Source organism: Streptomyces sp. NPDC041135 (assembly GCF_055592085.1).
Window position 1 is genome coordinate 112,941 of sequence record NZ_JBVIYZ010000006.1, and the last position, 111,928, is coordinate 224,868.

100 protein-coding genes, 4 tRNA genes and 2 pseudogenes (2 of these 106 only partly in view) are annotated in these 111,928 nt (G+C 73.0%); 49 read left to right on the forward strand and 57 right to left on the reverse strand.

Annotated features, from left to right (window positions below; genetic code table 11):
* Positions 1-318, forward strand: the end of a protein-coding gene (locus tag ACZ6CZ_RS16270) for a sodium/solute symporter (RefSeq protein ID WP_469020799.1). 1,320 nt of this gene lie to the left of the window's left edge; 318 of the gene's 1,638 nt are visible here — the last part of the coding sequence; its start codon lies beyond the left edge, outside the window; it ends in the stop codon at positions 316-318.
* Positions 319-374: 56 nt separating this feature from the next.
* On the opposite strand, the gene ACZ6CZ_RS16275 is transcribed toward ACZ6CZ_RS16270, so the two are convergent.
* The 3 genes from ACZ6CZ_RS16275 to ACZ6CZ_RS16285 form a co-directional block, all read right to left on the reverse strand.
* The gene (locus tag ACZ6CZ_RS16275) at positions 375-1,262 is read right to left on the reverse strand and encodes a cellulose-binding protein (protein WP_469020801.1); all 888 of its coding nucleotides are present in this window, start codon (positions 1,260-1,262) and stop codon (positions 375-377) included.
* Between the two features lie 228 nt (positions 1,263-1,490).
* The gene (locus tag ACZ6CZ_RS16280) at positions 1,491-4,298 is read right to left on the reverse strand and encodes an SUKH-4 family immunity protein (RefSeq protein ID WP_469020804.1); all 2,808 of its coding nucleotides are present in this window, start codon (positions 4,296-4,298) and stop codon (positions 1,491-1,493) included.
* Positions 4,299-4,307: 9 nt separating this feature from the next.
* Entirely contained in the window at positions 4,308-5,327 is a 1,020-nt protein-coding gene (locus tag ACZ6CZ_RS16285) for an SMI1/KNR4 family protein (RefSeq protein ID WP_469020807.1), read from the reverse strand.
* 238 nt (positions 5,328-5,565) lie between these two features.
* On the opposite strand from ACZ6CZ_RS16285, the gene ACZ6CZ_RS16290 reads away from it, so the two are divergent.
* The gene (locus tag ACZ6CZ_RS16290) at positions 5,566-6,081 is read left to right on the forward strand and encodes a YwqJ-related putative deaminase (protein WP_469020810.1); all 516 of its coding nucleotides are present in this window, start codon (positions 5,566-5,568) and stop codon (positions 6,079-6,081) included.
* 125 nt (positions 6,082-6,206) lie between these two features.
* Positions 6,207-6,701 carry an SUKH-3 domain-containing protein gene (locus ACZ6CZ_RS16295; protein ID WP_469020815.1) on the forward strand — a complete coding sequence of 165 codons (495 nt, stop codon included), beginning with the start codon at positions 6,207-6,209 and terminating at the stop codon, positions 6,699-6,701.
* Positions 6,702-6,726: 25 nt separating this feature from the next.
* Here ACZ6CZ_RS16295 and ACZ6CZ_RS16300 read toward each other — a convergent pair whose 3' ends face one another.
* Positions 6,727-8,037: a sensor histidine kinase gene (locus tag ACZ6CZ_RS16300; protein ID WP_469020818.1), complete on the reverse strand. Its 1,311-nt coding sequence runs from the start codon at positions 8,035-8,037 to the stop codon at positions 6,727-6,729.
* A gap of 173 nt (positions 8,038-8,210) precedes the next feature.
* Between ACZ6CZ_RS16300 and ACZ6CZ_RS16305 the strand changes: the two genes are divergently transcribed.
* The 6 genes from ACZ6CZ_RS16305 (at position 8,211) to ACZ6CZ_RS16330 (ending at position 13,122) form a co-directional block, all read left to right on the forward strand.
* Positions 8,211-8,285, forward strand: a tRNA-Gln gene (locus ACZ6CZ_RS16305).
* 112 nt (positions 8,286-8,397) lie between these two features.
* Entirely contained in the window at positions 8,398-9,846 is a 1,449-nt protein-coding gene (gene glmU, locus ACZ6CZ_RS16310; RefSeq protein WP_469020820.1) for a bifunctional UDP-N-acetylglucosamine diphosphorylase/glucosamine-1-phosphate N-acetyltransferase GlmU, read from the forward strand.
* A 136-nt stretch (positions 9,847-9,982) separates the two neighbouring features.
* Positions 9,983-10,963, forward strand: coding sequence for a ribose-phosphate diphosphokinase (locus tag ACZ6CZ_RS16315; protein WP_469020822.1), 981 nt, complete (start codon positions 9,983-9,985; stop codon positions 10,961-10,963).
* Positions 10,964-11,204: 241 nt separating this feature from the next.
* Positions 11,205-11,795: a 50S ribosomal protein L25/general stress protein Ctc gene (locus ACZ6CZ_RS16320; RefSeq protein ID WP_469020825.1), complete on the forward strand. Its 591-nt coding sequence runs from the start codon at positions 11,205-11,207 to the stop codon at positions 11,793-11,795.
* 177 nt (positions 11,796-11,972) lie between these two features.
* Positions 11,973-12,569 (forward strand): aminoacyl-tRNA hydrolase, encoded by a 597-nt coding sequence (gene pth, locus ACZ6CZ_RS16325; RefSeq protein ID WP_469020827.1) that lies wholly within the window; start codon positions 11,973-11,975, stop codon positions 12,567-12,569.
* A 52-nt stretch (positions 12,570-12,621) separates the two neighbouring features.
* Positions 12,622-13,122: a hypothetical protein gene (locus ACZ6CZ_RS16330; RefSeq protein ID WP_469020830.1), complete on the forward strand. Its 501-nt coding sequence runs from the start codon at positions 12,622-12,624 to the stop codon at positions 13,120-13,122.
* Positions 13,123-13,218: 96 nt separating this feature from the next.
* Here ACZ6CZ_RS16330 and ppc read toward each other — a convergent pair whose 3' ends face one another.
* Entirely contained in the window at positions 13,219-15,951 is a 2,733-nt protein-coding gene (gene ppc, locus ACZ6CZ_RS16335; protein WP_469020833.1) for a phosphoenolpyruvate carboxylase, read from the reverse strand.
* Positions 15,952-16,255: 304 nt separating this feature from the next.
* Here ppc and ACZ6CZ_RS16340 point away from each other — a divergent pair, with 304 nt between their 5' ends.
* Both ACZ6CZ_RS16340 and ACZ6CZ_RS16345 read left to right on the forward strand, forming a co-directional pair.
* Positions 16,256-17,266, forward strand: coding sequence for an acyl-CoA desaturase (locus ACZ6CZ_RS16340; RefSeq protein ID WP_469020835.1), 1,011 nt, complete (start codon positions 16,256-16,258; stop codon positions 17,264-17,266).
* On the forward strand, positions 17,263-17,937 hold the full coding sequence (locus tag ACZ6CZ_RS16345; protein WP_469020838.1) for a TetR/AcrR family transcriptional regulator: 675 nt from the start codon (positions 17,263-17,265) through the stop codon (positions 17,935-17,937). The genes ACZ6CZ_RS16340 and ACZ6CZ_RS16345 overlap by 4 nt, the downstream gene beginning before the upstream one ends.
* Positions 17,938-17,992: 55 nt before the next feature.
* Here the strand turns inward: ACZ6CZ_RS16345 and ACZ6CZ_RS16350 are convergent, their stop codons facing one another.
* Positions 17,993-18,805 (reverse strand): trans-aconitate 2-methyltransferase, encoded by an 813-nt coding sequence (locus tag ACZ6CZ_RS16350; RefSeq protein WP_469020840.1) that lies wholly within the window; start codon positions 18,803-18,805, stop codon positions 17,993-17,995.
* A gap of 89 nt (positions 18,806-18,894) precedes the next feature.
* On the opposite strand from ACZ6CZ_RS16350, the gene ACZ6CZ_RS16355 reads away from it, so the two are divergent.
* A complete protein-coding gene (locus ACZ6CZ_RS16355) occupies positions 18,895-19,392 on the forward strand; it encodes a MarR family winged helix-turn-helix transcriptional regulator (RefSeq protein ID WP_469020842.1) in 498 nt (165 codons plus the stop codon).
* On the opposite strand, the gene ACZ6CZ_RS16360 is transcribed toward ACZ6CZ_RS16355, so the two are convergent.
* Positions 19,351-20,118 (reverse strand): LuxR C-terminal-related transcriptional regulator, encoded by a 768-nt coding sequence (locus ACZ6CZ_RS16360; RefSeq protein WP_469020844.1) that lies wholly within the window; start codon positions 20,116-20,118, stop codon positions 19,351-19,353. The genes ACZ6CZ_RS16355 and ACZ6CZ_RS16360 overlap by 42 nt on opposite strands.
* A gap of 262 nt (positions 20,119-20,380) precedes the next feature.
* On the opposite strand from ACZ6CZ_RS16360, the gene ACZ6CZ_RS16365 reads away from it, so the two are divergent.
* The gene (locus tag ACZ6CZ_RS16365; RefSeq protein WP_469020847.1) at positions 20,381-20,836 is read left to right on the forward strand and encodes a GNAT family N-acetyltransferase; all 456 of its coding nucleotides are present in this window, start codon (positions 20,381-20,383) and stop codon (positions 20,834-20,836) included.
* Here the strand turns inward: ACZ6CZ_RS16365 and galK are convergent.
* The 3 genes from galK to galT are packed head-to-tail and all read right to left on the reverse strand — an operon-like array spanning position 20,829 to position 24,090.
* Positions 20,829-22,004 (reverse strand): galactokinase, encoded by a 1,176-nt coding sequence (galK, locus tag ACZ6CZ_RS16370; RefSeq protein ID WP_469020850.1) that lies wholly within the window; start codon positions 22,002-22,004, stop codon positions 20,829-20,831. The two genes, ACZ6CZ_RS16365 and galK, sit on opposite strands and share 8 nt — an antisense overlap.
* Positions 22,004-23,011 (reverse strand): UDP-glucose 4-epimerase GalE, encoded by a 1,008-nt coding sequence (gene galE / locus ACZ6CZ_RS16375; RefSeq protein WP_469020853.1) that lies wholly within the window; start codon positions 23,009-23,011, stop codon positions 22,004-22,006. Before galE ends, galK begins: the two co-directional genes overlap by 1 nt.
* Positions 23,008-24,090, reverse strand: coding sequence for a galactose-1-phosphate uridylyltransferase (galT, locus tag ACZ6CZ_RS16380; RefSeq protein ID WP_469020856.1), 1,083 nt, complete (start codon positions 24,088-24,090; stop codon positions 23,008-23,010). The genes galE and galT overlap by 4 nt, the downstream gene beginning before the upstream one ends.
* Before the next feature lie 179 nt (positions 24,091-24,269).
* On the opposite strand from galT, the gene ACZ6CZ_RS16385 reads away from it, so the two are divergent.
* Together ACZ6CZ_RS16385 and ACZ6CZ_RS16390 are read left to right on the forward strand one after the other, a co-directional pair.
* Positions 24,270-25,961, forward strand: a complete 1,692-nt coding sequence (locus tag ACZ6CZ_RS16385) for a sodium:solute symporter family protein (RefSeq protein WP_469020858.1) — start codon at positions 24,270-24,272, stop codon at positions 25,959-25,961.
* Between the two features lie 21 nt (positions 25,962-25,982).
* Positions 25,983-26,351, forward strand: coding sequence for a hypothetical protein (locus tag ACZ6CZ_RS16390; protein WP_469020861.1), 369 nt, complete (start codon positions 25,983-25,985; stop codon positions 26,349-26,351).
* 101 nt (positions 26,352-26,452) lie between these two features.
* Here the strand turns inward: ACZ6CZ_RS16390 and ACZ6CZ_RS16395 are convergent, their stop codons facing one another.
* From ACZ6CZ_RS16395 to rsmI, 10 genes and pseudogenes are all read right to left on the reverse strand, one after another.
* Complete coding sequence (locus tag ACZ6CZ_RS16395) at positions 26,453-27,142, reverse strand: helix-turn-helix transcriptional regulator (protein ID WP_469020864.1); 690 nt, start codon at positions 27,140-27,142, stop codon at positions 26,453-26,455.
* 200 nt (positions 27,143-27,342) lie between these two features.
* Positions 27,343-29,259, reverse strand: a complete 1,917-nt coding sequence (locus tag ACZ6CZ_RS16400) for an outer membrane protein assembly factor BamB family protein (RefSeq protein ID WP_469020866.1) — start codon at positions 29,257-29,259, stop codon at positions 27,343-27,345.
* A gap of 67 nt (positions 29,260-29,326) precedes the next feature.
* Positions 29,327-31,162 carry an outer membrane protein assembly factor BamB family protein gene (locus ACZ6CZ_RS16405; RefSeq protein WP_469020869.1) on the reverse strand — a complete coding sequence of 612 codons (1,836 nt, stop codon included), beginning with the start codon at positions 31,160-31,162 and terminating at the stop codon, positions 29,327-29,329.
* A 266-nt stretch (positions 31,163-31,428) separates the two neighbouring features.
* A complete protein-coding gene (locus tag ACZ6CZ_RS16410; RefSeq protein ID WP_469020870.1) occupies positions 31,429-33,237 on the reverse strand; it encodes an ABC-F family ATP-binding cassette domain-containing protein in 1,809 nt (602 codons plus the stop codon).
* A 116-nt stretch (positions 33,238-33,353) separates the two neighbouring features.
* A complete protein-coding gene (locus ACZ6CZ_RS16415) occupies positions 33,354-34,283 on the reverse strand; it encodes a 4-(cytidine 5'-diphospho)-2-C-methyl-D-erythritol kinase (protein WP_469020872.1) in 930 nt (309 codons plus the stop codon).
* 188 nt (positions 34,284-34,471) lie between these two features.
* Positions 34,472-35,323: pseudogene (gene rsmA / locus ACZ6CZ_RS16420) on the reverse strand (16S rRNA (adenine(1518)-N(6)/adenine(1519)-N(6))-dimethyltransferase RsmA); the annotation flags it as partial.
* A gap of 60 nt (positions 35,324-35,383) precedes the next feature.
* The gene (locus ACZ6CZ_RS16425; RefSeq protein ID WP_469020875.1) at positions 35,384-36,949 is read right to left on the reverse strand and encodes a ubiquitin-like domain-containing protein; all 1,566 of its coding nucleotides are present in this window, start codon (positions 36,947-36,949) and stop codon (positions 35,384-35,386) included.
* Positions 36,950-37,058: 109 nt separating this feature from the next.
* Positions 37,059-37,961 (reverse strand): TatD family hydrolase, encoded by a 903-nt coding sequence (locus ACZ6CZ_RS16430; RefSeq protein ID WP_469020877.1) that lies wholly within the window; start codon positions 37,959-37,961, stop codon positions 37,059-37,061.
* A 47-nt stretch (positions 37,962-38,008) separates the two neighbouring features.
* A complete protein-coding gene (locus ACZ6CZ_RS16435) occupies positions 38,009-38,437 on the reverse strand; it encodes a hypothetical protein (protein ID WP_469020879.1) in 429 nt (142 codons plus the stop codon).
* Between the two features lie 393 nt (positions 38,438-38,830).
* Complete coding sequence (gene rsmI / locus ACZ6CZ_RS16440; protein ID WP_469020881.1) at positions 38,831-39,685, reverse strand: 16S rRNA (cytidine(1402)-2'-O)-methyltransferase; 855 nt, start codon at positions 39,683-39,685, stop codon at positions 38,831-38,833.
* 107 nt (positions 39,686-39,792) lie between these two features.
* Between rsmI and ACZ6CZ_RS16445 the strand changes: the two genes are divergently transcribed.
* The 3 genes from ACZ6CZ_RS16445 (at position 39,793) to ACZ6CZ_RS16455 (ending at position 45,266) form a co-directional block, all read left to right on the forward strand.
* The gene (locus tag ACZ6CZ_RS16445) at positions 39,793-41,565 is read left to right on the forward strand and encodes a dolichyl-phosphate-mannose--protein mannosyltransferase (protein WP_469020883.1); all 1,773 of its coding nucleotides are present in this window, start codon (positions 39,793-39,795) and stop codon (positions 41,563-41,565) included.
* A gap of 204 nt (positions 41,566-41,769) precedes the next feature.
* On the forward strand, positions 41,770-43,407 hold the full coding sequence (locus tag ACZ6CZ_RS16450; RefSeq protein ID WP_469020885.1) for a penicillin-binding transpeptidase domain-containing protein: 1,638 nt from the start codon (positions 41,770-41,772) through the stop codon (positions 43,405-43,407).
* Positions 43,408-43,601: 194 nt separating this feature from the next.
* Positions 43,602-45,266 carry a penicillin-binding transpeptidase domain-containing protein gene (locus ACZ6CZ_RS16455; RefSeq protein WP_469020887.1) on the forward strand — a complete coding sequence of 555 codons (1,665 nt, stop codon included), beginning with the start codon at positions 43,602-43,604 and terminating at the stop codon, positions 45,264-45,266.
* 49 nt (positions 45,267-45,315) lie between these two features.
* Here ACZ6CZ_RS16455 and ACZ6CZ_RS16460 read toward each other — a convergent pair whose 3' ends face one another.
* On the reverse strand, positions 45,316-45,666 hold the full coding sequence (locus ACZ6CZ_RS16460; protein WP_469020890.1) for an SsgA family sporulation/cell division regulator: 351 nt from the start codon (positions 45,664-45,666) through the stop codon (positions 45,316-45,318).
* Positions 45,667-45,831: 165 nt separating this feature from the next.
* Between ACZ6CZ_RS16460 and ACZ6CZ_RS16465 the strand changes: the two genes are divergently transcribed.
* The 4 genes from ACZ6CZ_RS16465 (at position 45,832) to ACZ6CZ_RS16480 (ending at position 49,681) form a co-directional block, all read left to right on the forward strand.
* Positions 45,832-46,890 carry an energy-coupling factor ABC transporter permease gene (locus ACZ6CZ_RS16465; RefSeq protein ID WP_469020892.1) on the forward strand — a complete coding sequence of 353 codons (1,059 nt, stop codon included), beginning with the start codon at positions 45,832-45,834 and terminating at the stop codon, positions 46,888-46,890.
* 1 nt (position 46,891) lies between these two features.
* The gene (gene cbiQ / locus ACZ6CZ_RS16470; protein ID WP_469020894.1) at positions 46,892-47,653 is read left to right on the forward strand and encodes a cobalt ECF transporter T component CbiQ; all 762 of its coding nucleotides are present in this window, start codon (positions 46,892-46,894) and stop codon (positions 47,651-47,653) included.
* Entirely contained in the window at positions 47,641-48,429 is a 789-nt protein-coding gene (locus tag ACZ6CZ_RS16475; RefSeq protein WP_469020897.1) for an energy-coupling factor ABC transporter ATP-binding protein, read from the forward strand. Before cbiQ ends, ACZ6CZ_RS16475 begins: the two co-directional genes overlap by 13 nt.
* Positions 48,430-48,520: 91 nt before the next feature.
* Positions 48,521-49,681, forward strand: a complete 1,161-nt coding sequence (locus tag ACZ6CZ_RS16480; protein ID WP_469020900.1) for a serine hydrolase domain-containing protein — start codon at positions 48,521-48,523, stop codon at positions 49,679-49,681.
* 107 nt (positions 49,682-49,788) lie between these two features.
* Here the strand turns inward: ACZ6CZ_RS16480 and ACZ6CZ_RS16485 are convergent, their stop codons facing one another.
* From ACZ6CZ_RS16485 to ACZ6CZ_RS16505, 5 genes are all read right to left on the reverse strand, one after another.
* Positions 49,789-50,064, reverse strand: coding sequence for a DUF1876 domain-containing protein (locus tag ACZ6CZ_RS16485; protein ID WP_469020902.1), 276 nt, complete (start codon positions 50,062-50,064; stop codon positions 49,789-49,791).
* A gap of 65 nt (positions 50,065-50,129) precedes the next feature.
* The gene (locus ACZ6CZ_RS16490; RefSeq protein ID WP_469020904.1) at positions 50,130-50,552 is read right to left on the reverse strand and encodes a PPOX class F420-dependent oxidoreductase; all 423 of its coding nucleotides are present in this window, start codon (positions 50,550-50,552) and stop codon (positions 50,130-50,132) included.
* Between the two features lie 98 nt (positions 50,553-50,650).
* Positions 50,651-51,556: an NAD(P)-dependent oxidoreductase gene (locus ACZ6CZ_RS16495; protein WP_469020906.1), complete on the reverse strand. Its 906-nt coding sequence runs from the start codon at positions 51,554-51,556 to the stop codon at positions 50,651-50,653.
* Between the two features lie 261 nt (positions 51,557-51,817).
* A complete protein-coding gene (locus tag ACZ6CZ_RS16500) occupies positions 51,818-54,022 on the reverse strand; it encodes an MMPL family transporter (RefSeq protein WP_469020908.1) in 2,205 nt (734 codons plus the stop codon).
* 103 nt (positions 54,023-54,125) lie between these two features.
* A complete protein-coding gene (locus ACZ6CZ_RS16505) occupies positions 54,126-54,725 on the reverse strand; it encodes a TetR/AcrR family transcriptional regulator (protein ID WP_469020910.1) in 600 nt (199 codons plus the stop codon).
* A 202-nt stretch (positions 54,726-54,927) separates the two neighbouring features.
* Here ACZ6CZ_RS16505 and ACZ6CZ_RS16510 point away from each other — a divergent pair, with 202 nt between their 5' ends.
* Entirely contained in the window at positions 54,928-58,272 is a 3,345-nt protein-coding gene (locus tag ACZ6CZ_RS16510) for a S41 family peptidase (RefSeq protein WP_469020912.1), read from the forward strand.
* Positions 58,273-58,471: 199 nt separating this feature from the next.
* On the opposite strand, the gene ACZ6CZ_RS16515 is transcribed toward ACZ6CZ_RS16510, so the two are convergent.
* From ACZ6CZ_RS16515 to ACZ6CZ_RS16530, 4 genes are all read right to left on the reverse strand, one after another.
* Positions 58,472-58,726 (reverse strand): hypothetical protein, encoded by a 255-nt coding sequence (locus ACZ6CZ_RS16515; protein ID WP_469020915.1) that lies wholly within the window; start codon positions 58,724-58,726, stop codon positions 58,472-58,474.
* Positions 58,727-58,814: 88 nt separating this feature from the next.
* On the reverse strand, positions 58,815-59,699 hold the full coding sequence (locus ACZ6CZ_RS16520; RefSeq protein WP_469020918.1) for an SDR family oxidoreductase: 885 nt from the start codon (positions 59,697-59,699) through the stop codon (positions 58,815-58,817).
* Positions 59,696-60,727 carry an alpha/beta fold hydrolase gene (locus ACZ6CZ_RS16525; RefSeq protein WP_469020920.1) on the reverse strand — a complete coding sequence of 344 codons (1,032 nt, stop codon included), beginning with the start codon at positions 60,725-60,727 and terminating at the stop codon, positions 59,696-59,698. The genes ACZ6CZ_RS16520 and ACZ6CZ_RS16525 overlap by 4 nt, the downstream gene beginning before the upstream one ends.
* Positions 60,724-62,262 carry a flavin-containing monooxygenase gene (locus ACZ6CZ_RS16530; protein WP_469020922.1) on the reverse strand — a complete coding sequence of 513 codons (1,539 nt, stop codon included), beginning with the start codon at positions 62,260-62,262 and terminating at the stop codon, positions 60,724-60,726. The genes ACZ6CZ_RS16525 and ACZ6CZ_RS16530 overlap by 4 nt, the downstream gene beginning before the upstream one ends.
* Before the next feature lie 200 nt (positions 62,263-62,462).
* Here ACZ6CZ_RS16530 and ACZ6CZ_RS16535 point away from each other — a divergent pair, with 200 nt between their 5' ends.
* Positions 62,463-63,083: a MerR family transcriptional regulator gene (locus ACZ6CZ_RS16535; RefSeq protein WP_469021624.1), complete on the forward strand. Its 621-nt coding sequence runs from the start codon at positions 62,463-62,465 to the stop codon at positions 63,081-63,083.
* A gap of 35 nt (positions 63,084-63,118) precedes the next feature.
* Here ACZ6CZ_RS16535 and ACZ6CZ_RS16540 read toward each other — a convergent pair whose 3' ends face one another.
* A complete protein-coding gene (locus ACZ6CZ_RS16540) occupies positions 63,119-63,925 on the reverse strand; it encodes an exodeoxyribonuclease III (RefSeq protein ID WP_469020925.1) in 807 nt (268 codons plus the stop codon).
* A gap of 91 nt (positions 63,926-64,016) precedes the next feature.
* On the opposite strand from ACZ6CZ_RS16540, the gene ACZ6CZ_RS16545 reads away from it, so the two are divergent.
* Entirely contained in the window at positions 64,017-64,493 is a 477-nt protein-coding gene (locus ACZ6CZ_RS16545) for a GNAT family N-acetyltransferase (protein ID WP_469020927.1), read from the forward strand.
* A 63-nt stretch (positions 64,494-64,556) separates the two neighbouring features.
* Here the strand turns inward: ACZ6CZ_RS16545 and ACZ6CZ_RS16550 are convergent.
* The 7 genes from ACZ6CZ_RS16550 to galU form a co-directional block, all read right to left on the reverse strand.
* Positions 64,557-64,630: transfer RNA gene (locus tag ACZ6CZ_RS16550), tRNA-Ala, on the reverse strand.
* Between the two features lie 87 nt (positions 64,631-64,717).
* The gene (gene sepX / locus ACZ6CZ_RS16555) at positions 64,718-65,971 is read right to left on the reverse strand and encodes a divisome protein SepX/GlpR (protein WP_469020929.1); all 1,254 of its coding nucleotides are present in this window, start codon (positions 65,969-65,971) and stop codon (positions 64,718-64,720) included.
* A gap of 247 nt (positions 65,972-66,218) precedes the next feature.
* Positions 66,219-66,827 (reverse strand): GNAT family N-acetyltransferase, encoded by a 609-nt coding sequence (locus tag ACZ6CZ_RS16560; RefSeq protein ID WP_469020932.1) that lies wholly within the window; start codon positions 66,825-66,827, stop codon positions 66,219-66,221.
* Between the two features lie 20 nt (positions 66,828-66,847).
* Positions 66,848-67,456, reverse strand: coding sequence for a MogA/MoaB family molybdenum cofactor biosynthesis protein (locus ACZ6CZ_RS16565; protein ID WP_469020934.1), 609 nt, complete (start codon positions 67,454-67,456; stop codon positions 66,848-66,850).
* Positions 67,453-67,965, reverse strand: coding sequence for a cyclic pyranopterin monophosphate synthase MoaC (gene moaC, locus ACZ6CZ_RS16570; RefSeq protein ID WP_469020937.1), 513 nt, complete (start codon positions 67,963-67,965; stop codon positions 67,453-67,455). The genes ACZ6CZ_RS16565 and moaC overlap by 4 nt, the downstream gene beginning before the upstream one ends.
* 113 nt (positions 67,966-68,078) lie before the next feature.
* Entirely contained in the window at positions 68,079-69,401 is a 1,323-nt protein-coding gene (gene glp / locus ACZ6CZ_RS16575) for a molybdotransferase-like divisome protein Glp (protein ID WP_469020939.1), read from the reverse strand.
* Positions 69,398-70,309, reverse strand: a complete 912-nt coding sequence (gene galU, locus ACZ6CZ_RS16580; protein ID WP_469020942.1) for a UTP--glucose-1-phosphate uridylyltransferase GalU — start codon at positions 70,307-70,309, stop codon at positions 69,398-69,400. Before galU ends, glp begins: the two co-directional genes overlap by 4 nt.
* 132 nt (positions 70,310-70,441) lie before the next feature.
* On the opposite strand from galU, the gene ACZ6CZ_RS16585 reads away from it, so the two are divergent.
* On the forward strand, positions 70,442-71,023 hold the full coding sequence (locus tag ACZ6CZ_RS16585) for a 5-formyltetrahydrofolate cyclo-ligase (RefSeq protein ID WP_469021626.1): 582 nt from the start codon (positions 70,442-70,444) through the stop codon (positions 71,021-71,023).
* 90 nt (positions 71,024-71,113) lie between these two features.
* Here the strand turns inward: ACZ6CZ_RS16585 and ACZ6CZ_RS16590 are convergent, their stop codons facing one another.
* Positions 71,114-73,906, reverse strand: a complete 2,793-nt coding sequence (locus tag ACZ6CZ_RS16590; protein ID WP_469020945.1) for a penicillin acylase family protein — start codon at positions 73,904-73,906, stop codon at positions 71,114-71,116.
* A 266-nt stretch (positions 73,907-74,172) separates the two neighbouring features.
* Here ACZ6CZ_RS16590 and ACZ6CZ_RS16595 point away from each other — a divergent pair, with 266 nt between their 5' ends.
* From ACZ6CZ_RS16595 to mscL, 6 genes are all read left to right on the forward strand, one after another.
* Complete coding sequence (locus tag ACZ6CZ_RS16595; RefSeq protein ID WP_469021631.1) at positions 74,173-75,678, forward strand: potassium/proton antiporter; 1,506 nt, start codon at positions 74,173-74,175, stop codon at positions 75,676-75,678.
* 252 nt (positions 75,679-75,930) lie between these two features.
* Positions 75,931-77,226, forward strand: a complete 1,296-nt coding sequence (locus ACZ6CZ_RS16600) for an MFS transporter (protein ID WP_469020947.1) — start codon at positions 75,931-75,933, stop codon at positions 77,224-77,226.
* A gap of 67 nt (positions 77,227-77,293) precedes the next feature.
* Positions 77,294-77,626 carry an FmdB family zinc ribbon protein gene (locus tag ACZ6CZ_RS16605; protein ID WP_469020948.1) on the forward strand — a complete coding sequence of 111 codons (333 nt, stop codon included), beginning with the start codon at positions 77,294-77,296 and terminating at the stop codon, positions 77,624-77,626.
* A 115-nt stretch (positions 77,627-77,741) separates the two neighbouring features.
* On the forward strand, positions 77,742-78,575 hold the full coding sequence (locus ACZ6CZ_RS16610) for an S-methyl-5'-thioadenosine phosphorylase (protein WP_469020951.1): 834 nt from the start codon (positions 77,742-77,744) through the stop codon (positions 78,573-78,575).
* A gap of 332 nt (positions 78,576-78,907) precedes the next feature.
* Positions 78,908-79,489, forward strand: coding sequence for a hypothetical protein (locus ACZ6CZ_RS16615; RefSeq protein ID WP_469021634.1), 582 nt, complete (start codon positions 78,908-78,910; stop codon positions 79,487-79,489).
* Between the two features lie 138 nt (positions 79,490-79,627).
* Positions 79,628-80,107, forward strand: coding sequence for a large conductance mechanosensitive channel protein MscL (mscL, locus tag ACZ6CZ_RS16620; RefSeq protein ID WP_469020952.1), 480 nt, complete (start codon positions 79,628-79,630; stop codon positions 80,105-80,107).
* Between the two features lie 19 nt (positions 80,108-80,126).
* On the opposite strand, the gene ACZ6CZ_RS16625 is transcribed toward mscL, so the two are convergent.
* Complete coding sequence (locus tag ACZ6CZ_RS16625) at positions 80,127-80,303, reverse strand: hypothetical protein (protein ID WP_469020953.1); 177 nt, start codon at positions 80,301-80,303, stop codon at positions 80,127-80,129.
* Positions 80,304-80,478: 175 nt separating this feature from the next.
* Between ACZ6CZ_RS16625 and ACZ6CZ_RS16630 the strand changes: the two genes are divergently transcribed.
* Together ACZ6CZ_RS16630 and ACZ6CZ_RS16635 are read left to right on the forward strand one after the other, a co-directional pair.
* Positions 80,479-81,525: a P1 family peptidase gene (locus ACZ6CZ_RS16630; protein ID WP_469020956.1), complete on the forward strand. Its 1,047-nt coding sequence runs from the start codon at positions 80,479-80,481 to the stop codon at positions 81,523-81,525.
* 190 nt (positions 81,526-81,715) lie between these two features.
* Positions 81,716-82,468 carry a DUF6227 family protein gene (locus ACZ6CZ_RS16635; protein ID WP_469020959.1) on the forward strand — a complete coding sequence of 251 codons (753 nt, stop codon included), beginning with the start codon at positions 81,716-81,718 and terminating at the stop codon, positions 82,466-82,468.
* Between the two features lie 19 nt (positions 82,469-82,487).
* Here the strand turns inward: ACZ6CZ_RS16635 and ACZ6CZ_RS16640 are convergent, their stop codons facing one another.
* The 6 genes from ACZ6CZ_RS16640 to ACZ6CZ_RS16665 form a co-directional block, all read right to left on the reverse strand.
* Complete coding sequence (locus ACZ6CZ_RS16640; RefSeq protein WP_469020962.1) at positions 82,488-82,742, reverse strand: hypothetical protein; 255 nt, start codon at positions 82,740-82,742, stop codon at positions 82,488-82,490.
* Between the two features lie 133 nt (positions 82,743-82,875).
* Positions 82,876-84,996 (reverse strand): PTS fructose transporter subunit IIABC, encoded by a 2,121-nt coding sequence (locus tag ACZ6CZ_RS16645; protein WP_469020964.1) that lies wholly within the window; start codon positions 84,994-84,996, stop codon positions 82,876-82,878.
* Positions 84,993-85,244 carry a hypothetical protein gene (locus ACZ6CZ_RS16650; RefSeq protein WP_469020965.1) on the reverse strand — a complete coding sequence of 84 codons (252 nt, stop codon included), beginning with the start codon at positions 85,242-85,244 and terminating at the stop codon, positions 84,993-84,995. Before ACZ6CZ_RS16650 ends, ACZ6CZ_RS16645 begins: the two co-directional genes overlap by 4 nt.
* A complete protein-coding gene (gene pfkB / locus ACZ6CZ_RS16655) occupies positions 85,241-86,188 on the reverse strand; it encodes a 1-phosphofructokinase (protein ID WP_469020968.1) in 948 nt (315 codons plus the stop codon). Before pfkB ends, ACZ6CZ_RS16650 begins: the two co-directional genes overlap by 4 nt.
* Positions 86,185-86,946: a DeoR/GlpR family DNA-binding transcription regulator gene (locus ACZ6CZ_RS16660; RefSeq protein WP_469020970.1), complete on the reverse strand. Its 762-nt coding sequence runs from the start codon at positions 86,944-86,946 to the stop codon at positions 86,185-86,187. Before ACZ6CZ_RS16660 ends, pfkB begins: the two co-directional genes overlap by 4 nt.
* Positions 86,947-87,241: 295 nt before the next feature.
* On the reverse strand, positions 87,242-88,768 hold the full coding sequence (locus tag ACZ6CZ_RS16665) for an MFS transporter (RefSeq protein WP_469020972.1): 1,527 nt from the start codon (positions 88,766-88,768) through the stop codon (positions 87,242-87,244).
* 62 nt (positions 88,769-88,830) lie between these two features.
* On the opposite strand from ACZ6CZ_RS16665, the gene ACZ6CZ_RS16670 reads away from it, so the two are divergent.
* Positions 88,831-89,796: a helix-turn-helix transcriptional regulator gene (locus ACZ6CZ_RS16670; RefSeq protein WP_469020975.1), complete on the forward strand. Its 966-nt coding sequence runs from the start codon at positions 88,831-88,833 to the stop codon at positions 89,794-89,796.
* 89 nt (positions 89,797-89,885) lie between these two features.
* On the opposite strand, the gene ACZ6CZ_RS16675 is transcribed toward ACZ6CZ_RS16670, so the two are convergent.
* Positions 89,886-90,500 carry a TetR/AcrR family transcriptional regulator gene (locus tag ACZ6CZ_RS16675; protein ID WP_469021637.1) on the reverse strand — a complete coding sequence of 205 codons (615 nt, stop codon included), beginning with the start codon at positions 90,498-90,500 and terminating at the stop codon, positions 89,886-89,888.
* A gap of 727 nt (positions 90,501-91,227) precedes the next feature.
* On the reverse strand, positions 91,228-92,226 hold the full coding sequence (locus ACZ6CZ_RS16680; RefSeq protein WP_469020978.1) for a sigma-70 family RNA polymerase sigma factor: 999 nt from the start codon (positions 92,224-92,226) through the stop codon (positions 91,228-91,230).
* A gap of 194 nt (positions 92,227-92,420) precedes the next feature.
* Between ACZ6CZ_RS16680 and ACZ6CZ_RS16685 the strand changes: the two genes are divergently transcribed.
* A complete protein-coding gene (locus tag ACZ6CZ_RS16685) occupies positions 92,421-92,939 on the forward strand; it encodes a GNAT family N-acetyltransferase (protein ID WP_469020981.1) in 519 nt (172 codons plus the stop codon).
* Between the two features lie 88 nt (positions 92,940-93,027).
* Here the strand turns inward: ACZ6CZ_RS16685 and ACZ6CZ_RS16690 are convergent, their stop codons facing one another.
* Complete coding sequence (locus tag ACZ6CZ_RS16690; protein WP_469020984.1) at positions 93,028-93,819, reverse strand: dioxygenase family protein; 792 nt, start codon at positions 93,817-93,819, stop codon at positions 93,028-93,030.
* 116 nt (positions 93,820-93,935) lie between these two features.
* Between ACZ6CZ_RS16690 and ACZ6CZ_RS16695 the strand changes: the two genes are divergently transcribed.
* Complete coding sequence (locus tag ACZ6CZ_RS16695; protein WP_469020987.1) at positions 93,936-94,445, forward strand: MarR family winged helix-turn-helix transcriptional regulator; 510 nt, start codon at positions 93,936-93,938, stop codon at positions 94,443-94,445.
* Positions 94,446-94,593: 148 nt separating this feature from the next.
* Here ACZ6CZ_RS16695 and ACZ6CZ_RS16700 read toward each other — a convergent pair whose 3' ends face one another.
* Together ACZ6CZ_RS16700 and ACZ6CZ_RS16705 are read right to left on the reverse strand one after the other, a co-directional pair.
* Entirely contained in the window at positions 94,594-96,126 is a 1,533-nt protein-coding gene (locus ACZ6CZ_RS16700) for an MFS transporter (protein WP_469020989.1), read from the reverse strand.
* A gap of 366 nt (positions 96,127-96,492) precedes the next feature.
* Complete coding sequence (locus ACZ6CZ_RS16705) at positions 96,493-97,137, reverse strand: TetR/AcrR family transcriptional regulator (protein ID WP_469020992.1); 645 nt, start codon at positions 97,135-97,137, stop codon at positions 96,493-96,495.
* A gap of 286 nt (positions 97,138-97,423) precedes the next feature.
* Here ACZ6CZ_RS16705 and ACZ6CZ_RS16710 point away from each other — a divergent pair, with 286 nt between their 5' ends.
* The 4 genes and pseudogenes from ACZ6CZ_RS16710 to ACZ6CZ_RS16725 all read left to right on the forward strand — a co-directional run.
* Positions 97,424-98,743 carry a M6 family metalloprotease domain-containing protein gene (locus ACZ6CZ_RS16710; RefSeq protein WP_469020995.1) on the forward strand — a complete coding sequence of 440 codons (1,320 nt, stop codon included), beginning with the start codon at positions 97,424-97,426 and terminating at the stop codon, positions 98,741-98,743.
* 138 nt (positions 98,744-98,881) lie between these two features.
* Positions 98,882-100,477 carry an IclR family transcriptional regulator domain-containing protein gene (locus ACZ6CZ_RS16715; protein ID WP_469020996.1) on the forward strand — a complete coding sequence of 532 codons (1,596 nt, stop codon included), beginning with the start codon at positions 98,882-98,884 and terminating at the stop codon, positions 100,475-100,477.
* 22 nt (positions 100,478-100,499) lie between these two features.
* Positions 100,500-100,575 (forward strand) — tRNA-Arg (locus ACZ6CZ_RS16720).
* A gap of 370 nt (positions 100,576-100,945) precedes the next feature.
* A pseudogene (locus ACZ6CZ_RS16725) lies at positions 100,946-101,142 on the forward strand (IS630 family transposase); the annotation flags it as partial.
* A 28-nt stretch (positions 101,143-101,170) separates the two neighbouring features.
* Here the strand turns inward: ACZ6CZ_RS16725 and ACZ6CZ_RS16730 are convergent.
* Positions 101,171-102,043, reverse strand: a complete 873-nt coding sequence (locus ACZ6CZ_RS16730; protein WP_469020998.1) for an SDR family oxidoreductase — start codon at positions 102,041-102,043, stop codon at positions 101,171-101,173.
* Between the two features lie 174 nt (positions 102,044-102,217).
* Between ACZ6CZ_RS16730 and ACZ6CZ_RS16735 the strand changes: the two genes are divergently transcribed.
* The 4 genes from ACZ6CZ_RS16735 to ACZ6CZ_RS16750 all read left to right on the forward strand — a co-directional run bounded on the left by ACZ6CZ_RS16735 (position 102,218) and on the right by ACZ6CZ_RS16750 (position 104,655).
* Entirely contained in the window at positions 102,218-102,592 is a 375-nt protein-coding gene (locus ACZ6CZ_RS16735; RefSeq protein WP_053212341.1) for a winged helix-turn-helix transcriptional regulator, read from the forward strand.
* Positions 102,593-102,753: 161 nt separating this feature from the next.
* A complete protein-coding gene (locus tag ACZ6CZ_RS16740; RefSeq protein ID WP_469021001.1) occupies positions 102,754-102,960 on the forward strand; it encodes a dehydrogenase in 207 nt (68 codons plus the stop codon).
* Between the two features lie 69 nt (positions 102,961-103,029).
* Positions 103,030-103,096: transfer RNA gene (locus ACZ6CZ_RS16745), tRNA-Phe, on the forward strand.
* 308 nt (positions 103,097-103,404) lie between these two features.
* Positions 103,405-104,655, forward strand: coding sequence for a hypothetical protein (locus ACZ6CZ_RS16750; RefSeq protein WP_469021003.1), 1,251 nt, complete (start codon positions 103,405-103,407; stop codon positions 104,653-104,655).
* A 93-nt stretch (positions 104,656-104,748) separates the two neighbouring features.
* Here the strand turns inward: ACZ6CZ_RS16750 and ACZ6CZ_RS16755 are convergent, their stop codons facing one another.
* Both ACZ6CZ_RS16755 and ACZ6CZ_RS16760 read right to left on the reverse strand, forming a co-directional pair.
* The gene (locus ACZ6CZ_RS16755) at positions 104,749-104,961 is read right to left on the reverse strand and encodes a DUF397 domain-containing protein (RefSeq protein WP_469021006.1); all 213 of its coding nucleotides are present in this window, start codon (positions 104,959-104,961) and stop codon (positions 104,749-104,751) included.
* Positions 104,958-105,815: a helix-turn-helix domain-containing protein gene (locus ACZ6CZ_RS16760; protein WP_469021640.1), complete on the reverse strand. Its 858-nt coding sequence runs from the start codon at positions 105,813-105,815 to the stop codon at positions 104,958-104,960. The genes ACZ6CZ_RS16755 and ACZ6CZ_RS16760 overlap by 4 nt, the downstream gene beginning before the upstream one ends.
* A gap of 161 nt (positions 105,816-105,976) precedes the next feature.
* Between ACZ6CZ_RS16760 and ACZ6CZ_RS16765 the strand changes: the two genes are divergently transcribed.
* Positions 105,977-106,468, forward strand: coding sequence for an ATP-binding protein (locus ACZ6CZ_RS16765; RefSeq protein ID WP_469021007.1), 492 nt, complete (start codon positions 105,977-105,979; stop codon positions 106,466-106,468).
* A 172-nt stretch (positions 106,469-106,640) separates the two neighbouring features.
* Positions 106,641-106,865, forward strand: a complete 225-nt coding sequence (locus ACZ6CZ_RS16770; RefSeq protein ID WP_469021009.1) for a cold-shock protein — start codon at positions 106,641-106,643, stop codon at positions 106,863-106,865.
* Between the two features lie 79 nt (positions 106,866-106,944).
* Here ACZ6CZ_RS16770 and ACZ6CZ_RS16775 read toward each other — a convergent pair whose 3' ends face one another.
* Entirely contained in the window at positions 106,945-108,093 is a 1,149-nt protein-coding gene (locus tag ACZ6CZ_RS16775; RefSeq protein WP_469021012.1) for a glutathione-independent formaldehyde dehydrogenase, read from the reverse strand.
* Between the two features lie 233 nt (positions 108,094-108,326).
* Here ACZ6CZ_RS16775 and ACZ6CZ_RS16780 point away from each other — a divergent pair, with 233 nt between their 5' ends.
* Positions 108,327-108,515, forward strand: a complete 189-nt coding sequence (locus ACZ6CZ_RS16780; protein ID WP_469021013.1) for a hypothetical protein — start codon at positions 108,327-108,329, stop codon at positions 108,513-108,515.
* Between the two features lie 121 nt (positions 108,516-108,636).
* Positions 108,637-109,524, forward strand: a complete 888-nt coding sequence (locus ACZ6CZ_RS16785; RefSeq protein WP_469021015.1) for a prohibitin family protein — start codon at positions 108,637-108,639, stop codon at positions 109,522-109,524.
* 79 nt (positions 109,525-109,603) lie between these two features.
* Here ACZ6CZ_RS16785 and ACZ6CZ_RS16790 read toward each other — a convergent pair whose 3' ends face one another.
* Positions 109,604-110,935, reverse strand: coding sequence for a hypothetical protein (locus ACZ6CZ_RS16790; protein ID WP_469021018.1), 1,332 nt, complete (start codon positions 110,933-110,935; stop codon positions 109,604-109,606).
* Between the two features lie 63 nt (positions 110,936-110,998).
* Positions 110,999-111,928 carry the 3' portion of an OmpA family protein gene (locus ACZ6CZ_RS16795; RefSeq protein ID WP_469021021.1) on the reverse strand. Its footprint extends 333 nt past the window's final position, so 930 of the gene's 1,263 nt are visible here — the last part of the coding sequence; the start codon falls outside the window, past its right edge; the stop codon is at positions 110,999-111,001.

A 111,928-nucleotide genomic window follows, 5' to 3' on the forward strand; every position in this document is an offset into this window, starting at 1 on the left:
GTCTACGGCCTGTTCTGGCGCCGCTACACCCGCACCGGCCTGCTCTGCACGCTGATCGGCGGCTCCCTGACCGTCCTGCTGCTGATGCCGGGCACCAACCTGGTGTCCGGTTCGGCCGGTGCGGCGTTCCCGGACGCCGACGTCAACTGGTTCCCGTTCACCACGACCGGGATCGTCTCCATCCCGGCGGGCTTCGCCTTCGGCTGGCTGGGCACCGTGGTCTCCGGCCGCCGCAAGGCGCAGGAGCAGCGCCACCAGTACGAGGCGGTGGAGAGCTGGATCCTCGCGGGGGCGGTGCGCCGGGGGCCCGGGAGCTGACCGGGGCCTGCCGTTCGGATCAGGCCGGCCACGGCGCGGTGGCGCCCCGCGGTGCGCTACTCCACCGTGGCCCGGCCCGTCAGGGAGATCAGGCTGTCGCGGACGGAGTCCATGTGCGCGCTGACGTGGTCCCAGGTCTCGCCGTGCTCGCGCAGCACCCGTTCCGTCTCCGCCGCGATCCGGTCCGCCTGGACGCGGGCCTGCGCGACGATCTCCGCGGCACGCGCGTGCGCCTCCTCCTGGCACAGCGGCGCCGACTCCTCCGCCTTCGCGAGGGCCCGCCGCGCCTCGGCCAGTCCGGCCTCCGCCCGGGCCACCCGGTCGGCGTACTCCGCCTCCCGCGCGGCCGCCCGCTCCGTCTCGGCGCGCTCGGTCTGCGCCCACCGCTCGGCGTGTTCCCTGGCCTGGTCGGTGAGCATCGCCTCGGTCCGCCGGCGCAGCTCGCGCAGCGCGGACAGCGACTCGCGCCGGCCCTCCTTCACCGCGCGGCGGGCGCCCACCCGGTGCTCGTCGGCCTCGGCCTGTGCCGCGAGGAGCCGTTGACGGGCGCGTTCCTCCGTCTCGGCGAGGAGCGCGTCCGCCTCCTCCTGCGCCGTGCGGCGCAGGTCGAGGGCGTACGCCTGCGCCTCCGCCACCTCGTCGTGCGCCGCCCGCCGCGCGGACTCCCGTACCTCGGCGGCCTCTTCGAGCACCAGCTGGTACAGGCGCTGGGCGCGCTCCCCGAGCGTCTCGTACGTCTGCGGCGCGAGCCGGGCGAGCGCCTCGCGCACCTGTGCCGCCTCCGCCTCCATGTGCTTGGCGAGCACGGTCAGCCGCGCCGCCCGCTCCCATGCCGCGTCCCGGTTCCGCGACAGCGCCTCGACGTACGCGTCGACCTGCTCGGGGCGGTAGCCGCGCCCCCGGACGGTCACGAAGTCGTGCCGCGTCATCGCTGCGCTGCTCACCCTGGGAACCCCTCTCCGCCGAACACACACGAAATGATGATTTCGCGCATATCCTGATGTATCGGACGTAAGTGTTCATAACGCGACACTCCGCGCATGCGTCACGGTCCGGTCCGCGCAGGGGGTGGGCAGGGGTGAGCAGGGGCGCGCGCGGGCACGGGAAAGGGGCCGGTCCGATCGTCCGATCGGTCCGGCCCCTCGGTGTGTCACCGGGCGCGTGTCACCGGGCTACAGCAGCCCGTCCCACATCTGTTCCAGCAGCACCGACCACCAGCTCTCCGGCGAGCCCAGGGCCGCCGGGTCCAGCGCGGCCAGCTGGGCCTGGAAGTCGACGGTCCAGCGGCCCGCCTGCTCCTGGTTCAGACCGAACCGCAGCCGCCACATCCGGCCCAGCAGCGCCAGGCAGCGGGCGAACTCCGGCAGGCCGGTGTTCACGAACTGCGGCGGCACCGGCGCCCCGCCCGGCCCCGCCTCGACGGGGACGGCGACGATGTTCGCGGTGCCGTACTGCACGCACACCGCCTTGCCGAAGTCGGTGCCCATGACCAGGTAGGAGCCCGCGTCCGCGGCGGGCCGCACCCCGCGCTCCTGCGCCAGCTCCGCCAGCGTCGGCACCGGGCGGCCGGGCTGGGCCTGCGCCCAGAAGAACGGGCCCATGTCCAGCGGCAGTCCGGCCACGACCAGGGTGTGCGCCACGACCGGCGGCACCCCCTGCCGGGACACCGCCGCCTGCTCGAACCGGAACACACCCGGCCCGAACGCCGCCGCCAGCTCCTGCGCGATCGCCTCGGGTGGGACCGGCGGCGCCGCGTGCACCGGCGGCAACGGGGCCCGTACCGGGGCGGGCCGCGCGGGACCGTCCGCCACCTGGTGCAGCTCGCCCTGGTGCGCCAGCAGCTGACGCATGCCCTGCTGGCGGCTGGCGTGGTCGGTGCCGTACGGCGCGATGCTCGCGATCCGCGCCTGCGGCCACTGCTCGCGGATCATCCGCGCGCAGTACGCGCCCGGCAGCTCGCAGGACTCCAGCTCGGTGTGCAGCTCCAGCACCTGCTCCGGGGGCACGTTCAGCGCGCGCAGCTCGTGGAAGATCTGCCACTCCGGGTGCGGGGTGCCCGGCGCCGAACGCCGGATCAGCTGCTGCTCCGAGCCGTCCTGGGCGCGGTAGCGCAGCACGGCCTGGTATCCGGGACCCACCGTCGGCTGCGCCGGCTGCGGATACCCGTACGCGGGCGGCTGCCCCGGCACGGGCATCCCGGGCGCGGGCATGCCGGGCACGGGCATCCCGGGCGGCGGCATCATGCCCGCGGGTCCGGCGCCCGGGGGCATCGGCTGGGGAGCGCCCGGCGGCATGCCCGGGGCGCCCGGGGCGCCGGGTACGGGCGGCGGCGGGGGCGGGGGCGCGCCGGGACCGCCCACCGGGGGCGCGGCCAGCACCGTCTCCGCGTGATGCACGGCCCCGCGGCCGGCACCGGGAGCGCCGGGCCCGCCCGGGGCTCCGGGAACACCGGGCGCGGCAGGGGCGCCGGGGGTTCCCGCGGGCTGCGGTGCTCCCCCGCCGCCGGGGCCCGGGTCCGCCAGCATCGTGGCCGCGTGATGCATACCGCCCGGAGGCGTGCCGCCCGGCACACCCGGCCCCTGCGGCGCACCCGCAGCGCCCTCCGGACCGGCCGGGCCGCCCGGGCCCTCCGGCCCGAGCGCCGACACCAGCTGCGTCGGCACGTACCCGCCGGCCGGCCCGCCCGGAGCCGGGGGCGCGGGCGTGCTGCCGGGCCGTGCGCCCGGCGTACCGGGGGCGCCCGGCGGCGGAGGCGGCGCACCGGCGCCACCACGCGCCCGGCGCGCGGGCGGTGCGGCCTTGCTCGTCGCGGCGTCCGCGATCTCCCCGGCGGTCGGCGCGAACGGCCGCTGCGGACCGCCCGGACCCGCAGGGGTGTGCGGATGACCGTACGAGGGCGAGGGCGACGGCGGCGGCGTGCTGCCCTGCGGCGCACCCTGGCCGGGCGGCGGCGTCTGTCCCGGCACCCCGGGCTCCGGGGCGTCGAAGGCCGGAGCGACCGCCGTGCGCGGCAGCCCGCTGCCGCCCGACATCAGGGCGGTCTTGGCGTCCGGCGCGGACAGCGGCGGACGCGGGGCGCCGTCGTCCGGGTCGCCCAGCGGCGGCGCGAACACGGTCGCCGGCAGCGGCACCGAGCGGTCCTCACCGGCGTCGGCGTTGGTGTCGGTCCCGGCCCACGGCGTGGCACCGGCGGGCACCTCCGGCGCACCCGGCGCGCTCGGCACGCCCTGCACCCCACCGGGCACCCCGGCGTCGGCACCGGCGTCGGTGTCGGTCCCGGCCCACGGCGTGGCACCGGCGGGCACCTCCGGCGCACCCGGCGCGCTCGGCGCGCCCTGTACCCCACCGGGCACCCCGGCGTCGGCACCCGGCCCGGCCGTACCACCGGCCACCGGCCACGAGGCACCCGCGGCCGCGGACCCCGCACCGGTACCGGACGCGGAACCGGACGCGGAGGCCCCCGCCGGCACCCCGGCCTGCGTCTCGGCGAGGCCACCGGACCCGCCCGGCGCCGCGGCCCCGGACGCCACGGGCTCCGGTTCCCGGGTCCCGGGCGCACCGGACGCGGTCCCGGTGGAGTCCCCGGAGGCCGGCCTGCCGTCCGGGATGCCCATCCGGTCCGCCGCCTCCTGCAACCACTCCGGTGGACTCAGCAGGAAGGACGTCTGGTTCAGGTCGACCCTCGCCGGGGCCGCCGGCACCACGTCGGCGACCTCGTCCTCGCGGCCGTACTCCTCCTCGTAGCGGCGGATCACCTCGCCCACCGGCAGCGCCGGCCACAGCGTGGCCTCCCCGCTGTCGCGGGCGATCACCAGCCGCTGCCCGCCCGCGTCCGACCGCGGGCCCTCCGCGCGGTCCTCGCCCCACACCACGAACCCCAGGTCGAACTCCCGCACCCGCACCTCACGGTGCTGGTAGGCGGGCACGTCCCCGTTGATCCACTCCTCGGCGCGCTCCTGCGCCTGTGCGAACGTCACCATCGCCGAAGCTCACTCCCCCAGGGAAGAGACAGGGACCGCACGCGCGAAACCGCCGTCCACCATCAGATTGGCCACCGTCTCCAGCTCCGGCGGACTGCCCGCCAGCCGGGACAGGAAGGCGTCGAAATCCGCGCCGCAGGGCAGCAGCAGCCGCTCCACCCGCTCGGCCGGCGGCCATGACGGGTCCACGTCCCGCGCGTCGTCGTACGCGCAGAACCAGACGGAACCCACCTGCTCGCCGCGCACCTTCACCGCCAGCAGCCCGCCCTGGACGAACGCGACCCCGAGGTAATCCTTCGTCAGGTGGTCGCGCAGGCACTTGTTCACGTACACCAGGTCGTTGACGGCCGCCTCGTCCCGCACCGTGAAGAACGGCTGGTCCACCAGCAGCCCGAGCCCGGCGTCCAGGGCCGTGCCCACCGGGGCGCAGCCGCCGGCCGCCTTCAGGAAGGAACGGTAGGCGCCCGGGAGCCGGTACCCCAGCTCCTCCTCGACGCCCTGCACCTGCTGCTCCGAGACCGCCACACCCGACTTCGGCAGCCCGAAGTGGGCCGGACGTGTCTCCTGCAGCGGCCGCGTCCCCCGCTTGTCGTGCTCGACCCGTGCCGTCGCCACGCCGCCGTGGTGCCGCAGCAGCGCCTTCACCTCGACCGGCACCAGCTCCAGCCGCCGCTCCCCGGCCACGTGGTGCCAGGTCCAGCCGTGCGGTGTCGCCACGTCCGGCACCGTGTCCCACAGCTCGTGGCCCGAGGCGGCCAGCGCCGCGTTGGCCGACACGTAGTCCGTCAGCCGCAGTTCGTCGACGCCGAAGCCCTCCGGCGGATCGGCGATCTCCGCCGCCGCGCGCGCATAGGGTGAGAAGTCGGGGTAACCGCGTTCGTCGACCCGTACCCCTCTCGGGTGACGTGCCGCCCGGACCGGATCCGGGAAGTGCACGACCTGCCCGGCGTAGGCCGCGTTCGGCGGCGCGGCTTGTCCCCCGGCGCGGCCGCTGGGCGGTGCCCCCAGCCCGAGCCGACCTGTCGTCATGGCGGTTGCCCCCTGCGGCGTTCTCTTAGGCCTGTACGGCGATGTCGATCGCGGACGCCGACAGCCTATGCGGTACACCGGCACCGGTCACCGGGCCTCCGTTTCCGTGACCCGCCGTCACCCTGCGGTGACGGCCGGCCCCCGCACGGGCGTGTCGCGGCGCCCCAGCTTCCCCACCCGCCACGGCATTTGGCACTCTGTGTCCTTCGGGGGGATGCCCGGGAGGGAACAGATGCTCATGAACACCATGCAGAGCGGGACCGCGGAGCCACGGACCGGCGACCCCCGCATCGGCTGGAGCAGCACCGAAGCACCCGCCGCCCCGGCCCTGCTGCACCGCCGCGACGGCATCCTGCCCACCGTCGCCGCCGCCCTCTCCGTCCGCGGCGCCACCCTCACCGGCACCGCCGCGCGCGGCGACCAGCCCCCGGTCCTGCACCCGCTCGTCCAGGACTTCCTCGACAGCCTCCCCAGTGCCCAGCGGGACCGCTTCACCGGCCGCTGCGCGGAGACCATACTGATCTCCCGGCACATCGCCGCCGCCGACGCCGCCCGCACCAGGCGCGCCGCCCGCAGGCCCATGACCAACGGCGAGGCCCGCAAGGCCCTGAAGCAGGCCAAGCTCACCGCCCGCCGCATACGCGAGGACGGCGACCCGCTGCACGGCAGCTTCGCCGCCCCCTGCCGTGCCTGCGCGGCGCTCAGCGCCCACTTCGGCGTCCGCGTCGTCGACCCCGCGACGAGCGGCGGCTGAACACCCCGCCCCCCGCGCCCGTACGACCGCACGACCGCGGCACACGGTCACCGGACACCATCACGGCACGCGTCACGGCGCCCGGCCACGACGCACGCTCACGACCTCTGACGAACGAAGGGCAGATGCACGCCGACCGCACCTCCAGCACACGCTTCGCCGTGCCCGTCGACGCCGCGCTGCGCGCGGCCGGCTGGCAACCCGGACGCTGGGACATAAAGCAGGCGGAACTGTGGGCCGACACCCTGCGCGCGCACAGCTCACCCGCCGGGCACCGGCACTGCGTCTTCCCCGCGGCCGTGGAGGCCTGGGCCGAGTTCGGCGGTCTGCACATCCGGCCGGCCGGTCCCGGCCGCCGGGTCGCCCCGGCCGCCCTCCACCTCGACCCGCTGCACGGCCTGCACCACGCCCGCACCCTCGGCGACCTGGGCCGCGCCCTGGCCACCGAGGTCTGCCCGCTCGGCGAGGAGAGCGACACCGGCTCGCTGCTCGCCATCGACGCCGAGGGCCGCGTCTACACCCTGGACCACACCGGCGACTGGTACGTCGGCCCCGGCATCGACCAGGCCCTCGCCACCCTCATCGGCGGCCTGGAACCCGCACGCCTCACCGTCGCCTGACCCCGCCCGCCGGTCCCGCGCCGCCCTACGCGGCCGGGATCACCGCCGACACCCGGAAGCCGCCCGCGTCCGTCGGGCCCGACACGAACACCCCGCCCAGCGCCAGCACCCGCTCGCGCATCCCGACCAGGCCGTTGCCGCCCGACGGCAGCCGCGCCGACGACGCCGACCCCGGCTCCGGCGGCGGCTCGTTCTCCACCTGCATGGCGATCTCCGACATCCGGTGGGCCAGCCGTACGTACGTCTTCGCGCCCGCCGCGTGCTTGTGGACGTTCGTCAGCGCCTCCTGCACCACCCGGTACGCGGTCTGCTCCACCACCGGCGCGTAGCCCCGGGCGTCCCCCTCCACGGACAGGTCGACCACCATCCCCGCGGCCGCCGACTGCCCCACCAGCTCGTCCAGCTCCGACAGGCACGGCCCGTCCGCCCCCGGCTCGTCCTCCGCCGCCCCGGCACCGGCCGCGGCCACCGGCCCGACGGCGGCCGGCGCGACCCGCGGCGGCCTCGGCCGCACCCCGTCCTCCGCGCGCAGCACGCCGAGCATCTCCCGCAGCTCCGTCAGCGCCTGCCGCCCCATGTCCCCGACCAGGGCCGCGTTGCGCACCGCCTTCTCGGGGTCCTTGCGCGCCACCGCCTGAAGCGCCGCCGCGTGCACCACCATCAGGCTCACCCGGTGCGCCACCACGTCGTGCATCTCGCGCGCGATGCGGGTGCGCTCCTCGCCGCGCGCCCACTCGGCCCGCTCCTCCGCCCGCTCGGCCAGCAGCTGAAGCTCCCGCTCCAGGCTGTCCGCCCGCTCCCGCAGACTCTCCATCAGCCGGCGCCGCGCGCCCACGTACAGTCCGAGCAGCACCGGAGGCGCGGTCAGGCCGAGCGAGGTCGCGACCGACGCGAACGGCACGAACCAGTCCCCGAGCGTCAGGTCGCCGCGCGCCATGTCCTGCCGTACCCGCACGAACGTCACGACCGCCGTGCCCAGCAGCGACATCGCCGACAGCGCCGCGATGATCCGGCGCGGCAGCTCGCAGGCGGCCAGCGTGTAGAGGCCGACGATGCCCATGAGGAAGCCCATCTCGGCCGGCGTGATGGCGATCGCCACCAGGACCACCGCGATCGGCCACTTGCGCCGCACCAGCAGCACGGCACCGGCCACCACGCCGAAGACGACCCCGACCCACACCGGGAGCCCCGCGTCCCGGGCGAACGGCACGCCTTCCGCCCCGCACTCCACCGCGGACACCAGCGCCAGACCCCCGTCCAGCACCGCGCTGCGCCACCTGGCCCACCACCAGGGGCCGGTCAGGGCCCTGGCATGCTCTTCCCCCGTCGTGGTCATGGTTCCAGCCTACGGGCGGGCGGTGCCGCTTTTCCGGTGAGTTTCCGCGCCGCGGACGCTCCCGTCGGAGTGCCGGGCGCCGGTCCGGGGCCGTCCGGTCGTCAACCTCTCGCGGGGAGCGGACCGGTGGCGTCGCGTCCGGGGCGGGTGGTGCGGCATAGTAGGGGCCGCGATCCCCTGTGGTGTAATCGGCAACACGGGTCACTTTGGATGATTTGTTCCAGGTTCGAGTCCTGGCAGGGGAGCCACTCACGCCCGGGTCCTGACCTCACCGTCGGGGCCCGCTCTCATGTCCCCCACGGCACCCCCCGGTATCCTGCGGCTGTCACCCCCACCCATCCAGAGCCGAAGGGCAACCCCGTGAGCGCCATCCGCCCGGCAGCCGTCGTCGTTCTCGCAGCGGGTGAGGGCACCCGTATGAAGTCGGCCACACCCAAGGTCCTCCACCGGATCTGCGGCCGTTCCCTGGTCGGCCATGTGCTGGCCGCCTCCCGTGAGTTGAAGCCCGAGCACCTGGTCGTGGTCGTGGGCCACGCCCGTGAGCAGGTCACCGAGCACCTGTCCGGCATCGACCCCGAGGCCCGCACGGCCGTGCAGGACCGGCAGAAGGGCACCGGGCACGCCGTGCGGATGGGCCTGGAGGAGCTGGGCGGGTCGGTGGCGGGGACCGTGGTGGTCGTCTGTGGGGACACCCCGCTGCTGACCGGGGACACGCTGCGGCGGCTGACGCAGACCCACCACGAGGACGGCAACGCCGTGACGGTGCTGACCGCCGAGGTGCCGGACGCCACCGGGTACGGGCGGATCGTGCGTGACGGGGCGACCGGCGCCGTGACCGCGATCGTCGAGCACAAGGACGCGTCGGCGCGGCAGCGGGAGATCCGGGAGATCAACAGCGGTGTCTTCGCCTTCGACGGGCGGCTGCTGGCGGACGCGCTGACCCGGGTGCGGACGGACAACAGCCAGGGCGAGGAGTACCTGACGGACGTCCTGGGCATCCTGCGGGACGCGGGGCACCGGGTCGGCGCGTCGGTGGCCGCCGATCACCGGGAGATCGCGGGGATCAACAACCGGGTGCAGCTGGCCGAGGCGCGCCGCACCCTCAACGACCGGCTGCTGACGCGGGCGATGCTGGCGGGCGTCACGGTGGTGGACCCGGCGACGACGTGGGTCGACGTGAGCGTGACCTTCGAGCAGGACGCGGTGGTGCACCCCGGGACGCAGCTGCTGGGCGCCACGCACCTCGGGGAGGGCGCGGAGGTCGGGCCGAACAGCCGCCTGACCGACACCAAGGTGGGCGCGGGCGCGCGGGTGGACAACACGGTGTCCGAGGGGGCGCACGTGGGCCCGCAGGCCTCGGTGGGGCCGTTCGCGTATCTCCGTCCCGGTACCCGGCTTGGAGTGAAGGCCAAGGTGGGTACGTACGTGGAGACGAAGAACGCCTCCATCGGTGAGGGGACGAAGGTCCCGCACCTGTCGTACGTCGGTGACGCGACGATCGGCGAGTACACGAACATCGGCGCGGCCAGCGTGTTCGTGAACTACGACGGCCAGGACAAGCACCACACGACGGTCGGCTCGCACTGCCGTACGGGTTCGGACAACATGTTTGTGGCTCCTGTCACGGTCGGGGACGGCGCGTACACCGCCGCCGGGTCGGTGATCACGAAGGACGTGCCGCCCGGTTCGCTGGCCGTGGCCCGTGGCCAGCAGCGGAATATCGAGGGCTGGGTGGCCCGCAAGCGTCCCGGGAGCGCGGCGGCGAAGGCGGCCGAGGCGGCCTCCGGGCCGGGCGGGCGTGAGGACTGACCGGAAACGGGTGCGTCGGATACGGCGTACCGTGATAAGTGCACATCCGCACCCCACCAGCTGATTCGGCCTCTCTAGCCCAGCCGAGAGGTCGCCCGAGGCCGGCTGGCTGAGAAACCTCTGAGGAGACAGTGCTGTGACCGGGATCAAGACGACCGGCGAGAAGAAGTTGATGTTCTTCTCCGGCCGCGCCCACCCCGAGCTTGCCGAGGAGGTCGCCCAGCAGCTGGGTGTCGGGGTCGTCCCGACGAAGGCCTTCGACTTCGCCAACGGTGAGATCTATGTGCGCTACCAGGAGTCGGCGCGCGGCGCGGACTGCTTCCTGATCCAGAGCCACACGGCTCCGATCAACAAGTGGATCATGGAGCAGCTGATCATGATCGACGCGCTCAAGCGCGCGTCGGCCCGCTCCATCACGGTGATCGTGCCGTTCTACGGCTACGCGCGCCAGGACAAGAAGCACCGGGGCCGTGAGCCGATCTCGGCGCGGCTGATCGCGGACATGATGAAGACGGCCGGCGCCGACCGGCTGCTCACCGTGGACCTGCACACGGACCAGATCCAGGGCTTCTTCGACGGTCCGGTGGACCACCTGTTCGCGCTGCCGCTGCTGGCGGACTACGTGGGCCGCAAGGTGGACCGCAACAAGCTGACCGTGGTCTCGCCGGACGCGGGCCGGGTGCGGGTCGCCGACCGCTGGTGCGACCGGCTCGGCGCGCCGCTGGCGATCGTGCACAAGCGGCGCGACAAGGACGTGGCGAACCAGGTGACCGTCCACGAGGTCGTGGGTGAGGTCAAGGGGCGCGTGTGCGTCCTGGTCGACGACATGATCGACACCGGTGGCACGATCTGCGCCGCCGCCGACGCCCTGTTCGCGCACGGCGCCGAGGACGTCATCGTCACGGCGACGCACGGTGTGCTGTCGGGTCCCGCGGCGGACCGGCTGAAGAACTCGCGGGTCAGCGAGTTCGTGTTCACCGACTCGCTGCCGACCCCGGGTGAGCTGAGCGTCGGGCTGGACAAGATCAAGGTGCTGTCGATCGCGCCGACGATCGCCAGCGCGGTGCGCGAGGTCTTCGAGGACGGGTCCGTGACCAGCCTCTTCGACGAGCAGTGAGGTTTCTGCACCGCCGTCCGCACCACCCTCCGCACCACCGTCGCCGGCGGCCCTGACAAGCGCCCCGGAGATCGTTTTGGGTACGGCCTCCCCTGCCGAGTAGACTGCTGAAGTTGCTCGGCGAGGGAGGCCGTACTCCGTTTCTGACGGGGCCGGTGTCCGTTATCGACGCGCTCTTCGTAGCAGGCCGTTCGTGGCCGGGTGACCACGTCCGCATCTGTTCACACGAGGAGTGATCCGTATGTCCGAGGTCAAGATCAGCGCCGAGACCCGCAGCGAGTTCGGCAAGGGCGCCGCCCGCCGCATCCGCCGTGACAACAAGGTCCCCGGCGTGCTGTACGGCCACGGTTCCGACCCGCTGCACCTGTCCCTCCCGGGCCACGAGCTGCTGCTCGCGCTGCGCACGCCGAACGTCCTGATCTCCCTGGACATCGACGGCAAGTCCAACGAGCTGGCCATCCCGAAGTCCGTGCAGCGCGACCCGATCAAGGGCTTCCTGGAGCACGTCGACCTTCAGCTGGTCAAGCGCGGCGAGAAGGTCACCGTCGACATCTTCGTCCACACCGAGGGCGAGCTGGCCGCCGGCGGCAACCTGCTCGAGCACGTGCTGAACGCGCTGCCCGTCGAGGCCGAGGCCACCCACATCCCCGAGTCCGTGACCGTCTCCGTCGAGGGCCTGTCCGCCGGTGACGCGATCCTCGCCAAGGACGTCCCCCTGCCCTCCGGCACGACCCTGAACGTCGACGGCGACACGGTCGTCATCCAGGTCCTGGCCGCGCAGGCCGAGGAGGCCCCGGCGGACGACGCCGAGGGCGAGTCCGCCGAGGCCTGATCCGGCCGTGGCGGGCGGTGCGGCCACGGCCGCCCGGCGGCGCCGGGACACCCCGGTGCCGCACCGCCCGCGCAAGCGACCTGACCTGGCTTGTACCGCTCCAGCCGCTGCTTCCCCCGGGCCGTCCGCAACGGGCCCCGGGGAAGCGGCGGCTGTCGCATGTGAGGAGAGACGGACGTGACCACTCCCGCCCTCGGCCCCTGGCTGATCGTCGGGCTCGGTAACCCCGGGCCGGAGTACGCCATGAACCGGCACAACGTCGGCTTCATGGTGGCGGACCTGCTCGCCGCCCGGATCGGGGGGAAGTTCAAGCGGGCGGGCAAGGCGCAGGCCCAGGTCGTGGAGGGGCGGATCGGTCCGCCCGGACCGGGGAACCGGCGGGTGATCCTGGCCAAGCCGATGTCGTACATGAACCTCTCGGGCGGCCCGGTGAACGCGCTGCGTGACTTCTACAAGGTGCCGGTGGCCAACATCGTGGCGGTCCACGACGAGCTGGACATCGACTACGGCACCCTGCGGCTGAAGCTGGGCGGCGGGGACAACGGGCACAACGGGCTGAAGTCGATGACGAAGGCGATGGGGCCGGAGTACCACCGGGTGCGGTTCGGCATCGGGCGGCCGCCGGGGCGGATGCAGGTGGCCGACTTCGTGCTGAAGGACTTCTCCGCCACCGAGCGCAAGGAACTGGACTACCTGGTGGACCGGGCGGCGGACGCGGTGGAGTGTCTGGTCATCGACGGCCTGGAGCGGGCGCAAAGCACGTACAACTCCTGACTTGTCCCGCGCCGGGGACCACCGGAGTTGACCGCCAGTAGGGGTATGGCCAATGATCCCGGCCATGCCTGCCACCGCCACCCGTTCCCGCCAGGCCTCCCACGCCGCACTCCGCTTCGGCCGGGCCGCCGCGATGGGCACGGTCGCGGTGCTGATCCTGATCGCCGGGGTGTGGGCGTCCTGGAGCACCGCGCAGCACGTGATGCTGACCAAGGGCCGCGAGCGCGGCACGGTCCGGGTGACCGCCTGCGCCGACGACGCGTGCGGCGGGCCGTACACACCGTTGTCGCCGGGGCCGGCACGGCGGCACGTGGTGATCGCGCAGACGGCGGCCGTGCGCGAGGGCGGGACGTACGCCGTGGTGGTCGAGCCGGGCACGGACCGGGTGGTGCGCTCGGGTCCGGCCGGAATCCTGTACGCCTGGGTGCCGCTGGCCGGTGCGCTGCTGCTGGCGTCGGTGGTGGTGGGCGGCGGCCTGCGGCGCACCCGGGCGGCGTGGGCCCTGGCCGGCTCGGGAACCCTGCTGCTCACGGCGGCGTTCGTGGCCCTGTGACGGGCGCGCCGCCGCCGGTACGGCGAGGCCAAGGACAGTGAGGTGCCCCCGGTCCGGGTGGACCGGGGGCACCTTCGTCCGTCGGGTGCGCCGGCGTCAGCCGGTGTTGCGCAGGCCCGCCGCCACGCCGTTGACGGTGAGCAGCAGGGCCCGGGCGAGCAGCGGGTCGGGCTCGGCGCCGGCGGCGGCCGCGTCGCGCTGCCGCTTGAGCAGGGTGACCTGGAGGTAGGAGATCGGGTCCAGGTAGGCGTCGCGGATGGTGAAGGTCTGCTTGAGGACGGGCTGGGCGTCCAGGAGTTCCTGTTCGCCGGTGACGTTGAGGACCTCGCGGACGGTCAGTTCGTGCTCGGCCCTGATGGTGTCGAAGACGTGCTTGAGCTCGTCGGGGACGAGGGTGTCGACGTAGTGCTGGGCGATGCGCAGGTCGGTCTTGGCGAGGGTCATCTCGACGTTGGAGATGAAGTTGCGGAAGAAGTGCCACTGTTCGTGCATCTCGCCGAGCACGGTGTCCAGACCGGTTTCCCGCAGCGCCTTGAGGCCGGAGCCGACGCCGAACCAGCCGGGCACGATCTGCCGGGACTGGGTCCAGCCGAACACCCACGGGATGGCGCGCAGACCGTCGAGCGAGACGCCCGAGCCGGGTCGGCGGGAGGGCCGCGAGCCCAGGTGCAGCTCGGCGAGCTGGTCGACGGGCGTGGAGGCCAGGAAGTACGTGGGCAGGTCGGGGTCCTCCACCAGCCGGCGGTAGGCGGCGTGGGCGGCGTCGGAGACGACGTCCATGGCGGCGTCCCAGCGGGCGAGGGCCTCGTCGGACTGGCGGGGCGCGGTGTGCAGGGCGGAGGCCTGGAGGGTGGCGGCGACCGTCAGTTCCAGGTTCTCCCGGGCCAGGGAGGGGATCAGGTACTTGTCGGAGATGACCTCGCCCTGCTCGGTGACCTTGATCTCGCCCTCCAGGGTGCCCCAGGGCTGGGCGAGGATCGCGTCGTGCGAGGGGCCGCCACCGCGGCCGACGGTGCCGCCGCGGCCGTGGAACAGGCGCAGCCGCACGCCGTAGCGGTGGGCGACGTCGCGCAGCCGGCGCTGGGCGCGGTGGATCTCCCACTGGCTGGTGGTGATGCCGCCGAACTTGGAGGAGTCGGAGTAGCCGAGCATGACCTCCTGGACGTCGCCGCGCAGCGCGACCAGGCGCCGGTAGGACGGGTCCGAGAGCATGTCCTCGAGGATGGTGTCGGCGGCCTTCAGCTCGTCCGTGGTCTCCAGCAGCGGGACGATGCCGATCTTGGCCCAGCCGGCGTGCAGGTCGATCAGGCCGGCCTCGCGGGCGAGGACGGCGGCGGCGAAGACGTCGTCGGCGCCCTGGCACATGGAGATGATGTACGACTCGATGACCTCGGGACCGAAGACCTCCAGGGCCTTCTTGACGGTCTCGAAGACGCCGAGGGTCTTGGCACCGGCCGCGTCGAGGGGGGCCGGGGTGCCGGCGAGGGGCCGGCGGGAGCGCAGTTCCTTGGCGAGCAGCTTGCCGCGGTACTCGCGGGGCATGTCGGCGTAGCGCCAGGACTCCTCGCCGAGGCGGTCGAACAGCTGGCCGAGGGTGTGGTGGTGGGCGTCGGCGTGCTCGCGGACGTCCATGGTGGCCAGCTGGAGGCCGAAGGCGGCGAGGGTGCGGATCGTGCGGTTGAGCCGGCCGTCGGCGAACAGGCCGCCGCGGTGGGCGCGCAGCGAGGTCTGCACCAGGCGCAGGTCGGCGAGGAGTTCGCCGGTGCCGAGGTAGTCGCGGCCGTCCTCGTGCGGGGTGCCCTGGGCCAGGCGCCGCTTGGTGTTCTCCAGCTTCTGCCGGATGCAGGTGGCCTTGAGCCGGTAGGGCTCCTCGGCGTTGAGGCGCTTGTAGCGGGGGCTGATCTCGGGCAGCCGGTCGAGGTCGGCCTGGAGGGACTCGCGCAGCTCGTCGGTGGCGCCGGTGTAGCGGATCGACTGGGAGAGCAGTCCGCGCAGCTCGTCGATCATCTCCAGGGCGTCGTTGATGCCGTGCTCGTGCTGGAGGATGAGGACGTCCCAGGTGACCTGCGGGGTGACGTTGGGGTTGCCGTCGCGGTCGCCGCCGATCCAGGTGCCGAAGGTGAGCGGGCGGGTGCCGTCGGGGATCTTGACGCCGACGCGCTCCAGTTCCGCGGTGAGGTCCTCCAGGACGTCGCCGACGGCCTCGGCGTGCAGCTCGTCCAGGTAGTAGATGGCGTTGCGGGCCTCGTCCGCCGGTTCGGGACGCACCACGCGCAGTTCGTCGGTCTGCCAGACGAGGTCGATGTTCTCGGCGAGCCGGACGTCGTGGCGGCGCCGGTCGGCCTCGATGACGGGGGTGTCCAGCAGCGCGGCGATGCGCCGCAGCTTGTTGAGCACCGACCGGCGGGCGGCCTCGGTGGGGTGGGCGGTGAAGACGGGGCGCACGTTGAGGTGCTCGACGGTCCGCCGCAGGTGCTCGGGGTCGGCGTCCTTGAGGCGGTCGGCGGTGCGGGCCAGCAGACCGCCCTCGGCGGCGCGCCGGGCGCGCAGCTCGCGGCCGCGGTGCACCTGCTCGGTGACGTTGGCCAGGTGGAAGTAGGTGGAGAAGGCGCGGACCAGCTTGGCGGCGGTCTGCAGTTCGATGCCGCGCAGCAGCTCGGCGGCGGCCTCGCCGTCCTCGCGGGTGAGGCGGCGGACCTTCTCGACGAGTTCGAGCAGCTCGGGGCCCTCCTGGCGGACGAGGGACTCGCCGAGGAGGTCACCCAGTCGCCTGATGTCGGCGCGCAGCTCGGTGCTGGTCGTGGTGGTCTGGTCGTCGGCACTGCTCACAGGTGCGGCTCCTTGCAGTGTTGAAGCTTCGCTGGGAGGGAACCCGGTGTCCGTCCACCGTGCGGCTGGTGCCGCCCGGGGGCCTGGGCGTCCGGGGAGATTCAGAGCGGACCGCGCTGTCCGACCGACTCCAAGGATAGGTGTCCGCGCTGGACGCGCGGGCTCTGGGGCTCTTGCCGCCGGTCGACGCGCTGCCATACTTACGACGCCGTAGGTTACGCATCCGTAGGGAAGTGTCGTTTCTCCCGCCGGGTTCCGCAGCCGCCGGCATCTGTCTCGACCCTCGACCCCACAGGGGACGCGTATGACCTCACGTTCCGAAGTGCTGGACGACGCCTCGCAGTCGCCCGGCACGCCTTTCCCCACCGCCACGCTGGGTGGCGAGCAGAAGCGCTCGATCGAACAGATCGCGCTGCTCCTCTTCATCGCCGTGCCGTTCGTGGCGCTGGTCGCGGCGGTGCCCCTGGCGTGGCGCTGGGGGGGAGTGAGCTGGCTGGACCTCGGTCTGCTGGTGTTCTTCTACTTCCTGGGCTGCCACGGCATCACGATCGGCTTCCACCGCTACTTCACGCACGGCTCGTTCAAGGCCAGGCGGCCGCTGCGCATCGCGCTGGCGGTGGCCGGCTCGATGGCGGTCGAGGGACCGCTGGTGCGCTGGGTGGCCGATCACCGCAAGCACCACAAGTTCTCCGACGCCGAGGGCGACCCGCATTCGCCGTGGCGGTTCGGGGAGACGGTCCCGGCGCTGATGAAGGGCCTGTGGTGGGCTCACATCGGCTGGCTGTTCGACGAGGAGCAGACCTCGCAGGAGAAGTACGCGCCGGATCTGATCAAGGACCCGGCGATCCGGACGGTGTCGCGCCTGTTCGCGCTGTGGACGGTGCTGTCCCTGGGCCTGCCGCCGCTGATCGGCGGCCTGGTCACGCAGTCCTGGTGGGGGGCGTTCACCGCGTTCTTCTGGGGGTCGCTCGTCCGGGTCGCCCTGCTGCACCACGTGACGTGGTCGATCAACTCGATCTGCCACGCGGTCGGCAAGCGGCCCTTCAAGTCCCGCGACCGCTCGGGCAACGTGTGGTGGCTGGCCGTGCTGTCCTGCGGCGAGTCCTGGCACAACCTGCACCACGCCGACCCGACCTCGGCGCGGCACGGCGTGGACCGCGGCCAGGTGGACTCCTCGGCGCGGCTGATCCGCTGGTTCGAGCAGCTCGGCTGGGCGTACGACGTGCGCTGGCCGTCACGCTCGCGTATCGATTCGCGCCGCACCACCGACGACGACGGCCACCGGAGCCGGAGGGAAACCGCTGAGGCGGCATGATTGACGGCGTGGCGACCGACTCCAGCACTTCCAGCAATGACAAGCCGCGGCGCGCACGTCGCACCCGGATGACCGGTGCCGAGCGTCGCCAGCAGTTGCTGGAGATCGGTCGCACCCTCTTCGCCGCCAAGGGCTTCGAGGGCACGTCGGTGGAGGAGATCGCGGCGAAGGCCGGGGTGTCCAAACCGGTGGTGTACGAGCACTTCGGCGGCAAGGAGGGCCTGTACGCGGTCGTGGTGGACCGCGAGATGCGGCGCCTGCTGGACATGGTGACCGGCTCCCTGACCGCGGGGCATCCGCGTGAGCTGTGCGAGCAGGCGGCGTTCGCGCTCCTGGACTACATCGAGGAGTACACCGACGGCTTCCGCATCCTGGTCCGGGACTCGCCGATCCCGCAGTCGACGGGGACCTTCGCGTCGCTGATCTCCGACATCGCCACCCAGGTGGAGGACATCCTGGGCCGCGAGTTCAAGTCCCGCGGCTTCGACCCCAAGCTGGCCCCGCTCTACGCGCAGGCCCTGGTCGGCATGGTCGCGCTGACCGGCCAGTGGTGGCTGGACGTACGCCGCCCGAAGAAGGCGGAGGTGGCGGCCCACCTCGTCAACCTCGCCTGGCACGGCCTGGACGGCCTGGAGCCGAAGCCCCGGCTGATCGGCCACCGCAAGAGCTGACGCCCGCGGCGAGCGGCCTCACGCCCCTTCACGGCCTCACGCCCCCTTCACGGCCTCACGTCCCCTTCACGGCCACCGCGAACAGCCGGCGGAACGGCAGGACGGTGCCGTAGGGGGCGCTCGGGTAGGCCGTGCGCAGCAGCTCGCGGTACTCCGCGAGGAAGGCGTCGCGGGCTGCGGGGTCGTCGGCCAGGGCGGTCAGGGCGGGGCGCAGGCCGGTGCCCTTGACCCAGTCGAGGACCGGGTCGTCGCCGGTGAGGACGTGCAGGTAGGTGGTCTGCCACACGTCGCTCGCACAGCCCAGCCGGGTCAGCCGGTCGAGGTAGACGCCGGGGGCGTGCACGGAGTCCTCGGCGCGCAGCACGCCCGCGAGGCGGGACGCCCAGCGCGGGGTGGCGGCCAGTTCGCGCATCAGGGCGTGCAGCGGCGCGTCCGTGTTGTCCGGGACCTGGAAGGCGAGGGTGCCGCCCGGGGCGAGGCCGTCGAGCCAGGCGGCGAAGGAGTCCAGGTGGCCCGGGACCCAGTGCAGGGCGGCGTTGGAGACGATCAGGTCGTACGTCTCGGGGGGCGTCCAGCGGCGCAGGTCGCCGGGGCGGAAGTCGAGGCGGCCGCCGCCCGGGGTGGGTCCGCCGTGGTCGGTGACGGCCTTGTCGAGCATGGCGGGCGAGTTGTCGTAGCCGGTGACGGTGGCGGTGGGCCAGCGGCCGGCGAGCAGGGCGGTGACGTTGCCGGGGCCGCAGCCGAGGTCGGCGATGCGGGGCCGCTCGGCGGGCAGCGGGGGGATGCGGGCCAGCAGGTCGGCGAAGGGGCGGGCGCGGTGGCCGGCGTGGCGGAGGTACTGGGCGGGGTCCCAGGCGGGCTCGGTCATACCGGTCATCCTTCCGCCGTAACTATCTCGACGTCAAGAGACTTCACGTCAAGAGACTCCACATCGACACAACCACTACACTGATCAGCATGGAGGACGAGGTCGATCGGCTGGTCGCAGCGTGGCGCCGGGAGCGCCCGGACCTCGACGTGGAGCCGCTGGAAGTGCTCAGCCGGGTGAGCAGGCTGGCCCGGCACCTGGACCGCGCGCGCCGGCTGGCGTTCGCCGAGCACCAGCTGGAGCCGTGGGAGTTCGACGTGCTGACCGCGCTGCGGCGCGCCGGGACGCCGTACCAGCTCTCCCCGGGACAGCTGCTGACCCAGACCCTGGTCACCTCGGGCACCATGACCAACCGGATCGACCGGCTCGCCAAGAAGGGCCTGGTGGAGCGGCTGCCCGACCCCAGTGACCGGCGCGGGGTGCTGGTCCGCCTCACCGACGTGGGCCGCGACCGCGCCGACCAGGCGCTGGCGGGCCTGCTGGAGCAGGAGCGGGCCATCCTCGCGGAACTCTCCCGGGGCCGGCGCGCCGAACTCGCCGGGCTGCTACGCCAGCTGACCGCCCCGTTCGACAACATCCCCGGCTAGGTCGGCGGGCCCGACCCCGGCGCGCCGGGCCAGGGCGACGGCGGCCAGCGTGCTGTGCACGCCCAGCTTGCCCAGGACGTTCTGCATGTGGGTGCGCACGGTGTGCGGGGAGAGGAACAGCCGGTCCGCGACGGCCTTGCGGCCCAGCCCGGCGACCATGCAGCGCAGCACCTCCCGCTCGCGCGGGGTGAGCGACTCCACCAGCCGTTCGCTCTCCGTGCGGTGCCGGCGGGCGGCCGTCAGCTCCTTGAGGACCCCGGTGAGCAGGGCGGGCGGCAGATGCGTCTCGTCGCGCAGCACCCCCCGGATCACGGTCAGCAGCCGGGACAGCGAGCAGTCCTTGGCGACCCAGCCGCAGGCACCGGCCTGCAGGGCCAGCGCCGCGCGCCGGGGGTCGTCCTTCTCGGCGAGGACGACGATCCGTACCCCGGGCTGGGCCGTGCGCACCCCGGCGACCAGCGAGATGCCGTCGACCGTGCCGTCCTCGCCGGCCCGGGGCACCGGCACCGCCGGGCGCACCCCGGTCAGCCGGCCGCCCAAGTCGGCGTCGACGAGCAGCACGTCGTAGCGGCGGCCCTCACCGGCCGCCCGTTCCAGGCAGCGCAGCGCGGCCGGGCCGCTGCCGGCCGCGGAGACGTCCACGTCGGGCTCGGCGGCGAGCGCCGCGGCGAGCGACTCGGCGAAGATGCGGTGGTCGTCGACGACCAGGACTCGGACACGAACCACGAAACCCCCTTCCCCAGGCTCCCGCGGGAGCAGGGGATACCCCAGGTCCGGAGAACGACGACTCAAGCGCGGACACGACACCCGCGACGAGGTGCGGAGCGCACGGCCGCCGCCGTGCCGGCATCACTACCCCCACCGCGGGCGTCGTATCCGGCCGTCTCGCCCCCTGATCAGCACCGGCCCCCACCGGTACCGCTCCTCAGAGTACGGGCGGGATGCCGCAGCGGAAGGCGATTCGCAGAACTGGCCGTCCGGCGCGTTTATGGTGTGCCGCATGTTTCGTATTGAGGCGGAAGTCGACAGGCACCGGCGCGATCTGCTCCGCTCCCGCCTGCGGGACACCAACACGGCCGCGTCCCCCGTCCTCGCCGCGCTGCACGGCACCCCCGGCGAACGCGAACGGCCGCTGCACGTCTGGGCGTCGACCGGCGCCGGGGAGCTGGCGGGCGGTCTGGTCGGCCACACCTGGGCGACCTGGCTGCACGTCACCTACCTGTGGGTGGACTCCCGGCACCGGGGCGCGGGCCTGGGCAGCCGGCTGCTCGGGGAGGCCGAGCGCATCGCGCGCGCCGAGCGCGGCTGCCGGGCCGTGCGGTTGGAGACCTGGGACTTCCAGGCCCCCGACTTCTACCGCAGGCACGGCTACCGGGTGGTGTCCGTGATCCCCGACTATCCGCCGGGGATCACGGAGTACACGCTGACCAAGACCCTCAGCTGATCCGGCGCGCACCCGCCGCCGGGACCGCCTCGAACACCCGGGGCGGGGTGAAACCGGCGGCCGCGAAGGCCTCTTCGACGGCCTTGGTGAGCGTCTCCACGTCGGCGGCCTCCGCCAGCACGATCGCCGAGCCGCCGAAGCCGCCGCCGGTCATCCGGGCGCCGAGCGCGCCGGTGGCCAGCGCGGTGTCCACGACCAGGTCCAGCTCGGGGCAGGAGATGCGGAAGTCGTCGCGCAGCGAGGCGTGACCCTCGGTCAGCACCGGCCCGATCGCCCTGGTCCGGCCCGACTCCAGCAGGGAGACGACGCGTTCGACCCGCTCGTCCTCGGTGACCACGTGCCGCACCAGGCGCCGCACCTCCGCCTCCTCCTCGCCCAGCCGGGCCAGCGCCTCCTCCAGGCCGGCGTAGGGCACGTCGCGCAGCGCGTCCACGCCCAGCAGGGCCGCGCCCTTCTCGCACCCGGCCCGGCGCTTGCCGTACTCGCCGCCGCTGTGGGCGTGCTTGACCTGGGTGTCGACGACCAGCAGGCGCAGGCCCTCGGCGGCCAGGTCGAAGGGGATCTGCCGCTGGGAGAGGTCGCGGGTGTCGAGGAACAGGGCGTGGCCCTGCGCGCAGCACGCGGACGCGGTCTGGTCCATGATGCCGGTGGGGGCGCCGACGTAGACGTTCTCGGCGCGCTGGCACAGGCGGGCCAGCCGCCAGGGCTCCAGGCCCAGCTCGTACAGGTCGTTCAGGGCCAGGGCGACGACGACCTCCAGGGCCGCCGAGGAGGACAGTCCCGCGCCGGTCGGCACGGTGGAGGCGAGGTGGACGTCGGCGCCGGTGACCGGGTGGCCGGCCTCGCGCAGCGCCCAGACGACGCCCGCCGGGTAGGCCGTCCACTCCTGGTCGGTGCCGGGCCGCAGGGCGTCCAGGGACAGCTCCACCACGCCGTCGGCGCCGCCCGCGGCGCTGCGGACGTCCGCCGAGTGCAGCCGCAGCACGCCGTCCGTGCGCCGGGACACCGCCGCCGTCGCCTGGTGCGGCAGTGCGAACGGCATCACGAAACCGTCGTTGTAGTCGGTGTGCTCGCCGATCAGGTTGACCCGGCCCGGCGCGGACCACACGCCCTCGGGCGCGGCGCCGTACAGCGCGGCGAACTCCTCGCGGACCTGCTGTGCCCCCACTACTGCTCCCTCACGGTGTTCGAGACGGCGGTGTTCGAGACGGCGGTGCTGGAGACGGCCTGCGCGAACTCCCACGCATCCGCGACGATGCCCGCGAGGTCCGCGCGGGCCGGGTTCCAGCCCAGCTTCTCGCGGGCGGTGTCCGCGGAGGCCACCAGGACCGCCGGGTCGCCGCCGCGGCGCGGGGCCACCACCTCGGGCACCGGGTGCCCGGTGACCGCGCGGACGGTCTCGATGACCTCGCGCACCGAGAAGCCCGCGCCGTTGCCGAGGTTGCAGATCAGGTGCTCGCCGGGCCGGGCGGCCTCCAGGGCGAGCAGATGGGCGTCGGCCAGGTCCGCGACGTGGATGTAGTCGCGCACGCAGGTGCCGTCCGGGGTCGGGTAGTCGTCGCCGTAGACCTGGATCGCCTCGCGCCTGCCCTGGGCGACCTGGAGGACCAGCGGGATGAGATGCGACTCGGGGTCGTGCCGCTCGCCGTGGACGCCGTAGGCGCCGGCCACGTTGAAGTAGCGCAGCGACACCGCGGCCAGGCCGTGCGCGGCGGCCTCACCGGTGATCATGTGGTCGACGGCCAGCTTGGAGGCGCCGTAGGGGTTGGTGGGCCGGGTGGGGGCGGTCTCGGGGATCGGGACCTGCTCCGGCTCGCCGTAGGTGGCGGCGGTGGAGGAGAACACCAGGGTGCGCACGCCCGCCTCGCGCATGGCGCCGAGCAGCGCCATGGTGCCGCCGACGTTGTTGTCCCAGTACTTCTCCGGCCGCACGACGGACTCGCCGACCTGGGAGGAGGCGGCGAAGTGCAGCACGGCGTCGTAGGAGGCGTCGAGCCACTTGCCGGCGTCGCGGATGTCGCCCTCGACGAAGACGGCGCCGGCCGGGACGCCCGCGCGGAAGCCGGTGGAGAGGTTGTCGAGGACGGTGACGTCGTGGCCGGCCTCCAGCAGATGCTGGGCGACCACGCCGCCGACGTACCCGGCGCCGCCGGTGACCAGATACTTGCCGCTCATGAACTCGCTACCTCTCGCAGTCGCTCGGCCGCGCGCTCCGGCGGCACGTCGTTGATGAAGACGTTCATGCCGGACTCGGAACCCGCGAGGAACTTCAGCTTGCCGGATGTGCGGCGGACGGTGAAAAGCTCGAGGTGCAGCGCGAAGTCGTCGCGCGTGACACCGTCGAACTCCTCCAGCGTGCCGAACGGGGCCTGGTGCCAGGCCGCGATGTAGGGCGTCGGGGACACGGCCGCGGCGCCCTCCCCGTCCTGCCCGCCGAAGATCCGGTCGAAGCGCCTCAAGAGTTCCAGATACACCTGGGGGAACTCTGTGCGCGCGTCCTCGTCGAGGGCGAGCAGATCGGGCACCCGGCGCTTCGGGTACAGGTGGACCTCGTAGGGCCAGTGCGCGGCGTACGGCACGAAGGCCACCCAGTGTTCACCCTCAAGGACGACCCGCCCGCCGGTGAGTTCCCGCTCCACGACGGCGTCGAAGAGGTTCTCCCCGCCGGTCGCCTCCTTGTGGGCCGCCAGCGAACGCAGCATCAGCGCGGTGCGGGGGGTGGTGAAGGGGTAGGCGTAGATCTGGCCGTGCGGGTGACCCAGCGTCACACCGATCTCGGCCCCCCGGTTCTCGAAACAGAACACCTGCTCGACGGAGGGCAGATGCGACAGCTCCGACGTCCGGTCCGTCCAGGCCTCCAGGACCAGCCGCGCCCGCTCCTCGGTCAGGTCGGCGAAGGAGGCGTCGTGGTCGGAGGTGAAGCAGACGACCTCGCAGCGGCCGGAGTCGCCGGCCAGCGAGGGGAAACGGTTCTCGAAGACCACCACGTCGTAGGACGAGTCGGGGATCTCGCTCAGCCGGTCCCCGCGCGTCGGGCACAGCGGACACTCGTCGGCCGGCGGGTGGTAGATGCGGCCCTGCCGGTGCGAGGCCACGGCGACCGAGTCGCCGAGCAGCGGGTCGCGCCGGATCTCCGACGTGGTGACCGTACGGTCCAGGGGGCGGCGGTCGGCCGCGTCCCGCACCGTGTCGTCCCGAAGGTCGTAATAGATCAGCTCACGACCGTCGGCCAGCCGGGTCGAGGTCTTCTTCACGCCGGACTCCTCTACGTCCCGCACCCAATCACTCAACACAATCAAACATAACAGATCACAACCCACCACGACCCCTCTGCATCACAATCAAACAAAGAACACCATCGGAAGTGTTCAATTACTGAACACGCAGGCGTAGGTTCCGCTCTGGATCAGTTCGCGCAACGAAGCGAGTTCTCATGCAAACCCCCACATACGCCCCCACGTATCTGGCGGCGGAGCTACGGCTCCCCACCAACTGGCTGGACTACACGATCCTGGCGATCTACTTCGTCGTCGTCCTCGGCATCGGCTTCGCCGCCCGCCGCTCGGTGAAGACCAGCCTCGACTTCTTCCTCTCCGGACGCTCGCTGCCCGCCTGGATCACCGGCCTCGCCTTCATCTCGGCGAACCTGGCCGCCACCGAGATCCTGGGCATGGCCGCCAACAGCGCCCAGTACGGCGCCTACACGGTGCACTGGTACTGGATCGGCGCCATCCCCGCCATGGTCTTCCTGGGCCTGGTGATGATGCCCTTCTACTACGGCAGCAAGGTCCGCTCGGTCCCCGAGTTCCTGCTGCTGCGCTTCGACAAGGCAGCCCACCTGCTCAGTTCGATCCTGTTCGCGTTCGCCGCCATCCTCATCGCCGGCGTCAACCTCTACGCCCTCGCGATCGTCGTCGAGGCCCTGCTGGGCTGGCCGCAGTGGGTGGCCATCGTGGTGGCCGGCGCCTTCGTGCTGGCGTACATCACCCTCGGCGGACTGTCGTCGGCGATCTACAACGAGGTGCTTCAGTTCTTCGTGATCCTGGCCGCCCTCATCCCGATCACCCTGCTCGGCCTGAAGAAGGTCGGCGGCTGGGACGGCCTGACCCACAAGCTCACCGCGAGCCACGGCTCCAACTTCACCAGCGCCTGGGGCGGCACCGGCATCGGCAGCACCAACCCGCTCGGCGCCAACTGGCTGACCATCGTCCTCGGCCTCGGCTTCGTGCTGTCCTTCGGCTACTGGACGACGAACTTCGCCGAGGTGCAGCGCGCCCTGTCCGCGAAGAACCTCTCCGCCGGGCAGCGCACCCCGCTGATCGCCGCCTACCCGAAGATCTTCATCGTCTTCCTGGTGATGATCCCGGGCCTGGTCGCCGCCGCGCTCATCCCGCACTTCGGCACGCCCGCCTCCGGCTACCAGTACAACGACGCCATCCCCTACCTGATGCAGGAGCTGCTGCCCAACGGCGTGCTCGGCATCGCGGTCACCGGTCTGCTGGCGGCGTTCATGGCGGGCATGGCCGCCAACGTGTCGTCGTTCAACACCGTCTTCACCAACGACATCTGGGGCAAGTACGTCGTCAAGGGCCGCGAGGACGCCTACTACGTCCGCTTCGGCCGCCTGATCACCGCGATCGGCGTCGCCGCGTCCGTCGGCACGGCGTTCCTGGCCTCGTCGTTCTCGAACATCATGAGCTACCTCCAGACGCTGTTCTCCTTCTTCAACGTGCCGATGTTCGTCGTCTTCATCGTCGGCATGTTCTGGAAGCGTGCGTCGGCCCGCTCCGGGTTCTGGGGACTGCTCGCCGGCACCGTGACCGCGATGATCAACTACTTCGTGCTCTACAAGAGGGACATCATCTCGATCCCCTCCGACCAGGGCGCCAACTTCGTCTCCGCGATCGCCGGCTTCGTGGCCGGCGCGGTCGTCATGTTCGTCGTCTCCCTGTTCACCAAGCCCAAGCCGGAGGCGGACCTCCAGGGCCTCGTCTACGGCACCCGGTCCCCCGGCATGTCCGAACCGCCCGCCGCCGGCGACGACGCCTGGTACCGCCGGCCCGCCCTGCTCGGCTGGGGCGCGATCATCCTGGCCGCCGCCTGCTACATCCCGTTCTCGTTCTGACCGCGGGAGGATGGAGACACCATGACCGACAACTCCGGCCGCCCCGGCCGTTCCGAACACCCCGAGCAGCCCCGGCACCCCGCGTACTCCGAGCAGGACGTCCAGCGCGAGGTGACCGAGCTGGAGGGCAAGTCCGCCACCGCCGCGCGCATCTTCGACCTGCGCCGCATCATCGGCGGCCTGTTCGTGCTGTACGGCGTCATCGTCACGATCGCCGGGATCACCGACTCCCAGGCCGCCATCGACAAGGCGCAGGGCGTCAACATCAACCTGTGGACCGGCATCGGGATGCTGCTGCTCGGCCTGTTCTTCCTGGCCTGGCTGAAGCTGCGCCCGACCCCGCCGCCGCTGCCCCCGGCGGACCTGCCGGAGGAGAAGCCGCAGCCGTAGTGCCGCCGGCCGGAGCCGGAGTCCGCCAGGGCTCCGGCCCCGCCGCCGTCTGCGCCACGTGCCCGCGGGGGCAGCCGTCCCCGCGGGACGCGCCGGACCCGCTACGACTGCGCGAGTCCCGTCGTCGGGTCCGCGCCCGGCAGGGGGCCCGCCCGCTCCAGCAGGCCGGTGCGGGCCGCCAGGGCCGCCGCCTCCAGGCGGGAGCCCACGCCCAGCTTCATCAGCACCCGCTGGACATGGGTGCGCGCGGTGCTCGGCGCGATGCCCATGCCGGCGGCGATCAGCCGGGTGTCCTCGCCGTCGGCGACCCGCACCAGCACCTCCACCTCGCGCGGGGTGAGCATCTCCAGCAGCCGCTGACCTTCGTCGTCGGGCTGGGCGGCGGGGTTGAGCAGTTCACTGAAGGCGCCCTGGAGCAGCTGCGGGGCGACGGCGGCCTCCCCCGCCCGCGCCTTCATGATCGCCCGCTCCACGCCCTCTATCCGCTCGTCGTGCCGGACGTACCCGGAGGCGCCCGCGGCGAAGGCCGCCGCGATGCCCCGCGGGGACGGGACCGGGCCCAGCACCACCACCGCCACCTGCGGCCGCTCCCGCTTGATCCGCACCACCGGGTCGAAAATCCCCGGCTGGGCCGGCGCGGCCGTACCGAGCAGACACACCTCGGGCGCCCGGGTGATCACCAGCTCCGCCGCGCCCGCGGCCGGCGCCGCCGCGGCGAGCACCCGGTGCCCGCGCAGCTTCAGCGCCGAGGCCAGCGCCTCGGCGAGCAAGCGGTGGTCGTCGACCACCATGAGCCGCACTCCCACGAAGCAACCCCCGTCCCCCTGGATGCCCCACCATGGATGCCCACCGGTCCGCGGGGACTTAGGGCCCCCCTCGACCCCGCCCCGCATGCCCCCGGAAGCTACACGCTTGTTCGACGTCGCGCTGCCCTACCGGCGAGAAGTGCCCCGGATCGACGACATCCGGGGCACTTCCAGGGGGCGCGCGGTCAGCCGCCCGCGCCGAACGCCACCACCAGGTACTCCTTGCCGTAGGTGGAGGACGTCTTGTGGGCGTACACCGCCGACATGTACAGGCGGCCCTGCCCGTAGAGGATCTCCGCGAAGTCCGGCAGCAGGCTGGTCTCCGCGTCGCGCACCGACTCGGTGGCCGGGTTCTCCAGCAGCTTGGTCTGCTTGAAGGAGCCCCCGTCGATGCTCACGACCTGGCCGCCCTTGTCGTACGGCGGCCGCTTGTACGCCAGCAGGTTGCCGCCGTCGGTGCGCAGCGGGGAGAGCGTGTAGCCGTCGCCCGCGTCGGCGCGCTGGCCGGTCTGCTTGCCGGTGGACAGGTCGAAGGCGACGATCTCGTTGGTCTTGCTGTAGTCGCCGGTGCCGTCGTGCTCCTCGGTCGGCACGTAGAGCCGGTCGTTGCCGACGGCGATCTCCGTGCAGTGCTCGACGCGGGAGATGCCGTCGCAGCGGCCGCCGTAGGAGTCGCCGGGCGCGGAGATGCGGGTGCGCAGCTTGCCGGTCTTGTTGTCGATGGAGAAGTAGTCCGAGATGCCGCTGCCGTCGCCCGCGCTGTCGCCGACGTCGGCGGCCACCACCAGCGGCTCGGTCGACACGACGCTGGCGTACTCGATGCCCTCGGCCATCTTGTACTCGGAGATCACCTTCCCGGAGACCGGGTCGATGGTCTGGATGTGCAGCTGGCGGTTGTCGTACTCGCCGCACTTGCGCACCGCGACCAGCTTCTCGCCGCCGCCGTACCCGGCGTCATAGCAGGTGTCGCCCGGCTTGGGCTGCCACAGCGTCTTGCCGGAGTCGATGTCGAAGGCGGCGCCGCCGCTGGTGCTGCCGACCGCCACGGTGTGCTGGGCGACGGTGACGTTCTCCAGGTTGACCGCGTAGTCACCGGAGTTCACCGACTTCGTCCACAGCCGCCTGCCCGTGTCGAGGTCGATCGCGGCGACCTTGCTGCAGCCCGCGGAGCTGTTCTTGGCGGGCATCTTCGGCTGGAAGGTGACCGCGGTGCGGTGGTCGGAGGTGACGTGCTCGCTGGCCGCGCAGACCGGGCCGGGCAGCTTCACCGTCCACAGCTTGGTGCCCTTGGCGGGGTCGTAGCCGACGATCTCGGCGATGCCGCTCTTGGCGTACACCTTGTCGGTGAGCCAGGAACCGGAGGTGACGACCGTGTCGTCGGCCTTGGGCAGCGGGACGTTGAACAGCATGTGCGCCGCGGTGTTCGCGGGCGCCTTCTCCTTGCCGCCGGAGGACGTGCCGCCCGATCCCGCGTCCTTGCCGTCCTTTCCTCCCGTCCCGCCGCTGGAACTGGCCGTGTCGTCCTTCGTGCCGTCGCCGCCGCCGGACTTGGCGTACCAGACGCCGCCGCCGACGATCAGCGCGATGGCGACCACCGCCGCGGCGATGATGAGCAGCGCGGCGTTGTTCTTCCCGCCGCCCGGCTGCCCGGGTTGCGGCTGGGCGGGCATCGACGGGCCGCCCGGGTGGCCGGGGTAGCCGTAACCGGCGCCGGGCTGACCGTAGGGGGCGGGGGGCTGGCCGTAGCCGGGAGCGGGCTGCTGGCCGTAGCCGGGAGCGGGCTGCTGGGCGTACGGGTTCTGCGGCTGGCCCGGGTAGCCGTAGCCCGGCGGGGCCTGGGGCGGCTGCGGGGCCTGGGGCGCCTGCGGGTAGCCGTAGCCTGGCTGGGGCTGCTGCGGCGGGCCGGCCGGAGGTGCCTGCGGAGGTGCCGCCGGGGGCACCGCAGGCGCCTGGGGCGGCTGCTGCGGGTAGCCGTAGCCCGGCTGGGGCTGCTTCTGGAGGCTGGGGGGCGGGGTCTGCGGCGGCCCGTCCTGGGGCGGCTGCTGGTCCTGGGGCGGGCCGAAACCGCCGGACTGCGGGGGCTGGTGGGGCGGCTGGGTCATGGCAGGCGTACCTCGGGGGAAGGCTGGGGGCGACGGTGACGGGGCGGAAGCGGAAGGCGGGCCGGGCTCACTTGCCGAAGGCCATCATCAGCTTCTCCTTCGACTCGTCGTTGCCGGACAGCCGGGTGGAGGAGATGAAGAACCGCCCGTCGGACCAGTCGACGGCGCCGTCGTAGAAGCCGTTCTCGATGTCCGCGGTGCCCTGCGGGTTCTGCAGCAGCTTCGTCGTGCGGTGCGCCGAGCCGGTGGTCGGCACCGACACCACCTGGCCGCCGCTGTCGTACGACGGATGCACGTAGGCGACGAGCGCGCCGCCCTGCGCCTCGACGGGGAACATCGACTCGTCCGTGGGGGACTTCACCCGCCACTTCTCCTTGCCGTCGGCGAGGCCGATGGCGACGATCTGGTTGGCGCCGCTGGTCGCGCTGGTCGGCAGGTACAGCGTGTCGGCGTCCACCACGACGCCCCGGCAGCCCTGGAGGTCGCGTTCGAGGATCGCCCAGCCGCACTGGGGGGCGAACTTCCCGTCGACCTTGACCTCCGAGCGGAAGCCGCCGGTCGCGGTGAAGGTGGAGATGTTCCAGGCCTTCTTGTCCTCGTTGGTCAGATAGACCACGAGCGGGTCGACGGAGTACGTCCGCGCGACCCGCCAGCCCTTCTTGACCTTCTGGGTCCACTTGGCCCTGCCGGTGGCCGGGTCGAGCTCCTGGATCTCGTCGTGCTCGTCGCTGCCGGTGGCGTCGCAGGAGGCCACCGAGATCAGCCGGTTCGTGCCGCCCGCGAACGCGGTCGGGAAGCAGTCCGTGCCGTACTTCTTCTTGTCGAACAGCTTCTTGCCGGTCTCCAGGTCGTACGCCGTGCCCGACTGCGAGCGGCCGACCATCAACGTCTTGCCGGCCACGGTGAGTTCGACGGAGAGCGCGCTGTCGAACAGCCCGCCGTCGGCGACCTCGCCGCTCCAGCCCTTCGCACCGCTGTCCAGGTCGATCTGCTGAAGCTGGTTGCACTTGGCGCGGTCGCTGGTGCCGCTCATGTACGCGACGACGATCTTGCCGTCCGCCGACTGCCGCGGCGTGACCGCGCAGATCTTCTGCGGGAAGGCGATCGGGTCCCAGGCGGGTGCGCCGTCACCGACGCCGTAGGCGAACAGCTGCTTGTAGGCCGCCTTCACCGCGGTCTTGCCGGTGATCCACATACCGGGGGCTTCGGCGCCCGAACCGGGGGCGTCCGGCGCCGTCTTGTACCAGAGGACCTTGGCCTCGCCGGCCTGGCGGCCCTCGTTGAGGTCGTCCGGGTCCGAGCCGCCGTCGCCGCTGCCGTCACCGGGGTTGACCGGGTCGGCGGAGCCGGAGCCGGAGGCGGAGGGCTTGTCGTCACCGGTGTGCTGGGCGACCGGCTTCTTGTCGTCACCGCCGCCGCTGGTGACCGCGTAGACGCTGCCGCCGATGACCAGCAGCGCGGCCACCGCGGCCCCGACGATCAGCGCGGTGCGGCCCTTGGCGGGGCCGCCCGGGGAGCCGCCGGGCGGGATGCCCGGGCCCTGCGGGTACGGCGGCTGCTGCGGGTGGCCGTACCCGGGCTGCTGCCCGTACGGCCCCGGCTGCTGCGGCGGGCCGTACGGCCCGGGAGCGGCCGGCGCCCCGTAGGGTCCCGGTCCGCCCTGCTGGGGGTAGGGGCCCGGCTGTCCGTACGGCCCGGGCTGCTGGGGGTAGCCGTAGCCGGGCTGCGGCTGCTGAGGGGCGGGCCGGGGTGCCTGCGGGGGCTGGGCGGGCGGCGGGGGCGTGGTGCCGTGACCGCCCTGGGCCGGCGGAGGCTGCGGGGGCCCGAACCCCCCGTGCGGCGGCTGATCCTGCGGCGCTCCGAAACCACCGGGCTGCGGCGGTTGGCTGGGCGGCTGAGTCATCAGCGCTCTTCCCCCTCGTACTGATTTCGAGCCACGCCCTGAGGTTCCCGACGGACCTGAGGTCGTATTCAGAATGTCTTGAGACGGCTCTTTGTATCACCCGGCACCGACAGCGCAGCGGGTCGGTTCCCCGGCTGTTCCCAAGGGAGAACCGGCCCGTGATGGACCCGTTACGCGCCTTCACGCCCCCTTCACGCGGGGCGCGCACGGCAGTTGCGCACGATCGATTCACGCCGTGCGCGCCTGCCGTGCGCGCCCCGGATGCGCTACGCGTCCTCGGCCAGCTCCAGCCAGCGCAGCTCCAGTTCCTCGCGCTCCCCGGTCAGCTCCCGCAGCTGGGCGTCGAGTTCGGCGACCTTGGCGAAGTCGGTGGCGTGCTCGGCGATCCGGGCGTGCAGCGCGGACTCCTTCTCGGAGACCTTGTCCAGCTGGCGCTCGATCTTCTGGAGTTCCTTCTTCGCGGCGCGCTGGTCGGCGGCGCTCTTCTCGGCGACGGCCGGCCGGGGGGCCGCGGCGGCCGTGGTGGCGGCCACCGCCTCCTCCATGCGCCGGCGCCGCTCCAGGTACTCGTCGATGCCGCGCGGCAGCATCCGCAGGGTGCCGTCGCCGAGGAGGGCGTACACGCGGTCGGTGGTGCGCTCGACGAAGAACCGGTCGTGGGAGATGACGATCATCGAGCCGGGCCAGCCGTCGAGGACGTCCTCGAGCTGGGTGAGGGTCTCGATGTCGAGGTCGTTGGTGGGCTCGTCCAGGAAGAGGACGTTGGGCTCGTCCATGAGCAGCCGCAGCAGCTGGAGACGGCGCCGCTCACCGCCCGAGAGGTCCCCGACCGGCGTCCACTGCTTCTCCTTGCTGAAGCCGAACGTCTCGCACAGCTGCCCGGCGGTCATCTCCCGGCCCTTGCCCAGGTCGACGCGCTCGCGCACCTGCTGGACGGCCTCCAGGACCCGCAGCGCCGGGTTCAGTTCGCTCACCTCCTGGGAGAGGTAGGCGAGCTTCACGGTCCGGCCCACGGCGATCCGCCCGCCCGCGGGCTGCGCCTCGCCCTCGGTCCGCGCCGCCTCGGCCATGGCCCGCAGCAGGGAGGTCTTGCCGGCGCCGTTCACCCCGACCAGGCCGATGCGGTCGCCGGGGCCGAGCTGCCAGGTGACGTGCTTGAGCAGCACCTTGGGTCCGGCCTGGACGGTGATGTCCTCCAGGTCGAACACGGTCCTGCCGAGCCGGGAGGAGGCGAACTTCATCAGCTCGCTGCTGTCGCGGGGCGGCGGCACGTCCGCGATCAGCTCGTTGGCGGCCTCGACGCGGAAGCGCGGCTTGGACGTGCGCGCGGGCGCCCCGCGCCGCAGCCAGGCCAGCTCCTTGCGGACCAGGTTCTGCCGCTTGGTCTCCTCGGTGGCGGCGATGCGCTCGCGCTCGGCGCGGGCGAAGACGTAGTCGGAGTAACCGCCCTCGTACTCGTACACGGTGCCGCGCTGCACGTCCCACATGCGGGTGCAGACCTGGTCGAGGAACCACCGGTCGTGGGTGACGCAGACCAGCGCCGAGCGTCGCTCGCGCAGGTGCCGGGCCAGCCAGGAGATGCCCTCGACGTCGAGGTGGTTGGTGGGCTCGTCGAGGACGACGAGGTCCTGTTCCTCGATGAGCAGCTTGGCGAGCGCGATCCGGCGCCGCTCGCCGCCGGACAGCGGCCCGATGACGGTGTCGAGGCCCTTGGGGAAGCCCGGCAGGTCCAGGCCGCCGAACAGCCCGGTCAGCACGTCCCTGACCTTGGAGTTGCCGGCCCACTCGTGGTCGGCCATGTCGCCGATGACCTCGTGGCGCACGGTGGCGGCGGGGTCGAGCGAGTCGTGCTGGGTCAGCACCCCCAGGCGCAGCCCGCCGGAGTGCGTGACCCGCCCGGTGTCGGTGTCCTCCACCTTGGCGAGCATCCGGATCAGGGTGGTCTTCCCGTCGCCGTTGCGGCCGACCACACCGATCCGGTCGCCCTCCGACACGCCGAGCGAGACGCCGTCCAGCAGGGCACGGGTGCCGTAGACCTTGCTGACGTTCTCGACATTGACGAGGTTGACGGCCATTTCACTCCTGCGCACGGGGACGGTCAGCCTCCCAGCCTAATGCGCGCCGGACCCGGGACGCGGACACCTGTGGACGACGGGACGCCCCGGCGGCGGTCTGAGGTCCGCGTCCGGGGTCAGGCTCCGGCGGGTACGCCCGTGTCGTGCGCCGGGGTGAGGACGGTGGCGCCGGGCGCGGGCGAGGCCGCCGTGCGCACCGTGCGGCAGGTCCCCGAGGCCCGCAGCGCCGCGGCGACCTCGGCCGCCGAGGCGGGGTCGCGGACCAGGAACGCCGTGGTGGGGCCCGAGCCGGAGACCAGGGCGGCGAGGGCACCGGCGGCGCGGCCCGCGGCGAGGGTGGCGGCGAGTTCCGGGAAGAGGGACAGCGCGGCCGGCTGGAGGTCGTTGGAGACGGCGGCGGCGAGCGCGTCGGGGTCGCCCGCGGCGAGGGCGTCGAGCAGGACGCGTGAGGCGACGGGCGCGGGGATGTCGCGTCCCGCGGCGAGCCGGTCGAACTCGCGGAAGACGGCCGGGGTGGACAGCCCGCGCCCGGCCATCGCGAACACCCAGTGGAAGGTGCCGCCGACGTCCAGCGCGGTCAGCCGCTCGCCCCGCCCGGTGCCCAGGGCGGCGCCGCCCACCAGGCTGAACGGCACGTCGCTGCCGAGGTCGGCGCAGATGCCGAGGAGTTCCGCGCGGGAGGCGCCGGTCCGCCACAGGGCGTCGCACGCGAGCAGGGCGCCCGCGCCGTCCGCGCTGCCGCCCGCCATCCCGCCGGCCACCGGGATGTCCTTGGCGATGTGGATGTGCACGGCCGGTTCGATGCCGCGGCGTCCGGCGAGCGCGAGGGCCGCGCGGGCGGCGAGGTTGCTCCGGTCCAGCGGGACCTGGGCGGCGTCCGGGCCCTCGCAGGTGACGCGCAGTTCACCGGCCGGGGTGACGGTGACCTCGTCGTACAGGCCGACGGCGAGGAAGACGTTGGCCAGGTCGTGGAACCCGTCGGGGCGGGCGGCGCCCACCGCGAGCTGGACGTTGACCTTGGCGGGGACGCGGACCGTGACGCTCACTGCTGACCGGGCTCCTCGTGCTCGACTTCCTCGACCGGCTCGACCGGCTCGGCGTGCTGGACGCCGTCAACGGCCTCGGCGTGCCGGCCGGTCTCGGCGTGCGGGGCGCTCTCCGCGTGCGGGGCGCGTCCGGCGGGGCGGACGCGGTCGGTGTGGGCGCCGCGCCGGGGCTCCCGCGGCCCTGCTCCGTGCTCGGCGATGCGGGCGAACTCCTGCACCGTCAGCGACTCCCCGCGCGCCTGCGGCGACACCCCGGCGGCGACCAGCGCCTCCTCGGCGGCCGCCGCCGACCCGGCCCAGCCGGCCAGCGCGGCCCGCAGCGTCTTGCGGCGCTGCGCGAAGGCCGCGTCCACCACCGCGAAGACCTGCTGACGGGAGGCGGTCGTCGGGATCGGCTCGGCGCGCCGGACCAGCGAGACCAGGCCGCTGTCGACGTTCGGCGCGGGCCAGAAGACGCTGCGCCCGATGGCCCCGGCCCGTTTCACCTCGGCGTACCAGTTGGCCTTGACGGACGGCACGCCGTACACCTTCGAGCCGGGCGGCGCGGCGAGCCGGTCGGCCACCTCGGACTGCACCATGACCAGCGTCCGTTCGATGCTGGGGAAGGTCTCCAGCATGTGCAGCAGCACGGGCACGGCCACGTTGTAGGGCAGGTTGGCCACCAGCGCCGTCGGGGCGGGCCCGGGCAGCGCGGTGACGTGCATGGCGTCCGAGTGGACCAGCGCGAAGCGGTCCGCGCGCGCGGGCATGCGCGCCGCGACGGTCGCGGGCAGCGCGCCGGCCAGGACGTCGTCGATCTCGACGGCGGTGACCCGGTCGGCGGCCTCCAGCAGCGCGAGCGTCAGGGACCCCAGCCCGGGACCGACCTCGACGACCACGTCGTCGGGACGGACCCCCGCGGTGCGGACGATACGGCGGACCGTGTTCGCGTCGATCACGAAGTTCTGGCCGCGCTGCTTGGTGGGTCGTACACCGAGCGCTGCGGCCAGTTCACGGATGTCGGCGGGGCCGAGGAGGGCGTCGGGGATGGGGCTGCTCACGGGACAAGGGTACGGGGCGGCGCGCGGCCCCCTCGCCCGGTCGCGCGGCGCCGGTCCCGGTCAGCCGTGCAGCCGGGCCCCGCAGTGCGGCCAGGGGCTCGAGCCGCGGCGCAGGTACAGCTTCTTCGCCCGCATCGTCTGCTCCGCCGCCGGCGCGTCCTGCGGGCGGCCGCGGCCCCCGAGGCTGTGCCAGGTGCGCGTGTCGAACTGGTACAGCCCGCCGTAGGTCCCCGAGGGGTCCACGGCGTGCGGCCGGCCGCCCGACTCGCAGGCGGCCAGGCCCCGCCAGTTCAGGTGGTCGGCGCCCTGCGTGGACGTGGGCGGCGGCTTGGTGCCCACCTTCACGACCTGGGTGCGCGGCTCCCGCACCAGCTCGGACCCCTCCCGCCGCGGCCGCTGCCGGACCCCGTTGACGGTCCGCACGAGATAGGTGACCCGGCGCAGCCCGGACTGCCCGGGCTGGTCGACGACCTCGGTGCCCCGGACGAGCGACGGGTCGGCGGTGCGGCGCACCAGGAAGGGGATCTGCTCCTCGCGGACCTCCTTGCCGCCGGTCACCCGCAGCACGGTCACCGTCTGCCCGTCGCGCGGGAAGCCGGAGAGCGGCACGGAGGTGGTGTCCTGGCCGTGCAGGGTGATCCCGGCCTCCGCCACCGCCTCGCGGACGGTCGCCGCGTTGGTGCGGATGGTGCGGGCGCGGCCGTCGGCCATGATCGTGACGGCGCGCTCGGTGCGCACGTCGAGGGCGAGCCCGGAGCGCCCGATGCCCTGGGAGCGCGAGGTGGACAGATACGCGCCCTCCGCGCGCACCCCGAGCTGGCTGAGCGCGCCGTCCACGGTGCGGGCCGTCGTCCACACCTCGCGGCGTTCACCGTCCAGGGTGAGCCGCACGGGGCGCCCGTAACGCACGGCGATCTCGTCGCCGGCGGCGAGCGCCGTGCCGGGAGCGGGCGCGACCATGTCGTGCGCGCCCACCCGCACGCCCTCCTCGGCCAGCAGTTCGCTGACGTCGTCGGCGAAGGTGTGCAGGGTGCGCGGCCGGCCCTCGACGCTCAGCTCGACCGCCTTGTCCTCGGCGACGAACGCGGTGGTACCGCCGGCGAGGAAGGCGACGACCAGCGCCTGCGGCAGCAGCCGGCGTACGGCGGAGTCCGGGCGCCCGTCGTACCGCGTCCTGCGCCGGCGCGCCGCGCGTCTGCCCGGCTCCCGCGGCGGGACCGTCCGCTCCTCGTAGGCGGGCCGGTAGGTGTCGGCGTACCCGCCGCCGTACCCGCCGCCCGCGTCCCGTCCGCCGTGCCCGCCCTGACCGCCGTGCCCGTCCTGCCGGTCGTACGTCTCCCGCACCCCGTACGGCAGTGTCCGCGCGGTGTGCAGGTCGTAGGGGGTGTGGGGCGCCTCGGGGCGGTGCGGGCGGTGGGCCGTCCCGGCCGCGAGGGCCCCGAGGGCCGCGTAGGTCCCGTAGGTGCTGTGGGTGCCGTACGCCGGCGCGCCGGGCCCGTACACCGGCTCGGGCGCGGGCTCGTGCGCGAGACCGTACGGGGGCTCGTACACCTCGCGGGCGCCGTAGGCCCCGTACGCCCCGTACGCCTCGTAGGTTTCGTCCGTCTCGTACTGCGGGTTCCTCACGCCGACACGCTCCAGGGAGCCAGAGGGGTCCGGATCGGGCCCCCAGAACCTAGCGGAGCGGACGTCACTCTCCAAAGCGACGCGACTACACGCTGTCGCCTCACCCGCCTCAGTAGTCGAAGGCGCGTGCGGTGTTCGCGCTCAGGGCCGAGGCCATCGCGTCCTCGTCGATGCCGCGCACGGCGGCCATGGCGCGCACGGTGACCGGGATCAGGTAGGGAGCGTTGGGCCGCCCGCGGTACGGCGCCGGGGTGAGGAAGGGCGCGTCGGTCTCCACCAGGACGAGTTCCAGCGGGGCCACGGCGAGGGCGTCGCGCAGGTGCTGGGCGTTCTTGAAGGTGACGTTGCCGGCGAAGGACATGTAGTAGCCCTCGCGGGCGCAGACGCCGGCCATCGCGGCGTCGCCCGAGTAGCAGTGGAAGACGGTGCGCTCGGGGGCGCCCTCCTCCTTCAGCACGCGCAGGACGTCGGCGTGCGCGTCCCGGTCGTGGATGACCAGGGCCTTGCCGTGCCGCTTGGCGATCTCGATGTGGGCGCGGAAGGACCGCTCCTGCGCGGCCATGCCCTCGGGGCCGGTGCGGAAGTGGTCGAGGCCGGTCTCACCGATGGCCCTGACCTGCGGCAGCCGGGCCAGCCGGTCGATCTCGGCGAGCGCCTCGTCCAGCGCGGCGTCGCCGCCCGGCCGCCGGGCGCCCTGCCGGGACCAGCCGTCGGGATCGCCGTGGACGATGCGGGGAGCCTCGTTGGGATGCAGGGCGACGGCCGCGTGGACGCTGTCGTGGGCCGCCGCCGTCTCGGCGGCCCACTGCGAGCCCTTGACGTCGCAGCCGACCTGCACGACCGTCGTCACGCCCACCGACGCGGCCTTCGCCAGGCCTTCCCCGACCGTGCCGGACTGCATGTCGAGGTGGGTGTGGGAGTCGGCGACGGGCACCCGGAGCGGCTCCGGGAGCGGCGGTGCCGCGTTCTTGTCGGCACGGGCTGCGGCGTTCTCGCCGGCGTTCGAAGGCATGTCCCGATCCTACGGAAGGAGCATGCCGGCGCGGCCGGGCGCCCGGTTCAGCCGGCCTTGCGGTGGAAGGGGTGCAGCAGGTCGGACAGGTGCCAGTGGTGACGCTCCCCGGCCCCCGCCCCCGGTTCTCCGGTCGCCCCGGTCACCGTCGCGGGCGCCGCCACGGGGCCGGCCTGCGCCGCGTCCCGGTGCCGCCGCTCCGCCGCGCCGCGCACCGAGGACACCTGGCCCGGGCGCATGATCCGCACGAGGTGGCCCTCGCAGTTCTGGCACGTCGGCCGGCTCAGCGGGGACGGCACCACCTCGCCGTCGGCCACGTACCGGACGAACGCGTGGTCGTCGGCGTCCCGGTGGTGCTCTATCTCGTACGACTGCTCCCAGCCGTGCCCGCAGCGCATGCAGGCGAAGGAGTACGACTCCCGCACGACCGCGGCCGCCGTGCCGCGGCCGCCGGTGTGCCCTGTGATCTCGCTCATGCCAGCTCCTGTTGTCCGCTGGACAGGCGCTGCCGGACGGCATTCCCCCGGAATCCGCTCGGAAGCGCGGGACGGGTGTGTCCCTTCGACCAGTGGACGCCTCCCGCGCGGCGGGCGCAGCAGTCCTGTCGACTGTTGGAGGCGATTTGGGCCTTCCTTGCCGAAGGGGGCCGGCCGCGGGGTGGGGGCTTTGCCTTCGGAGACCGCCTTTTGCCCGCCCATGGGGCGCGCGCTCATGGGAGAAGCGCCCTGCTCAGAGGGTATGTGCCCCAGGGGTCACAGCAGCCGCTCGGCCGCACGCGGACCCCGCGCCCCGGGCACCCGGACCTGTGCACCTTATGCAGCCAAATGGGCCCAGTGGACCCTTTCGCGACCCCGGACCAGTGAGGCGGGCTAGCGCGCGGTGTCCGCGTTCTTCGCCGCCACCACCGCGTCGAAGACGACCCGCTTCTGCAGACCCGCCTCCGCCGCCACCGCCGCGATCGCCTCCTTGCGGCGCTCGCCCGCCTCCTCGCGCGTGCGCACCCGCCGCACGAGTTCCGCGGCGTCCAGCTCCTGCGGACCGCGCTCCGGGGCGCCCTCCACGACGACGGTGATCTCCCCGCGCACCCCCTCGGCGGCCCACCGCGCCAGCTCCGCGAGCGGACCGCGGCGGATCTCCTCGTAGGTCTTGGTCAGTTCCCGGCAGACGGCGGCGCGCCGCTCCGCCCCGAAGACCTCGGCCATGGCGGCGAGGGTGTCGTCGAGCCGGTGCGGGGCCTCGAAGTAGACGAGGGTGCGCCGCTCGCCCGCCGACTCGCGCAGCCGCGAGAGCCGCTCGCCGGCCTTGCGGGGCAGGAAGCCCTCGAAGCAGAACCGGTCCACGGGCAGGCCGGACAGGGCGAGCGCGGTCAGGACGGCGGACGGCCCGGGCACCGCGGTGACGCGGATGCCCCGCTCCACGGCGGCCGCCACCAGCCGGTAGCCCGGGTCGGAGACCGACGGCATCCCGGCGTCGGTGACCAGCAGCACCCGCGCCCCGCCGGCCAGTTCCTCGACCAGTTCGGGCGTGCGCGCGGCCTCGTTGCCCTCGAAGTAGGACACCACGCGTCCCGCGGGCGCCACGCCCAGCGCCTGGGTGAGCCGGCGCAGCCGCCGGGTGTCCTCGGCGGCGACGACGTCGGCGCCGGCCAGCTCCGTCGCGAGCCGCGGCGGGGCGTCGGAGATGTCGCCGATGGGGGTGCCTGCGAGGACGAGGGTTCCAGTCACGCCCCCATCCTCCCAGGAGCGCGGCGGGCGGCGAAAAGCCGGGACGCCTCACCCATCGGTAGCGCCCATCACGGGACTCACACAGCGCGGTTCCCTACGATGGCGCAGTGACCAGTACCGCGTCCTCCACGGACACCCGGCAGGGCCAGGCGCCGCACGACCGGCAGCCGTCGTGGCAGCAGCGGCTGCGCCGCTTCGGCTACCCGACGGCGCCCCCGGCGCCCGCCGGTGCCCCGGACACCGGGGGCGACGTGCGCGACCGGCTGGTGCCGCCGTACACCGAGCCGAGTTCCCGGCTGTGGCAGGTGCTCGGCGTGCCACCGGTCCTCGCCGAGCGGATCACCCGCTGGTCGGGCTGGGGCGGGCCGCTGCTGGTGACGCTGATGGCGGGCCTGATGCGGTTCTGGAACCTGGGCAGCCCGAAGGCGGTGATATTCGACGAGACGTACTACGCCAAGGACGCCTGGGCGCTCGTCCACCGCGGTTACGAGGTGAACTGGGACAAGGTCAAGGATGTCAACACCCTGATCGCCCAGCCGCACGCGCACGTCGGCATCCCCACCGACGCCGCCTACGTGGTGCATCCGCCGGTCGGCAAGTACGTCATCGGGCTCGGCGAGCTGATGTTCGGGCTCGATCCCTTCGGCTGGCGGTTCATGACGGCGCTGCTCGGCACGCTCAGCGTGCTGCTGCTGTGCCGGATCGGGCGCCGGATGTTCCGCTCCACGTTCCTGGGCTGCCTGGCGGGCGCGCTGATGGCGGTGGACGGCCTGCACTTCGTGATGAGCCGCACCTCGCTGCTGGACGGGGTGCTGATGTTCTTCGTGCTGGCGGCCTTCGGCTGTCTGGTCGTCGACCGGGACCGCGCCCGCGCCCGGCTGGCCGCCGCGCTGCCCGTGGACGCCGACGGCCGGGTCCGCCCGGACGCGCACGTCGCCGGCACCCTGCGGCTCGGCCTGCGGCCCTGGCGCTGGCTGGCCGGGGTGATGCTGGGCCTCGCCGTCGGCACCAAGTGGAACGGCCTCTACATCCTGGTCGCGTTCTGCGTGCTGACGCTGCTGTGGGACGTCGGCGCCCGCCGGGTGGCCGGCGCACAGTACCCCTACGCGGCGGTCCTGCTCAAGGACACCGGCCTCGCCTTCCTCGCCACGGTGCCGGTCGCCGTCGTCGTGTACCTGCTGTCCTGGACCGGCTGGATCCTCTCCCCCTCCGACGGCTCGGGCGGCTACTACCGCAACTGGGCGGCGACCGACGGCCGGGGCGGCACCTGGTCCTTCCTGCCGGACTGGCTGCGCAGCCTGTGGCACTACGAGCACGAGGTCTTCAACTTCCACGTCCACCTGTCGTCCCCGCACACCTACCAGTCCAACCCGTGGAGCTGGATCGTGCTGGGCCGCCCGGTGTCCTACTTCTACGAGTCCCCCTCGCCCGGCGTCGACGGCTGCCCGGCGGACGCGGGCCAGAAGTGCGCCCGCGAGGTGCTCGCCATCGGCACGCCGCTGCTGTGGTGGGCGGCCTGCTTCGCGATCCTGTACGTGCTGTGGCGCTGGCTGCTGCGGCGCGACTGGCGGGCCGGTGCCATCGCCTGCGGCATCGCGGCCGGCTACCTGCCCTGGTTCCACTACCAGCAGCGCACGATCTTCCTCTTCTACGCCGTCGTCTTCGTCCCCTTCCTCTGCCTCGCGGTGGCCATGCTGATCGGCGCGATCATCGGCCCCCGCGGCTCCAGCGACACCCGCCGCGTGATCGGCGCCTCCGGCGCGGGCGTCCTGGTCCTGCTGATCGCCTGGAACTTCATCTACTTCTGGCCCCTGTACACGGGGACGGCCATCCCGATCGACAGCTGGCGGTCGCGGATGTGGCTGGATACGTGGGTGTAGTGCGGCCGCTTCCCGTGCCGCTTCCCGGTCCCGACCCTTTCGGACCGATGCGTCCGTGGGGGGCGACGGCTACGTTCGGACAACTATCCGCAACTGCGTTCACAGGCGCCCCAGTTCCGCACTAAAGTGCAACCGCCATCCGGTTTTGAACGCGTTCATAAAGCGCGGTGGGTGGCTACGGGGACTCGGGAGGGGAAGCGCGGGATGCGCAACGGGGTGAAGGCCGCGGTCGTCGGCGGGGTGTGCGCGGCCCTGCTGGGCGGGGCGGGATACGGCGCCTACAACGTCCTGTCGGCGCTGCGCGACGACGGGTCCGGCGGGTCCGCTGCCGTGCGGACCGGGCCGCCCAGCGGTGACGAGGTCGAGGAGACCACGGGCGCGTTCTTCGCCGCCTGGGAGAAGGGCGACGCGGCGACCGCGGCGTCGTACACCAACTTCCCCGAGGCCGCGAAGGACCTGCTCGTGGCGTACGGCGGCGCGGCGCACATCACCGGGGTGCACGTCAGCCCGGGCGCGGCCGACGGGGCCACCGTGCCGTTCACGGTCCGGGCGACGGTGTCGTACGGCGGGACGTCGAAGCCGCTGCGCTACCGCAGCCGGCTGACGGTCGTGCGCGGGGAGACCACCCACCGGCCGCTGGTCGACTGGCAGCCCTCCGTGGTGCATCCGCGGCTGCGCACCGGTGACACCCTCGTCACCGGCGCGTCGGCGGCCGCGCCGATCGAGGCCGTGGACCGGGACGGGAAGGTCCTGACGAAGGAGAAGTACCCGTCCCTGGGGCCCGTCCTGGACGAACTGCGCGGCCGCTACGGCGGCAAGGCGGGCGGCCGGGCCGGCGTCGAGCTGGTGATCAGGCACGGCGACGCCCAGGGCACGGAGGAGGACGGCGGCAGCGACACCCCGCTGCTGACCCTCACCGAGGGCCGGACGGGCCGGCTGCGGACCACGCTCAGCGCGAGCGCGCAGGCCGCGGCGGAGGCGGCCGTGAGCCGGTACGCGGAGTCGTCCGTCGTGGCCGTCAAGCCCAGCACCGGCGAGGTGCTCGCCGTCGCCAACCATCGCCAGGACGGCTTCGACGCCGCCTTCCTGGGCGAGCTGGCACCCGGCTCCACGATGAAGATCGTCAGCGCCGCCACCCTCATCGACACCGGGCTCACCAGCGCGAACGGCCCGGCGCCGTGCCCGCCGACCGCCGTCTGGCAGAGCCAGACCTTCAGCAACCTCAAGGGTCTGGCCCCGGACGGGAACGCCACCCTCTCCGACAGCTTCGCCCGCTCCTGCAACACGGCGTTCGTGAAGTTCGCGGACGAGGTGAAGGTGGACTCCCTCACCAAGGAGGCCGAGGACCGGTTCGGGCTGGGGCGGGACGACTGGAACGTCGGCGTCCCCTCCTTCGACGGCCACGTCCCCGCCTCCGGCGGCCCGGACACGGCCGCCGACCTGATCGGCCAGGGCCAGGTGCAGCTGAGCCCGCTGAACATGGCGTCGGTGACGGCGACCGCCCTCACCGGCACCTTCCGCCAGCCGGTGATCGTGCCGCAGCGGCTGGACGGCCGCCGGCTGGCCACCGCCCGCGGCCTGTCCGCCGGTACGGTCGCCCAGCTGCGCTCGATGATGAACCGCACCGCGACCAGCGGCACCGCGGCCGGTGTGATGGCCGGGCTGAGCGGCAGCATCGGCGCGAAGACCGGCTCGGCGGAGGTCGACGGGCAGGAGAGGTCCAACAGCTGGTTCACCGGCTACCGCAACGACGTGGCGGCGGCCGCCATGACCCAGGACGGCGGCCACGGCGTCGACGCGGCCGGGCCGATCGTCGCGAGCGTGCTGCGGAACGCCGGCTGACGTCACCCCGGAGGGACTTTCGCGGGAACCACCGCAGGAACCCCCCGCGGACACCCCCGCCGGAACCCCCGCGGGACTGGACTCGGGAGTGGCCGGACAGCCCCTAGGGTGGGTGCCGTCGTCCGGCACGTGAGGGCGGCACGGTGCCGCGGGGGCTGCGGGGTCCCCGGGCGGAGCACGGAGGAACTGAGGCTGTGGGCAAGAGAAGGCGCGTCGCCGGGCGGCGGAAGACCGGGCCCGCCGTACTGGGCGGGATGATCGCCGTCGTCGTCGTGGGCGCCGGGGCCGGCGTCTGGGCGCTGTACGGCGGCGGCGCGTCGGCCGACGAGCGGCCGGGGTCCGCCGGCCGCGAGGCGGTCCCGTCCGGCCCGCTGTCCGCGACCGAGGTGACGACCACCGCCCGGCGCTTCCTGACCGCCTGGCAGCAGGGCAGCCCCGCCCGCGCGGCGGCCACCACCGACGACTCCGCCGCCGCGACCGCGCTGCTCACCGGCTACACCAAGGACGCCCACCTCCGGGACGTCACCCTCACCGCCGGCCCCCGCACCGGCGCCAGGGTCCCCTTCTCCGTCCGCGCCACGGTGTCCTACCACGGCGTCCGCAAGCCGCTCGCCTACACGAGCGCCCTCACCGTCGTGCGGCGGGCGAGCGACGGCACGCCGCTGGTCGACTGGCACGCCTCCGTCGTCCACCCCGACCTGAAGGACGGCGACACCCTGGTCACCGGCGCCTCCGGCACCCCGCCGGTCACCGCCCTGGACCGGCACGGCGGCGTGCTCACGGCGGCGGCGTACCCGTCGCTGGGCACGGTGCTGGACGGGCTGCGGGAGAAGTTCGGCCGGACGGCGGGCGGCACGGCGGGCGTGGAGCTGCGGGTGGTGCGCGGCAAGGCGTCCAAGGCGGCGAAGCTGTCCGACAGGACGCTGGTGGAGCTGACCAAGGGCACGCCGGGCACGGTGCGCACGACGCTGAGCCCCGCCCTCCAGGCGCTCGCCGAGCGGCAGGTGGCCAGGCGGGCACGGGCGTCGGTGGTGCTGCTGCGGCCCTCGACCGGCGAGATCCTCGCGGTCGCGAACACCGGCCACGGCTTCAACACGGCCTTCCAGGGCTCCCTGGCGCCCGGCTCCACCATGAAGGTCATCACGTCGTCGCTGCTGATCGAGAAGGGCCTGGCGTCGGCGGACAAGCCGCATCCCTGCCCGAAGACGGCCAAGTACGGCGGCTGGACCTTCCACAACGACGACGACTTCCAGATCAAGGGCGGCACGTTCGAGGCGAGCTTCGCCCGCTCCTGCAACACGGCCTTCATCACCCAGGCGAAGAAGCTCGCGGACGACGACCTGACCCGCCAGGCCCAGCAGGTCTTCGGGCTGTCGATGAACAACTGGGCGATCGGCGTGCCCACCGTCGACGGCTCGGTGCCGGTGCAGTCGGCGGCCCAGAAGGCGGCCTCCCTGATCGGCCAGGGCGGGGTGCGGATGAACCCGCTGAACATGGCGTCGGTCGCCGCCACCGTGCGCACCGGCGTCTTCCGCCAGCCCTACCTGGTCTCCCCGTCGGTCGACCACCGGGCGACGGCCACCGCGTCCCGCAGGATGTCCGGCGCGACGCTCGCGCAGCTGCGGGAGCTGATGCGGTACACCGCCGCGTACGGCACCGCCGCGGAGGCCATGTCCGGGCTCGGTCCCGACTACGGCGCCAAGACCGGCTCGGCGGAGGTCGACGGCCAGAAGAAGCCCGACGGCTGGTTCACCGCCTACCGCGGCGACCTCGCCGGCGCCGGCGTCGTCCAGGCGGGCGGCCACGGCGGCGACACGGCGGGCCCGATCGTGGCGGCGCTGCTGCGGGCGGGCGGCTGAGCGGCGCCGAGGCCGCTTTGCCGAGGGCACCGCGGCGGCGGGACGGCGCTCAGCGGCGCTCGGCGACCACGGGCTCGCCCGCCAGGTACGTGCGGCGCAGGAAACGCATCAGCGCCTTGGACTCGAACTGCACCACCGAGACGCCGTGGTCGGAGTGGAACTCCACCACCGCCTGCACGCGTCCGCACGGCCAGACCCTGACGTCACCGCTCTCGGCCGGCGCCCGCAGCCCCTTCTCCAGCAGGGCCCGGGAGCAGGTCCACTCGTGCGGTCCGGGCAGGCCGATGTGGACCGACCGGGGGTCGGCGTCGGGGTCGTAGCGCAACATGACGGGGACGGCTCCCGGGTCTTCCTCGTCCGTGACGATGTGGGCCCGCGCGTACTGCTCGACTACAGACATCGTACGACCCTCTCACGTTGCGTCACCTGTGCGAAGACTGTGAGACCGCTCCTTCCAATGTCGCACATATTCCAGAATGTGCCCTCCAGCGGCTTATGTCCTGATTCCAGGGCGAGACCACGTCTCTCTTGCAAGCCGTTCGCAACAACCCTCTAGAATCGTACGGTGCACGTACCTGACGGATTCATCAACGCCCCCACCTCCGCGGTCACCGCGGTGGTCGCCGCCGGCGCCCTCGCCGTGAGCCTGCGCGGTGCCCGGCGCGAACTCGACGAACGCACCGCCCCGCTGGCCGGTCTGGTGGCGGCCTTCATCTTCGCCGTGCAGATGCTGAACTTCCCGGTGGCGGCCGGGACCAGCGGACATCTGCTGGGCGGCGCGCTGGCCGCGATACTCGTCGGCCCGTACACCGGGGTGCTGTGCGTGTCCGTGGTGCTGCTCATGCAGGGCATCCTGTTCGCCGACGGCGGGCTGACCGCGCTCGGCGTCAACATCACCGACATGGCGATCGTCACCACGGTCGTGGCGTACGCCGTCTTCCAGCTCCTGCTCAAGGTGCTGCCCCGCAGGCGCCGGTCGGTGTCCGTGGCCGCCTTCGTCGCCGCCCTGGTCTCCGTACCGGCCGCGGCCTGCGCCTTCACCCTCATCTACGCCGTCGGCGGCACCACCGACGTCGCCCTCGGCAAGGTGGCGACCGCGATGATCGGCGTCCACGTGCTCATCGGCATCGGCGAGGCCGCGATCACCGCGCTCACCGTCGGCGCCGTCATCGCCGTCCGGCCCGACCTGGTCCACGGCGCCCGCGGCCTGGAGCAGCGGCTGAAGCTGCGGGTCAACGGCGAACTGGTCGACGCTCCCAGCGCCGCGCCCGCCCCCGCCGCGGCGCCCGCCGCCGCCCGCACCTCGCGCCGCACCCTGTGGGTCAGCGGCCTGGTCACCTCCCTGGTGCTCGCCGGGTTCGTCAGCTTCTACGCCTCCGCCAGCCCCGACGGCCTGGAGAAGGTCGCCCACGACCAGGGCATCGACCAGAAGGCCGGGAAGCACCACGCCTCCGGCTCCCCGCTGGCCGGCTACGGCGTCCGGGACATCGCCGACGCCCGGCTCTCCGGCGGCCTCGCGGGCGTGATCGGCGTCGGCGTCACCGCCGTCGCGGGCAGCACCGTCTTCTGGGCCGTGCGCAGGCGCCGCGGCGCGGCGGGGCCCGGCTCCTCCCAGGTCGCCTGAGATGGGAGCGGGGCACGCGCACCGGCTGTACCGGCACGGGCACTCGCCCGTGCACGCCCTGCCGCCGCACACCAAGCTCGCCGCGGCCCTCGCCTTCGTGGTCGTCGTCGTGTCGACGCCGAGGGAGGCGATGTGGGCGTTCGCGCTGTACGCCGGCCTGCTCGCGGGTGTCGCCGGCCTCGCGCGCGTGCCCGCCGGGTTCCTGCTGAAGCGGCTGCTGATCGAGGTGCCGTTCGTCGCGTTCGCGGTGCTCATGCCGTTCGTGGCGGAGGGCGAGCGGACCGACGTGCTCGGCCTGTCGCTGAGCGTCGGCGGGCTGTGGGGCGCCTGGAACGTGCTCGCCAAGGGCACCCTCGGCGTCGCCGCCTCCGTGCTGCTCGCCTCCACCACCGAACTGCGCGAACTCCTGCTCGGCCTGCAACGCCTGCGGCTGCCGCCGCTGCTGGTGCAGATCGCGTCCTTCATGATCCGCTACGGCGACGTCATCACCGACGAGATGCGCCGCATGCGCATCGCGCGTGAGTCACGCGGCTTCGAGGCCCGGGGCGTGCGCCACTGGGGCGTGCTCGCCAAGTCCGCCGGCGCGCTGTTCATCCGCTCCTACGAACGCGGGGAGCGCGTGCACCTGGCCATGGTCAGCCGGGGGTACGCCGGTTCCATGCCGGTGATCGACGAGGTGACCGCCTCCCGGGCGCAGTGGTCGTACGCCCTCGCCCTCCCCTTCGCCGCCCTCGTCGTCTGTCTGCTGGGATGGGTCCTATGACACCTTCGCTCGAAGTGGCCGGCCTGGCCTTCGCCTACCCCGACGGGCACCAGGCCCTGTTCGGCGTCGACTTCCGCATCGCGCGCGGCGAACGGGTCGCGCTGCTCGGCCCGAACGGCGCCGGCAAGACGACCCTGGTGCTGCACCTCAACGGCATCCTGGGCGGCGGCACCGGCACGGTGACCGTGGCCGGGCTGCCGGTCGGCCGCAGGCACATGGCGGAGATCCGGCAGAAGGTCGGCATCGTCTTCCAGGACCCCGACGACCAGCTGTTCATGCCGACCGTGCGGGAGGACGTGGCGTTCGGCCCGGCCGCGGCCGGCCTGAAGGGGGCCGCGCTGGAGGAGCGGGTGCGCACGGCGCTGGAACTGGTCGGCATGCAGGAGTTCGCCGGGCGCCCGCCGCACCACCTCTCCTTCGGCCAGCGCCGCCGGGTGGCCGTCGCGACCGTCCTCGCCATGGAGCCGGAGATCCTCGTCCTGGACGAGCCCTCCTCCAACCTCGACCCGGCCTCCCGCCGCGAACTGGCCGACATCCTGCGCTCCCTCGACGTGACGGTCCTGATGGTCACGCACGACCTGCCCTACGCGCTGGAGCTGTGCCCGCGCGCGCTGATCCTGAGCGACGGCGTGATCGCGGCCGACGGCCCCACCGGTGAGCTGCTGGCCGACGAGGCGCTGATGCGCGGCCACCGGCTGGAGCTGCCGTTCGGCTTCGACCCGCGCGCGGTACCGGGAGCGGCGCCGGCGGCCGGGGGCGCGGCAACGCCTCGGTAACGATCCCGCCAGGGCGGCGGCACCCGGGAATCGCAGGCCGGAGGGGGATGTTGCCCCCACCGTCGCAGGCGAACCGGAGGGAAGTGCGGGCGTGGACGTGAACGGCACGGTGGCCGGGGGCTTCGAGCCGGTCAGGGAGGCGTTCGCCGCCAACTTCGAACTGCTCGGCGACCGGGGCGCCGCCGTGGCCGTCTACCGGCACGGGCGCAAGGTCGTCGACCTGTGGGCCGGCACCCGGGACGTGGACGGCACGGCCCCCTGGACCCGGGACACCGCGCAGATCGTCCGGTCCGCGACCAAGGGCGTCGCCGCCGCCGTCCTGCTGCTCCTGCACCAGCGCGGGCGGCTGGACCTGGACGCGCCGGTGAGCGAGTACTGGCCGCAGTACAAGGCGGCGGGCAAGGAGCGGACGCTGGTACGGCACCTGCTCGCCCACCGGGCCGGGGTGCCGGTGCTGGACCGCCCGCTGACGCCGCGGGAGGCCGCCGATCCCGATGTCGGCGCCGCGGCCGTGGCGGCCCAGGCCCCGGCGTGGGAACCGGGCACCGCCCACGGCTACCACGCGCAGACCTACAGCTGGCTCACCGGCGAGCTGGTGCGCCGGGTGACCGGGCGGCCGATGGGCGAGTGGATCGCCGAGGAGATCGCCGGACCGGTCGGCGCCGACCTCTGGCTCGGCCTGCCGGAGCCGGTCGCGGCGCGCGCGGGCCGGGTGGGCCCCGTCGCGGTGCCCGAGGGCGGCGGCACGCTGCGGACCCGCCCCAAGCGCTCGGTCGCCGAGGCCTACGCCGACCCGGAGTCACTGACGCGCCGCGCCTTCGCCGCGATCACCCCGCTGCCCGACGAGAACGACCCCGCCTACCGCGCGGCCTGCCTGCCCGCCTCCAACGGCATCGCCACCGCCGACGGCCTGGCCCGCTTCTACGCCTCGCTCATCGGCGAGGTGGACGGCGGCCGGCGCCTGTTCACCCCGGGGACCCTGGAGCTGGCCCGCGCCGAGCGGTCCGCGGGGCCGGACCGGGTCCTGGTGGTCGGCACCCGCTTCGGCCTCGGTTACATGCTGCACGGCAGCGCCTCCCCGCTGCTGTCCCCCGCCTCCTTCGGGCATCCGGGGCGCGGCGGCGCGCTGGCCTTCGCCGACCCGGAGGCGGGCATCGCCTTCGGCTATGTCACCAACGGCTTCCGCACCGGCGTGACGGCGGACCCGCGGGCGCAGGCGCTGGTGCGGGCGGTGCGCACGGCGATCGCCTGAGCCTGCGGGTAACGGGTCTCTACGAGTCCACGTGTCCGTGCGTCCACGCGTCCGCGGGTCCGCCGGTGTGCGGCAGCGGGTCCGGCCGCACGCCGCTCACCCGTCGCTCACACGTTGATCGGGTGCGAGACGCGGCCGGACTCCGCGTCGATCTCGCCGTGCGCCTTCTCCAGCAGCCGCATGGCCAGGTCGTTGAGGGCGCGCGCACCGGCGATCTCCTCACCGACCCGGGGCTGGAAGGAGTCGGAGTGGTGGCGGCTGGCGTGGCCGTGCGCCCGTACCTCACTGCCGTCGGGCAGCCGCACCATGGCCACCGCGCGCGTGTGCTCCATGTCCTCCGCGAACTCCAGCTCGACGTGCCATCCCACAATGGTGTGCACCATGACGAACACCTCCTCTGGCCGCTGCGTCCCGGCTCATTCCAGGGTGCTCCCGGACGCACCGCGCGTCACGTCGACGCCTGGTCGCTGTCCCGGTGCGCGCCCCAGCCGTGCCAGCGCTCGACCTCGATCCAGGCGCTGACACGGGCTCGCTCGCGCTCCGGGTAGGGCTTGCCCGTGTAGTGCTCGGAGAGGCGGTCGATGTCGGTCAGGCCCTCGTCGTCGCGCAGTTCGGCGACCCGCCCGACGAGGGTGACGTGGGTGTACCAGTCGTCGCCGGCCAGCACGGTGAGGCTGACCCGCGGGTCCCGGCGCAGGTGCTTCAGCCGCACCCGGCCCTCGTCCAGGCTGAGCAGCGCGCGTCCGTCCTGCCACAGGTACCAGGTGGCCGTGGTGACGGGCGTCCCGTCGGAGCGCACGGTGGCCATGACGCAGGGGTTGGGGCGGCGCAGCAGTTCCTCGGCCTCGGGCGGCAGCGGGGGCTTCGACATGGTGATCTCCTCGGGTGTCGTGGGTCGTGGGCACCGGTCCGGCGCGGGTCCCGTGTCCCGGCCGGCCCGGGCCCGGTCCCGGCTCGGCGGATCCGCGCTCAGCCGGTCTGCCCGCCGCGCGGGCCGGCGGCGCCGAAGCTGGCGAAGTAGGCGGCGGCCATGTCCTCGTCGGCGTGGCCGAGGGCGGCGGCCCGGGCGAGCCGTTCGGCGGTCGCGGCGGCGACGTCGAGCGTGACGCCGGCGCGCTCACCGGCCTCGACGATCAGCCGGGCGTCCTTCTCCGCGGTGTTCACCGCGAACTGGGCCGGGGTCAGCCGGTCCTCGCGGATCAGTCCGGTCTTCGCCCGCAGGTACCCCATGTCGAGCGGGCCACCCGCGATCAGCTCGAAGAAGCTCTCCGGGTCGACGTCGAGGCCCTGGGCGAGGGCGAGGGTCTCCCCGGCCGCCGCGGTGGCCGCGAGGACCCAGCTGTTGGCGACCAGCTTCAGCCGGGTGGCGGAGCCCGCGGCGCCGTCGTCGCCGGTCCACACCGTACGGGCGCCGACCGCGTCGAACACCGGGGTGACCGCCTCCCGGCCCTCGTGCGGCCCGGCCGCCAGCACGGTCAGCTGTCCGGCCTCGGCGGGCTGCCGGGTGCCGAGGACGGGGGCGTCGTAGAAGACCAGGCCGTGCTCGCGGGCGAAGCCGGCCAGCTCGGCGACGGCGTCGATCCCGGCCGTGGTCGACTGGGCCCAGGCGGCGCCGGGACGCAGGGCCGGGGCCGCCTCGCGCATGACCTCCAGGGCGGCGGGGCCGTCGTACAGCATCGTGAGGACGACGTCGGCGCCCTCGACGGCCTCGGCGGGGGTGTCGCTGACGTGGGCGCCGTCGGCGGTCAGGGGTTCGGCCTTGGCGCGGGTGCGGTTCCAGGCGCGGACGGGGTGCCCGGCGCGGGCGAGGTTGCGGGCCATCGCGGCGCCCATGATGCCGGTGCCCAGGACGCTCACGGTCGGCTTGTCGGTCATGACGACTCCTTGTGGTCGGTACGTTCCCTCGATGCCGGCTCGGCTCTCACCTTCCCCAACTGCCGCCCCGGCCTCCCCGGTTCCCCATTGCACGGCCGGCTCACCCGGCGTGCGGCAGCAGCCCGGTCCCCGCCACCAGCGCCCCGGCGGCCGCGATGCGCGGTGTACCGGACCGCCGGGTGCGTGGCGTGCGTGCGAAGAGGCCGGTGAGGGCGGCCCGTCCGTACGGGGCCCTCACCGGCCTCTTCGCGGGTGCCCGCGTCAGGCGCGGGCCAGCTCCCGCCGGCCGTCGGGGTCGGACTGCGTACGCAGGCCCTCGCCCTCGACGTCCACGTTGGGCAGGGCGCGGTCCAACCAGGCCGGCAGCCACCAGGCCCGCTTGCCGAGCAGGGCGAGCACCGCGGGGACGATCGCCATGCGCACGACGAAGGCGTCGAAGAACACGGCGATGGCGAGACCGAAGCCGATCATCTTCACCATGGCCTCGCTGGAGCCGATGAAGCCGGAGAACACCGCGATCATGATGACGGCCGCCGCCGTGACCACGCGGGCGCCGTGCCGGAACCCGGTGACGACCGCCTGGCCGGGCTTCTCGCCGTGGACGTAGGCCTCCCGCATGCGGGTCACCAGGAAGACCTCGTAGTCCATCGCGAGGCCGAAGACCACGCCCACCATGAAGATCGGCATCATCGACATCACCGGGCCGGTCTCCTCGACGCCCATCAGGCCGGACAGCCAGCCCCACTGGAAGACCGCGACCACCGCGCCGAGCGCGGCGAGCACGCTGAGCAGGAAGCCGAGGGCCGCCTTCAGCGGGACGAGGACCGAGCGGAAGACCACGATCAGCAGCAGGAAGGCGAGGCCGACCACCAGCGCGAGGTAGGGCAGCAGCGCGTCGTTCAGCTTCTGCGAGACGTCGATGTTCATCGCCGTGGAGCCGGTGACCAGGACCTCGGCGTCGGTGGCCGAGGTGATGGACGCGCCCTTGTCCCGGATGGCGTGCACCAGGTCCTCAGTGGTGGCCGAGGACGGCTTGGAGTCGGGGATCACGGTGATGGTGGCGGTGTCGCCGGCCTTGTTGGGCGCGGCCGGGGTCACCGTGACCACGTCCTTGAGGCCCTTGATCTCGTCGCGGACCTCGGTGAAGGCGGTCTTGGGGTGGGCGCTGTCCTTGGCGTCGACCACGATCAGCAGCGGCCCGTTGAAGCCGGGGCCGAAGCCGTCGGAGAGCAGGTCGTAGGCGCGGCGCTGGGTGGTGGAGACCGGCTGGGAGCCGTCGTCGGGCAGGCCCAGCTCCAGGGAGGCGGCCGGGACCGCGGCGGCGCCGAGGCCGACCACGCCGAGCAGCAGCACGGCCACCGGACGGCGCACCACGAAGCTCGCCCAGCGGGTGCCCATGTTGGGGCGGCCCGCGTTCCGGGCGGCGCGGGCACCGCCGAGCAGCCTGCTCTTCTGGCCGGCCGGCCGGATCGTGCGGCCCGCGTAGCCGAGCAGCGCCGGGATCAGGGTGAGCGCGATGAGGACGGCGACGGCGACCGTGCCGGCGGCCGCGATGCCCATCTTGCTCAGCATCGGGATGTTGACCACCGACAGGCCGACCAGGGCGATGACGACGGTCAGGCCCGCGAAGACCACCGCGGAGCCCGCCGTGCCGACGGCCCGGCCGATCGCCTCCTCGCGTTCGCGGCCCTCGGCCAGTTCGGCGCGGTAGCGGGAGACGATGAACAGCGCGTAGTCGATGCCGACGGCGAGGCCGATCATGGTGGCCAGGGTGGAGGTGGTGGAGCCCAGGTCCAGGGTGCCGGCCAGCGCGGTGATCGTGGAGACGCCGATGCCGACGCCGATGATCGCCGTCAGCAGCGGCAGGCCGGCCGCGATGAGCGAGCCGAAGGTGATGACGAGGACGACCGCGGCGATGGCGATGCCGATGACCTCGCTGGAGCCGGTCTCCGGGGTGGCGCTGAGGGCGTCACCGCCGATCTCGACGGTCAGTCCGGCGTCCCGCGCGTCCTGCGCCGCCGCCTTCAGGGCCTCCCGGGAGGAGTCCTTCAGTTCCATGCCGGAGACGTCGTACTTCACCGAGGCGTACGCGATCGTGCCGTCCTTGCTGACGGCGTGCCCGGTGTAGGGGTCGGCGACGGTGGACACCTCGGAGCCGTCCTTCAGCTCCCGCACCACCGCCCGCACGGCCTTCTTGTTGGCGGCGTCCGTCATCTTCTCGCCGCCCGGCGCCTCGAAGACGACCCGGGCGGTGGCGCCGTCGGCGCTCATCCCGGGGAAGCGCTGTTCCAGCAGGTCGAAGGCGCGCTGCGCCTCGGTGCCGGGCACGGAGAAGGAGGTGTTGCCCGCGGGGGGCGCGGAGGCGGCGCCCACCCCGGCGAGGGTGAGCAGCGCCACCCATATCAGGAGGGCGAAGTGGCGTCGCCGGTAGGCGAGCCGGCCGAGTCGGTAGAGGAACGTGGCCACGAGGGCGTACTCCCGGTCAGTCGTGGGGTGTTTCGGGGCAGGGATGATCAGCCCGACGACGTGAGCGGTTACGTCAGGAGGTGGGCTTGCCGGAAAGAGGGGATCAGCCGGCCGGAACGCCGAGGGCGGGGAGGACCACGGCGTCGAAGTACGAGGTGATGAAGGCCCGGGTCGGCGGCTGGTCGTCGAGCAGCGCACGGGTGGCGAAGCCGCCGACCATCATGTGCAGCACGAACTCCAGCGCCGGGCAGTCGGCGCGGATCTCGCCCCGGTCGACGGCGCGCTCCAGCACTCGCCGGAACGCCTCCATCTCCGGTTCGATCAGCTGTTCGCGGAACGTCCGGCGCAGGTCCGGGTTGGTGTGGATGGCCATGGCCACCCCCCGCATCAGCGCGGAGTTGCGCTCCATGGTGCAGTCGTCCTCGCGCGCCGCCATGGCGTGCAGGTCGCCGCGGAGCGAGCCGGTGTCGATGGCGTCGGAGCTGCCGGGCTTGCTGTGCCGGACGGCCCTGACGACCAGCTCGGCCTTGCCGCCCCACTGGCGGTAGAGCGTGGCCTTGCTGGAACGGGTGCGGGCGGCCACGGCGTCCATGGTGAGGGCGTCGTAACCGACTTCGCGGAGCAGGTCAAGCACGGCCGAGTACAGCTCGGCCTCGCGCTCGGGCGTGATCCGACTGCGACGCGCGGCGGCTGCCTCGGTCATGTCCCTCACCTTCCCGCTCCGGCCCTTCGGCTCTCGTACGTGACCAACGTAGCGCAGCCGCTCATCGAAACGAAACCGTTTCGTACGTGTGCTGGCTCACGTCTGTCGGCTCCGCATAAGGCTCCGCACAGGGCCCGCGGGAGGCGCGGCACGAGGCGCCGCACGAGTTGCCCGCCTCCAGCCACCGGAAAAGCATGGGGAGGTGAGCTATCTGCGCCTGCCCCACCTCAACGGTGACCTGCTGTGCTTCGTCGCCGAGGACGACCTCTGGGTGGCCCCCCTGGACTCCCCCGGCCGCGCCTGGCGGCTCACGGTGGACCGCGCCAGGACCGGCCACCCCCGCTTCTCACCCGACGGCCGCCACATCGCGTACACGACCTGGCGCACCCTGGCGCCCGAGATCCACCTGGCAGGCGTGGACGGCGGACCGGCTCGGCAGCTGTCGTACTGGGGCAGCGCGGACACCCGGGTCTGCGGCTGGACCCCGGAGGGCGACGTCCTCGCCGTCGCCTCGCACGGCGAGCCCTTCTCGTACTTCACCTGGGCCCACAAGGTCACCCCCGACGGCGACCCCGGCCGCAAGCTGCCCTGGGGCCCGGTCTCCGACATCCAGGTCGCCGACGTCGACGGAGAGCGCAGGACCCTGCTGCTGACCGGCACCCCGCCGCACGAACCGGCCTCCTGGAAGCGCTACCGGGGCGGCGCCACGGGCCGGCTGTGGCTGCACGGACAGCGGCTGCTGCCCGGCATCGGCGGCCATCTGCACTCGCCCCTGTTCGTCGGCGACCGGATCGCCTTCCTCTCCGACCACGAGGGCATCGGCAACCTCTACTCCTGCGCCCACGACGGCTCCGACCTGCGCCGCCACACCGACCACGCCGACTTCTACGCCCGGCACGCCGCCGGTGACGGCACCCGCGTGGTCTACCAGTGCGCGGGCGACCTCTGGATGGTCGACGACCTCTCCCCGCGATCGGTGCCGCGCAAGCTGGAGGTACGGCTGTCCGGGCCGCGCGCGGGCCGCCGCAGGCACCAGGTGCCCGCCGCCCAGCACGTGGACGGCATCGCCGTCGACGACACCGGCCGGGCCAGTGCCGTCGTCGTCCGCGGCAGCCTGTACTGGCTCACCCACCGCGACGGCCCCGCCCGCACCCTCACCGACACCCCCGGCGTACGCGTCCGGCTGCCGGAGATGCTGGGCGCCACCGGGCAGGTCGCCTACGTCACCGACGCCGAGGGCGAGGACGCCGTCGAGATCGCCCACCTGCCCCGCGTCACCGGCGGCCGCGCCCCGCGCCGGCTGGCCCCCGGCGAGCTGGGCCGGGTACTGGAACTGGTCTCCGACCCCCGGGGCGAACGCCTCGCCGTCGCCTCGCACGACGGCCGCCTGCTGCTCCTCGAGGTACCCCGGGACGACGCCGGTACGGCGGCCGGGGAGGACGCCGGAGAGAACGCCGGAGAGAACGCCGGGCCGGAAGCGGAGCCGGGAACCGGCGAGGCGGGCGCCGACGCGGCCACCGGCGGTACGGGCGGCGTGCGGGAGCTGATCCGCTCGGCCAACGGACCGGTCCGCGACCTGGCCTTCTCCCCGGACGGCTGCTGGGTGGCCTGGTCGCACCCCGGCATCGGCCGGACCCTGCGCCAGATCAAGCTGGCGCGGATCACGGACGGCACGGTCGTCGACGTCACCAACGGCCGCTTCGAGGACGAGAACCCCGTGTTCACCCGGGACGGCCGCTACCTGGCCTTCCTCTCCTGGCGCGGCTTCGACCCCGTCTACGACGTCCACACCGGCGACCTGTCCTTCCCGCTGGGCTGCCGCCCCTACCTGGTGCCGCTGTCCTCCGCGACGCCCTCACCGTTCGCGCTGAACCCCGAGGGCCGTCCCGCGGCCGGCGGTCTCGACCCCGTGGACGAGGACACCGGGGACGGCGCCGCGGTGACCGTGGAGGCCGAGGGGCTGGAGAGCCGGGTGACGCCGTTCCCGGTGACCGCCTCCAAGTACTCGGCGCTGCGCCCGGTGGCGGGCGGCGGCCTGGTCTGGCTGCGCTGGCCCATCTCCGGCGCGCTCGGCGAGACCTTCGTCAACCCGGCCGACACCAGCGGACGCCCGACCCTGGAGTACTTCAGCATCAGCAAGGCGAAGCGGTCCGAACTCGTCGGCCACCTCGACTGGTTCGCGCTCAGCGGCGACGGCACCCGGCTGGTCGTGATCGACGACGACGAGCTGCGCGCGGTGCCGTCCACGGAGAGCGGTGACGGCGACACGACGGTCTGGATCGACCTGCGCCGCGTCCTGCACACCGTCGACCCGGCCGCCGAGTGGCGCCAGTCCTACGCGGAGGCCGGCCGGCTGATCCGGGCGTACTTCTGGGACCAGGGGATGTGCGGCATCGACTGGGAGGCGGTGCTGGAGCAGTACCGGCCGCTGGTCGAACGGGTCGCCTCCCCGGACGAGTTCGCCGACCTGCTGCGCGAGGTCCTCGGCGAGCTGTGCACCTCGCACGCCTACGTCACCGCCGCCCGCCGCAACGAGGGCCCGCCGCACTACCAGCGCCGCCAGGGCCTGCTCGGCGCCAACTTCGTCTGCCGGGACGGCAGGTGGCTGGTCAAGCGCATCCTGCCCGGCGACTCCTCCGACTCCCGGGCCCGCTCCCCGCTGGCCGGCACCGGCATCCGCGAGGGCGCGGTCCTGACCCACGTCGACGGGCGTCCGGTGGACCCGCGGACGGGGCCGTACCCGCTGCTGGCCGGCGCGGGCGGCACCACCGCGGAGCTGACGTTCGCCCCCGGGGAGGGGCAAGCGGGCCGGGCCCGCCGGGTGGCCGTGGTCCCGCTGACCGACGAACGGCCGCTGCGCTACCAGGACTGGGTGGCCAAACGCCGCGAGGTCGTACGGGAGCTGAGCGACGGCGCGTGCGGCTACCTGCACATCCCGGACATGGGCGGCTCGGGCTGGGCCCAGTTCAACCGGGACCTGCGCATGGAGGTGTCCCGGCCCGCGCTGATCGTGGACGTGCGCGGCAACGCGGGCGGTCACATCAGCGAGCTGGTCGTCGAGCAGCTGAGCCGGACCGTCCTCGGCTGGGACCTCACTCGGGGCGCCGAGCCGGTGTCCTACACCTCCAACGCCCCGCGCGGCCCGATCGTGGCCCTCGCCGACGAGGCCACCTCGTCCGACGGCGACATGATCACCGCCGCCTTCAAACTCCTCGGTCTCGGCCCGGTCGTGGGGCAGCGCACCTGGGGCGGCGTGGTCGGCATGACCGGACGCCACCGCCTCGGCGACGGCACGGTCATCACGGTCCCGATGAACGCGGCCTGGTTCGACGCCTACGGCTGGTCCGTGGAGAACCACGGCGTCGCTCCCGACCTGGAGATCCTCCGCACCCCCCTGGACTGGGCCGAGGGCCGCCACGCCCAACTGACCGACGCGGTCCGGCTGGCCCTCACCCTCCTCACCACCACCCCACCCGCCACACCCCCCACCACCCCCACACCCCCCACCCACACCCGCCCACCCCTCCCCCCAAGACCCACCCCGTAGCCCCCTCGCAGGGGCGCGGGGAACTGCGCAAATCCCACAACGAACCCGCACCCGCACAACCTCAGGGGCGCGGGGAACTGCGCAAAACGGCCAGCCGACCCGCACCCGGCAACACCCTCAGCCCCCACAAAAACGCGGCGTGGGGCACCCCCACAACAGAGGGGCACCCCACACCACCAGCAACAGCCGAGCGCAGCGACTAGACGTCGTAGTCCTGGTCGAACCGCTCGGACATCTCCCGCTCCGCCGGGTCCGTCATGCCCTGACGGCCCCGCTCACGCGGCTGCTGACCACGCTCGCCGGGCTGCTGACCCCGCTCGCCCGGCTGCTGCGTCCCACGCTCACGCGGCTGCTGGGCGCGCTCGCCCGCCTTCTCCCGGCCCTCGCCGATCTTCTGCTTGGCCTGGTCCTGCATCTTGCCGGCCTTCTCCTGGAACTGGTCCTTGATACCCATGTGGGCTCACTCCTGGTGAATCAGGGGGATTGGCCCCTCGCTGGGGCCTCGACCAGATTCACACGGCCGGACACACTGCGCATTTCGATCAGTTACGGTGCGTAGCCCGGGCCTCTTCGTCCGCCGCCCCGCCCGCCCCGACGAGCCCGGTGCGCATGCCCGCCAGCCGCGGCGCGAACCGCCTCATCTCGCGCTGCCCGACGGTCCCGATGAGCGCCGGCAGGTAACCGCGCATCCCCTGCATCCCGCGCAGCCACCACTGCCCGTAGACGTGCGCCGACCGGTGCTCGATCCCGGCCACCAGCCGGTCCACGGCCGGGCCGAGCGGATAGGTCTTGTTGGACGGCCACGGCAGCCGCTGCCTCAACTCCCGCATGACGTCGTCCTGATCGGCGCCGCGCACCATGTCGGTGTCCGTCCAGGACAGGTAGGCGACGCCGACCCGCACACCCTGGTGGCCGACTTCCGCGCGCAGGCTGTGCGCGTACGCCTCCACGCCCGACTTGGAGGCGCAGTACGCCGTCATCATCGGCGCCGGGGTCATCGCGGCGAGGGAGGCGACCTGGAGCAGGTAGCCGCGGCTCTCGGTGAGCACCGGCAGGAAGGCGCGGGCGGTCACCGCCGAGCCGATCAGGTTGACCTCGATCACGCGCCGCCAGGCCGCCGGGTCGGAGTCGGCGAAGGGCCCGCCGGTGGCCACGCCCGCGTTGGCGACGACGATGTCGACCTTCCCGAACCGGTCCTTGACCTCCTGGGCGACCCGGGCCATCGTCTCGTGGTCGGTGACGTCGGCGTACCAGTGGGCGCTCTCGCCGTGCAGCCGCCCGGAGACCTCCTTCAGCGCCTCCTCCTCCAGCCCGACCAGTGCCACCTTCGCGCCGCGTGCCGACAGTTTGCGCGCGAGCAACTCCCCGACGCCGCGCGCCGCCCCGGTGACGACGGCGACCTGTCCTTCGAGGCTCACCCTGCTCATGCACCCTCCTTGATGTCCGTGCGGTTGTCGGTGTGCGGGCCGGCGCCGGTGTCCCGCGGGGCGGGGGCCAACAGGTGGGCGGCGGTGAGTTCGCGGATGCGTGCCGTCACCAGCTCGGGCGCCTCGACCGGGGTCATGTGGCCGATCCCGGGCAGCTCCGTGAGGCCGACGCAGTCGGGGAGTTCGGCGGCCAGCGCGCGGGCGTGCACCGGGGGTGTGAGGCGGTCGGCGGTGCCGGCCACCACGGCGGTGGGGACGTGCAGTTCCCGAACCCCGTGCGCGAGGTCGAGGCTCTCCAGCACCCGGGACCAGGTGTGGCGCACCCCGCTCGGACAGGCGTGCACGATCCGGGCGCAGGCCTCCACCATGTGCGGGGCCGAACCGGGGCCCATGGTGGCGTACTTGAGGATGCGGCGGGCCGGTGGGGTGACCGGGCCGAGCGGGGCGCGCGAGCCCAGGACGCGGGCGGTGAGCCAGGTGCGTACGGCGCCGGCGCGCATCGGCACCACGAGCGACTCCGCCACCAGCCGTGAACTGCCCGTGCTGCACAGCAGTACCGCGCCGGCGTGGGCGCGGAAGCGGGGGCGCGCCGCGGCGGCCATGACGGTCATGCCGCCCATGGAGTGGCCCACGATCACGGCCTTCTCCCCCGCCGCGAGGGTGTGTGCCAGCACCGCCTCCAGGTCGTCCGCCAGCGCCTCGGTGGTGCAGGCGGCGCTGACCGGGCTGCGGCCGTGGCCCCGCTGGTCGTAGGCGATGACGCGGTGGTCGGTCGCGAGGTCCCGGATCTGCGCCGCCCAGAAGGCGGTCGAGCAGGTCCAGCCGTGGGCGAGGACGACGGGCGGCGCGCCCTCGGGGCCGTGCACCTCGACGTGCAGCCGCGCGCCGTCGGCCGAGAGCGCGGTGAGCACCCGGTCGGGGACGGGCGGGTCGTAGCGACCTGCCGCGGCGGTCGTGTTCGAGGGCGCGGTCGCGGTCGTGGGCGTGCGCGGGCTCGGCTCCGAGCCGGGAGCGGGGCTCGCGCTCATGCGACGGTCTCGCTCCCGGCGCCGAGGGAGGCGGCGCCGCCCGGGGTGCCGGTGGTGGCGGGCCCGCGGACGACCTCGTACTCCGCCAGGTCCACCCGCCGGGTGGCGCGCCGGAACTCCGTCGTCGTACCGGGCCAGATGGTGGTGTTGCGGCCGCTCGCGTCGAGGTACCAGCTGGTGCAGCCGCCGGTGTTCCACACGGTCCGCTTCATCCGCTCCTGCACCCGCTGGTTCCAGGCCTCGACGGCGCGCGGGCGGGGGACGAGGGCGGTGCGGCCGCCGAGGACGTCGAGCTGGCGCAGGTAGTCGGCCAGGTAGTTCAGCTGGGACTCGATCATCAGGATCATGGAGGAGTTGCCGAGGCCGGTGTTGGGCCCGATGACGGTCAGGAAGTTGGGGAACCCGGCCGCGCTCGCGCCGCGCAGCGCCCGCATGCCGTCCTTCCAGGTCTCGGCGAGCGTGACGCCGTCCGCGCCGACCACGCGCTCGGCGATGGGCATGTCCGTGACGTGGAAGCCGGTGCCGAAGATGATCGCGTCGACCTCGGTCTCGCTGCCGTCGGCGGCGACGACGGCCGGTCCGCGGACCTCGGTGACACCGCTCGCCACGACGTCCACGTTGGGCCGGGCCAGGGCCGGGTAGTACGTGCTGGACAGCAGGATGCGCTTGCAGCCGATGCGGTAGTCGGGGGTGAGCCTGGCGCGCAGCGCGGGGTCCTTGACGGCGCGGGCCATGTTGCGCTTGGCGAGCCGCTCGACCAGGCCGAGTTCGTCGGGGCGCTTGGTGAACGCCTGCACCTGGAGTTCCCGGATGCCCCACAGCAGTCCGCGCCGGGCCTGGGTGGTGAACGGCAGCGCCCGGTGCAGCCGCCGCTCGGCCTCGCCGATGGCCCTGTCCATCCGGGGCATCACCCAGGGCGGGGTGCGCTGGAAGACCGTCAGCCTGCCGACCTCGGGCTGGATGGCCGGGACGATCTGGATCGCGGAGGCCCCGGTGCCGACCATCGCCACGCGCTTGCCGCGCAGGTCGTAGTCGTGGTCCCAGCGGGCCGAGTGGAAGACCTTCCCGGGGAAGGACTCGAGGCCCGGGATGTCGGGGATCCTGGGGTCGGACAGCGGGCCGGTCGCGGACACGACGACGTCGGCGGAGAGCGGGCCGGAGGCCGTCTCGATGTCCCAGCACAGCCGCTGCGGGTTCCAGGTCATCCGCTTGACCTCGGAGTCGAAGCGGATGTGCGGCCGCAGGCCGAAGACGTCGGTGACGTGCTCCAGATAGGCGCGGATGTGCTCCTGCCCGGAGAAGGTCCGCGGCCAGTCCGGGTTGGGTGCGAAGGAGAAGGAGTACAGGTGGGAGGGGACGTCGCAGGCGCAGCCGGGGTAACTGTTGTCCCGCCAGGTGCCTCCGACGCTGCCGGCCCGCTCCAGGACCACGAAGTCCGTGATCCCTTCGCGGCGCAGCCGCACCGCGGCGCCGAGTCCGCCGAACCCGGACCCGATCACCGCCACCCGTACATGTTCGTGTTCGTGCTCGGCCATCCCGGAGCCTCCACGCATCGCCGCCGACTCTGCCAGTGAACACTGGCGCAATGGGACTGTAGAGCAGCTCCGTACCGAGCGGTAGGGGTCACGGCGGAACCGTTCGCACCAGCGGCTCATCCACGGTTACCGGCGGTACCACTTAGGCTGCGGATGTGGCAGACGACGCAGGACGACCCGGCGCACCGCGCGAGTACCGCATGGAGGAACTGGCCCGGCTCGCCGGCGTCACCGTGCGCACCCTGCGCTTCTACCGCGAGCGCAAGCTCCTGCCGCCACCCCGCCGCGAGGGCCGTATCGCCTGGTACGACGACCACCACCTGGCCCGGCTGCGCACGATATCGGCGCTGCTGGAGCGCGGTCACACGCTCAGCGGGATCGCGGAGCTGGCCGAGGCCTTCGACCACGGCCGGGACGTCGCCGACGTGCTCGGGGTCGGCACCCCGACCGAGGAGGAGCCGGTCCGCCTCACACCCGAGGAACTCGCCGCCCGCTTCGAGGGCGAGGTCACCCCGGAGAACCTCGCCGGCGCCATGGAGCTGGGCTACCTGGGCACCGACGGCGACGAGATCGTCCACATCAGCCGGCGGCTGCTGGACGTCTCCTCCGCGCTGGTCCGCGAGGGCATACCGCTCGCGGAGGTCCTCACGGCCGGCGCCCGCGTCCGCGAGCACGCCGAGGCCCTGGCCGACCTGTTCGCCGAGCTGATCCTGCGCCACGGCCCCGAGGAGGACCTGCACCGCCTGCGCCCGCTGGCCCGCAGCGTGGTGGAGGCGGAACTCTCCCTGGCCCTGGACCGCCGCCTGACCAAACGGGACTGATCACCCGGGGGAGGCCGTCGAGCACCCGCCGCCGGTCACCCGAGGTCGTACACGACGGTCACCGGCGCGTGGTCCGACCAGCGCTCGGCGTGGGTGGCCGCCCGCTCCACGAAGCCCTTGACCGCCCGGCCGGCCAGGCCCGGCGTGGACACGTGGTAGTCGATGCGCCAGCCGGAGTCGTTGTCGAAGGCCCGCCCCCGGTACGACCACCAGGAGTACGGCCCCTCGGCGTCCGGGTGCAGGGCGCGCACGACATCGACGTAACCGCCGTCGGCCGGGTCGAGCACCGCGCCGAGCCACTGCCGCTCCTCGGGCAGGAAGCCGGAGTTCCTGGTGTTGCCGCGCCAGTTCCTCAGGTCGGCCTCGCGGTGGGCGATGTTCCAGTCGCCGCAGACCAGCACCTCGCGCCCGTCGGCCGCGGCGCGCTCGCGCAGCTCCTTGAGGTAGGCGTGGAACTCGCCCATGAAGCGGATCTTCTCGTCCTGCCGCTCGGTGCCGACCTCGCCGGAGGGCAGATAGAGGGAGGCGATCGTCACACCGGGCAGGTCCGCCTCGACGTACCGCCCGCCGCCGTCGAACTCGGCCGAGCCGAACCCGATCCGCACCCGGTCCGGCTCCCGCCGGGTGTACAGGGAGACGCCCGCGCGCCCCTTGGCGGCGGCCGGGGCGTGCACCACATGCCAGCCGGCGGGCTGCCGTACGCCTTCGGGCAGTTGCTGCGGTTCCGCGCGCACCTCCTGGAGGCACAGCACGTCCGCGGAGGTCGCGCCGAGCCACTCCACGAAGCCCTTCTTCGCGGCGGCCCGCAGTCCGTTCACGTTCACCGAGGTCACAGTCAGCACCCGGGCACGATACCGGCACACTGGAGGGTGTCCGTGTCCGCCGACGCCGGCCCACCCAGGGAGGCTCCTGCATGAATGTACGATGCCCAGCATGAATATACGCCGTGTTGCCTTCGACCACCCCGACGCCGTCAAGCTCAACGACGAGGTCCAGGCCGAGTACCACCTGCGCTACGGCGACGGCGGTGACGCCACCGTCCTCGAGGCGGCGGACTTCGACCCGCCCAACGGCATCTTCCTGATCGCCTACGACGCCCTGGACCGGCCCGTGGCCACCGGTGGCTGGCGCAGCCAGGAGGAGAACGGCGAGGGCAACGAGAACGGCGACGCCGAGATCAAGCGCATGTACGTGGTCGAGGCCGCGCGGGGCCAGGGGCTGGCCCGGCGGATCCTGGCGGCGCTGGAGGAGGACGCCCGCGCGGCCGGCCGGCGGCGCATGGTCCTGGAGACCGGCACCAAGCAGCCGGAGGCCGTCGCCCTGTACGCCTCCAGCGGCTACGCGCCCTGCACCAAGTTCGGCTACTACCGGGAGTACCCGGAAAGCCTCTGCTACGCCAAGCCGCTGTAACCGCCCCGCGGCGCACACGATGAAGCCCCTGTCGGCTACTGCCGACAGGGGCTTCATGCTGCGTGGACCTGAGGGGATTTGAACCCCTGGCCCCCTCGATGCGAACGAGGTGCGCTACCGGACTGCGCCACAGGCCCTTGCAACGAGTGAAACTTTAGCATCCCCGTCGGGGTGCTTGGAAATCCGTTCCCAGCCGGTCGGCGCCGCTCGGGGCAGGTGCGTCACTACTCGTTGGCGGCACGCGGACGGTCGCCGTCCTCGTACTGGTCGAACAGGGGCGTACGCCCGCGCTCGCGGGAGCGGCGCGCGGAGACCGCGCGGCGCGCGTCACTGCGGCCGCCCGCCGGCTTGTCGTCGTCGGGCGCCGGTTCCGCCGCCGGCGCCTCCCGCCCGGCCCCGGTCTCGTGCTCCGGCCCGACCGCGCTGGAGCGCGCCGAACTCCAGGCGTCGGGCGCCCCGAGGTCCACGTCGGAGGTGGCCCGCGGCGCGACCGGCGCGGTCACGTACGTCGGCAGCGGCACCGGGACCGGGTCCCAGCTGTCGCCGTGCCCGGGCCGCCGCTGCCCCTCGCGCTGCTGGTCGACCCACTCGGCGTGATCGGTCTGCTCGACGAGGGCGCGCCGGTCGGCGGCGAGCGCGGACATCCCGGGGTCGGTCCGGCTCTCCGCTCCCTCGTCCGCGTCGTCGGCGCCGGGACCCGCGCCCTGGGGCGCACGCCGGCGCGGCTGACGCTCCCGCAGGCGCTGCGCCGCGACCTCCGCGCGGCGGCGGTCCATCTGGTAGGCGAAGCGCCGGCGCTCCTGCACGCGCAGGTGGGCGATGTACCCGCTGAGCAGGACGGCGGGCGCGGCGGGGGCCCAGAGGAAGGCGAGCCCCCCGACCGCGGCGACGACGGCGCCGAGCGTGAACGCGAGGAAGAGCACCACCGTGGTGCGCCGCCGCCGGGCGAGCACCTTCGTGCGCTGGGCGCGCGCCGCGGCCGCCTGCGCCGCGGTCGTGCGCTGGGCGCTGGGCACCCGCTTCTGCGCGGGCACGCTGCCCGGGCGGTGCGCGGGCGCGCCTCCCTGGTGCTGGGCCGGCACGGCCGGCGCGTGACGCGCCGGTCCGGGCTGGGACGTGGGGGTCGGGGCGTCCGCCTGGTCGCGCGCCGGTTCGGTACGGACGGGCGCCTCCGGCTCGCTCTCCACCCGGACCTGACGGCGGGTCGGAGGCACGGCGAAGGCCCGGACGTCCACCGAATCGGTGACCGCGTCCGGCTCGCCGGCGTCCGGCTCCCCCTCCTGGGCGGAGCGCGCCCGCAGGTCCTTGGCGTACCGGCGCTCCATCCCCGCCCGTCCGGACAGCAGCCGGATGGCGGTACTGAAGCGTTCCGTCGGACGGGCCTCGTTCAGCTCGTCCTGCCTACGGAGCCACATCGGCACCAAGTAGGCGGCCCAGGCCCCGACAATGACTGCGTAGATCAGGCCGCTGCTGCTCACGCCTCACACGGTAGAGGGGTTTGTGTGAGGCCATCTGCCAATTGAGCCGGTGTGTCGCACGATCTAGCTGATATTTCCAGCTTTTTTTGCGACTGATGCGATCAGCTGACCGCCAGCGGTGGCGAATTCAATGACCTGAGACGGTCAGGGAGCGAACAATTTCGAACATGTATTCAATTACCGGGGCTGGACGGGATTTACGGCCCCGGCACCCGTCCGGGCCCGCCTGCCACCGGCCGGCGCCGCCTCAGGGCGTGTGTGGTGTCCGCCGGGAGCGCGAGCGCCGCCAGCGCGCGAGCAGTCCCTCGGGTACTTCCTCAGCGGTGAGCGCGAAGACCAGGTGGTCGCGCCAGGCGCCGTCGATGTGCAGATAACGCGGCCGCAGCCCCTCCTCGCGGAATCCGAGTTTCTCCACCACCCGGCGGCTGGGCCCGTTCTCGGGGCGAATGCAGACCTCGATGCGGTGCAGGCCGACCGTGCGGAAACAGTGGTCCACCGCCAGCGCCACGGCCGTCGGCATCACTCCGCGCCCGGCCACCGACTCGTCCACCCAGTAGCCGACGTGCCCCGAGCACATCGACCCCCAGGTGATCCCGGCGACGGTCAACTGCCCCACCAGACGGCCCTCGTACTCGATGACGAACGGCAGCATGCGGCCCGAGTTCGCCTCGGACCGCAGGTGCCGGACCATCTGCCGGTAGGTCGGGCGGTGCGCGATCGGGCCGCTGGGGGTGGGCGGCGGGATCGTGGCCTCCCAGGGGCGCAGCCAGTCGCGGTTGCGCTGGTTCACCTCGCGCCAGACCCGCTGGTCGCGCAGCTTTATCGGCCGGAGGACGACATCGCCGTCCGCCAGCACGGCGGGCCAGGACGGGCCGTTCAGCTCGCACCCCCGGAGGGTTCCGCCCGGTCCGCACGGGAGCCGTGGGAGCCGTCGGAGCCAGGTCCTCCGGGCGGCGCCGGCTCCCCGGCGGGGCGGGGGTGGTCGCCGCCGCGGAGCTGGTCGACGGCGTGCGCCAGCAGCGGCTCCAGGACCGCCAGTCCGTCGCGCACCCCACCGGTGGAGCCCGGCAGGTTCACGATCAGCGTGCGGCCCGCCACACCGGCCAGCCCCCGGGAGAGCGCGGCGGTCGGCACCTTCTGCCGGCCGAACGCCCGGATGGCCTCCGGGATGCCCGGCACCTCGTGGTCGACGACCCGGCGGGTCGCCTCGGGCGTGCGGTCGGTGGGCGAGATGCCGGTGCCGCCCGTGGTGACGACGACGTCGTACCCGGCCGCCACGGCCGCTCGCAGGGCGGCCTCGACCGGGTCGCCGTCCGGCACGACCTGCGGCCCCTCGACCACGAAGCCGAAGCCCCGCAGGCCCTCGGCGATCAGCGGACCGCCCCGGTCCTCGTAGACACCCGCGGCGGCCCGGTTGGACGCGGTCACGACCAGCGCGCGGTACGGCGTGCCCGCCGCGTCCGCGGCGGCCGGCCCGGCGCTCACGCCCGGCTCCAGTCGCCCGACTTGCCGCCTGTCTTCTCCTCCACCCGCACGTCCGTGATGACCGCTCCCTTGTCGACCGCCTTGACCATGTCGATCACGGTGAGCGCGGCGACCGCCACCGCCGTGAGCGCCTCCATCTCGACGCCCGTGCGGTCCGTGGTCCGCACGGTGGCCAGGATCTCCACGGCGTCGTCCGCGACCGACAGGTCCAGTTTCACACCCGACACCGACAACGGGTGGCACAGCGGGATCAGGTCCGGGGTGCGCTTGGCACCCATGATGCCCGCGATGCGCGCGGTGGCCAGGGCGTCCCCCTTGGGGACCCCCTCGCCCCGCAGCAGCTCGATCACGCGGGGCGAGACGAGGACCCGGCCGCTGGCGCGGGCGGTGCGCGCGGTCACGGCCTTGTCCGACACGTCGACCATGCGGGCCGCGCCCGCCTCGTCGATGTGCGTCAGTCGGTCGTGCGCGGAAGGTCCGGGGGCGTTCCCCCGGGACGGCTCAGTCATGCTGTGTGGCGCTCCCGGTCCGGGCCCGTCGCGGTGCGGCGCGTGGGCCTGTGTGCGCGACACGGTACCGGCAAGCCGGCGCGCGCACCGGGGCAGGACCCCGCGGGCGCCGGTCAGCCGAGCCGGACGACCTCCACCTCGGCACCGGGCTCGACGGACTCCACGTCCTCGGGCACCACGATCAGCGCGTCGGCACGGGCCAGCGCCGCGATCAGGTGGGAGCCGGCGCCGCCCACGGGGGTCACCGTGCCGTCGGCGTACGTGCCGCGCAGGAACTGTCTGCGGCCCTTGGGCGAGGAGAGCGGGCCGTCCGCCGCCAGGGTCGCCGTCGTGCGGGGCCGGTGGATGTCCGCCAAACCCATCAGCGCGCGGATCGCGGGCCGCACGAACAGCTCGAAGGAGACGTACGACGACACCGGGTTGCCGGGCAGGGCCAGCAGCGGCGTGTGGTCGGGGCCGACGGAGCCGAAGCCCTGCGGCTTGCCGGGCTGCATGGCGAGCTTGCGGAAGTCCACCCCGCCGCCGGGCTCGTCCTCGTCGCCGACGTGGGCCAGCGCCTCCTTGACGACGTCGTAGGCGCCGACGCTCACGCCGCCCGTGGTGACCAGCAGGTCGGCCCGGATGAGCTGGTCCTCGATGGTGGTCCGCAGCGTCTCGGCGTCGTCGGCGACGGCGCCCACCCGGTAGGCGATGGCGCCCGCGTCCCGGGCGGCCGCGGTGAGGGCGAAGCTGTTGGAGTCGTAGATCTGGCCGCCGCCCAGGCTCTCGCCGGGCTGGACGAGTTCGCTTCCCGTCGACAGCACGACCACGCGCGGGCGCGGGCGCACGCGCACGCTGCCGCGGCCGACGGCGGCGAGCAGCGCGAGCTGCGGCGGCCCGAGGACGGTGCCGGCCTCCAGGGCGCGCTCCCCCGCCCGTACGTCGCTGCCCTGGGACCGCACGTGCGCGCGTGCCTCGGCCGGCCGGTGCACGCGCACCTGGCCCTCGGCGCCCTCGGGAGCCAGGCTGCGCGCCCGCATCCCGTGGGCCGGGCCCCCGCCGAGCCCGCCGTCGGTCCACTCCACGGGGACCACGGCCTCGGCGCCGGCCGGCAGCGGGGCGCCGGTCATGATGCGGGCGGCCTGGCCGGGACCGACGTGGAGTCCGCCGGCCGAGCCCGCGGCGACGTCCCCGACGACCTCCAGGGCGGCCGGGAACTCCTCGCTCGCCCCGGCCACGTCCGCGACCCGCACCGCGTACCCGTCCATCGAGCTGTTGTCGAAGGGCGGCAGGGAGACCGGCACCATGACGTCCTCGACCAGGACGCAGCCCTGGGCGTCGAGCAGTTGCAGCTCGATGGGCTCCAGGGGGCGGACGGTGCTGAGGATGTCCTCCAGGTGCTCGTCCACCGACCACAGGCGGTCGGGGCCGTCGGGGCGGGGCGCGGCGCTGCTCAACGTTGCTGCATCTCCTCGGCTACGTAACTGCGGAGCCAGGTCCGGAAGTCCGGGCCCAGGTCCTCACGTTCGCATGCGAGTCTGACAATGGCACGCAGGTAGTCGCCGCGGTCGCCGGTGTCATAGCGGCGGCCGGTGAAGACGACGCCGTGCACGGGGCCGCCGACCTTCTCGTCCTGGGCGAGCTGCTGGAGCGCGTCGGTGAGCTGGATCTCGCCGCCGCGGCCCGGCTCGGTCTGCCGCAGTATGCCGAAGACGTGCGGGTCGAGGACGTAGCGGCCGATGATCGCGTAGTGCGACGGGGCGTCCGCCGGGTCGGGCTTCTCGACCAGGCCGGTCACCTTCACCACGTCGCCGTCGTCGGTGGTCTCCACGTCGGCGCAGCCGTAGAGGTGGATCTGCTCGGGCGCGACCTCCATGAGGGCGACGACGCTGCCGCCGTGCTGCTCCTGGACCTCGATCATGCGCTGGAGCAGCGGGTCGCGCGGGTCGATCAGGTCGTCGCCGAGCAGTACGGCGAAGGGCTCGTCGCCGACGTGCGGGGCGGCGCACAGCACGGCGTGGCCGAGGCCCCGGGGGTCGCCCTGGCGCACGTAGTGCATGGTGGCCAGGTCGCTGGACTCCTGCACCTTGGCCAGGCGGCCGGCGTCGCCCTTCTTCTGCAGCGCCGACTCCAGCTCGTAGTTGCGGTCGAAGTGGTCCTCGAGCGGGCGCTTGTTGCGCCCGGTGATCATGAGGACGTCATCGAGCCCCGCCGACACGGCCTCCTCGACCACGTACTGGATCGCCGGCTTGTCGACGACCGGCAGCATCTCCTTGGGAGTGGCCTTGGTGGCCGGCAGGAACCGGGTGCCGAGGCCTGCTGCGGGGATGACAGCCTTGCTGATCCTGGGGTGCGACTGAGTCATGCCGCAACCTTATCCGGTGCCTTTGTGGGAATTCTGTGGCTCCCGCTTCAATGGCCCGTATATGAGCGCATTGAGAAGGGTGCGAAGAGAACCGTGGAACACGTCGGACGCCCGGGTGAGCCTGGCAAGCGAATGTTGCGGCGGGAGTTCAGCGCGGTGAGGAACAGGTTGACGGCGCGTGACGTCGAGGTGGCCGGCGCCGCGCTGGCCGGGTGCGCGCTGCAACTGCCCGAACTGGCGGACGCGCGCACGGTGGCGGCGTACGTCTCCGTCGGCGCCGAACCGGGCACCTCCGCACTGCTTCAGGCGCTGCGCGCGCGGGGGGTGCGCGTGCTGCTGCCCGTCCTGCTGCCCGACAACGACCTGGACTGGGGCGTCTACGACGGGCCGGCGTCCCTCGCGCGCGTGGAACACGGCGGCCGGATGGCGCTGTTGGAGCCGTCCGGCGAACGCCTCGGCCCGGACGCGGTGCTGGCGGCCGACGTCGTCCTGCTGCCCGGTCTCGCGGTGGACGCGCGCGGGATGCGGCTGGGGCGCGGCGGCGGCTCCTACGACCGCGTGCTGGCGCGCCTGGAGCGCGCGGGGGCGTCCCCGGCGCTGGTGGTGCTGCTGTACGACGCGGAGGTCGTGGAGCGGGTCCCGGCCCAGGCGCACGACCGGCCGGTGCGGGCGGTGGTGACGCCCTCGGGGGTGCGCCGCTTCCCCCGCGCCTGAGCCGCCCCGCCCCGCGCGCGGACGCGACGCGGCCCCCCACGCGCGCGTGGGGGGCCGGTTCAGCGGCTCGCCGGGGGTGCGGTCACCGGCTCACGGCCTGAGCACCAGGGTGTCGCTGGTGCTCTTGCCGACGGCGTCCTCGGAGAACGACCAGGGCAGCAGTTCGCCCTTGACCCACTTCGCGGTCTGGTCGGTGTAGTGGGCGCTGTAGGCGTGTCCCGAGGCCCCGGTGAGGTTGATCCACTTCGACTTGTCGAGGTCGGCGAGATTGACGACCATCCGCATCGACGGCACCCAGATCACGCCGTACCCGCCGGCGGCGTTCCAGCCGGTGGCGTCGACGGCCGCCTCGCCGCCGCCGAGCTTCCAGGGGCCGCGGTTGAGGACGTACTGCAGCAGGCCGGGGCCCGCCGTGCCCAGGGTCTGGTTCTTCAGGAACAGCCGGTGCAGCCGGCCCCAGCTCCAGGTGTCGATGTCCTTGCCCAGCTTGGAGGTCAGCTCCCAGCGGGCGTCGATCAGGGCGCGGGCGAACAGCTCGTCGCGGTTGTCGGCCTTCGGGCGGGTGCCCGCGGCCGGCGTCTTCCACCAGTCGCTGTCCGGCTTGTCCATCAGCGTGCGGACCACCTCGAACCAGCGGTCGCCGCCGTCCGGCTGGGCCTGGTCGGCGGCGCGCTCGCCGCACTCGCGCACCTTGGCGTCGTCGTCCACCGGGCCGGTGGAGTCGATCTTGTCCACCCACAGGCACTGGCCCTTGACCCGCAGCTCCTTGGGCAGCTTGTTGCCGAAGGCGAGCTTGACGATGTTGCGCCAGACGGCGTTGAAGTAGGCGGCCGCGGCGGAGTCGGCGTCCTGGGTGTAGTCCCAGCCCTCCAGGAGCTTCTGCGCCTGCCGCACGTTCGGGTCGTCGAGGTCGATCTTCAGCAGCTTGGGCACGAGCAGCCTGGCGATCTCGCTGCTGCTGTCCGTCTGCATCTGGCGCATGTCGTCGGTGGAGACCTTGCCGCCGCCCTTGATCTTGGACTCGATCAGGTCGGTGATGCGCTGGCTGCGGGTGCCGTAGCCCCAGTCGGTGGTGAGCGTGTAGGGGTAGTCGTGCTTGCCGACCACCGCCTGGTTGGCGGTGACGATGTAGCCGCGCTTCGGGTTCAGCTCGTAGGGCAGCTGGTCCTGCTTGAGGTAACCGGTCCAGCGGTACTGCGAGTCCCAGCCCGGCGCCGGGATGGAGCCGCTGTCGGCCGACGTGCGGGCGGGGATCCTGCCCGGCAGGGTGTAGCCGATGTTGTTCTTGGTGTCGGCGTAGATCAGGTTCTGCGACGGCACGTCGAACAGTGAGGCCGCCTGCCGGAACCCGTTCCAGTCGGTCGCCCTGTCGAGGGCGAAGACGGCGTCCATGGAGGTGCCCGGCTGCAGGGCGGTCCACTTCAGGGCGATGCCGTAGCCGTCGCCCCGGTCGGGCGCCGCGGTGTCGACGGTGGCCTTCCTGCCGACCTTCACGAGGTCGTCGTCACGGTCGGACAGCAGGGGCATCCCGTCGTCGGTCTGCCGTACGACGATCTTCTTCGCCTTGCCGCCGGCGACCTCGATGGTCTCCTCACGGGTGGTGAAGGGCCTGACCTTGCCGTCGTAGAGGTAGCCGCTGCCGCTGAGCTTCTCCAGGTAGAGGTCGGTGACGTCGACGCCGGAGTTGGTCATGCCCCACGCGATGTCCGCGTTGTGGCCGATGATCACACCTGGCATGCCGGCGAAGGTGTAGCCGGTGACGTCGTACGGACACGCGCGCGAGACCGAGCGGCAGTGCAGGCCCATCTGGTACCAGACGGACGGCAGCGACGCGGACAGGTGCGGGTCGTTGGCCAGCAGGGGCTTGCCGGTGATGGTGTACTTCCCGCCGACGACCCACGAGTTGGAGCCTATGCCCTGGCCGTTCACGCCGACGGCCTGGGGGACGTCGTCGAGGACGTCGTAGAGGCCCCCCAGCTGGCTCGTGAGGGCCGATCCGGTGGTCCCCGAGGTGCCGGAGCCGGAGGTTCCCGTCGTGCCCTGCGAGCCCGTGCCCTGGGAGCCGGTGGTGCCCTGGGAGCCGCTCGCGGCGCCGCTCTGCTGGAAGGACGCGGTCAGCTCGTCGTACTGGCCCTCCTGCACGATCGCCTTGTGCCGGCCGTAGGGGTACTCCGGGTAGAGGTCCTTGATCTGCTGCGGGCCGAGCCTGCTGGTCATCAGGGCGCGGTCGATCTCGTCCTGCATGTTGCCGCGCAGGTCCCACGCCATCGCCTTCAGCCAGGAGACCGAGTCGACGGGGGTCCAGCGCGCGGGCCTGTAGTCGTTGGTGAAGCCCAGCGCCGCGTACTCCAGGGAGATGTCCTTGCCGTCCTTGCCCTGGAGGTAGGCGTTGACTCCCTTGGCGTACGCCTGGAGGTACTTCTTCGTGGAGGCCGACAGCTCGGTGTCGTACTCCTTCTTCGCCACCCGGTCCCAGCCCAGGGTGCGCAGGAACTCGTCGTTCTCGACCTGCCCCTTGCCGAACATCTCCGACAGCCGGCCGGAGGTCATGTGGCGGCGCACGTCCATCTCGTAGAACCGGTCCTGCGCCTGGACGAAGCCCTGGGCCATGAACAGGTCCTGGTCGGAGGACGCGTAGATCTGCGGGATGCCGTAGCCGTCCCGCTTCACGTCGACGGGACCGGCGAGCCCCTGGAGCGTGATCGAGCCCTTGGTCTGCGGGAAGGACGCGCGGACGGTGCTGATCGACCAGTACGCCCCGTAGGCGACGCCTCCGATGATGGCCAGGACCAGCACCAGCACGATCAGTCGGGCTTTGCGCCCCTTCTTCCTGCCGGGCTTGCCGGGCTCTGCACCCGTGGGGGCGGTGGTGTTGGGGGGCATCGCTGTCCTTGCTGTCCTAACGCGAGCGGCAGGTCGGGCTGTGACTTTGAATGAGCGCTGGAGCAACCATAGGCGCAGGGCCCCACGCCACTTGACGCGGAGTGGGCAACGAGCGCGCACGGGCGTTCGATCTTGCCCCGGCGAACGTCAAGAAAGCGTCAAGAGTTAGGTAAGGTAACGAAGTAACGGGCCGTGGCGTACCGCGGCCCCGGTCCCGCTCAGGAGAACCTCGTGCCCGCCGCGCGAGCCGCTGAAGGGAAGCGCCGCTGACTGTCCACCACCTCGACCAGCTCCTGCTCGCCTGCTCCCTCGTCCTGCTCGTCGCCGTCGCGGCGGTCCGGATCTCCTCCCGCAGCGGGCTCCCCAGCCTGCTCGTGTACCTGGCGATCGGCATGCTCATGGGCCAGGACGGCATCGGCGACGTCCACTTCGACAACGCCGAGCTGACCCAGGTCATCGGGTACGCGGCACTGGTCGTGATCCTGGCCGAGGGCGGCCTGGGCACGAAGTGGTCGGAGGTCAGACCCGTCCTGCCGGCCGCCTCCGTGCTGGCGCTGGGCGGCGTCGCGGTCAGCGTGGGCGTCACGGCGGCGGGCGCGCACTACCTGGTGGGGCTGGAGTGGCGGCAGGCGCTCATCGTCGGGGCGGTGGTCTCCTCCACGGACGCGGCCGCGGTGTTCTCGGTCCTGCGCAGGATCCCCCTCCCCGCGCGCGTGACGGGCACCCTGGAGGCGGAGTCCGGCTTCAACGACGCCCCGGTGGTCATCCTGGTCGTCGCCTTCTCCACGGCCGGCCCGGTCGAGCACTGGTACGTGCTGCTGGCCGAGATAGCCGCGGAGCTGGCCATCGGCGCGGCCCTGGGCCTGGCGGTGGGCTGGATCGGGGCCTGGGGCCTGCGGCACGTGGCCCTGCCCGCCTCCGGCCTCTACCCCATCGCCGTGATGGCCATCGCGGTCGCCGCCTACGCCGCCGGCGCCCTGGCGCACGGCAGCGGCTTCCTCGCCGTCTACCTTGCGGCGATGATGCTCGGCAACGCCAGGCTGCCGCACTGGCCCGCCACGCGCGGGTTCGCCGACGGGCTGGGCTGGATCGCCCAGATCGGCATGTTCGTCCTGCTCGGCCTGCTGGTCACCCCGCACGAACTCGGTGACGACGTCTGGCCGGCCCTGGTCATCGGGATGGTGCTGACCATGGTGGCCCGCCCGCTGAGCGTGGTGCTCAGCCTGGCGCCCTTCCGGGTGCCGCGGCAGGAGCAGGCGCTGATGTCCTGGGCCGGGCTGCGCGGCGCCGTGCCCATCATCCTGGCGACCATCCCCATGGTGAACGGCGTCGGGGGCAGCCGCCGCATCTTCAACATCGTCTTCGTCCTGGTCGTCGTCTACACCCTCGTCCAGGGGCCGACCCTGCCCTGGCTGGCCCGGGCCCTGCGGCTGGGCGAACAGGGCGAGGCGTCCGACCTTGGCATCGAGTCGGCGCCCCTGGAGCGGCTGCGCGGGCACCTGCTGTCCGTCTCCATCGCCGAGGGCTCGCGGATGCACGGCGTGGAGGTGCACGAGCTGCGGCTGCCGGCCGGGGCCGCGGTCACCCTCGTCGTACGGGAGGGCACGTCGTTCGTTCCGCTGCCCGCCACGGTGCTGCGGCACGGCGACGAGCTTCTGGTGGTCGCCACCGACCCGGTCCGCGACGCCGCGGAACGGCGGCTGCGCGCGGTCAGCCGCGGCGGCAAGCTGGCGGGCTGGCTCGGCACGAACGGGACGGACGGGCGGCGCTGAGGTCAATGCCAGGCGAACACGGCGAACGGTGCGCGTTTTCACAGGCACCCGGTGCTTGATCCCTGTAGGATGAAGGCACACCAGATTCGAACCAACTCTGCCTGACGCAGAGCTGGCGCGACCGTATGGCGGCCGGGACGCTCCCCTCAGTGGGCGCCGGTATCTACCGCAGTTCCGCGCAAGAGGACAGCTCTCGGCGTTCCCTGCCCCCACCCCGGGGCCGCGCTACCAGGCGGCAGAAAGGCACGGGCCGTGGCATCCACGGTCACCACCGAGCCCGCGGCGAACGAGGCGGCACCGTCCCGCCCGGGCTACGGACAGCTGCTGCGCACCCGCGGCGCCTGGACGTTCCTGCTCCCCGGCTTCGCGGCACGCCAGCCGTTCGCGATGCTCACCATCTCCATCGTGCTGCTGGTCCAGCACACCACCGGCTCCTACGGCGCGGCCGGCGCCGCCGCGGCCGCCACCGGCGTCTCCATGGCGCTGTTCGCCCCCTACAGCGGCCGCCTCGCCGACCGCTACGGGCAGCGCGCGGTGCTGATCCCCGGCATCCTCGTGCACACGTCGTCGGGGATCGCCCTGACGGCCCTGGCGCTGGCGCACGCCCCGCTGTGGGCCCTGTTCCTGGCCGCCGTGCCGACCGGCGCCTCGGTGCCGCAGATCGGCCCCATGGTGCGCTCGCGCTGGGGCGTGAAGCTCCAGGGCTCGCCCCTGATGACCACCGCCGCCGCCTTCGAGTCGGTCACCGACGAGCTGACCTTCGTCTTCGGTCCGCTGCTGGCGACCGCCCTGTGCACCACCGTGGCCCCGGCCGCGGGCCTGGTCACCGAGGCCGCGCTGACGCTGGTCGGCGGTCTGCTGTTCGCCGCGCAGAAGGGCACCCAGCCCCGGGTGACCGGCGGCAGCGGCCACGCGCGCGTGCGGCACGCCTCCGCCCTGCGCGTCCCCGGCGTCCGGGTGCTCGTCGTCGCCTTCCTCGGCATCGGGTCCGTCTTCGGCGGCATGCAGGTCTCCCTGGCCGCGTTCACCGAGTCGATCGGCGAGCCGGGCCTGAACGGCGTCCTCTACGGCACCTTCGCCGCCGGCAACATGCTCTCCGGCATCGTCTGCGGCGCCGTCGCCTGGAAGGCCGCCCCGCAGCGGCGCCTGGTCCTCGGCTACGCCGCGCTCGCCCTGACCGCGTCCGCGCTGTGGACGGCCCACTCGGTGCTCCTCCTCGCCGGGCTCGGCCTGCTGGTCGGCATGTGCATCGCCCCCGCCCTGATCACCGGCTACACCCTGGTCGAGGACCTGGTCCCGGCCGGCGCCCGCACCGAGGCCTTCACCTGGCTGACCGGCGCCGTCGCCCTCGGCCAGGCGGCCGCGGTGACCGTGGCCGGGCAGCTGGAGGACCGCCTGTGGACGGGTGCCGGATTCCTGGTGCCGATGGCGGGCACCGTCCTCGCCCTGGTGACCCTGGCGGGCCTGCGTTCCCTGCTGGCCGCCCGTCCCCGCACCCGTACGGTGGCACGTGGCGTCGGTCACCGCTTGCCGGTCACGGTGGACTGAACCCCGGGAATGCGTCAGTATGGACCGTCGTTAGCACTCAATGAGTGAGAGTGCCAGGAGGAAGACAGTGCCGACCTACCAGTACCAGTGCACCGAGTGCGGCGAGGGCCTCGAGGCGGTGCAGAAGTTCACCGACGACGCTCTGACCGAGTGCCCGAACTGCAACGGACGCCTCAAGAAGGTGTTCTCCGCGGTCGGCATCGTCTTCAAGGGCTCCGGCTTCTACCGCAACGACAGCCGCGGCTCGTCGTCGAGCAGCAGCCCGGCCTCGAAGCCGTCCGGCTCGTCGGCGTCCGACGCGAAGCCGTCGACGTCCTCGGCCTCGTCGACGTCGTCCTCTTCGTCGTCGTCCGCTTCGACGTCCTCGTCGTCGGGCTCGGCCAGCAGCTCCGCCGCCTGAGGCACCGCCTCGGACACCTCGTTCCGCCCGGCCCGGCCGTCTCCCGACGGCCGGGCCCGCGGCGTGTCCGGACACCGGCTGCCACCGGTTCCGGCGGCCCGTTAGGGTGCTGGGCATGGCGAACGCAGAGATCGGTGTAATCGGCGGCTCGGGCTTCTACTCGTTCCTGGAGGACGTCACCGAGGTCGAGGTGGAGACCCCCTACGGTCCGCCCAGCGACTCCCTCTTCCTCGGCGAGGTCGCCGGCCGCCGCGTCGCCTTCCTGCCCCGGCACGGTCGCGGCCACCACCTGCCGCCCCACCGCATCAACTACCGGGCCAACCTCTGGGCCCTGCGGTCCGTCGGAGTCCGCCAGGTGCTCGCCCCCTGCGCGGTGGGCGGCCTGCGCCCCGAGTACGGACCCGGCACCCTGCTGGTCCCCGACCAGCTGGTGGACCGGACCAAGTCCCGGGCGCAGACCTACTTCGACGGCCTCCCCCTGCCCGACGGCACGGTGCCCCGGGTGGTCCACGTGTCCATGGCCGACCCCTACTGCCCCACCGGGCGGGCCGCCGCGCTGAAGGCGGCGCGCGGACGCGAGTGGGAGCCGGTCGACGGCGGCACGCTCGTCGTGGTGGAGGGGCCGCGCTTCTCGACCCGTGCCGAATCGTTGTGGCACCAGGCGCAGGGCTGGTCCGTCGTCGGCATGACCGGCCACCCCGAGGCGGCGCTCGCCCGGGAACTGGAGCTGTGCTACGCCTCCCTGACCCTGGTGACCGACCTCGACGCGGGTGCCGAGACCGGCGAGGGCGTCTCGCACGAGGAGGTGCTCCAGGTCTTCGCGGCCAACGTGGACCGGCTGCGCGGCGTGCTGTTCGACGCGGTGTCGGCGCTGCCGGAGAACGCGGCCCGCGACTGCCTGTGCACGACCGCGCTCGGCGGCATGGACCCGGGCTTCGCGCTGCCGTAACCGGCGGGGGCGGGATCGGACCGGGCGCCTGCCGTAGCCGGTGACGGAACCGGGACCGGGCGCCTGCCGTGGCGGACGGAGGCCGGGACGGGGCGGGGCGCCTGCCGTAACCGGCGGGAGCGGGGACGGGGCGGGGCGCCTGCCGCAACCGGCGGGAGCGGGGACGGGGCGGGGCGCCTGCCGCAACCGGCGGGAGCGGGGACGGGCGGGATGCGGAATGCCTCGTTCGGGTGGGCGAGTTGTCCACAACCGGCCGGTGGTCCACCGGCTCCGGCGGAGTCCGGCGTGCTGCGCCATCGTGGCAGCACAGCCCGAACTCCTCGCCGCAGGTGGTGATCCCGTTGTCCCGTTCTCGCCCGTTCCCGTCCCCTCCCCCTTCCCTCCCCTCCTCCCGTCCGCCCGGCCCCGACGCCCCGCCCACCTGTGCGGTCCCGCACTTCACGCCGGTGCGGGTGCGCGGCGGGCGGTACCAGGTGCAGCGGCTGGTCCGCCACCGGCGGAGGGCCCTGGCGGCCGGTCTCGCGGTGACCGCGGCCGCCGTCGTGGCCGCGGGGCCGCGCGCCGCGCCGGACCCGCACCGCACCGAGCGCCCGCGCGGCCATCCGGCCGCCGATCCGGTACGGCGCCCAGCCGCGGCGGAGACGGTACGGGCGCCGGTGCGGATCGCCGACCCGGCCACCGTCCGGCTGCTGCGGCCCGGCGACCGGGTCGACGTCATCGCCGCCGAGGACCCGGCGGCGGGCGGCGCGGCCCGGGTGATCGCACGCGGGGCGCGGGTGGCGAGGCTGCCGGAACCGGTGGACGACGCTGCGGCCGCGGGCGGGGCGCTGGTCGTCCTGGTGGTCCCGCGGGACGCGGCGGCCCGGCTGGTCGGCGCCGGCGCGACGGCACGGCTGGCGGTGACGCTGTGCTGAGCCGGCTCGGCCGCTTCCTCCGCGCTCTGCTGTCACGATCCCCGTCCGACCCACCTCGGGCGACGCGGCCCACGCGCCGTGGCGTAGGTTGCCCAGCGTTTTGTGCCCCACCCCGCACGTGCGAGGAGAGTCCCCGAGGTGAGCGTGAAGAAGCAGGTACCGAGCGTCTGGCAGGGTTTCAAGGCCTTCCTGATGCGCGGCAACGTCGTCGATCTGGCAGTCGCGGTGGTCATCGGCGCCGCCTTCACCAACATCGTCAACTCGGTGGTGAGGGGCGTCATCAACCCGCTGGTCGGGGCGATCGGCACGCAGAACCTGGACACCTACAGCTCGTGCCTCAAGGCCCCGTGCAAGGTGGCGGCCGACGGCACGGTCAAGAGCGGCGTGCCGATCCTGTGGGGCACCGTCCTCGGCGCCACGCTCACCTTCGTCATCACGGCGGCGGTGGTGTACTTCCTGATGGTCCTGCCGATGTCGAAGTACCTGGCCCACCAGGAGGCCCGCAGGAAGGCCCGCGAGGGCGCGCAGGAGGTCATCGAGGTGACCGAGCTGGAGGTGCTCAAGGAGATCCGCGACGCCCTGCTCGCCCAGCGCGGCACGGGTCACGACCCGCGCTAGCGCGGGCGCCGCGGGCGGCTCAGAGGTGGTGCGGCGGCTTCTCGTCGAGGAAGCGCCTGAGGTCGGCGGCGCTGTCGCCCTCGGTGCGGTCGCCCCAGCCGCGGTCGGTGTCGTCGGACGACTGCTGGTTCAGCGGGTCGTCGAAGACCAGCGCGGGCTTCGGTTCGCGCGGCTCGGACTCGGGGGCGTCACTCATGCGTCCAGGGTACGGCCCGGGCGCGCGACACCCCCTGCGGCCCGTACGCCCGCTCCTGCTCCCGCCCGTGTGCCCACGCGCCTGGGCGCCCGCGCGCTCACCCGCCCTCGCGCCCGCGCGCCTCGCGGCCGCGAGAGGGCGCACGGGCCGGAGCGGGTGGGACAGACTGGCCGGCATGACTGCTGACGCGCTGACGGACGTCGCCGGGCTGCGGGTGGGGCACGCCACCCACCGGGGGAACGGCCGGCTCACCGGCACCACGGTCGTTCTCGCCCCGGAGGGCGGGGCCGTCGCCGCCGTGGACGTGCGCGGCGGCGGACCCGGCACCAAGGAGACCGACGCCCTCGACCCGCGCAACGTGGTGCGCACGGTGGACGCGGTGGTGCTGTCCGGCGGCAGCGCGTACGGGCTCGACGCGGCGTCCGGGGTGATGGCCTGGCTGGAGGAGCGGGGGCGCGGGGTGCGGGTCGGACCCGACCCGGCCCACGTCGTACCGGTGGTGCCCGCGGCCTGCGTCTTCGACCTGGGCCGGGGCGGCGACTTCCGGGCCCGGCCGGACGCGGCGTCGGGACGCGCGGCCGTCGAGGCGGCCGCGGCGAGCCCGCCGGGTGCCGCGGTGGCCGAGGGCTGCGTGGGCGCCGGGACGGGCGCGACGGCGGGGCTGCTCAAAGGCGGTGTCGGCTCCGCGAGCACCGTGCTCGGATCGGGGGTCACGGTGGGCGCGCTGGTGGTCGCCAACGCCGCCGGGTCGGTGATCGACCCGGAAACGGGTGTGCTGTACGGCGAGTTGTACGGCGAACTGTTCCAGGGGCGCGGGCGGGTGGAGTACCCGGACCGGCGGGTGCACGAGGCCGCCCGGCGCCGCCTGGCCGAGGCGGCCTCGCGGAACGTGCCGCCGCCGCTCAACACCACGCTCGCCGTGGTCGCCACCGACGCGGACCTCACCAAGGCACAGGCGCAGAAGCTGGCCGGCACCGCGCACGACGGCATCGCGCGCGCCGTGCGGCCGGTGCACCTCATGAACGACGGGGACACCGTCTTCGCACTGGCCACCGGCGCCCGCCCGCTCGGCACCGGCCGGCCCCTGGCGCTCAACGACGTGCTCGCGGCCGGTGCGGACATGGTGACGCGGGCGATCGTGCGCGCCGTACGCGCCGCCGACCCGGTGGACGGACCGGGCGGACTGTGGCCGTCGTACGGGGAGTTGTACGGGAGCCGGTGAGCACGGGCACCGGTGCCCGGAGGTGCCGTCCGACCGGCGGTTTCCGACGGCAGGCGGCAGCGCGCGGGAACTCTTCGCGCCACCGCCGCGTTTTCCCGGCGTATGTTTTCCCGGTTCCTGGACATGATGTCCGACCTAGGGGCTACGGTATGCACCCACCAGGTGACATGCAGCGACGCCAGGAGACACCTTGAGCGTTCCGTACGAGACGGCAGCGTACGAACCAGCCGAGTCGCCGGAGTCTCCGGAGGAGCATCTCGCGCGACTCCTCGGCCGCGCCCTGAACTCCTTCGAACTGCCCGACGAGGCCTTAAGACAGCTGGACTGCGCGCTGGCGCACGACAGTTCACTGCACTCCGCCCATCACAGCGCGGGGCTGCACCGGGAGACGTACCGGCACACCTGGCTGCTCGCCGACGGTTCGGCGGTCACCCTGTGGGAGCTGGTGCACAACACCGCGCCGGGCAGCGAACCGCAGCACGAGATCTACGTCGACGAGGAGGAGCTGCGCGCGGCCACCGGCCGGCTGCCGCTGCCGCCGGACACCCCCGAGTTCGAACTGCCGGTACTGATGCAGCTGTCGTCGGTCCCCGAGCCGCGGCACACGTACCTGACCGACGACTCGGCGGACCACGCGCGGCGGCTGCTGCGCCGCGCGGAGAACGCCGACCGGCCCGGCGCGGACACCGCCGCGCTGGTGGCGACGGCCGTGGCGCACCAGATCACCCAGGCGTTCGGGCGCCCGGGGCGGGCCGGCCGTGGCGGGCTGACCTTCTCCCTGTACGAGCACGCCTTCCTGCTCGCCGACGGCACGGAGCTGTCCCTGTGGGAGGTCGAGCACACGGCGACCCCCGACGGGCGGCACATGTGCGAGGTCTACACGCGGCAGGAGGCGGCCCGGGAGGCGATGGAGCGCCGGGCCGCCGGACAGGTCCGGCCCTAGGCTCAGCGGCCGGGCCGGGTCAGCGGTCGCCGATCCGGCGGACCAGGCCCGCGAAGGCGTCCCGTTCCGCCGGGGTCAGTTCGACGCTCTCCCACGGGGGCCCCGCCTGGCGCTGGCGCGGGATCACCGGGAGGGCGTGGGCCATGCGACCGGGGGCGGGACGGGGGCGGCGCAGCAGGCGGGTCAGTCGCGTCAGGCCGATCACCCAGGCAGCGGCCGCCAGCGTGAGGACGGCCGCTCCGGTCAGCTGGAGAGTCGTGACGTGCTGAGGCATACGTCCCAGTACACACCACGGTCCGGGACTTCGGTCCCGGACCGTGACGTATCTCCCAGGCCGCCCGAACACCTCACAGGGCGTCAATCGGACATCGTCCGACGCGCCGTCAGGTGCCGGCGGCGGCGCACCGTCAGGCGGCGACCGGCTGCTTCGCCCCCTTCGCCCCCTTGGCCGTCGTGGCCGGGTCGGCCGCCGGCCCGGTCGCCGTGGACTCGGGGGACGTCCTGCGCATGCCCTTCAGCAGGACGACCAGCGCCGTCGTGACGCACACGCCCGCCGCGATGGCCACCAGGTACAGGACGGCGTTGCCGATCAGCGGGACGACGAAGATGCCGCCGTGCGGGGCGCGCAGCGTGGCACCGAAGGTCATCGACAGGGCGCCGGTGACCGCGCCGCCGGCCATCGCGGACGGGATGACGCGCAGCGGGTCCGCCGCCGCGAAGGGGATCGCGCCCTCGGTGATGAAGGAGGCGCCCAGGACCCAGGCGGCCTTGCCGTTCTCCCGCTCGGCGGCGGTGAAGAGCCGGCCGCGCACGGTCGTGGCCAGCGCCATCGACAGCGGCGGGACCATGCCGGCCGCCATGACCGCCGCCATGATCCGCATCGCGGACTGGCTGGGGTCGGCGATCGCGATACCGGCCGTGGCGAAGGTGTAGGCGACCTTGTTGACCGGGCCGCCGAGGTCGAAGCACATCATCAGGCCGAGCAGGGCGCCCAGCAGGACCGCGTTGCTGCCGGTGAGGCCGCCCAGCCAGTCGGTCAGCGCCTTCTGCGCCGAGGCGATGGGCTTGCCGATCACCACCAGCATCAGGAAGCCCACGATCGCCGAGGAGATCAGCGGGATGACCACCACCGGCATGATGCCGCGCAGGACGGGCGGGATGCGGACCTTCTGGATCGCCATCACCACGCCACCGGCGATCAGACCGGCGGCCAGTCCGCCGAGGAAGCCGGCGTTGATGTTCAGGGCGATCGCGCCGCCGACGAACCCGGGGACGAGGCCGGGCCGGTCCGCCATGCCGTAGGCGATGTAGCCGGCCAGGACCGGGACGAGGAACTTGAAGGCCACGCCGCCGATCTGGAAGAGCAGGGCGCCCCAGCTGTCGGCCTGGGTCCACAGGAAGTGGTCCATCACCGAGGGCGCCTTGTCGACCTGCCAGCCGCCGATCGCGAAGCCGAGGGCGATGAGCAGACCGCCGGCGGCGACGAACGGCACCATGTAGCTGACGCCGGACATCAGCCAGGTGCGCAGCCGGGTGCCGTAGCCCTCGGTGGGGTCACCGGAGCGTTCCACCGGGGTGGGCGCCGCGCCGGAGGTCGTCTCGCCGCGCTCCGCCTTGCCCCTGACCTCGGTGATCAGCTCGCTCGCGCGGTTGATGCCCGCCTTCACGCCGACCTCGACGGTCGGCTTCCCGGCGAAGCGCTCCTTGTCGCGCACGGGCACGTCGTGCGCGAAGATCACGCCGTCCGCCGCCGCGATCACCGCCGGGTCGAGCCGGGTGAAACCGGCCGAGCCCTGCGTCTCCACGACGACCTCGATGCCCGCCTCACGGCCCGCGTTCTCCAGCGACTCCGCCGCCATGTAGGTGTGGGCGATGCCGGTGGGGCAGGAGGTGACGGCGACGACCCGGAAGGGACGCTCACCGCCGGCCTCGGCCACGACAGCCTCCTCCCCGGCCTGCTCGGGTACGGCCTGTTCAGGCACGGCCTGCCCGGGTGCGGCCTGCCCGGGTGCGGCCGCAGGTACGGCGGGTTGCGGCGAGGGCACCGGTTCCGATACGGCGGGGCCGGGTGCGGGCGCCGTGGGAGGCGCGTCGCCGCGGATCAGCGCGGCCGCCGCCCCCGGGGTGTCCGCGGACCGCAGCGCCGCGGTGAACTCCGCGTTCATCAGCTGCCGGGCCAGCGACGACAGGATCGTCAGATGGGCGTCGTCGGCCCCGGCGGGGGCGGCGATCAGGAAGATCAGGTCGGCGGGGCCGTCCGGCGCGCCGAAGTCGATCCCGGCGCCGCTGCGCCCGAAGGCGAGCGTCGGCTCGGTGACGTGGGCGCTGCGGCAGTGCGGGATGCCGATGCCGCCGTCGAGACCGGTCGGCATCTGGGCCTCGCGGGCGGCCACGTCGGCGAGGAAGCCGTCCAGGTCGGTCACCCGGCCCAGGGCCACCATGCGTTCGGCGAGGGCCCGCGCCGCCGCTTCCTTGGTGTCGGCGGACAGGTCGAGGTCGACCAGGTCCGCGGTGATCATGTCGCTCATCGCGGGCTCCTTCGCACGCGTATCGCCCGGGGTGCGGGGCGGGTGGGGACGGTGTCGCCGACGGAACGGGAGTCGGTGACGGGGCGGGGATCGGTCGCGGGGCGGTCCGGGGTGCGGAGGTGGTCGTCGGGGAGGGGGACGGTCACCGGGAGGACCACCGGGAAGGGCAGCGGAACGGGGCCGTGGGTGTGGGGGTGCGGCGGGCCGGCCGTACCGGGAGCGTCGTCGCGGGAGTGGTGGGGGTTCATGGGGCCGGCTCCGTCAGTTCGCGGTCCAGGGGGACCTCGGCGGTGACCGTCACGGCGGCCGGGTTCAGGTCGGCGGGGGCCGGCATGACGCTGCCGGGCAGCCGGACGGCGGCGGCGCCGTGGGCGACGGCGGAGGCGAGGGCCCGCGGGCCGCTGCCGCCGGCGATCAGGAAGCCGGCCAGCGAGGCGTCACCGGCGCCGACGTTGCTGCGCACGGCGTCCACGCGTGCGGTGCCGAACCAGGCGCCCGCGCCGTCGACGAGGAGCTGTCCGTCCCCGCCCAGGCTCGCGAGCACGGCGCGCGCGCCCCGCTCCCGCAGTTCCTCGGCCGCCTTCAACGCGTCGCCCACGGTCGCCAGGGGGCGCCCGACGGCCTGCGCCAGTTCCTCGGCGTTGGGCTTCACCACGTCGGGCCGCGCGCGCAGCGCCTCCAGCAGCGCGCGCCCGGAGGTGTCCAGCGCGATGCGTGCGCCCCCGGCATGCGCCCGGGCGACCACATCGGCGTACCAGGCCGGTTCGAGCCCCCCGGGCAGGCTTCCGCAGCACGCGATCCAGTCGGCGTCGCGCGACTGTTCGCGTACGGCGTCCAGGAGCAGTTCCCGTTCGCGCGGCGACAGGTGCGGACCGGGCGCGTTGATCTTGGTGAGGACCCCGTCCGTCTCCGCGAGCGCGATGTTGGAGCGGGTGGCCCCGGCGACCGGGACCGGGACGACCGCGATGCCTTGGGCGGCGAGCAGGTCGGCGACCAGCCCTCCCGGCGCACCGCCCAGCGGCAGGACGGCGACCGTGCGGCGGCCGGCGGCGGCCACGGCGCGGGAGACGTTGACGCCCTTGCCGCCGGGGTCCATGCGCTCACCGGAGGCGCGGACGACCTCGCCGCGGGTCAGCGAAGGGACCTCGTAGGTGCGGTCCAGGGACGGGTTGGGGGTGACGGTGAGGATCATGCGCACACCACCTCCGTGCCGCCGCGTCGGATGGCGGCGGCGTCCTCGGCGCTCAGTCCGCTGTCGGTGATCAGCACGTCCACGTCGCCCAGGTCGCCGAAGCGGGCGAAGTGCTCCTGGCCGTGCTTGGCGGAGTCGGCGAGGAGGACGACGCGGCGGGCGGCGGCGACCGCGGCCCGCTTGACCGCGGCCTCGGCGAGGTCGGGGGTGGTCAGGCCGTGTGCGACGGAGAAGCCGTTGGCCGCGACGAGCAGCACGTCGGCGCGGATCTCGCCGTACGCGCGCAGCGCCCAGGCGTCCACGGCGGCGCGCGTGCGGTGCCGTACGCGCCCCCCGACCAGGTGCAGCTGGATGCCCGGGTGGTCGGCGAGGCGGGCGGCGATGGGCAGGGAGTGGGTGACGACGGTGAGGGAGGCGTCCAGCGGGATCGCCGCGGCGACCCGGGCCACGGTCGTACCGGCGTCCATGACCACCGTGCCCTCGGCCGGCAGCTCGGCGAGGGCGGCCTTGGCGATGCGGTCCTTCTCGTCGGCGGCCGTGGACTCGCGTTCGGCGAGGTCCGGCTCGAAGTCGAGGCGTCCGGCCGGTATGGCACCGCCGTGCACCCGGCGGACGAGCCCGGCCCGGTCGAGGGCCTTCAGGTCGCGGCGGATCGTCTCCGCGGTGACCTGGAACTCCTCGGCCAGTGACAGGACGTCCACCCGGCCGCCGTCCCGGGCGAGCCGGAGGATCTCCTGCTGCCGCTCCGGTGCGTACATGTCCGCTGTGCCTCCATCGTGATGCCCGAATGTGTTGATTTATCCGGAGCCTACGCCTCACGTTCGTCGGAGTAAACACTTTCAGGCACATTTCGGGCATGAACGGGCGTCAGTGGGCGTGAAACAGACATGCGAAACGGGCACGGGAGAGGACATCCGAAACGCATACGCGAAACGGGCATGCGAAGGGCCCGGCACCCCACGGGTACCGGGCCCAGCCGCCGCACACATTCCTCCGCGCCACCCGTGGTGGGGGCACCACATGGCTGCCGGAGCCGCCACATGGCTGCCGCGGCTAGGGAACCAGCACCGGCTCCTCATCGGCCGACTGCTCCGGGGTCGCGTCCTCCGCGCCCTCCAGGTGCAGCGCGGGGCGCTTCGGCAGCGCGAACATCAGCAGGAAGATGACGCCCATCACCGCGGCCACCCACCACAGCGCGTGCTGGAAGGCGTGCACGAAGGCGGGGCCCACCTCGGCGCGGGTCAGCCGGTCGCCGATCACCCCGAAGAACACCACCGACACCAGTCCGAGCCCGAGCGCGTTGCCCATCTGCTGCACGGTGTTGATCAGCCCGGACGCGGACCCGGCGTGCTCGCGCGGCACCTCCGAGAGCACCGCGTCGGTCAGCGGGGCCACGATCAGGCCCATGCCGGCGCCCATGACCACCAGCGGCAGCGCCATCTGCCAGGAGGCGATGCCGAGGCCGTAGCGGTGCGCCTCGGCGATGTAGACCAGCACGCCGAGCCCCATGATCAGCGCGCCCGCCTGGAGCACCTTCCGCCCGAAGCGCGGGACCAGCTTCTGCACCGACATACCGGCGGCCACGGACACCGCGATCGAGAACGGCACACCGGTCAGCCCGGCCCGCAGCGGGCTCCAGCCGAGGCCCATCTGCATGTACAGCGTCCAGACCAGGAAGAACACGCCGAGCGCGACGCCGAAGACCGTCTGCACGGCGATGCCCGCCGCGAAGCTCTTCACCCGGAACAGCGACAGCTCGACCAGCGGGGACCCGTCCCGGGACGCCTTGCGCCGCTCGTACGCCACCAGACCCGCGAAGACGACCACGGAGCCCGCCATGGAGAGGTGTCCCCACAGCGGCCAGCCCAGCTCGCGCCCCCGGGTGAGCGGGTACAGCAGCATCAGCAGGCCCAGGGTCACCAGGGCGACGCCCACCAGGTCCAGTTTCAGCGCGCGCGGCGCCTTGGACTCGGTGATGAAGCGGCGGCCGAGGAGGTAGGCGACGATGCCGACCGGCAGGTTGATCAGGAAGATCGGGCGCCACTCCAGGCCGAAGAGGTTCCACTCGGTCAGCAGGGCGCCCAGCAGCGGGCCGGAGACCGCGCCGAGGCCCACGATCGCGCCGAACAGGCCGAACACCTTGCCGCGCTCGTGCGCGGGAAACGTCGCGTGCACGATCGACAGCACCTGCGGCACCATCATCGCCGCCATGCCGCCCTGGAGGATGCGGGAGGCGACCAGCATCTCCGGGTTCGCGGCGAAGCCGCACAGGGCGGAGGCCAGGGTGAACCCGCCGATGCCCAGGAGGAACAGCCGCCGGCGGCCGTGGATGTCGCCGAGGCGGCCGCCGGTGATCAGGCCCGCGGCGAAAGCGAGGGCGTAGCCGGCGGTGATCCACTGGATCTGGCTGAAGGAGGCGCCCGCGTCCCGCTGTATCGAGGGGATCGCGATGTTCACGATCGTCACGTCGACGAGGTCCATGAAGGCCGCGGCCATCACGATCGCGAGGGCGAACCATCGCCGGCGGTCGCCCGCGGCGGCGGCCGGCGCGCTCAGGGTGGTGGGTTCCGTGGAGGTCATGACCTCACGGTAGGGCTTCAGTAGGTCAGATCGTGTCCTACATGTGCGGCATCCTCGACGGTATGACGACGGACACCCCGGCCCGGCTCCTGCACCTGCTCTCCCTCCTGCAGACACCCCGCGAGTGGCCCGGCGGCGAGCTGGCCGACCGGCTCGGGGTGTCCCGCCGCACCGTGCGCCGGGACGTCGACCGGCTGCGGGAGCTGGGGTATCCCGTGCAGGCGTCCATGGGCGCGGACGGCGGCTACCGGCTGGTGGCGGGAAAGGCCATGCCCCCGCTGGTCCTCGACGACGAGGAGGCGGTGGCGATCGCGGTCGGCCTGCGGGCGGGTGCCGGGCACGCGGTGGAGGGCGTGGACGAGGCCGCGGTCCGGGCGCTGGCGAAGCTGGAGCAGGTCCTGCCCGCCCGGCTGCGCCACCGGGTGTCGACGCTTCAGGCCGCGACCACCCCGCTGACCAGCGGCGACGGGGCGAGTATCGCGCCGGAGACCCTGACCGTGATGGCGTCGACGGTCGCGGGGCACGAACGGCTGCGGTTCGCGTACCGCTCCAAGGACGGCAGCGAGTCGCGGCGCCTGACCGAGCCCTACCGGCTGGTGTCGACGGGCCGGCGCTGGTACCTCGTCGCCTACGACCTCGACCGGGGCGACTGGCGGACGTTCCGGGTGGACCGGGTGAGCGAGCCGTCCGCCACCGGCGCGCGGTTCTCCCCGCGCGAGGTCCCGGGCGGCAGCGCGGCCGCCTACCTGCGGCGCTCGTTGCAGCAGGGGCAGGAGACCTACCGCTTCGAGGTCCGGTTCGCGGCGCCCGCCGATCTGATCGCCGGCCGCCTGCGCGGCGGGCACGAGGCACCGCGGGACGACGGGACGGGGGGCTGTGTGGTGCGGGGGACCACGGGCGAGCCGGTGGAGTGGCTGGCGGTCCGGCTCGCGATGACGGGCTACGACTTCCGCGTCCGGGAGTCCCCCGAACTCGCCGCGTGCGTACGGGACCTGGGCGCCCGGCTGAGCCGGGCGGGGGGTGCGTGAGCGCGGCGGACGCGTGCGGGCGGCGGCCCCCTGAGAGCGACCGGAGGTCGGCCCCGGCCGAGAACGACCGGAGGTCGGACCCGGCCGGGTCAGGCCGGCCGGCGCACCTCGCTCCACTCGAAGCCGCGCAGCGCCTCCAGGTTGCGCAGGGCCAGGGCGGCCGGGCCCTGCGGACCGGCGGGCGGGGCCGAGGTCGTGGACCAGGACTCGACGGCGACGCGGACCGCCGCCGCGACGACCGCCGCCGCGAACCGGAGCTGGGGGGTGACCGGCACGGTGGCGGCAACGTTGTCGTCGCCTCCGGCACCGAGCCGCGCCGCCAGGATCTCCGCCAGGTGCGCCTCCTCCGTCTGGCACACCTCCGCCCACACCTTGCGCAGGGCGGGACTGCTGTCGGCGAGGCGGATCAGGGTGCGCACCCACTCCCAGGAGGCGGCCGAGACCCCGGCGCCCGGGGTGAGCGTGTGGCGGACGGCGTGTTCCAGGGCCTCGTGAAGGGCGAGCGGGGCGGGTGCCTGCCGTACCGCTTCCGACCAGCGCTGGGCGCCGGCCGCGTAGAGCGGGGCCACCGCCTCCTCCTTGGTGGCGAAGTAGCGGTAGAAGGTGCGCGGGGCGATTCCGGCGGCCTGGGCGATGTCCTCGGCGCGGGTGGCCCGCAGGCCCTGCCGGACGAACAGGCCCGCCGCGGCCCGGGCGATCTCCATCCGGGTCTCCGCCTTCCGCCGCTCGGTGAGGGACACGGCCGGGGACGCGGCGGGGGACGCCACGGGAGGCGGGGATGCCGCTGCCACTGCTGCCGCCGAGGACAGTATGGCCTGATCAGGGGTGGTGTGGGGGGTGTGCGGGGTACTCACGTCGGCAGGTTATGCCCATGTGGCAGAATCTGCCATCCGGCGGGCCACCCCGGGGTTCAGGTACGGGGTGGCCCGCCGCTCCAGTGCCCGGCGGGCCCCGGAACCGGGCCGGCCGCGGGTGCGTTCGCGAGCAGGAAAGAGCCGAGCCTCAGCGCCTGGGGGGAGAGGCGCCGAAGCCCGGCTCTGGAAGGTCCCGGCGCCGGGGGGGTGGTGCGTCGGGACGTGGCTGTGGGGGCCGAACGGTAAGACGGTCGAACGGCGAGGCGGTCGGACGGGGCCGAGCGGATCGCAGCCCGGGTGAGGGCTGACCCGGACGACCCGCACGGGCGGGGCGGCGGGACGCACTGAGCCGGAAGCGCGCACGGGCCCCGCACGGGCTCAGGTCCGGGTCCCCGCGGGAACCCGGCCCGGTCCGGTGCGGTGCTCCGACCGGCCGTCCGGTGCCCCGGCCGGCCGGAATCCCGGGCCCGCAAGGGTTTTTCCCTGGGCCCGAGGCGTTGAAGCGGCGTTACACAGCCATGTTTTGCGCTGTCTTGCGCCACCCGGCGTGCGCGGTCGGCAGGCGGACCGGCGCCGGTCACGCCGCGGCGTCGAACCCGGTGTCGCGGGCCAGCTTCTTCAGTTCGAGCAGCGCGTGCTTCTCGATCTGGCGGATGCGCTCACGCGTCAGACCGTGCTCCTTGCCGACCTCCGTCAGCGTGCGCTCCCGGCCGTCCTCGATGCCGTACCGCATCTTGATGATGGACGCGGTGCGCTGGTCGAGGCGGCCGATCAGGTCGTCCAGCTCCTCACTGCGCAGCAGGGTCAGCACGGACTGCTCCGGGGAGACCGCGGAGGTGTCCTCCAGGAGGTCGCCGAACTGCGTCTCGCCCTCGTCGTCGACCGACATGTTCAGCGAGACCGGGTCACGGGCCCAGTCGAGCACGTCGGTGACGCGCTCCGGCGTCGAACCCAGCTCGGTGGCGATCTCGGCGGGCTCCGGGTCGCGGCCGTTCTCCCGGTTGAACTCGCGCTGGACGCGGCGGATGCGGCCCAGCTCCTCCACCAGGTGGACGGGGAGGCGGATCGTGCGGGACTGGTCCGCTATGGACCGGGTGATCGCCTGGCGGATCCACCAGGTGGCGTACGTCGAGAACTTGAACCCCTTGCGGTAGTCGAACTTCTCGACCGCACGCACCAGGCCGGCGTTGCCCTCCTGGATCAGGTCGAGCAGCGGCAGGCCGCTGCGCGGGTAGCGCCGGGCGACCGCCACGACCAGCCGGAGGTTGGAGCGGATGAAGACGTCCTTGGCGCGCTCACCGGCGGCGGCCAGTGCCTCGAGCTCCTCGCGGGTGGCGTCGGTGACCGACTTCTCGTACCCGTCGAGGACCTGCTGCGCGAACACACCCGCTTCTATGGTCTGCGACAGCTCGACCTCCTTGGCGGCGTCGAGCAGCGGTGTCCGCGCGATCTCGTCGAGATACATGCCGACCAGATCGCGGTCGGCGATCTCGCCGCCATGGGCGCGAACACTGCTTGCCGAGTCGGCCGTCTCGCCGGTGGCGGACTGACGACGGGCGACGGCACGGGTTGCCATGCGTGCTCCCTTGCTCTGGTGGGCTTGCGGGTGGTCCTGACGAACGCTCGGCACTCCTGTCGGGACTCAGTGAGGACTCTCTTCGAGTGCCCTGCATCCGAAGGAAACAACGACTGGAATCAGGACAGAATTCCCAACCCACCCCGCGAATCTTCTGATCATGCAGTACCCTGTCGCGCCCGGGGGGAGGTCCGATGGCGGCAGGGTCGGCAGAGGTGCAGGTCAGGCCAGGGGTCGAAGCGGACCTCGGCGCCCTCACGGACCTCTACAACCACTACGTGCGTGAGACGGCCATCACCTTCGACACCGCCGTCTTCACCCCCGAGGAGCGCCGCCCGTGGCTGCTCTCCCACCCGGAAGACGGCCCGTACCGCCTGATGGTTGCCGTGGCGGCCGACTCCCAGGAGATCCTGGGGTACGCCACGTCCAGCCCCTACCGCGCGAAGGCGGCCTACGGCACCTCGGTGGAGACCACGGTGTACGTCGCCCCGCACGCCGGACGCCGGGGCGTCGGCACGCTTCTCTACGACGCCCTCTTCGCGGCCCTGTCGGGCGAGGACCTGCACCGCGCCTACGCCGGTGTCGCGCAGCCCAACGAGGCCTCCACGCGGCTGCACGAGCGGTTCGGTTTCCGCTACGTCGGCACGTACCGCGAGGTGGGCCGCAAGTTCGGCCGCTACTGGGACGTGGCCTGGTACGAGAAGGAGCTGTGAGCCGGTCGCGCCGGTGGCGTTCGCGTGATCAGGGGCGTGTGCAGGTGGGTGATCAGGGGCGTGCTCGGCAGCAGGCTCAGGAGCAGGCTCAGCCGAACTGCACCGACCGCTTCGCCATGCCCATCCAGAACCCGTTGATCACGGACTTCTGCCCGTCCAGCTCGCCGCCCGCCTCCGCCGCCCCCATGGCGACGAAGAGGGGGGCGAAGTGCTCGGTGCGCGGGTGGGCGTAACGGCCGGCCGGGGCCTTGTCGAGGAAGGCCAGCAGGGAGTCCCAGTCCCGGTCCTCCAGGGCCCGGCGGCCCCAGTCGTCGAACTCGGAGGACCAGCTGGGCACACCGGCACCGACGTGACGCAGGGCGGCCAGGTTGTGGGTGAAGAAGCCCGAGCCGATGATCAGGACGCCCTCGTCGCGCAGCGGGGCGAGCCGGCGGCCGATCTCCATCAGGCGCACCGGGTCCAGGGTGGGCATGGAGATCTGCAGGACGGGGATGTCGGCGGCCGGGAACATCTCGACGAGGGGCACGTAGGCGCCGTGGTCGAGGCCGCGGTCGGGGATGTCCTGGACCGGGGTGCCGGGGGCGCGCAGCAGCTTGCGGACGGAGTCGGCGAGCGCGGGGGCGCCGGGGGCCGCGTAGCGCACCTGGTAGTAGTGCTCGGGGAAGCCCCAGAAGTCGTAGACGAGCGGGACGGTGCGCAGGGCGCCGAGGGCGAGCGGGGCCTCCTCCCAGTGGGCGGAGACGACGAGGATCGCCGTGGGGCGCGGCAGGGCGGCGGACCAGGCGGCGAGCTGGCCCGGCCAGACGGCGTCGTCGGCGAGCGGCGGGGCGCCGTGGCTGAGGTAGAGGGCGGGCATGCGCCCCTGGGTGGCGGCGGACATGACGGCGACTCCCTCCGGTACGGCTCTCGAGTGATTACTTAAACTCTCAAGCTTCACGCCACACACTACGTCTTACTTGTTTAAAGTTCAAGGAGTGGTCTCGTAGAGTGGGATACATGAACACGGCACCGAACTCCGCCGACGGGCATCGCTGGCTGACCGAGGAAGAACAGCGCGTCTGGCGCTCCTACCTGCACGCCACCACCCTCCTCGAGGACCACCTCGACCGGCAGCTCCAGCGCGACGCGGGCATGCCGCACATCTACTACGGCCTTCTCGTCGGACTCGCCGAGGCCCCGCGCCGCCGGCTGCGGATGACCGAGCTGGCCATGAACGCGAAGATCACCCGCTCCCGGCTGTCGCACGCCGTCGCCCGCCTGGAGAAGAACGGCTGGGTACGCCGCGAGGACTGCCCCTCCGACAAGCGGGGCCAGTTCGCGGTGCTCACCGACGAGGGCGCCGAGGTGCTGCGGCGTACCGCGCCGGGCCATGTGTCCGCCGTACGGCAGGCGCTGTTCGAGCGGCTGTCCGAGGACCAGCAGAAGACCCTCGGCGAGATCATGGAGATCGTCGCCGAGGGTCTTCAGCCCGCCGAGGCGGGCGCGGACCTGCCCTGGCTCCGTTGAGCCGTTCCCCCGGGGAGCCGGGGACGGGTCCGGGGACCGTACGGAACGGGACGTCCCTTCCCCGTCGCGTACGGAAGGAGGGGTACCGGAGGGGTGCCCGGTGAGGTTCCGGAGGCTTTGCTGTCCGGTGGTTCCGTGCGGTCGGCGCCTAGTGCGCGATCACCGGTACCACCAGCTCGTCCTCGATGGCCTCGCCCTCGCCGGAGGCCACGGTCGTGCCGCCCGGGCGGCCGGCGTTGACCATGGTCATGACGATCGCGGCCGAGAGCACCAGGATGCCGACGGCGGCCCAGATGGCGACGCTGTAGCCGTGCACCGTGCCCTGGAGCTGGACCAGCTGCTGCTGGGGCTTGGAAGTGGCGCCGGCGATGTGGTCCCTGATGTACGACGTCGTCGCGGAGGCGGCGATCGTGTTCAGCAGCGCGGTGCCGATCGCGCCGCCGACCTGCTGCGAGGTGTTGACCATCGCGGAGGCGACACCGGCGTCCCGGGGCTCGACACCCTGGGTGGACAGGGACATGGCCGGCATGAACGCCGTACCCATGCCGAGGCCCAGCAGCACCATCGCGGGCAGCACGACCGAGGCGTACGCCGAGTCGATCTCCAGCTGGGCCAGCAGGAACATGCCGGCCGCCGCGACCAGGAAGCCGGGGCCCATCAGCAGCCGGGCCGGGACCCGGGTCATCAGGCGGGCACCGATCTGGGTGGAGCCGGTGATCATGCCCGCGACCATCGGCAGGAAGGCGAAACCGGTCTTGATCGGCGAGAAGCCCTGGACGACCTGGAGGTAGTAGGTCAGGAACAGGAAGGTGCCGAACATCGCGATGATCGCGAGACCGAGCGAGAGGTAGATGCCGCCCCGATTGCGGTCGGTGACCACGCGCAGCGGCAGCAGCGGGGCCTTGACCTTGGCCTCCGTGACGACGAACGCGATCAGCAGGAGCGCCGAGGCCACGAACAGGGAGACGGTCACGGTGTCGCCCCAGCCGTCGGACGCGGCGCGGGTGAAGCCGTAGACCAGCGAGACCAGACCCAGGGTGGAGAGCAGGACGCCGGGGATGTCGAGCGGGTTGCGGTTGCGGCCGCCCTCGGGCTCCCGGATGACGAAGTACGCGCCGGCCGCGGCGATGATGGCGAACGGGATGTTGACGAAGAACGTCCAGCGCCAGTCCAGGTACTGGGTGAGCACACCGCCGAGGATGAAGCCGACGGCGCCGCCGCCACCGGCGATCGCGCCGTAGATGCCGAACGCCTTGGCGCGCTCCTTGGCGTCGGTGAACATCACCGCGAGCAGGGAGAGCGCGGCCGGGGCGAGCAGCGCGCCGAAGACGCCCTGGAGGGCGCGGGCGCCGAACATCATGGCGCCGCTGGTGGCCGCCCCGCCGAGCGCGGAGGCGGCGGCGAAGCCGGCCAGGCCTATGACGAAGGCGCGCTTGCGGCCCCACAGGTCGGCGATCCGGCCGCCGAAGAGGAGCAGACCGCCGAAGGCGAGGGCGTAGGCCGTGATGACCCACTGCCGGTTGCCGTCGGAGATGCCGAGGTCCTGCTGGGCGGACGGCAGTGCGATGTTCACGATGGTGGCGTCGAGGACGACCATCAGCTGGGCGAGCGCGATGAAGACGAGGGCCTTCCAGCGGTTGGCCTCTGCGGCGCTCGGAGCCTTTACGGCTGTTGCAGACATGGGGGTACCCACTCCGGGACTTCGGGACGGAAAAAACGGAAAAAAGGTCGCTGATGAGGTGACTACGCCTACGCCTACGGCTGCCGGCTGGAGGCGGGCTCGAGGCGCGGTGACGACGTCGGCATCGGTGTCGGCGTCGGTGACGACATCGGTGTCGGCGTCGGTGCGGCGTTCGTGTGGCTTCGAAAGACGTGTTGCGGACCCACGTGGTGAGGACCCATGTGGTCCGGACCCGTGTGGTCAGGACCCATGTGCTGCGGACCTGCGTGCTGCGGACCTGTGGGCTGCGGACCTGTGGGCTGCGGACCTGCGTGCTGCGGACCTGTGGGCTGAAGACTCGCGTGGTGCGCCGAACTCATCTGTGGGTCAGGCCTGGCGGAGATCCTCCATGGTCACGGGCGTGCCCGGCAGGACCGAGCGGGCCGGGGCCCGCAGTCCGTCCAGGAACAGCTGGAGATGACGGTGGACGAACCGGTCGATGCTGAGGCACGCGGTGCCCGCCGGGGGCCGGCTCAACTGGGCCACGGCGACCATCAGGTCACCGACGCCGATGTCGGGGCGGAGCTGACCGGCAGCCTTCGCCCGGTCCATGACCTCCCCGATGATCTGCTCGACGCGCTCGCGTGCCGCCTCGAGGTCGGGGTGGTGCTTGTCGAAGGTGGTGGCGACCATCGGGCACAGCGCGCTGATGCGCTCGTCGGCGGCGACGTGTACGAAGCGCTCCAGCGCCTCGAACGCGTCCCCGGTCTGAGCGAGCGCCAGTTCGCCGGCCTCGGACGTACGGTCCATGACGGAGCACACGACCTCGCGGACGAGGGCGTCACGGTCGGGGAAGTTGCGGTACACCGTGGCATTGCCGACGCCGGCCCGGCGGGCGATCTCGTCGAGCGGCACGTCCGGGCCGTGTTCGACGAACATCTCGCGGGCGGCGGTGACGATCCGCTCGCGGTTGCGCAGGGCGTCGGCGCGGGGCCGGGGCGCCTTGCGCGGTGCTGCGGTCGCGGTCTGCACGGCGTACTCCTTCTCTGCGGTCGCTTGCTGCCGGGCCGACTCTCGGCCCTGCTCCCGGCGATCCGGGGAAGCACTCCCCGTTTCGCGCGGACACACGTCTAAACGGGGAGACGGTCCCCGGTTATTTCCCGCTCCCGGAAAACTTCCCTGTGACCTGACTCACACTCCCGCCGCCGGGAATCCCACGATCGGCCTCCTCCAACGCGCGCGCCCGGCCCTGTCCACACAGGGTGATCGAAAGGGCGCAGCCGGAGACCGGGGCTGCCGCGGAGCGAAAGGTCCCAGCATGCAGCCGCAGCCCCGCCGCCGCATACGCCCGCCCCGGCCCCGACCGCCCCGCGGTCGCATACGCCAGCGCCGCGTGGCCGCCCTGCTCTCGGTGACCGCGCTGACCCTGACGGTCAGCACCTCCGCCGGTACCGGGCCGCTCACGGCGAACCCGGCCACCGCCGGAGCCGGTCCCGTCTCCCTGGCCCGCTCCGCGGCGCTCAACCCCTGCATGATCAACAGCCGTCGGGACGTCCAGATGACCGAGGGCATACCGACCCCCGGCGGCTACTCCCGCTCCACCGGCACCGTCCGCGCCCTCACCGTGATGGTCGACTTCCCCGACGCGCCCGGCAAGGGCAGCGCGCTCGACCGCTTCCACGAGTTCTTCCCGCAGACCCAGGAATGGTTCCGCACCGCCTCCTACGGCCGCCTCGACTACCGCCCCGAGATCCCGCTCACCGGCTGGCTGCGCATGCCCAAGCCGTTCCGGGCGTACGGCATAGAACGCGGCGCCCCCTTCGAACCCGGCTACCGGCAGCTGGTCGAGGACATCGCGGCCGCCGCCGACCCGGACGTGGACTTCCGCTCGTACGACCTGCTGAACGTGCTGGTCACCCCGAACGCGGGGCCCTCCGCCCTGGACACCGTGCTGTCGGTGACGTTCGCCGGCAACGCCGAGGCCCCGACGGCCGACGGCGTCCCCATCGCCAACGCCTCCTTCGTCTACTCCCGCCAGGACGACGGCTCCGGGTCCTACGCCAGGACCGGCTACCGCGTCCTCCCCCACGAGAACGGCCACGTCTTCGGCCTGCCCGACCTCTACACCCAGGAGGGCGGGGGCGCGGTCGGCCACTGGGACATCATGAGCGAGGACTGGGGGGCCGACAACGACCTGCTCGGCTGGCACAAGTGGAAGCTGGGCTGGCTGGACGCCTCCCAGGTCAGCTGCGCCGCCCAGCACGGCGCGGTCGACTACACGCTGACCCCGCTGTCCCGGGCGGGCGGCCGCAAGCTGGTGTTCGTCCCGGTGGACCGCCGCACCGGCTACGCCCTCGAAGTGCGCACCCAGGGCGGCAACGACGAGGCCGTGTGCCGCCCCGGCGTCCTCATCTACAAGGTCGACGCGACCGTGGACACCGGTCGCGGCCCCATCTCCGTCTTCGACGCCCACCGCGACTCCGGCGGCTGCACCCGCAGCCCCAACGTCCACGCCGAACTCTCCGACGCGCCGTTCACCCCTGGCGAGACCTTCAAGGACCCCAGGCGGGGCCTCACCATCGAGGTCACCGACGCGGACCCCTCCGGTAACTACCGGGTACGGGTGACACGGAGGTAGGTGCGGCGGGGGACATGACCGGTCAGGGAAGGCGACCGGCGAGGAAGCCCCCGCGGGCGGTCTACGGTGGGCGTACCCCTTACCGCCGTACCGGCGCACCTGGACGCCGTACGGGAGCGACGCCGTACCGGAGAGCCGATGCCCGCGAACCCCGCACTGGACGCCGCGCCCCCGGCCGAGGCGGTGGCACCGCTGATACGCGGGGTCGCGGTGCTGAGGCGGCTCACCGAGGCGGGCGGCACGCTCACCCCGAGCGGGCTGGAACGGGCGACGGGCCTCGCGCGTTCCACCGTGGACCGGATCACCGCGACCCTCGCCCGCATGGGATACGTCCGCCTGGACGGCCGCCAGATCGTGCTCACGCCCCGGGTGATGGAGCTGGGCAACGCGTACCTGGCCGCGCTGCGCCTGCCCGCGCTGCTGGCCGCCCGGGCCGACGCCCTCGCCGACGAGCTGGACGAGTCGGTGTCGCTGGCGGTCGCCGACCGCGACGGCATCCGCTTCGTCCACCAGGCCACCCGCCGCCGCGCGATGTCGCTGAGCTTCCGCATCGGCGACCTGCTGCCGGCCGAACGCACCGCGCCCGGGGCGCTGTTCGCCGCGCACTGGACGGAGCCGGAGTGGGCGCGCTGGCGCGGCCGCCGGACCGAGGACCCCTGGGACAGCGGCTTCACGGCCGTACCACCCCGGGACGCATCGCCGGCGGAGGCGTTCGTGCGGCGGGCGGAGGCGGCGGGGCGGGCCGGGTGGGCGGTGGACGACCAGCTGATCGAACCGGGCCTGGTCGCGGTCTCCGTACCGGTACGGGAGGCGGGCACGGACCGGGTGGCGTGCGTGGCGAGCGTGGTGAGCCACACCAGCCGCCACTCGGCCGAGGAACTGCGCACGACCCTGCTCCCCCGGCTGCGTCAGGCGGTGGCCGCGATGGAGACCGACCTGCGCACGGCACCGGCGCCGCAGCCCGGCCCGCCGCCCTCGGGCCTGGCGACGTGGACCACGGCCTCCAAGCACGAACTGGGCCGGGACTTCGTCGAGTCCCTGGCCCGGGGCCTGACCGTGCTGACGGCCTTCGGCGAGGGCCGCCGCGCGCTCACCCTGACCGAGGTGGCGACGGCGACGGGCCTGACCCGGGCGTCGGCACGCCGCGCGCTGATCACCCACGAACACCTCGGCCTGGTCACCACCGCCCCGGACCACCGCACCTTCACCCTCACCCCCCGGGTGCTGGACCTGGGCTTCCCCCCGCTGTCCCGCATCACCCTGGCCCAGCTGGCACTGCCTCACCTGCGCGCCCTCACCGCCCGCTTGCAGGAGCCGACGGCGCTGGCGGTCCGCTGCTCGGACACCGAGATCCAGTACGTGGCCGCCGCCCCGACCGGCCGGGTCCTGACGGTCGACGTCACCGTGGGCGCCCGGCTGCCCGCCGACTCCACCTCCCTGGGCCGCGTCCTCCTGGCGGACGGCCCCACTCCCCTGCCGCCGGCGCTGGCCGAGGTCCGCGCGCAGGGCTACGCCCTGGTGGACGAGGAGCTGGAGTCGGGCCTGCGGTCGATCGCGGTACCGGTCCGCGACCGCACCGGCCGGGCGGTGGCCGCGGTGAACGTGGCGACCCACGCGGCCCGCAGCACCCTGGACGCCTGCCTCACCACCCTCCTCCCGGCCCTGCGCACCACAGCCGACGCCCTCCAGACCGACCTCCACACCGCCTCCCGCTTCACCCCCACCCACCCCTGATCCGGTACGCTGTGGAAGCCTCGCCTTCGTAGCTCAGGGGATAGAGCACCGCTCTCCTAAAGCGGGTGTCGCAGGTTCGAATCCTGCCGGGGGCACCATGCAAAAGGCCCCGGACCGATCTTGGTCCGGGGCCTTTGACGGCAGCATCTGACGGCAGTCCTGACCTACTCGTCCCTGCGCTCGCTGTCCTGGATGAAAGTGCAATGCCTCGCACCCGGCGGAGCCAACGGGCCAGAACAAACATTGATGTGCCGGCGATGCCACACAGCTCCCACACATCCACCACCAGCGAAGCTAAGCCCCCGGAACCAACGATGTCACTTGTGCGCCCACGACCGCCGAAATGAAGCTGTTACTGAGGTTGAACTCGTGGTGTCGCAGGGGCTGGTGGCTCGTCGTCCGTGCGGTATCACCGGAGCATGCGATATCCACAGGGAGGCGGGCTGACTGCCGAGCGGCAGCAGTTCGCCGCCCTACGCACCCGACCTCAACCCGGTCGAGGGGATCTGTCCCTCCTGCGCCGCGGCTGGCTCTCCAACGTCGCCTTCAGTACCCCCGAACACCTCGTCCAGCGCATCCGGCGCGGCCTACGGCACATCCAGTACCGCAGCGAACTCATGGACGGCTGCCTCGCCGAGACCGGCCTGGCAATCAGACCCACCTGAGCAACCCGGCCACATCACGAGTTCAACCTCAGTGATGCAGGGCGGCCGCGAGTGCCTCGGCCAGGGTCACGGGCGGGCGGCCGATCAGGCGGCGCAAGTCGCCAGAGTCGGTGTACATCTCGCCGCGGCTCATGCCGCGGTCAGCGTCAGCGAGGACCTCCGCCAGCTCGGCGGGGAGGCCCGCGGAGGCCAGTACCTGGGCGAAGTCGGCCACCGGGAGGTCAGCGTAGGTAACCTGCTTTCCGGCCGCAGCGGAGATCGCGGCGGCGAGCTCCGTCAGGGTGAAGGACTCGTCGCCGCCGAGCTCGTACACGGCGCCGGTGTGGCCTTCAGCGGTGAGGACGACCGCTGCGGCCTCGGCGTAGTCGGCGCGGGACGCGGCGCTGATCCGCCCCTCGCCTGCGGCGCCGACGACCGCGCCGTTCCGCAGAATCTGCGGCAGTTGGCTGGTGTAGTTCTCCAGGTACCAGCCGTTGCGCAGCAGCACGCCGGGAATTCCGCGGTCCCGCAGATACGCCTCGGTCTCGCTGTGCGTGGCACCGATGACGGTGGTGGCCGTCTCCGCGTGCGTCGTGCTCGTGTACGCCACCAGCGACACGCCTGCGGATGCCGCGGCGTCGATCACACGGCGGTGGTTGGCGACCCGCTCGCCCACGGGGACCGAGGCCGAGATCAGCAGCAGCCTGTCCGCCCCCGCGAATGCCTCGGCCAGACCGTCGGTGTCCGCGAAGTCGGCGCGGCGTACCGTGATGCCTCGGTCGGCCAAATCCTTGATCCCGGCGATGTCCCGGCCGGTCGCGATGATGTCCGCGGCCGGGATCCCGCGCCGCAGCAGTGCCTCGACGGTGAGCCTGCCCAGCTGGCCGGTGGCTCCGGTGACGACGATCGGCATGATGGTCATTCCTTCCTTTCGCGCGTGCCTCGCACGCCTGCCGCGGTCCGTCCGCCGCGGGATGGAACACAGAATGACCTGGACACTCTCTGTTAGGGAGTAGCCACTTCTTGGTAGGGTACTTACCGCAGCGAAAGCATTGAGGTGAGCCGTATGGCTGCTGTCGAGAATGTGACCGGGCCCATGCCGTCATTCGATCCGTACGAGCGCGGCTGCCCTTCACGGGACCTGCTCGACCAGATCGGCAGCAAGTGGGCGGTCCTCGTGCTCGGCGAACTCGGCCGGAACGGGACCTCCCGGTTCGGCCAGCTCCGGCAGGCGCTGGCGGGCGTGAGCGAGAAGATGCTCACCCAGACGCTGCGCACCCTCGAACGCGACGGGCTGGTCAGCCGGACCGTCTACCCAGAGGTACCGCCGCACGTGGAGTATGAGCTGACCGCGCTCGGCCAGACGCTACGGGAACCGCTGAAGGCGCTCACGGAGTGGTCCGTGCTGCACATCGAAGAAGTCATCACCGCCCGCGAAGAGTACGACGACCGCACTGAGCGCACCAGGTAATCAGCGGCGGCCCGCGGTCCGGTCATAGACGGCCGCCTCGCCGAGACCGGCCCGACAATCAGACCCGCCTAAGCCACCCGGCGACATCACGAGTTCAACCTCAGTAATAGCTTCCCAAGCTGAGGGCTCAGGCCACCGGAGCGAACGGGTACGTTGCAGGCATGCCGACCGAGTCCGTACCAACCTGTCCCCAGTGCGGTGGGCCGTTGAAGGCCGGCGCGATGGCGCTTTGTCACCGCGAGGAGGACGACCGCCGCACCTGCCGGGTGGTCTGGGGCTGCTCCAACCAACACGTCTGGTGGAAGTGGGCCGACCGTCCGACGGCCGAGCTAGAACTCTGTCCCTACCCGGATCTGATGGACGGCTGACATCAACGACGCCAGACGGGGGCGTACACGAGCGACTCTGTCCGGTCGCAGCACCAGTCGTCGGCCGCGGTCGAAACGGTCTCGGATCGAACTCCTGAAGCGGGTGTCGCAGGTTCGAATCCTGCCGGGGGCACCATGCAAAAGGGCACCCACCGATCTTGGTAGGTGCCCTTCAACCTGCATGGCTGACAGCAACGCCACCAGCACGGGGTCGAAGAGGCTTCAAGTCCAACCTGGACCGCAGTGCCCCCGCACGGCCGCATGGCGGATGATTCGCCGCGAGGAGGGCCTGGATGACGGCTGGACGACGACATCTGAGCCGTGCCCGCCCACTGGGCATGTCGGCCGAGGCACCCTGTCGAGGAGGGCTCGGCCTCTACCCGGCGTTCGCCGTGCGTACCCCAGCCACACCTCAACTTTGAGCAGTCACTTCAGGAGCGGGCGATGGACAACGAGATTCAGCTGATCAGTGACGGTGATGGGCTGGCGGTCATCGGAGATGCGACGGATGTCGAACGCTTCCTCATCTCGGAGGGACTGCCGTCGAAGGATCTTGGCGTGCAACGCCTCAAGTCCGTTTTCGGTACCGGGGCCGCAGCCGCTCAGGCAGGTACGGAGATCGCTGCCAACTCCGGTCGGTGGGTGAAGTTGACCAAGGAGTCCGCGGAGCGTGTCAAGGAGTTCGGGCTGATGGAAAGCAAGACGCCAGGCGTCAGCCACGCGATGGTGGGGAAACCCGGCTCGATCAAGTCATGGCTCCAGATCGAGAAGGGAGCCGGTTCGTTCCTGACCAACCCTGCGCATCTTGCCGGTGCCGCGGGGATCATGGCACAGCTGGCGATGCAGCAGACCATGGACGAGATCACCGACTATCTCGCCAGGATCGACGAGAAGGTCGACGACGTGCTCCGCGCCCAGAAGGACGCCGTGGTGTCCCGCATGATCGGGGTGGACCTCGTGATCGAGGAGGCCATGACCATCCGGGAGCAGGTGGGCCGGGTCTCCGAGATCACGTGGTCGAAGGTGCAGGCCGCACCGACGACGATCGCCGATACCCAGGCGTATGCGTTGCGTCAACTCGATGCCCTCGCGGAGAAGATGGAGGGCAAGGCCAAGATCGGCGATCTCGCCACGACCGCCGAGGAAGTCGAGTCCAGGACTCGGGAGTGGCTCGCTGTGCTGGCTCGTTGCTTCCAACTGCAGGACGCGATCGCCGTGCTCGAACTGGACCGCGTGCTGGACGCGGCTCCGGAGGAGCTGGACCGGCATCGCCTCGGGCTTCGGATTGCCCGACGGAAGCGGTTGGAACTCATCTCGCGGAGCACCGAGCGTCTGGTGGCCCGGATGAACGCGGCTGCCGGCACGGCCAACGCGAAGGTGCTGCTGAACCCGACCAAGTCGCCGGCTGTGGTCCGGTCGAGCAACCATGTCGCGACCGGCGTCCATGACTTCCACGGGCGGCTCGGGATCGAGTCCGGTCACCAGTCGTCGGATGCGAGACGGTGGGCGGACGCGGCCGCGGAGGCGAGGGACAAGGCACTCGAGACAGGCGCAAAGGGCGTCGGTGCCGCCAGAAACCTCGGCAACGACGCTCTCCACCGGGCCGGCTCGGTAAAGGGCAAGCTCTCCAGCGGGATCGCCGAGCGAGCGAGCCGTTGGCTCGGGGACGACAACGAACGCGGCGAGGCGGGCTGAACGCGCGCCGACCGTCCGTCTCAGCCAACCGTGCACGACGTGGTGCTCAGCCACCTCTGCGACTGGGCACCCACGGGGTCACGAACGTCCGGCTCAGATGGCCTGGCCGGCCGCCAGCCGGACGAGCCGGGCCCACGCGTCGGGGGCGACCGTCAGAACCGGTCCCGACCGGACCTTTGAGTCCCTGATGTGTACGGCTCCGAAGGCGCCGGCGACCTCGACGCACTCCCCGCCCTCGCCGCTGCTGTAGCTGCTCCTGAACCAGGCCGACTCCGGCACCGTCGGCTCGGGCATCTGGTTGCTCATGTCTCTCCCAGCAGTCTCTCGACACGGGCCAGCGATTCATGTGGAGTCAGCGCCTGAGCCCGGAGGATCCCGTACTGCTCCTCGATCTCCCTGACGGCCGACCTGTCGGTATGGAGGCGGCTGTCCCGCTGGACCTCAACGTAGGCCATCCTCCGCCCGTCGCGGGTCTCGATCAAGGTGAAGGGTCCGGCCAGACCGCAGTGTTCCGTGCGCTCGTTGGGCATGATCTGGACCTCCACGTTGCGGCGGTGCCCGTGCAGCAGGATCTGCTCAAGCTGTCCTCGCAGTAACGCCCAACCGCCGATGGGACGTCGAAGCACCGACTCCTCGATCACGAAGCTCAAGGTCGGCATCGGCCTGCGGGAGAAGATCTCCTGACGAGCAAGCCGGGCTGCGACTCGTTGCTCGACAGTGTCTTCGTCAAGTAGCGGGCGCCGCATGCCGAACACGGCACGCGCGTACTCCTCGGTCTGCAGCAGGCCGGGAACCGCCTGAGCCGCGTACACATGGAGAGCTACCGCCTCCGCCTCCAGTCGCGCCATGTCCCGGAAGAACGCCGGATACTGCGCCCGCCCCACCTCCTCCTTCAGGGCCTTCAGGACGCCCCCCGCGTCCAGCACCTCGTCCGCGCGGTCGATGAACGTGGGCGAGGGAATGCGCCGCCCCTGCTCGAAGGAGGCGATCGACTGGGCCGCGTAACCCGTGAGCTTGCCGAACTCCGGTCGTTCCAGGCCCGCCCGCACCCGCAGCAGCTTCAACTGCCGCCCGAACGCCGTCACCACGCCCGATCCCGGCTCGTCCTCCGGACTCGGTCCGGCGTCCTCCCGCGCCCCCTCGGTCTCACCCTGCTGCACCGACTCCACCGCCTCCCCTGCCCGGTTCCCCGGCCCAACGCGCCCGCCCCGAGCCGGTCACGCGGCGTGCCGCGTACACCTCCCGCCCCGCCGCGTACAACCGGCGCATGACGGCGGGTCACCACTGGTCACGCTACGCCGCTACCGGAAGCGTTGCGGGCATGAACGACGAGATCGCCGCCCCTTCCGGCAACGGGCAGCCCATCGGCCTCGCAGGTCACTTCGCGATGCGGTTCAGCTCCACCCCGCGCGGCGCGCGGCTCGCCCGGCGGCTTGCCGGACAGCGGCTCGACGCGTGGGGCATCCCCTACGACTGCGACGCGCACCACGCGCTGACGCTGATCATCGGTGAACTCGCCTCCAACGCCGTCCGGCACGGCAGGGTCCCCGGCCGCGACTTCCACCTCGCGCTGGCCTGCGGGGCCACGACCGTACGGATCGAGGTCACCGACACCCGCACCGAGGCCGTACCGGCCGTGGCGACGTCGACGGACCTCCGGGACACCGGCCGCGGCCTGCTCCTGGTGGAGCACCTCGCCGACCGCTGGGACTGGCACCCGCGCCGGGACGGCCCCGGCAAGACGGTCTGGGCTCAGTTCGTGCTGCCGACGGGGTGCCGACTGGCCGCCGCAGCCCACCGTCAAGCGCGATAAGAACTGCCACCACGACGAGCGGGAGTCCAGGCAGACGATCGGTCGCGGCTGCTACAGCGGCGAGGCTCGGCAACCGCCGCGACCGCCGCGACCGCACCAGCCTGACGCGTCGGGGACCGAGCCCGGGGTCCCAGACTCGGTCCGGGCCGGCCGGTACCCGTACAGTCGCCGCATGGTGATCGCGACTGTCCGTGAGTGGCACGACGAGGAAGGGTGGGGAGTGCTCGACTCTCCGCAGACGCCCGGTGGGTGCTGGGCGCACTACTCCAGCCTCCCGAGGGGCGAGTTCCGTCCGCTCTCGCCGGGGCAGTCGGTGGAGCTTCGGTGGGAGACCCCTCGTGGCAAGCAGGACGGTTACACCTACCGGGCGGTGAGCATCAAGCCCCGGTCGGACTGAGCCCCACCCGCACACGCCAGGGCCCCGGACCGGTCGTCGTCCGGGGCCTTCGGCCGCCAGGCGGCTGCGAGGAGCGTGCTTATGCCATCTGCGGGTGCAGCACGACCTTGGTGTAGCCCTCTATGCGCTTGTCGAACTTGTCGTAGGCCGTCGGGGCGTCGTCCAAGGGGAGTTCGTGGGAGACGACGAAGCTGGGCCGGGCGCGGTCCTCGATGATCAGGTCGCGCAGCTGGCGGTTGTAGCGCTTGACGTTGCACTGGCCGGTGCCCATGCGCAGGCCCTTTTCGAAGAGGCGGCCGACGGCGACCATGAGCATGCCCTGCTTGGCCTGCTCGTCCGGGCCGCCCGGGTCGCTCGGGACGTACAGGCCCGGCACGCCCAGGGCGCCCGTCGGCCGGACCGTCTCGACCAGTGAGTTCAGCACGATCGCCGGCTCCTCGTGGTCCTCGCCGTGTGCCTGGGTCTGGGCCTGGTAGCCGACGGCGTCGATGCCCTTGTCCGTGCCCTCGCCCGCGGTCTGCTCCTTGATCTGCTCGACCGGGCTCCCCGCGGTGAAGTCGACCGGTACGGCGCCGATCTCCTCCGCCTTCTGCAGCCGCTCGGCCACCCGGTCGACGACGAACACCTTGCTCGCCCCGCGCAGGACCGCCGAGTAGGCGGCCATCAGGCCGACCGGGCCGCCGCCGTAGACCGCGACGCTCTCACCGGGGCGTACGTCGGCCAGCTCGTTGCCGTGGTAGCCGGTGGGGAAGATGTCGGCGAGCAGGACGAAGTCGGTCTCCTTCTCGGTGCCCTCGGGGAGCTTCAGGCAGTTGAAGTCGGCGTAGGGCACCCGGACGTACTCCGCCTGTCCGCCCAGGTAGGGGCCCATCGCCACATAGCCGTAGGCGCCGCCGGCGAAGCCCGGGTTCACGGTCACGCAGTAGCCGGTGAAGCCCGCGGTGCAGTTCTTGCAGAAGCCGCACGCGACGTTGAACGGCATCACGACCCGGTCCCCGCTGCTGAGCGTCGTCACGCCTTCGCCGCACTCCTCGACGACCCCCAGGTTCTCGTGGCCGAAGACGATGCCCGCCTCGGCGGCCGTGCGGCCCTCGTACATGTGCAGGTCGGAGCCGCAGATGGCGGTCGACGTGACGCGGACGATCACGTCGTTGGGGTGCTGGATCCGGGGATCCTCCACTTGCTCGACCGCTACCTCGAACGGTCCCTTGTACACGACAGCCCTCATCGTCGAGCACCTCCACCGATTGTGTTCGCTCGATCACTTGTGGGAACGGCGGGGTGGGCAGACCCCGTCGTCGGTCGCGGAAACCGGGCTCGGTCCGGGCACGATCCGACGATCCGTGCGGCTGGACCGGCCCTGTGTGCGCTACCTCATATTCCAGACTGGCGCATGATGCGATGATTTGCACCCATGGACTACAAAGTCCTTTTTCATGCGCTTCGGAGAGGACCAGGACCTTGACGCGACGTCTCGGCGTGCTGCTCGTCCCGGTGTCGGGGCTGTCCGGCACCCGTTATCCGGCAGGCACCCCGGTGACCATCCGGGGCACCGGAGGGTCCGTCGACGGGTTCGTCGACGGGGACTGGCTGCCGCTCGCCTGGTGGGAGTTCGCCGACACCCGACCGGACGACGCACCCCGTACGTAGCCCGCGGGCACTGGCCGGCCCGCCGGGCGGGCCAGGCGTCGACGGGCGTACATCCGGGGTCGCTACGATGCGCCGGATCGCGCCACCGACGGCGCGGGAACGTTTCCGTGGGGGGATTCCTGTGCTCGTGCTGTGCATCCTGCTGCTCATAGCGGCGGTCGTGCTGTTCTTCGTCGGCCGCGGACGCGACGCCGGGGGCTGGAAGCTGGGGGCGGCGCTCAGTGCCGCGGCGGGCGTGCTGGCGGGGATCACCGCCTGCGTCCATGTGGTCAGCGCCTACGAGGTCGGCGTCCCGGTGACCTTCGGCAAGCTCGGTACGCCGCTGACCTCGGGCATCCATGTCACGTCGCCGTTCACCGAGATCACGTCCTTCTCCACGCGTCCGGTGGACCTGGACCTCAACGACAAGGACGTGGTCGAGGTCCGCTCCTCGCAGGGCGGTGTGCTGTACGCCGACGTGACCATCAAGTGGGCCGTGGTGCCGGCCAGGGCGGTGGAGCTGTACCGGCTGGCGGGCAGCGAGGAGGCCGTCGAGGACCGGCTGGTGCTGCCGGACGCCCGGGAGATCATCCGCAACGTCTTCGCGAGGCACACCAGCGAGGAGGGTTACGCGTCCGCCCGTGAGGAGATCGGCTCGCAGATCGCCGACCTCGTGAAGAAGCGCCTGGCACCGCGCGGGATCGACGTCACGTCCGTCAACCTGCGCAATGTGCGGCCGTCGGAGAAGCTCCAGGACCAGATCGACAAGAAGATCCAGCAGGAGCAGGCCACCGAACGGGCCACCGAGGGGGCGCGTACGGCCAAGGCGCAGGCCGAGCGGAAGCGGATCGAGGCGGAGGGCACCGCCCGCGCCAACAAGATCCTCGAGCGGTCGCTGAGCGACAAGGTGCTGTACAACGAGTGCCTGGAGGCCTACAGGGAAGCCGCGAAGGCCCACCCGGTGTACGCGGTGCCGTGCGGTACGGACTCGGGCGGCACACCGGTCATCGTGGACAGCGGCAAGAACTGACGGGCGGCGGCACCGACGGACCGGCACCGACACATGGCGGCACTGACGGACCGCGGCACTGGCGGGCGGCACGGAGCGGCTACCCGGGCAGGGGTGTTCCGCCGGGCGGTGAGGGCGGCGCGTCGCCGGTCGCCGCGGGGAGCCGGGGCACAGTGGGCGCCGCCGGGGCGAGCTGTGCGTTGAGGTTGCCGATCAGCTCGGCGCGACGGGCGCGCAGCCCGGCCGGGTCGCAGGTGACGGTGATCCGGTGGGCTTCCACCAGGGGGCCGAGTTCGGGTGGCGGCTCGACCACTCCGGTGAACAGCGGCGCCACCCACGCGGCGGTCGGTGTCTGCGCCTGCGCTCCGCCGGGCGGGACGGCCGGGGCGGGCGGGCGGTGGCCGGCCTGGCCGTGGAACATGCGGGCCGCGAGGATGGCCGCCTCCCACACCCGCATGCTCTCCAGGCGTACCTGCGCGGCGAGTTCGTCGCGCAGCGCGCACAGGTCGCTCCAGGCCCGCTCGTGATCGCGCAGCGCCTCGCTGGTCCGCCGCACGAGCCAGGCGTACGTCAGCCGGGCCCGCAGCACACCACGGCGTGCCTCGGCGGCGCTGTCGGCGTAGGGGTTGTGGGCGACGACCTTCATGGCCACGGCGGTGATCGCCAGCACCAGCAGCAGCAGCGCGACCCAGCCGGGCGCGTAGCGGGCGCCGTCGACGGCGCCCGCTTCGGTCGCGGTGTCGCGGGCTCGCAGGGCCGCCCAGACGGTCACGGTGAACAGCACGGCGAGCAGGTAGAGGGCGGGGAGGGCGAGCGTACCGAGGAAGGACGGCCAGGGGCGGTCGTCGCGCAGGGCGTGCAGTCGCTCGCGCAGCCGGTGCAGCGGGGCCGCGATCGCGTGGCCCGACAGCATGAGGCCCAGGGCCAGGACGACGCCCGGCAGGACGGAGACGGCCTGCTCGGCCAGCGAGATGTCCTCCTCGCTGGTGGTGAGGTACTGGAAGACCTGCATGAAGTACCAGGCGTCGAACACGGCCATGGCGCCGATCACCGGCCAGCGCAGCACCCGTATCCACAGGTCACGGCGGCGCCGGTCGTGGGCGCCGTCGTCGGCGTGCCGGGTGCCGACCGCGTCCTGGGCCGCCTGTCCGGTCCGGAGGGAGGCGGCGGCCTCGAACCGGGCCAGGGACTGCACCGCCTCCTCGGTGCGCGCGTGGGCGTCGATCGTGCGGACCCGGGCCGCGGCCAGCTGCTCGCGGTTGCGGCCGACGAGTGCGGCCACCTCGCGTGCGGCGCGGAGCAGCATCCGCATCTCGCCGTTGTCCAGGTGCTCCGGGTCCCGCTCGGGACCGTCCTCGGCGCTCTTGACCAGGTGGCGGATGTCGCATCCGCAGCCGTGGTGGCACGGGCTGCCGTGATGGTTGTGGGACATGAACGGTGTCCTTCTCTGCGGGGTGCTGGAGTGTCGGGAGCGTCCGGGTGGTGGGGAGAGGTGTCAGCGGCGGACCGTCACAGCTATCTCCACCCGGCGGTTGCACGCCATGGCCGCGTAGTCGGGTACGCCGTGGCGGTATTCGGGGGTGCAGCGGGGCCGGTCGTCGGAGTAGCCGCGGGCGGAGGCCACCGCGATCCCGCGCTCGGCGAGGGCGGCCCGCACGGCCCGCGCACGGGCCAGGGAGAGCTGCCTGCCGTGCTCCTCGCCGCCGCGTGAATCGGTGTGCCCGGAGACGGCGACCGAGACGGGGTCGAGTTCCTCGATGCGGCGTACGGCGTCGTCGAGCGTGCCGCGGGCCGTCCGCGACAGCTCCGCCCGGTCGGTCGCGAACAGCACGGAGCCGGGCAGGACGATGGTGGTGACCCGGTGGGAGGTCCGCTCCGACACGGCCGGGAAGGTCACGGCGGGTTCCGTGCCGCCGTTCCCGGTGTGTTTGCCCGCCTCCCGGAGCCGGGCGGTGGTGGTCACCTCGCAGGAGGCACCGGTCGCCTCGCACAGCTGGGTCCAGTAGGTGACCAGCCAAGCGGTCTGCGCGGAGGACGGTGACGCGCCCCGGGCGGCGCGGCCCATGCCGACGATGTTCACCTCGGTGCCCGTCAGGTCGGGCAGCTCGCCCGCCTTGCGGCAGCGCCGCACCGTGTCCTTGATCTCCTCGGTGCCGTCGAACCCGGCCGGACGCAGGTCGGCGCAGCCGGTGTTGACCAGGCCGTCGGTCGCCACGACGATGCGGCGCCGGCCGCTCGCCCGGCCGAGTTGCTCGCCGGCGGCGGCGAGCGCGCCGAGGACGTCCGTGCGGTCGGTGCCGGGGGCGCCGGCGGTCAGCTGCCGCAGCCGCTTCTCCAGGCAGGCGTGCCGGCCGCTGCGCCGGTCGCCCTTCCGCTCGGCCGTGCCCTTGGCGGGTGCGACGAAGGCCCGGTTCACCTCCCAGTC

Coding starts and splice junctions, on each gene's coding strand:
- ACZ6CZ_RS16280 (WP_469020804.1), bottom strand. CDS start 4,298: ATGGTGACGTTCGCACAGGCGCAGGAGCGCGCCGAGGAGTGGATCAAC.
- ACZ6CZ_RS16285 (WP_469020807.1), bottom strand. CDS start 5,327: ATGACGACAGGTCGGCTCGGGCTGGGGGCACCGCCCAGCGGCCGCGCC.
- ACZ6CZ_RS16290 (WP_469020810.1), top strand. CDS start 5,566: ATGAACACCATGCAGAGCGGGACCGCGGAGCCACGGACCGGCGACCCC.
- ACZ6CZ_RS16295 (WP_469020815.1), top strand. CDS start 6,207: ATGCACGCCGACCGCACCTCCAGCACACGCTTCGCCGTGCCCGTCGAC.
- ACZ6CZ_RS16300 (WP_469020818.1), bottom strand. CDS start 8,037: ATGACCACGACGGGGGAAGAGCATGCCAGGGCCCTGACCGGCCCCTGG.
- ACZ6CZ_RS16320 (WP_469020825.1), top strand. CDS start 11,205: ATGTCCGAGGTCAAGATCAGCGCCGAGACCCGCAGCGAGTTCGGCAAG.
- ACZ6CZ_RS16330 (WP_469020830.1), top strand. CDS start 12,622: ATGATCCCGGCCATGCCTGCCACCGCCACCCGTTCCCGCCAGGCCTCC.
- ACZ6CZ_RS16340 (WP_469020835.1), top strand. CDS start 16,256: ATGACCTCACGTTCCGAAGTGCTGGACGACGCCTCGCAGTCGCCCGGC.
- ACZ6CZ_RS16345 (WP_469020838.1), top strand. CDS start 17,263: ATGATTGACGGCGTGGCGACCGACTCCAGCACTTCCAGCAATGACAAG.
- ACZ6CZ_RS16350 (WP_469020840.1), bottom strand. CDS start 18,805: ATGACCGAGCCCGCCTGGGACCCCGCCCAGTACCTCCGCCACGCCGGC.
- ACZ6CZ_RS16355 (WP_469020842.1), top strand. CDS start 18,895: ATGGAGGACGAGGTCGATCGGCTGGTCGCAGCGTGGCGCCGGGAGCGC.
- ACZ6CZ_RS16365 (WP_469020847.1), top strand. CDS start 20,381: ATGGTGTGCCGCATGTTTCGTATTGAGGCGGAAGTCGACAGGCACCGG.
- galE (WP_469020853.1), bottom strand. CDS start 23,011: ATGAGCGGCAAGTATCTGGTCACCGGCGGCGCCGGGTACGTCGGCGGC.
- ACZ6CZ_RS16385 (WP_469020858.1), top strand. CDS start 24,270: ATGCAAACCCCCACATACGCCCCCACGTATCTGGCGGCGGAGCTACGG.
- ACZ6CZ_RS16390 (WP_469020861.1), top strand. CDS start 25,983: ATGACCGACAACTCCGGCCGCCCCGGCCGTTCCGAACACCCCGAGCAG.
- ACZ6CZ_RS16395 (WP_469020864.1), bottom strand. CDS start 27,142: ATGGTGGTCGACGACCACCGCTTGCTCGCCGAGGCGCTGGCCTCGGCG.
- ACZ6CZ_RS16400 (WP_469020866.1), bottom strand. CDS start 29,259: ATGACCCAGCCGCCCCACCAGCCCCCGCAGTCCGGCGGTTTCGGCCCG.
- ACZ6CZ_RS16405 (WP_469020869.1), bottom strand. CDS start 31,162: ATGACTCAGCCGCCCAGCCAACCGCCGCAGCCCGGTGGTTTCGGAGCG.
- ACZ6CZ_RS16410 (WP_469020870.1), bottom strand. CDS start 33,237: ATGGCCGTCAACCTCGTCAATGTCGAGAACGTCAGCAAGGTCTACGGC.
- ACZ6CZ_RS16430 (WP_469020877.1), bottom strand. CDS start 37,961: ATGCCTTCGAACGCCGGCGAGAACGCCGCAGCCCGTGCCGACAAGAAC.
- ACZ6CZ_RS16435 (WP_469020879.1), bottom strand. CDS start 38,437: ATGAGCGAGATCACAGGGCACACCGGCGGCCGCGGCACGGCGGCCGCG.
- ACZ6CZ_RS16450 (WP_469020885.1), top strand. CDS start 41,770: ATGCGCAACGGGGTGAAGGCCGCGGTCGTCGGCGGGGTGTGCGCGGCC.
- ACZ6CZ_RS16460 (WP_469020890.1), bottom strand. CDS start 45,666: ATGTCTGTAGTCGAGCAGTACGCGCGGGCCCACATCGTCACGGACGAG.
- cbiQ (WP_469020894.1), top strand. CDS start 46,892: ATGGGAGCGGGGCACGCGCACCGGCTGTACCGGCACGGGCACTCGCCC.
- ACZ6CZ_RS16475 (WP_469020897.1), top strand. CDS start 47,641: ATGGGTCCTATGACACCTTCGCTCGAAGTGGCCGGCCTGGCCTTCGCC.
- ACZ6CZ_RS16485 (WP_469020902.1), bottom strand. CDS start 50,064: ATGGTGCACACCATTGTGGGATGGCACGTCGAGCTGGAGTTCGCGGAG.
- ACZ6CZ_RS16490 (WP_469020904.1), bottom strand. CDS start 50,552: ATGTCGAAGCCCCCGCTGCCGCCCGAGGCCGAGGAACTGCTGCGCCGC.
- ACZ6CZ_RS16495 (WP_469020906.1), bottom strand. CDS start 51,556: ATGACCGACAAGCCGACCGTGAGCGTCCTGGGCACCGGCATCATGGGC.
- ACZ6CZ_RS16505 (WP_469020910.1), bottom strand. CDS start 54,725: ATGACCGAGGCAGCCGCCGCGCGTCGCAGTCGGATCACGCCCGAGCGC.
- ACZ6CZ_RS16515 (WP_469020915.1), bottom strand. CDS start 58,726: ATGGGTATCAAGGACCAGTTCCAGGAGAAGGCCGGCAAGATGCAGGAC.
- ACZ6CZ_RS16520 (WP_469020918.1), bottom strand. CDS start 59,699: ATGAGCAGGGTGAGCCTCGAAGGACAGGTCGCCGTCGTCACCGGGGCG.
- ACZ6CZ_RS16525 (WP_469020920.1), bottom strand. CDS start 60,727: ATGAGCGCGAGCCCCGCTCCCGGCTCGGAGCCGAGCCCGCGCACGCCC.
- ACZ6CZ_RS16530 (WP_469020922.1), bottom strand. CDS start 62,262: ATGGCCGAGCACGAACACGAACATGTACGGGTGGCGGTGATCGGGTCC.
- ACZ6CZ_RS16535 (WP_469021624.1), top strand. CDS start 62,463: ATGGAGGAACTGGCCCGGCTCGCCGGCGTCACCGTGCGCACCCTGCGC.
- ACZ6CZ_RS16545 (WP_469020927.1), top strand. CDS start 64,017: ATGAATATACGCCGTGTTGCCTTCGACCACCCCGACGCCGTCAAGCTC.
- moaC (WP_469020937.1), bottom strand. CDS start 67,965: ATGACTGAGCCGTCCCGGGGGAACGCCCCCGGACCTTCCGCGCACGAC.
- galU (WP_469020942.1), bottom strand. CDS start 70,309: ATGACTCAGTCGCACCCCAGGATCAGCAAGGCTGTCATCCCCGCAGCA.
- ACZ6CZ_RS16585 (WP_469021626.1), top strand. CDS start 70,442: ATGTTGCGGCGGGAGTTCAGCGCGGTGAGGAACAGGTTGACGGCGCGT.
- ACZ6CZ_RS16590 (WP_469020945.1), bottom strand. CDS start 73,906: ATGCCCCCCAACACCACCGCCCCCACGGGTGCAGAGCCCGGCAAGCCC.
- ACZ6CZ_RS16610 (WP_469020951.1), top strand. CDS start 77,742: ATGGCGAACGCAGAGATCGGTGTAATCGGCGGCTCGGGCTTCTACTCG.
- ACZ6CZ_RS16625 (WP_469020953.1), bottom strand. CDS start 80,303: ATGAGTGACGCCCCCGAGTCCGAGCCGCGCGAACCGAAGCCCGCGCTG.
- ACZ6CZ_RS16630 (WP_469020956.1), top strand. CDS start 80,479: ATGACTGCTGACGCGCTGACGGACGTCGCCGGGCTGCGGGTGGGGCAC.
- ACZ6CZ_RS16640 (WP_469020962.1), bottom strand. CDS start 82,742: ATGCCTCAGCACGTCACGACTCTCCAGCTGACCGGAGCGGCCGTCCTC.
- ACZ6CZ_RS16645 (WP_469020964.1), bottom strand. CDS start 84,996: ATGAGCGACATGATCACCGCGGACCTGGTCGACCTCGACCTGTCCGCC.
- ACZ6CZ_RS16650 (WP_469020965.1), bottom strand. CDS start 85,244: ATGAACCCCCACCACTCCCGCGACGACGCTCCCGGTACGGCCGGCCCG.
- pfkB (WP_469020968.1), bottom strand. CDS start 86,188: ATGATCCTCACCGTCACCCCCAACCCGTCCCTGGACCGCACCTACGAG.
- ACZ6CZ_RS16660 (WP_469020970.1), bottom strand. CDS start 86,946: ATGTACGCACCGGAGCGGCAGCAGGAGATCCTCCGGCTCGCCCGGGAC.
- ACZ6CZ_RS16665 (WP_469020972.1), bottom strand. CDS start 88,768: ATGACCTCCACGGAACCCACCACCCTGAGCGCGCCGGCCGCCGCCGCG.
- ACZ6CZ_RS16670 (WP_469020975.1), top strand. CDS start 88,831: ATGACGACGGACACCCCGGCCCGGCTCCTGCACCTGCTCTCCCTCCTG.
- ACZ6CZ_RS16675 (WP_469021637.1), bottom strand. CDS start 90,500: ATGGAGATCGCCCGGGCCGCGGCGGGCCTGTTCGTCCGGCAGGGCCTG.
- ACZ6CZ_RS16680 (WP_469020978.1), bottom strand. CDS start 92,226: ATGGCAACCCGTGCCGTCGCCCGTCGTCAGTCCGCCACCGGCGAGACG.
- ACZ6CZ_RS16685 (WP_469020981.1), top strand. CDS start 92,421: ATGGCGGCAGGGTCGGCAGAGGTGCAGGTCAGGCCAGGGGTCGAAGCG.
- ACZ6CZ_RS16690 (WP_469020984.1), bottom strand. CDS start 93,819: ATGTCCGCCGCCACCCAGGGGCGCATGCCCGCCCTCTACCTCAGCCAC.
- ACZ6CZ_RS16695 (WP_469020987.1), top strand. CDS start 93,936: ATGAACACGGCACCGAACTCCGCCGACGGGCATCGCTGGCTGACCGAG.
- ACZ6CZ_RS16700 (WP_469020989.1), bottom strand. CDS start 96,126: ATGTCTGCAACAGCCGTAAAGGCTCCGAGCGCCGCAGAGGCCAACCGC.
- ACZ6CZ_RS16710 (WP_469020995.1), top strand. CDS start 97,424: ATGCAGCCGCAGCCCCGCCGCCGCATACGCCCGCCCCGGCCCCGACCG.
- ACZ6CZ_RS16715 (WP_469020996.1), top strand. CDS start 98,882: ATGCCCGCGAACCCCGCACTGGACGCCGCGCCCCCGGCCGAGGCGGTG.
- ACZ6CZ_RS16730 (WP_469020998.1), bottom strand. CDS start 102,043: ATGACCATCATGCCGATCGTCGTCACCGGAGCCACCGGCCAGCTGGGC.
- ACZ6CZ_RS16735 (WP_053212341.1), top strand. CDS start 102,218: ATGCCGTCATTCGATCCGTACGAGCGCGGCTGCCCTTCACGGGACCTG.
- ACZ6CZ_RS16740 (WP_469021001.1), top strand. CDS start 102,754: ATGCCGACCGAGTCCGTACCAACCTGTCCCCAGTGCGGTGGGCCGTTG.
- ACZ6CZ_RS16750 (WP_469021003.1), top strand. CDS start 103,405: ATGGACAACGAGATTCAGCTGATCAGTGACGGTGATGGGCTGGCGGTC.
- ACZ6CZ_RS16755 (WP_469021006.1), bottom strand. CDS start 104,961: ATGAGCAACCAGATGCCCGAGCCGACGGTGCCGGAGTCGGCCTGGTTC.
- ACZ6CZ_RS16765 (WP_469021007.1), top strand. CDS start 105,977: ATGAACGACGAGATCGCCGCCCCTTCCGGCAACGGGCAGCCCATCGGC.
- ACZ6CZ_RS16770 (WP_469021009.1), top strand. CDS start 106,641: ATGGTGATCGCGACTGTCCGTGAGTGGCACGACGAGGAAGGGTGGGGA.
- ACZ6CZ_RS16775 (WP_469021012.1), bottom strand. CDS start 108,093: ATGAGGGCTGTCGTGTACAAGGGACCGTTCGAGGTAGCGGTCGAGCAA.
- ACZ6CZ_RS16790 (WP_469021018.1), bottom strand. CDS start 110,935: ATGTCCCACAACCATCACGGCAGCCCGTGCCACCACGGCTGCGGATGC.